Genomic DNA, 113897 nt, shown 5'->3' on the forward strand with positions numbered 1-113897 from the left:
CTATCACAGAGGTCGCGGGGTAGGTCTGTCCACGGAAAGGGGAGGTCCCACGATCAACCGATTTGTGCAACAGAGCCATTGTGATGCCTATGTCACCACGTCTCCAAGCGTCCGCAGCATGATCCTCGATACATTGCCACCCGAGGCTGCGGAACGGTTTGCCGTTATCCCGCACGGCCGGGATTTTTCTGATATGCGCCAGAATATCAGATGGCCAAATGCCGAGGACACGGTGCGGATATTGGTTCCGGGCAACATCTCGATCGCAAAAGGGCGCAAGTTGATTGAAGACTTGCTTGATCCGGACCAAGCGGATCGCCGCCTTAAATTCCATATTCTCGGCGACCATGATTTTCCGGGACCGCGTCGCGGCCTGCATTTCCATGGCAAATATGTCCGCGAAGAGTTTAACAATCATGTGAGCCGCATCGCTCCGCATGTTGGTGCCGTATTCTCCATCTGGGACGAAACCTATTGCCACACGCTCACGGAAATGTGGGCGGCAGGGCTGCCTGTTATTGGCTTGGACTACCCCACCGTTGCCGGACGAATTCGGGCGTCCAATGGCGGCTGGGTACACAGCGAGTCTGATGTTGACAAGCTATATGCGGATATCGTGCGCGACATGAAGGACGGCGACGGCTTTATGGAGCGGTTGCGCGCCGTGATCGAATGGCAGTCGGGCGAAGGCCGATCCAATACGACCCGTGTGATGGCTTCAAAATATCACGCGCTTTATCATGAGGTTGCGAATGATCGCCTGCGTCTGCGGGCGCCTGAGATGAGGCTTCCGAACGTCCAAAAGGCGGGCCAATCCCGTGTGGCGGTGGTTTGCCCGGCGGATGCCGCTCAGGAATCGGCGCCCGGTTCGACGCATATCCGGGTTTGGGCACGGACTCAGAACCACGCGAACCGCAAGGTTACATTCGTCCGAATGTCGCCCAAAGAACTTTTGGCGGCCGTAAGATGTGGCGACATCGACAAGGCAATCGTGCAGCGAAATGCAATTCCTGGTCCGATCTGGCAAAGCCTCAGATCTTTCGTTGAGGCGGGAAAGCTGCGCTATGCCTTGGATATTGATGATGATCTTCTGTCAGTTCCGGCGGACAAAGATCCTGATGGCAGCTACGCTCTATATGCTCCGGTCCTGACAGATATACTCGCTCATGCGACTTTGGTCATAGCCTCTACCGAAGTTCTGGCGCGCAGCCTCAAAGACAAGAGCAAAAAGATCAAGGTGCTTCCGAAGCTGCTGTCCGGCGCTATCTGGCGTGGTCGCCTGCCGCGCCGCCGGAATGAAAACATTGTTCGCGGGCTCTATATGGGCAACCGCAGTCACGACGCTGATTTTGCCATGGTTAAATCGTCCTTTGACGCAATGGCACGGTCAACACCAAATCTTCGTCTGCGGCTGGTGGGTGCCTTGCAATAGCCGCTCTGGAATGTGCCAGACTGACTTGAGGGTGTTGATATTCCTTTGGCAGCTCGCGGTTATCCGGCGTTTGTTGGCTGGCTTCGTGATCAATGCGACGAGCTGGATTTCGGTATCGCGCCTTTGGTCAAAGGCCAGTTCAATGAATGCAAGTCTTACCTGAAAATACTGGACTATGCCGGTCTGGGATTGCCTGTCCTGGCGTCCAACCATCCCGTCTATACGCCCCTCGCCGGGAATGATCACGTTACCCTGGTGGACAATACTGCCGCGGCATGGAGACGGCCCTGAAAGGAATGCTGCGGGCAGGAAAACCAAGTGAGGCAAGGCGTGCGGCAATTCGGGACTGGATTTCTGCCAATCATCAGTTGGAAAGCACGCTTGAGCAGTATGATGACTTGCTGCTCGAGTCCCTGGGAGGTGCCGGCTGATGAAGCTGCCTAACTTTTTGGTCATTGGTGCGCAGAAGGCGGGCTCGACCTGGATTTATGATTGTCTCAGGCAGCACCCGGATGTGTTCATGCCGTCGGCCGTTGAACTTCTGTATTTCAACCGGCCGAATTATGCTGATCCGGCCACGCGCGGAGCTTATGAGGCGCATTTTGTCAACGCCTACGGATATAGGCGCGTAGGTGAAAAGACTCCAGGCTACTTTTGGACCGCGGACCCCGCCCGTTCCACGACGCAGCCATCGGCGAATCACAACAGGGACATCCCGGGCGCTGTGCGCGATGTATTGGGCGAAGATGTTGATTTCATTGTGTCGCTGCGCCATCCCGTATGGTGCGCGATTTCGGCATTTGGCCATCACGTCAAGCGCAATCGCATTGATCCGCAGAAGCACCTGCGAGATGTAGCCCATACGATGGGAATACTCGATATCGGGTTTTATGGCGCACATTTGCGGAGTTGGCTTGAGAGCATGCCCAAAGAGCGGTTCGAAGTGCTGATCTTCGAGGACGACATTGTTCGGGATCCAGAAGCGGGCTTTCGCAAGTTGTGCAACTTCCTGAAGGTCGATGACAACTTTAAACACGAGGGGCTGCACCTTTCCTCCAATGCCGGCGCGCCATGCCGGATAAGCAGCGCGGGTATTGCGGTGACCGGGCACCCTCTGCCGATTGATGCTGACGACATCCGCTTCCTGTGCGACAGCTATGCTGCGGATATTGATCTGACCGTCGCGTTGCTGGGCCGCAGCCTGCCAGCCTGGGACGAAGAAAGTGCCCGCTTGCGCGCTTGGTGTGATAGACAGTGACCCATGGCTGGTTCGCTTGCTGCACTGAATGGCGAAAATCACATGGCGGATAAGGTAGATGAGTATGGTAGAAAAAGCCCGTTAACTCCCAGCAGAGGATGACGAGCTTTGGCCTTGAGGCGAGCTTGCGCGTCACGGATGGCCTTGATCGGCGCTTTACCTTCGAACCCCCGGTCCGCCTTTCCAATCTGGCAATGCGGGGCGATTGTTCCATCGGTGCATTCTCTTATGCCGTTTCGGGTCATGCTTATGGGACTCATATCGGGCGTTATTGTTCGATCGCGCGCGATGTGAATATCGGCCAGGTCAATCATACCATGGAATGGCTCTCCACCAGCCCATTCCAGTTTGATCAGGGTTTCAGGTTTAACACCGGGGAGTCCTTTCCCGACAAGGACCAGTATGATGCGACGGCGCCTGATCCGGCGTTGTCGGCAAAGGCGCGGCGTGTCCTGACGAGGGTCACGCGCATTGGCAATGACGTTTGGATCGGCCACGGCGCGATCATTACCGCGGGTGTCTCTGTTGGCGATGGAGCGGTCGTGGGGCCAATGCCGTTGTGACAAAGGATGTTGCCCCATATGCGATTGTCGGTGGCGTGCCGGCACGGCTGATCCGATATCGCTTCGATGAGGCTTTGAGAGAGCGGATGCTGCGGGTCAGATGGTGGCAATACGCGACCGGGCAACTTGCCGGTGTGCCGTTCTCGGATCCGGACGCGGCTCTCACTGAAATTGAACGGCGTGTGAATGAAGAGGGGATGTTGCCCTATGACCCGGTGCGGGTCACGCGAGCCCTTCTTGATCCAGCGGTGGAGGAGCCGGAGAGCGGTGTGGCGCCTGTCGATGGGCATGGAGCAACCGGCGAGTCGTGAATGCGATGCCAACGCGCGCGGCTCGCGCCCGCTGCGCCGCGAAGTGGTTGATGCGGGTCATCGGCAGAGGAGTCTGCTGAGGCCCGTGTTTCAGGGGCCTTTGCGTTTTCAGCCGGAGAATTCCCTACTTCCAATGCTTTAGACGGTCCGAAAGCAGGGAGGGACGATGGTGCCCGGTGAGGGAGTCGAACCCCCGACCCTCGCTTTACAAAAGCGCAGCTCTGGCCTCTGAGCTAACCGGGCGTCACGCGGCGGATGTAGCAATTGGCGGCGCCCCCTGCAAGTCCCGCGCGGGCCCCTTGCCGCTATCGGTCGCGGTTGCCATGGGCCAGCAGCGCCACCGCCATAAGGCCCAGCGCCACCACCACCAGTGCCGCTGGCGCCGCCTCGCCCAGTTGCTCCAGACTGGCCAGTTCGTAAACCCGGGTGGACAGCGTGTTGAAATTGAAGGGCCGCAGCAAAAGCGTCGCCGGCAGTTCCTTGACACAATCGACAAAGACCACCAGCAGCGCCGAAGCGACCGAGCCTCGCATCAAGGGCAGGTAGACGCGCCGCAGCGCCCCGCCCGCCGTCTGGCCAAGCGAGCGGGCAGCCATCGGCAGGCTGGGCGAAATCCGGCCAAAGGCCGCGTCCACTGCCCCTTGCCCGATGCCGAAGAAGCGCACCACATAGGCCAGCACGATCGCCGCCGAAGTGCCGGTCAGCATCAGCCCCGGATCATGGCCGGTCAGCGCCAGAACCGCATCGGCAACCCGGTGGTCAAGAGCGGCCAGCGGCACCAGAATGCCCACGGCCAGCACGGCCCCGGGTGCCGCATAGCCCAGCGTGGTGACCGGCAGCACCAGCCGCGCCATGCCCCGCCCCGCCATCCGCACCCCGTAAACCAGAAACAGCGCCGTCCCCACCGTCAGAACCGCCGCCGCCCCGCCGGTGACCACGGTGTTCAGCGCCGCCGACCCCAGCCCCGGTGCAGCCCAGACCTGCGGCTTGGCAATGGCATGGCTGGCCATGACCGAGACCGGCAGCACGAAACCCAGCGCAAAGGGGATCAGGCAAAGCCCTGTCGCCGCCCAGCCCGCCAGCCCCGGCAGGGTCACGGCACTGACCGGGCGGGGCGCGCGGCTGGGGCGGTGGAACCGGGCATTGCGCCGCCCCAGCCGCTCGATGGCGACAAGGCACAGGATCAGCGCCAGGATCACCCCGGAAATCTGCGCCGCGCCGCCCGCATTGCCGCCGTTCAGCCAGGTGGAGAACACCCCTGTCGTCAGCGTCTGCACCCCGAAATGCTGCACCGTGCCGAAATCGGCCACCGTCTCCATCAGCGCCAGCGCCACGCCCGCGGCAATCGCCGGCCGGGCCAGCGGCAGGCCCAGCCGCCAGAACACACCCCAGCCGTTCAGGCCCAGCGCCCGGGCCACCTCGTAAATCCCGCCGGATTGTTCGCGCAGCGCCTGACGGGTCAGCAGATAGACGTAAGGATACAGCACCGAGGACAACACCAGAATCGCCGCCCATTCGCTGCGGATCGTCGGGAACCAATAGTCGCGCGCATTGCGCCAGCCGAACATCGCCCGCAGCGCCGTCTGCAAGGCGCCGGAATAATCCAGGAAATCCACCAGCGCATAGGCCCCGACATAGGCCGGGATCGCCAGCGGAAAGAGCAGCGCATGGGCCAGCCAGCCCCGCCCCGGAAAGCGATACATCGTCACCAGCCAGGCCGCCCCCGTGCCCATGGCCGCGGCCAGCGTGCCCACCCCCGCCATCAGGATCAGCGTCGTGCCCAGATAGCGCGGCAGCACCGTGGCCAGAAGATGCGGCCAGATATTCTCGGTCGGATGCAGCGCGATCCACAGCACCGCCAGCATCGGCGCCACGACCACCACCGCAATCGCCAAGGCCCCCAGAGACCAGCCATCGGGGATCAGGTGGCGCAGGCTTATCCGACTGTTTTGCTGGGACAACATGAGGCCGCGCTTACAGGAAAGCGGTTTCCCTGTCCAGAAAACCCGATATAACTGCCCAAAGAACAAATGACAGGCCGGGCAAAGCAGTATGCGGATCGTCTATCATCTCGGGGCGCATTTCACCGATGAAGAGCGTCTTCTGAAATGCCTCGGACGCAACCGTGATCTTCTGGCGCAGCATTCCATCGTCGTGGCCAATCCCAAACGCTACCGCAGCCTCTTGCGCGAAACCGCGATCCGGCTGAAAGGCGCCGCCGCCACGATCGAGGAACAGGCGCTGATCCTGGAACAGATCATGGAGGAAGACCGCGCCGACCGGCTTATCCTGTCATGGGAAAGCTTCATGTCGCTGCCGGCCTGGGTACTGAAGGACAAACTTTACCCCTCGGCCGGCGAGCGGACCCGCGCCTTTGCCCAGATCTTCCCCCAGATCGAGGCCGAGTTCCACCTTGGCCTGCGCAACCCCGCCACCTTCCTGCCGCTGCTTTATGACCGGCTGAAACCTGCCAGCTATGGCGAATTTCTGGCCGGGGCCGATCCTTTCGCGCTGCGCTGGTCGGATGTGGTGGAGCAGATTCTGGATGCCAACCCCGACGCGCCGCTGACCGTCTGGTGCGACGAGGATACGCCGCTGATCTGGCCCGAGGTGTTGCAGGCAGTCTCCGGCCTGCCCGAAGGCACGCCGCTTGAAGGCGAAGAGGATCTTGTCGCCTCGCTGATGTCGGGCGAGGGGCTGACCCGGATGAACACCTATATCGCCGGTCACCCGCCCCAGACCGTGCTGCAACGGCGCAAGATCGTCTCGGCCTTCCTCGACAAATTCGCTTTGCCCGAACGGATCGAGCTGGAATTCGAAATGCCCGGCTGGACCGAAGACATGGTCGAAGACCTGACCGCGCTTTACGAGGAAGACGTGGCGCGCATCGCCGCCATGCCCGAGGTCACCTTCCTGCACCCCTGACGCCCCTGCCCGGCGCCGGGGGCCAGCCCCCGGACCCCCGGAGTATTTCAAAAGGTGCAAATGCAGGGGCGGTTGCGCGAACCTGCCCGCGCAACCGCCCCTGCCCCGGGGATTTGCACCTTTCGAAATACTCCCGCCGGAGGCAGCGACGCCAGCACCGGGCGCCACCCCTGTCTGATTGCGAAACCTCAGCGCGCGGCGGCGGCCTCGATCTGGTCGCGCAGGGCGGCGTGGTTGTAGCCGTGCCGCGCCGTGGTGGCGATCATCTCGTCCACCGGCAGTTTGCCCGCATTCATCAGCATCCAGACGATGGACGACCGGTTGCCCGAGGCGCAATAGGCAAAGACCGGGCCGCTTGCCGCCTCGACCGCGGCCTTCTGCACCGCGACAACCTCGGCGCTGAGGGCACCCGGATAGACCGGGTTGATCACGAAGGTCAGGCCCAGCGCCTCGGCCGCGGTCTTGACTTCGGCCCCATGCAGATGGGCCGGAATCTCGCCATCGGGGCGGTTGTCGATGATGGTGGTAAAGCCGGCGGCCTTCAGCGCGGCAAGGTCGGAAATCTCGATCTGCGGCGAGACGGCATAGGCGGGGGTAAGGGCGCGGATGTCCATGGCACTCCTGAAAAGGGTGAGTGTGTCGATCCGCTGACGGACCATTGGTGCGAAAACCATAGCCGTGACCATGGCGAGAAGGAAGACCAGACCGCCCCAGCCGCCAAAGCCCAGCGAGGCCAGCGCCGGCCCGGGGCAGAGCCCCGCCAGCGCCCAGCCCATGCCGAACAGGACCGAACCGATCACCAGATTGGGGCCGACCTCGCGCTTGGGCGGTTCGGGAAAGGCGCCGCCAAGGACCGGATGATACATCCGCGCCGCCACCCGCCAGGCAACCGCCATCGGCAGGATCGCCCCGCCCAGCACAAAGGCCAGCGTCGGATCCCAGTCGCCGAACACATCCAGCCAGCCCTGAACCCGGGTGGTGTCGGTCATGCCCGACAAGAGCAGCCCCGCCCCGAAGATACCGCCCGCCAGCGCCGAAAAGCCAAGGCGCCTCATGTCACAGCACCCCGGCAACGTGGCGCAGCAGCGCCATGGTGACGCCGCCCGCCAGCACATAGAACACCGTGGCGACGATGCCCCGCAGGCTCAACCGCGAGATGCCGCACACCCCGTGCCCCGAGGTGCAGCCATTGGCCAGCCGCGTGCCCAGCCCCACCAGAAGCCCGCCCGCGATGATCAGAAGCCAGTTCTGCGTCAGATGGGTTTCGGCCCCCGCCGCAAGGCCCAGAACCGCCGGAACCGCCACCAACCCGGCGATGAAGGCCGCCCGCTCGGCCCATGTGCCGCGCCCGCTGCCATCGACCAGCCCGCCAAGGATGCCGGAAATCCCCATCACCCGGCCATTGACCAAGAGATAAAGCGAAGCCGCCCCGCCGATCAGCAGCCCGCCCAAGAATCCCCAAAGCCAGGACAGTTCCATGCCTTACAACCCGTTGATCGGAAGTTTCAGATAGGACAGGCCATTGTCCTCGGGTTCGGGCATCTGGCCTGCCCGCATGTTCACCTGCAAGGAGGGCAGGATCAGCCGGGGCATTCCCAGCGTGGCATCGCGCTTTTGCCGCAGCGCCACGAAGTCCTCGCGCGATTTTCCGGCGCCGACATGGACGTTCAGCGCCTTTTGCGCGCCCACTGTGGTTTCCCAGGCAAATTCCTCGCGCCCCGGCGCCTTGTAGTCATGGCCGACGAAGATGCGGGTTTCCTCGGGCAGCGACAGGATCTTTTGCACCGAATGCCACATGGTTTCGGCCGAGCCACCGGGGAAATCGCAGCGCGCGGTGCCGAAATCGGGCATGAAGAGCGTATCGCCGACAAAGGCCGCATCGCCGATCACATAGGTCAGGCAGGCCGGAGTATGGCCGGGCGTATGCAGCACCTCACCGCGCAACTGGCCGATCATCAGCACATCACCTTCGCGGAACAGCCGGTCGAACTGGCTGCCGTCGCGCTGAAACCGCGTGCCCTCGTTGAATATCTTGCCGAAGGTTTCCTGCACCACGGTAATGCGGTCGCCAATGCCGATCTTGCCGCCAAGCCGTTCCTGCAGATAGGGTGCGGCGGAAAGGTGGTCGGCATGGACATGGGTTTCCAGCACCCATTCCAGCCGCAGCCCCTGATCCCTGATGAATTCCACCACCGCATCAGCCGAGCGCGTGTCGGTGCGCCCGGACGCCTGATCGAAGTCCAGCACCGAATCGATCACGGCGCAGGCCCGCCCCTCGGGCTCGACCACGACATAGGTGATGGTGTTGGTGGCCACGTCAAAGAAGCCATGGACGGCGGGTTTCATCGCTGCGCTCCGCTTATTCACGACCATATTGGCCGGGTTTTCTGGACTGTCAACATATTTAGCAATGAGAATATGTGTGCCGCCGATCCCTGTTTCAATCATTGATGCATGTCAAGGAAGGTGTTTTGCGGGCAGGCTAGTCTTGCCTCAGTTGCAGGAGGAATCAATGACCAGCACCGCCGACCGCAAGACCCAGCTTGAAGCGCGCCTTGCCGACCTGAAAGGGCGGCTGACCGGGATCGAAAGCGAACTCGACTCGCATGATGCCAAGGACTGGGAAGATCTGGCGACCGAGCGCGAGAGCGATGAGGTGCTGGAGTCGATGGGCGTCAGCGGTCAGCAGGAAATCCGCCAGATCGAGGCGGCGCTGATCCGCATTGCCGAAGGCGAATACGGCTTTTGCGCCAAATGCGGCGCCGAAATCTCGCAAGACCGTCTGGACGTGCTGCCGCAGACGCCATTCTGCCGCAACTGCGCGGCCTGATCGGGGACAAAGGGGGGAACCATGACCGACAAGACCATCGAAAGCTTTGCCAAGCTGGCCGGCGATCTGACCACCGCCGCGATGTCCGGTCAGGGCGCGGGGTTGAGCCTGTTGCAGGCCGAAATGCAGGCCCTCAGCCTGCTGATGCCCGGCGCCACGCTGCCCGCGCGCAGCGATGCCGAACGGCTGGCCGCCGACGCCGCGATCGAGGCCGATTTCGACAACATGCCGGTTTGACCGGCTTTTCCCGTTGCGGGCCCGCTGCGGGATTGCCAGCCCTTGACCCTTTGCGCTTAATGGCCGGGTCAGGGGTGATTTGATGCAGAACGACAGAACCGATTTCATCGCAGAACAGACGCGCGACCGGGTCCGGTTGATCTGGCTGCGGCGCGGCCCGGCCAATGCGCTGCATGGCCCGATGATCGCCGAACTGGGGCGGGCCTTGGCCAATGCCGGCGCCGATCCGGCGGTCGGGGCCATCGTTCTGGCGGCCGAAGGGGCGGTGTTCTGCGCGGGGGCCGATCCCTCTGAACTGACCCGCACCAAGGGCAGCGGTCTGGCCGAACTCTGCCGCGCGCTGGAAACCGGGGCCAAGCCGGTGGTGGCGGCGCTGCAGGGCAATGCCTTTGGCGCCGGGCTTGAGCTGGCGCTGGCCGCCCATGCCCGCATCGCCCTGCCCGCCGCCCGTCTGGCCCTACCCGAGGTGGCACTGGGTCTGGTGCCCGCCGCCGGCGCAACCCAGCGCCTGCCCCGGCTGGTCGGCGCCGCCCCGGCGCTGCGCCTGCTGACCCAAGGTGCGCCGCTGACCGCGGCCGAGGCGCTGGCCATCGGATTGGTGGATCATGTGGTTGAAGACCACCTGATCGACCGTGCCATCGCTTTGGCCTCCGAGCTTGCCACCCGCCCGCTGATCTCTGCCGAAGACCGGCGCGAGGGGATGCGGGACATGGCCACCTACCGCGCCGCCCTTACCACGGCCCGCGCCCGCGCCGAGGCGGGCCGGATGCCCGCGCCGATCCGGCTGGTCGAATGCGTCGAGGCGGCGGTGCTGCTGCCCTATGAGATGGGTCTGGCTTTTGAACGCGCCGCCTTTGAAGACATGGTCGCCTCGTCCGAGGCGCAGGCCCTGATGCACGCCTTTCAGGCCGAGCGGCGTGCCTTGCAGCCGCCGCCCGCGCTGGCGGGCCGCCCCGCCCCGCGGCTGGCGACGCTGGGCCTCTGGGGCGGCGGCGGGGCGCTGGCCGATGTGGCGCGGCAGGCGCTTTCGGCGGGGCTGAAGGTTGTTCTGGCCACGCCCGACCGGGCGACGCTGGTGGCAGCGCTTGAACGGATCGCCGCCCGGCAGGAAGAAATGGTCACCGCCGGGCAGCTTTCCCCCGCGGCCCGCGATGCCGACTGGGGCCGGCTGACCGGCACGACCGGGATTGAGGCGCTGTCGGGCGCCGATCTGGTGCTGCACACGCCCGAAGCCGGGGCCGCCGCCCTGCCCGCCACCCTGCCCCGGGCCGCCTTGGGCGACGGCGGCGGATTGTCGTTTTTCCCCGCCCCTGCGACGGGGCTTCTCAGCGAGGTGGTGATCCCCGCAGGGCAGCCGCCCGAGCCGCTTGCCCTGACCTATGGTCTTGCGCGGCGTCTGGGCGGCAAGGTGGTCACCTGCGGCGCGGGCGGGCCGCTGGATGCGCGGCTGCGCGCCACGCTCGCCCGGGTGGTCGGCTGGCTGGAAGGTCAGGGCCATGCACGCGATACGGTTGCCACGGCGCTGGCCGCCTATGGCATCGGTGCGGGCGCCCGTGGCAGGCTGCCCGCCCCGCCCCCCGGCAGCGCCGATCTGCTGGCCGCCTGTCTGGCCGCGCTGGCTTGCGAGGGGCTGCGGCTGATGGACGAAGGCACCACGCCACGCGCCGGCGACATCGACGCTGCTGCCACTATCTCCGGCCTGTTTCCGCGCTGGGAAGGCGGGCCGATGTATCAGGCACAGCGCCGCGGCCTGATGGTGCTGCGCGCCGACCTGCGCGCCCGCGCCGCGACGGCGCCGGCGCTGTTCACGCCACCCCCCCTGCTGGACCGGCTGATCGCCGAAGGCCGGCGGCTGGAATAGCCCCGAACCGCCTTCGCATCCGGCTTCCTGCGGCGTCCCTCTCTTCCGTAGGGTGCGTGCTTGCACGCACCATCCGCGGGCCACCCAAGGTGCGTGCTTGCACGCACCCTACCGGACGGGCCTGCCCGGTCTTCAGGCCAGGATCACCCCGAAGACCACCGCCATCAGCCCCAGCCCCGACAGCGCCAGCGCGCCAAGGTTCCAGACCACCACGCGCTGCAACGCCGCCTTCATCTGGGCATCCGGCAGGCCCGAGCGTTTGGCCCGCACCGCCAGCACGATGCACCAGACCAGCCCCAGCACCCCCAGAAGCGTCAGCGCCGCCCCGCCCCAGATCACCATTTCCATCGCCGATCCTCCGTTTGACCTGCGCCTAACCTGCGCAGGCCCCGCGCGCAAGTCCGCCACCCGGCTGCCGCAGCCGCTTGCACCCCGCCCCCGCCCCGCGCTAAACAGGCGGCCAACCCTTCAGACAGGCGAGTTTCCGATGCCCGACGCTTCCGATCCCTATAACGTCACCGCCGACGAGCTGCGCCAGTTCATCGAACGGGCCGAACAGCTCGCCTCGGAGAAAAAGGACATCGCCGAGCAGGAGAAAGAGCTTTTCGCCGAGGCGAAGGGCCGCGGCTATGACACCAAGGTCATGCGCAAGGTGATCGCCCTGCGCAAGCGCAAGCCCGACGAAATCGCCGAGGAAGAGGCGGTGCTGGACATGTACAAGCAGGCCCTTGGCATGAATTGACGGCGAAGGGCGGGCTTAAGCGCCCGCCCCGCCCCGCAGCCGGAACCGCTGGATCTTGCCGGTCTGGGTTTTCGGCAACGCCTCGGTGAAGATCACCCGACGCGGATATTTGTAAGGCGCGATCACCGCTTTCACATGGTCCTGCAACAGCTTGACCATCAGGCGGTCGCCCTCATGCCCTGAGGCCAGCACCACATGTGCCTCGACGATCTGGCCGCGATCTTCATCCGCAGCGCCGATCACCGCGCATTCCAGAACCGCAGGATGGCTCAGAAGCGCCGCCTCCACCTCGGGGCCTGCGATATTGTAGCCCGCGCTGATGATCATGTCGTCCGACCGGGCAGCAAAGTGAAAGCGCCCCTCTTCATCCTGCCAGAAACTGTCCCCCGTCAGGTTCCAGCCGTCGCGGACATAGACCCGCTGGCGCGCATCGGCCATATAGCGGCAGCCAGTCGGCCCGCGCACCGCCAGCCGCCCTACCTCGCCGCGCGGCAGTTCGGCCATGTCGGGGCCGACGATCCGCGCCTCATACCCCGTCACCGGCCGGCCGGTGCAGCCGGGGCGGTGGTCGTCAAAGCGGTTGGTCAGGAAAATGTGCAGCATTTCGGTGGCGCCGATGCCGTCCAGCATCGGCTTGCCGGTTTTCGCCTGCCATTCCTCATAGACCGGCGCGGGCAGGGTTTCCCCGGCCGAGACCGCCGCGCGCAGGCTCGACAGGTCGGCGCCCTCGTCCATCGCCTTCAACATCACCCGGTAAGCCGTTGGTGCGGTAAAACAAACCGTCGCCCGATGCTCTTGGATAATCTGGATCATGTTGGGCGGGCTTGCCTGCTCCAACAGCGCCGCCGCGGCACCAAAGCGCAGCGGAAACACTGCCAGACCGCCCAGCCCAAAGGTAAAGGCCAAGGGCGGAGAGCCCACAAACACATCCTCGGGCGTGACCTGCAACACTTCGCGCGCATAGCCGTCGGCGATGATCAGCAGGTCGCGGTGGAAATGCATCGTCGCCTTGGGTTCCCCGGTCGTGCCCGAGGTGAAGCCCAGAAGCGCCACATCATCGCGCCCCACCGGCGGCGGATCGAACCGCACCGGCTTGCGCAGCGCCACACGGTCAAGCTCGGCATCATGGTTCGCCGTGCCGTCAAAGCCCACCACGGTTTTCAGATGGGCGCTGCCGCGCTCGCAGGTGATCAGCTCTTCCATCAACCGCGTGTCACAGAGGGCGTGGCTGATCTCGGCCTTGTCCACGATCTGCGCCAGTTCGCCCGCCCGCAGCATCGGCATGGTGTTCACCACCACCGCCCCGGCCTTGGTCGCCGCCAGCCAGCAGGCCACCATGGCCGGATTGTTGGCAGACCGGATCAGCACGCGATTTCCGGGCTTTACACCGTAATCTTCAACCAGCGCATGGGCGATCCGGTTCGACCAATCGGTCAGCTCCTTGTAGGTCCGGCTGCGGCCATTGCCGATCAGCGCCACATGGTCGCCAAAGCCCTTGGCGACCATGCCATCGGTCAGTTCCACCGCCGCATTCAGCCATTCGGGATAGTCGAACCCCGCCAGCCGGATTTCCGGCCAATCCGCGGCGGCTGGCAGGCGGTCGCGGGTGAATGTGTCTTCATGTCCGCTTGGTCCCAACATCTGCATTCCCTCCCTGGTCTGCACTCAGTCCGGCACCACCGCCGTCGCCTCGATTTCCACCTTGGCGCGGTCCTCGACCAGCGCCACCACCTGAACCAGCGCCATCGCCGGGAAATGCCGGCCGATGATCTCTTTATACGCTTGTCCAAGACCTTTCAGCCCGGCCAGATATTCGCGCTTGTCGGTCACATACCAGGTCAGCCGCACCAGATGCTCAGGGCCCGCCCCGCCCTCGGCCAGCACCGCGACGATCGAGCGCAGCGCCTGCGCCGCCTGTTCGACGAAATCGTCGCTTTCAAACTCCTGCTCGGCATTCCAGCCGATCAGTCCGCCGGTAAAGATCATCTTGCCCCGGGCCGCGACGCCGTTGGCATAGCCCTTGGCCGGTTTCCAGTTCTTCGGATGCAGGATTTCAAAGCTCATGCGGCTTCCTCCATGAATGTGACCATGCGCGCGCGCATCTCTTCGGGCCAGGGCGCGGCGCGGCCGCCCTCGATCCAGACCAGCGTCAGGCGAAGCCGCATCCGCTCTTCCTCGCCCAGCCGTGCCCGGATCGAAAACTCGGCACTCGCGCCGCCCAGTTTCACAATCTCCAGCGTGAAAAACACCTTCTCGCCCAATCTTGAAGGTGCGACAAATTCTGCCTCGATCCTGACCGTCGGCACACCATTGCCCTGCCCAAGGTGCATCTGGGCAAAGCTGCGCCCCACCACATCGGCAAAGAAATTCTCGACGACCGAGTTCACCATCTCGAAATAGCGCGGATAAAAGACGATCCCCGCAGGGTCGCAATGGTTGAACTCGATCTGGTTAAGGCGCTGGTAGGGCATGGCTCAGTCGTTGGCCTCGGGCGGCAGGAAATCCACGTCATGCGCTGCCGAGGCCGCGATGATCGCCGGAATGTCGGTCATGTCATGCAGCGTCTCGAACAAAGCCTCAAGCTTGCCCGCGGGCGAGACCCAGAACAGCGCCCGCGCCGGCTTGTCGGATTTGTTGAAATAGCCATGCGGCACGCCCTTGGGCATCCGCACCAGATCGCCCGCCTTTGCGGTCTGCCATTTGCCGTCCAGCTTCAGCTCAAGCTGGCCTTCCTGCACCAGAATGAATTCATCCTGCGTCGGGTGGACATGGACCGGCACGAACTGACCCGGCTCGCTGTTGGTCTCAAAGCTGTAGGTCGTGTCGCAAGACGTCTTGGGGAAATACCGCTGTCCAAGGATATTCAGCATCCGCCCGTGATAGGCGGTGCCGTCGCGGGTGATGCCGCCGTCAAGATCTGCCATGTCTTCCTCCTCTGTTATCCCAGAATGCTGCGGGCGATCACCACCCGCTGCACGTCGCTGGCGCCTTCGTAAATCCGCAAGGCCCTGATTTCGCGGTAAAGACTTTCCACCACCGCGCCATGCCGCACCCCCTCGCCGCCATGCAGTTGCACCGCGATGTCGATGACTTTCTGCGCCGCCTCGGTGGCGTAAAGCTTGGCCATGGCCGCCTCGCGCGTGACGCGGGCCGCCCCCCGGTCCTTGGTCCAGGCGGCGCGGTAGATCAGCAGCGCCGCCGCGTCGATCTGCAGCGCCATATCGGCCAGATGCCCCTGCACCATCTGCAGTTCGGCCAATGCAGCCCCCTGAATCCGCCGCGCCTTTACCCGCGCCAGCGCCTCGTCCAGCGCGCGGCGGGCAAAGCCCAGTGCCGCCGCCCCGACGGTCGAGCGGAAGACATCCAGCACCGACATGGCGATCTTGAACCCCTCGCCCGGCGCGCCGATCAGCGCGGCCTCAGGCAGCACCACGTCGCGCAGACCCAGCCGGGCAAGCGGATGCGGCGCGATCACCTCAAGCCGCTCCTCCACCGTCAGCCCCGCCACATCGGCGGGCATGAGGAAGGCCGACAAGCCCCGCGCCCCCGGCGCCTCGCCGGTGCGGGCGAAGATCACATAGATATCGGCAATCCCGCCGTTGGAAATCCAGGTCTTCTCGCCATTCAGCACCCAGCCTTGGGGGCCGCGCGTGGCCGTCGTCGCCGTCGCCGCCACATCCGACCCGGCCCCCGGCTCGGTCAGGGCAAAGGCGGAAATCGCGGCTCCGGCGCGGGTGCGCCGCAGCCATTCTCGCTGCACATCCGTCCCAAAAAGCGAGACCGCTCCCATGCCAAGCCCCTGCATGGCAAAGGAAAAATCCGCCAACCCGTCATGCCGTGCCAGAGTCTCGCGGATCAGGCAGAGGCTGCGCACATCCAGCCGCTCGCCCGCACCCGCCCCGGAATGCTGCAACCAGCCCCCGGCCCCCAGCGCCGCCACCAGCCCGCGACAGGCCGCGTCGACATCGCCGTGATCCACCGGCAGATGCGCCTTTGCCCATTCCTCCAGCCCCGCCGCCAAAGCACGGTGACGGTCTTCGAAAAACGGCCAATCAAGGAAGCTCAGATCACTCATGCTTTCATCTGTCTCTAAATATCCCGGGGTAGCCCGTTGGTTTCGCCATTGGTTCGAGAAACCAATGGGCTGGGGGGCTGGCCCCCGGTCCTGCTTCAGTCACCCGCGAAAACGGGTTTCTCTTTGGCGACAAAGGCCCGGTAGGCCCGCTCAAAGTCCTTGGTCTGCATACAGATCGCCTGCGCCTGTGCCTCGGCCTCGATCGCTTGCTCCAGACCCATGTTCCATTCCTGGTTGAGCTGGGTCTTGGTGATGCCGTGGGCGAAGGTCGGCCCCGACGCCAGCCGGGCAGCCAGTTTCATCGCTTCGGCCTCCAGCACATCGGCGCCGTGCAGGGCGTTCCAGAAGCCCCAACGCTCACCCTCGTCGGCACCCATCACCCGGCCGGTGTAAAGCAGTTCCGCCGCCCGGCCCTGCCCGATGATCCGGGGCAGCATCGCACAGGCCCCCATGTCGCAACCCGCCAGCCCAACCCGCGTGAACAGGAAGGCGCATTTCGCCTCTGGAGTCGCCAGCCGCAGATCGGACGCCATCGCAATGATTGCCCCCGCCCCCACCGCCACGCCGTCCACCGCCGCGATGATCGGTTTGCCGCAGGAAATCATCGCCTTGACCAGATCGCCCGTCATCCGGGTAAAGGCCAGCAGCTCTTTCATCGGCAGGCCGATCAGCGGCCCGATGATGTCATGCACATCGCCGCCCGAACAGAAATTGCCGCCTTTCGAGGCGAAAACCACCACATCGACGTCCTCGGCATAAACCAGCGCGCGGAAGGTGTCGCGCAACTCGGCATAGCTTGCAAAGGTCAGCGGGTTCTTGCGGTCGGGCCGGTTCAGGCGGACCGTCGCAATGCGGTCCTTGACCTCCCACAGGAAATGTTCGGGCTTCAGCCCCGCCATCTTGGTCATGTCTTGCCCATCCGTTTCAGAATATCGGTCAGCGTGTCGAGATCGGCCTCGGACAGCCCGGCGAACAGCCGGTCCACCTCGGCCTCATGTTCCACGGCCAACCCTTCGAACTGCCCCAGCCCTTCGGCGGTCAGCGCGACAAAGACCGTGCGGCGGTCGGCCTCGGACGGGGTGCGGCGCACGAGGCCATCCTTCTCCAGCCGGTCCACCACCGCCGTCGCATTGCCGTTCGAAACCAGCAGCATCCGGCTGAGTTCGCTCATCGTCACGCCGTCGCGGCGGCGCCAGAGGGCCGCCAGAACGTCAAACCGCGGCAGGGTGGTTTCGTGCTTCACCCGCAGGAATTCGCGCAACTCCCCCTCGGCGGCGCGGGTCACGCCCAGAAGGCGTATCCACATTTTCAGCCGACGCTTTGACAGGGCGCTCATACCTCGCCCCCCGAGATGGTGATGGCCTGCCCGTTGACGCCGCCCGCGCCCTCGCTGCACAGCCAGAGCGCGGCAGAGGTGACCTCTTCCGGCTGATAGAGGCGGCTCTGCGGGCTCATCGCCTCCAATGCGGCGCGGGCCTGTTCGGGGCTGCGCCCGGTCTTTTCGCTGATGACGCGGATGGAGTGCTCGGTCATTTCCGTATCCAGAAAGCCGGGGCAGATGGCGTTCACCGTGACCGGCCCGCGCGCCACCTCAAGCGCAAGGCTGCGAACCATCCCCATGACCCCATGCTTGGCCGCCGCATAGGGGGCAACCTTGGCATAGCCCTTGATCCCGGCGGTGGAGGAGACGGCAATCAGCCGCCCCCAGCCCGGCATCTGTCGCAGCCCTTCGCGGAAGGTCAGGAAAACCCCGGTCAGGTTCACCGCCAGCATAGCATTCCACTGCGCCAGTGTGGTTTTGGCAAAGGGCGCGGAATCGGCCTGCCCGGCATTGGCGATCACGATGTCCACCGGCCCAGCCGCCGCATAAAGGGCGGCAACCGAAGCCTCATCCGTCACGTCGCATTGCAGCGCGCGGAGGGCGGGATGGCGGGCAGCGGTCGCTTGCAGCGCCTCAACCCGGCGGCCGCAGATCACCACTTCGGCCGCCCCCGCCGCCGCGAAGCCCAGCGCAAGGCTGGCCCCCGCGCCCGAGCCGCCGCCCGTCACCAATACCCGCCGCCCCGCGATAGTCATGCCCGGATCACCTCTGTCGCCTTTTCCCGCAGCCGCCGCGCCTGATCGCGTCCTGCCAGATAGGGCAGCGGCCATTCGGCGCCAGTGTCGCCCGATTGCACGGCCGCGTGCAATGTCCAGTAGGGATCGGCCAGATGCGGGCGGGCAAGGCAGACCAGATCGGCCCGGCCTGCGAGGAGGATCTGATTGACCTGCTCGGCCTCGGTGATGTTGCCCACCGCCATGGTGGCAAGGTTCGCCTCGTTGCGGATGCGGTCGCTGAACGGGGTCTGGAACATCCGGCCATAGATCGGCTTGGCTTGCGTCGAGGTCTGGCCCGCCGACACGTCGATGATATCGGCGCCAGCTGCTGCGAACATCCGGGCGATTTCAACCGCCTCCGAGGGGGTCACCCCTTCGGCGCCGACCCAGTCATTGGCAGAAATCCGCACCGACATCGGCTTGCCTGCCGGCCAGACCGCCCGCATGGCGCGCAGCACCTCCAACGGCCAGCGCATCCGGTTTTCAAGGCTGCCGCCATAGGCATCGGTCCGGTGGTTCGAGACCGGGCTGATGAAGCCGGAAATCAGATAGCCGTGGGCCGCATGCAGTTCCACCATGTCAAAGCCCGCCCGCGCCGCCATTTCGGTGGCCGCGACGAATTCCGCCGTGACCGCCTCCATATCCCCCCGGGTCATCTCGCGCGGGGTGGCATTTTTCGGCGACCACGGCAGGGCCGAAGGTGCGATGATTTCCCAGTTGCCGGATTTCAGGGGCGCGTCCCCCTCTTCCCAGCCGACCTGCGTCGAGGCTTTGCGCCCGGCATGGCCGATCTGGCAGCACAGCTTGGCATCCGTTTCGGCATGGACGAAATCGACCAGCCGTTTCCACGCCGCCTCATGCTCGGGGGCGTAAAGCCCGGGGCAGCCGGGGGTGATGCGGCCCTGCGCCGAAACGCAGGTCATTTCGGTATAGACCAGCCCTGCCCCGCCCTTGGCCCGCTCGGCGTAATGCACGAAATGCCAGTCGGTCGGGCAGCCATCGACCGCCTTGTATTGCGCCATGGGGCTTACCACGACGCGGTTCTTCAGGGCCACATCGCGCAATTGGAAGGGCGCGAACATCGGCGCGCGGCCCGGCTGACCGCCCGCCTGTTTCTGGAACCAATCCTCGGCGCTGCGCAGCCATTTCGGATCGCGCAGGCGCAGGTTTTCGTGCGAAATCCGCTGGCTGCGGGTCAAGAGCGAATAGGCGAACTGTTCCGGCGGCAGGTCAAGATAGCGCTCGACCTCTTCGAACCATTCAAGGCTGTTGCGCGCCGCCGATTGCAGGCGCAGCACCTCGACCCGGCGTTCATCCTGATAGCGCTGGAAGGCGCCTTCCAGCGTCGGTTCGCTGTGCAGATATTCGGCCAGCGCAATCGCAGAGTCGAACGCCAGACGCGAGCCGGAACCGATCGAGAAATGCCCCGTCGCCGCCGCATCGCCCATCAGCACCACGTTCTGATGATACCATTTCTGGCAGATCACACGGGGAAACTGCATCCACACCGCAGAGCCGCGCAGGTGGGCGGCGTTCGACATCAGGTCATGCCCGCCCAGATGGCGTTCAAAGATCTTGCGGCAGGTCTCGACGGTTTCTTCCTTGCTCATCGCCTCAAAGCCCAGCTTGTCCCAGGTCTCGGGCAGGGTTTCGACGATGAAGGTCGCGGTGTTGTCATCGAACTGATAGACATGGGCCCAGACCCAGCCATGTTCGGTCTTCTCGAAGATGAAGGTGAAGGCGTCGTCGAATTTCTGATGGGTGCCTAGCCAGACGAACTTGCACTTGCGGGTGTCGATGTCGGGCTGGAACACATCGGAATATTCGCGCCGCACCAAGGAGTTGATGCCGTCCGAGGCGACCACCAGATCGTAGTCCTTGCGGTAATCCTCGGCGGTCTTGAACTCGGTCTCAAACCGCATGTCCACGCCCAGCTCACGCGCCCGGGCCTGCAACAGGATCAGCATTTGTTTGCGCCCGATCCCGGCAAAGCCATGCCCGCCCGACACCGTGCGCACGCCGTCATGGATCACCGCGATATCGTCCCAATAGGCGAAATGGCTGCGGATCGCGTCGGTGGAAACCGGATCGTTCTTCTGCATCCGGCCAAGTGCATCGTCCGACAGCACCACACCCCAGCCAAAGGTGTCATTGGCGCGGTTGCGTTCCAGCACCGTCACCTGATGCGCCGGATCGCGCAGTTTCATCGAGATGGCGAAGTAAAGTCCGGCGGGGCCACCGCCAAGGCAGAGAATCTTCATGGCAAGCTTCCTTGCAAGGGGGCGTCGCGCGCCGATGGCCACAGGCTGGCACTCGGCACAAACAATTTCAAGCTTAAAATTTCTAGCTTGAAAAATTTATCCAGCCCGCCATGATGCAGGCATGGACCTGATCATCGAACATCTGCCCGGCTGGTCGCGGCTGACCATTCACCGGCCCGAAGCCAAGAATGCGCTGAACACCGCCCTTCTGGGGCGGATTGCGGCGGAACTGATGCGGCTGGCGGAGGATTCCGCCTGCCGCGCCGTGGTGCTGACCGGGGCCGAGGGCAATTTCGCCGCCGGCGCCGACATTGGCGAGATCGCGGACAAGACCACAGCCGAAGGCGCCATTGACCCGCGCAAGGGGCACTGGGCCGCCATCCGCGCCTTCCCCAAGCCGCTGGTGGCGGCGGTGGACGGCTTTGCCCTTGGCGGCGGGTTCGAACTGGCGCTGATGGCCGATTGCATGGTGCTGGGGGCCACGGCGCGGCTGGGCCTGCCGGAAACCAACCTTGGCCTGATCCCGGGCGCGGGCGGCGGGCAGCGGCTGATGGCGCTTGCGGGCCGGGCGCGGGCGACGCGGCTGGTGCTGACGGGTGAAATCATCGACGCGGCGACGGCGCATGACTGGGGCATTGCCGGCTGGTTTTGCGATGGCCCTGCCCTGCCACAGGCCGAGGCGCTGGCCGCACGGCTTGCCCTGCGCGCGCCGTTGGCTTTGCAAGCGGCCAAGGCGGCGCTGGTCGCAGGCGGAGAGCAGGCACTGGCGCTGCAAGATGAGCGCGCGGGGTTCGAGCGGCTGCTCGACAGCGCCGACAAGGCCGAAGGCATCGCCGCCTTCCGCGAAAAACGCAAACCGCAATTCCGGGGGGAATGACATGATCATCGGCGTGGCGGGCCTTGGCACCATGGGCCTTGGCATCGTGCAAACCTATGCGCAGGCAGGATTTTCCGTGCTGGCAACCGATGCCCACGGCCCGGCACGCGGCAGCGCCCTTGCCCGGCTGGCCGCAGCCCTTGCCCCCCGCGTCGCCAAGGGCGCGATGACGGATGAGGCACGCGATGCCCTTCTGGCGCGGGTCACCGTGATCGACAGCGCCGATCAATTCGCCCCCGCCGCCCTGATCATCGAGGCGATTGTCGAACGGCTGGACGCCAAGCAGGCGCTTTTCACAGCCCTTGCCGCGGCGGCGCCCGAAGCGGTGCTGGCCACCAACACCTCTTCCATTCCGGTGCATCAGATCGCGGCGGGGCTGGCGCGGCCGGAACGGCTGCTGGGCTTGCATTTCTTCAACCCGGCGCCGGTGATGAAGCTGGTCGAACTGATCGGTCCTGTGGGCTGCGACCCGCAGGCGCTGGCCCTTGCCCGGCAGGTGACAGAGGCGGCCGGCAAGACCGTGATCAACGCCCCCGACCGACCCGGTTTCATCGTCAACCGCTGTGCCCGCCCGTTCTATGGCGAGGCGCTGGCGCTTCTGGAAGAGGGCCGCAGCCCGGGCGAGATTGACGCCGCCATGCAGGCCGCAGGCTATCGCCTTGGCCCCTTCGCCCTGATCGATCTGATCGGTGCCGACATCAACCTTGCCGCGACCGAGGGGCTGTCGGCGGCGATGGGCGGCCATCCGCGCTATCACGTCTTTGCCGCGCTGCGGGCGCAGGTGGCCGCGGGCGCGCTGGGGGCCAAGACCGGGCGCGGCTTCACCTTTAAAGGTGAAGCCGCGCCCGTTCCCCCGGATGCTGCCTCCATTGTGGCGCGGATCGAGGCGGCCTTGGTGAACGAAGCCTGCTGGCTTCTGTCCGAGGGCGGGGTGACGCGCGACGGCATCGACACCGCCCTGAAGCTTGGCCTCAACTTCCCGCGCGGACCGTTCGGGATGCTGGACCACCACGGCGCCGCCACGATCCGCGCCACCCTCGCCGCCCTTGAGGCGGCAACATCGCTCAAGGGCCGTTACGCCCCCGCACCGGAGCTTGCCGCATGACCGAGGTTTTCCTTTGCTCCCACCGCCGCACCCCGATTGGCCGCCACGGCGGCGCTTTGGCCATGCTGCGGCCCGACGATATGGCCGCCCATGTGATCGACGGGCTGCTGGACCTGCACCCCGGGCTGGCGGTGGATGAGGTGATCTTCGGCTGTGCCAATCAGGCGGGCGAGGATAACCGCAATGTGGCGCGGATGGCTGTGCTGCTGTCGCGCCTGCCGGAAACGGTGCCGGCGCTGACGGTGAACCGGCTTTGCGCCTCGGGTCTGGATGCGGTGATCGCGGGGGCGCGGGCGGTGCGTGACGGGGCCGATCTGGTGATCGCGGGCGGGGTCGAAAGCATGACCCGCGCCCCCTTCGTTCTGGGCAAGGCGGAAACCGCCTTTGCCCGCGCGGCAGAGATACATGACACCACCATCGGCTGGCGCTTTGTGAATGACCGGATCGCGCAGGCTTATGGCGTTGAATCCATGCCGGAAACCGCCGAGAATGTGGCCGCCGACCATGGCATTTCCCGCGCCGATCAGGATGCTTTCGCGCTGCGCTCGCAGGCGCGCTATGATGCGGGCTGGCACGCAAGCGATATCCTGCCGGCCACCCTCCGGGGCCGCAAGGGCGATACGGTGGTCAATGCCGACGAACACCCCCGCGCCACCACGATCGAGAAACTGGCAGCCCTGCCCGCGCCGTTCCGCAAGGGCGGCACGGTGACGGCGGGCAATGCTTCAGGCGTGAATGACGGAGCGGCGGCGCTGATCCTTGCTTCGGCGGCAGGGGTGAAGCGGTTCGGCTTGCAGCCGCTGGCCCGGGTCGGGCGGGCGGCTTCGGCGGGGGTCGCGCCGCGGGTCATGGGCATCGGGCCGGTGGCGGCGGTGGAGCGGCTGGTGGCGCGCGGCGCCCGCAGACCGGGCGACATGGATGTGATCGAGCTGAACGAGGCTTTCGCGGCGCAGGCGCTGGCCTGCACCCGAGCCTGGGGTCTGGCCGATGACGACGCCCGCGTGAACGCCCATGGCGGCGGCATCAGCATGGGCCATCCCTTGGGCATGTCCGGCGCCCGCATCGCCGGCACCGCCGCGCGGCGACTGGCCGAGGGCGGCAGTGCCGCTGCGCTGGTCACGCTCTGCGTCGGCGTCGGGCAAGGGGTGGCGCTGGAACTGTTGGCGGTCTGATACTGGCCGATGTCCGGGGCGCGGCCCCGGGCCCCGGGATATTTGAGCCAAGATGAAAGCCGGGGGCGTCAGGCGGGTTCCAGCACCTCGACACAGAGGACCGTGGGCAGGTGGCGGGCAATCTCGGTCCACTGGTCGCCCTCATCCGCCGTGGCAAAGACCGAGCCGCTGTTGGTGCCGAAATAGACCCCGGCGGGGGATTGCCGGTCGGTCGCCATCGACTGACGCAGCACGGTGAAGAAGCAATTCTTGCCCGGCAGGCCGTTGTCCAGCGCCTGCCAGTTTGCGCCGCCATCGCGTGAGCGCCAGACCTTGGCGGCGGCATCGGGCGGAAAGCGGCCCTTGGTATCGCCGTTCAGCGGCAGCACCCAGAGGGTTTGCGGATCGGCCGGATGCACGGCAATCGGAAAGCCGAAGGTAGAGGGCAGACCTTGGGTGATTTCCACCCAGTTGCGCCCGCCATCGGGGCTGCGGAAGACGCCGTGGTGGTTCTGCTGATAGAGCAGGTCGGCACCCGGCAGCGGCCCCGGCGCGCGCACCATGTTGTGAACGCAAAAGCCCACGTCATGGCCGCAGGCGCCGTGATCATCTTCGGTCGCCTCATTGGCGCGGCGGTTCCGCCGGTCCCAGGTGGCGCCGCCGTCTTCGGTGGCGAACACCCCGGCGGCCGAGATGCCGACCCAGAGTTTGGCCGGATTGGACGGGTCAGAGATGATCGTATGCAGCACCAGCCCCGCGCCACCCGGCTCCCAGCTTGGGCCAGAGGGGTGGTCCGACAGGCCCTGCACAAGGGTCCAGCTTGCGCCGTCGTCATGGCTGGCGAAAAGCTGTGCCGGTTTGGTGCCGGCATAAAGAATGCCCCCCGCCCGGTGCAGCGACCAGATCGCCTTGACGCTGCCGGTATAGGGGGCGGGCGGGGCGGCGGTCATGCCGGTATAGGTGGCCATTTCGGGGTTTTCGGCCAGCCAGACATCCGCCTGACCGTTGGAGAGTTTGGACAGCGCCCATGTCGCCCCGCCATCGGTCGAGCGGAACACCCCGGCCCCGTGCCAGTCGCCGCCCCCCGCCGCCCAGAGCGTGCCGGTAGCGGGATCGCCGATCACATGGTTGATCGGCCAGCCCTCGCAGAGCGGGCCGCTGACCTGCCAGTCCTGCCGCGCGGCATCGCCGTCGAGAATGAATACCCCCTTGGTGGTGCCGACCAGCACCCGAACCCCGTCACCCATGCCGCACCCTCCCGATGGATGCCGGATGCTAACACGGAATCAGCTTTCGTCACCCTGCCCTGTCGCGGCGCGCAGCGTGTCGCGCGGGCAAAGGCCAAAGCGGGCGCGGTAGAGTTCCGAGAAGCGGCCGAAATGGCTGAAACCCCAGCGCAGGGCGACCTCGGTGACGGTGGTGCCGGGGGCGGCGGCCGTCAGATCGGCATGGGCACGGGCCAGCCGCGCCTCGCGCCAGAAGCCGAGCGGCGTGGTGCCGCGATGGGCGCGGAAGGCCAGTTGCAACCCGCGCGGGCTGATCCCGGCCGCGGCGGCCACCTCTTCCAATGTGATCGGCTGATCGAGATGGGCGGCGATGAACCCTTCGGCCAGCCGCAGGTGGCGCGGGCGGGGTGCGGCGCGGTGGCGCTGCATCAGGGCGGCATGATCGTGTCGCCCGGCCTCGAGCAGGCCCGACAGAACCGTGCTTTCGATCTGCCGCGCCATCAGGCTGGGGCCGATCGGCGGGCTGCCCGCATCGGTCTCGGCCACCAGCCAGAGGACCAGCCGCTTCAGCGCCGCCCCCGCCCCCGTGGTCAGGTCGAGCGGACCTTCAAAGGTCAGGGGTCGGTCCGAAGCGCCACCGAGCGCCGCCGCCAGATGGTCCTGCATGGCGGCTCGGGCGATCTGCACCAGAACCTGTCGCGTGCCCGCCTCCCAGACCATGCGGGTCGGCAGATGCGGGTTCAGCACCGCCGCCTGCGCCGGGCTGGACAGATAGCGGCCCGCGCCGTTGGAAATCTCTGCCCCGCCGGACAGCGGGATTTGCAGCAGGTAGAACCCGCCCAGTTCCCCCGGCGCAATCAGGGTGCGGGCACCATATTCGATATAGTTCAGCGACAGGCGCTGTCCGGGCAGATGGTGGTGGCTTGCATCAAACCCCGCCTGCCGCCCCTCGGTCTCAAGCCGGTGCGGACAGAACACCGCCGCCACCCGCTCGCGCGCCTCATCAAGGTCGCGGGTGCGAAACAGCGCATGGCCGGCAAGCGGCGCGGGGAAATGGGTGGCCGTCATCGGGACTCCCTTGGCTGGGGTCAGCGTAACACGGCCCGGGCCGATCCGGCGCGCCAATCCGTCGCCCCGGAGTCACGATTTTTTCGTTTTTCGGATAGGCCGCGCGCCCTGCGGATAGCGGATCGCAGGGGAGCGGTCACAATTCCTTCAAACCCAAAGCAATAACAGGGAGAATGCCATGAAGGGTCTTGCGGGCAAGGTTGCCATCGTGCCGGGCGGGGTGACCAAGATCGGACGGGCGGTGGTTGATGGCTTCCGCGCGGCGGGGGCCGAGGTGATGGTGGCCGACCTCGCGCCCGGTGAGGGATTCTCCTCCGACGTGGGTTTCCAGAACTGCGACCTGCGCGACGATGCCCAGATTGCCGCGCTGGTGGCGGCGACGAAAGAGCGGTTCGGGCGGATCGACTTTCTGGTCAATGTCGCCTGCACCTATCTGGACAATGGCGCCGCCTCGACCCGGGCGGAATGGCTGGATGCGCTGGATGTGAACATCGTCGGCTCGGTCATGCTGATGCAGGCGGCGCGGGCGGAATTGGCCAAGAACAAGGGCGCCATCGTCAACTTCGGCTCGATTTCCAGCCGCGTCGCGCAGACCGGGCGCTGGCTTTATCCGGTGTCGAAGGCCGCGATCCTGCAACTGACCCGCAATCAGGCGATGGATCTGGCGCCCGAAGGCATCCGGGTGAATGCCGTCTCGCCGGGCTGGACATGGAGCAACATCATGGACCAGTTGACCGGCGGCGACCGGGCGAAAACCGATGCGGTGGCAGCACCCTTCCACCTTTTGGGCCGGGTGGCCGACCCCGAGGAGGTGGCGCAGGCGGTGCTGTTCCTGTGTTCGGACGCGGCCAGCTTCATCACCGGCACCGATATCTGTGTGGACGGCGGATATACCGCCATGGGCCCGGAACAGGCGGTGCCCGCAATTCCCAAACTGATGGCGTAATGCCCTGCCCCGGCCGGGGCTCCGGCGGGGATATTTGGGCCAAGATGAAAACAGGGAGACAAGAATGAGAAAGATCACCATCATCGGCGGCGGCCAGTCGGGTCTGCAACTGGGCATCGGCCTGTTGCAGCAAGGCTATCGGGTGCGGATCGTGCAGAACCGCACCGGGGCCGAGATTGCCGCGGGCAAGGTTCTGTCCAGCCAGTGCATGTTTTCCAACGCGCTGGCGCATGAGGCCGCGCTTGGCATCGACTTCTGGGCGAAAGAGTGCCCGCCGGTGCAGGGCATCAACTTCATCGTGCCGAACCCGGATGGATCAGGCAGCAAGGTGATCGACTGGGCGGCGCGGCTGGACCATGACGCGCAATCGGTGGATCAACGGGTGAAAATCCCGCGCTGGATGGAGGAATTTGAGCGGCTGGGCGGCGAGATGGTGATTGCCGATGCCGGCATTGCCGAGATTGATGGCTATGCCGCCGAGGATGATCTGGTGATCGTGGCCTCGGGCAAGGGCGAGGTCGGCCGGATGTTCACCCGCGATGCCGCACGCTCCGCCTATGACAAACCGATGCGGGCGCTGGCCCTGACCTATGTCACCGGCATGACCCCGCGCCAGCCGCATTCGGCGGTGGAGTTCAACCTGATCCCGGGGGTGGGTGAATATTTCGTCTTCCCGGCGCTGACCACCACCGGGCCTTGCGAGATCATGGTGTTCGAAGGCATCCCCGGCGGCCCGATGGATTGCTGGGGCGATGTCACCACGCCCGAGGCACATCTGGCCAAGTCGCTGGAGATTCTGAAGACCTTCCTGCCCTGGGAATATGAGCGGTCGAAGGACTGCCAACTGACCGATGACAACGGCATTCTGGCGGGCCGCTTTGCCCCGACGATCCGCCATCCCGTGGCCACCCTGCCTTCGGGCCGCAAGGTGCTGGGTCTGGGCGATGCCGTCTGCCTGAACGATCCGATCACCGGGCAGGGGTCGAACAATGCGGCCAAGGCGGCGGCGGTCTATCTGGAACGGATTGTCGCCCATGGCAACCGGCCGTTTGACGAGGCGTTCATGCAGGGCACATTCGAGGCGTTCTGGGACTATGCGCAATGGGTGGTGGGCTGGACCAACATGCTCCTCCTGCCGCCGCCACCCTTTATCCTGAACATCATGGGCACCGCCTGCGCCGAGCCGCGGCTGGCACACCGCATGGCCAACGGCTTTGACGATCCGCGCGATTTCTTCCCGTGGTTCGCCGATCCGGCGGCGGCAGAAGCCTATCTTGAAGACCTCAAGGCGGCCTGAGATGGGAGTGGCGGTCGATATCGGCAGCTTCCGCGCCGCCATGGCGCGGTTCCCCGGGGCGGTGACCATTGTCACCGCCTGCACCGCCGAGGGCGAGCGGCGCGGCATCACCGCCACCGCCGTTTGTTCGGTCAGCGCCGAACCGCCCAGCCTGCTGGTCTGCCTGAACCGCAAGACCGGCACCTGTGCCGCCGTGCGCGAAACCGGGCGCTTCAACGTCAGCCTGCTGACGGAAGGGGCGGCGGCGGTGGCACTGCAATTCGCCGGGATGGGTGGCGCCACCGGCGCTGCCAAGTTTGACACCGGCGACTGGCAGGCCGATGCCCGTGGCCTGCCGCTGCTGGCGGGCGCCGTGGTGCAGTTTTCCTGCGATGTGGCAGAGGTCACGGATGCCGGTTCGCATACCGTTTTCATCGGCCATATCGTGAACCTTGCCAGCGCCGAGGCACCGGCGCTGGTTTACGAGCAGGCGCGGTTCCATCGGCTGTTGCCGTTGTAGGGGGCCGCGTGTTTGCACGCACCTTGCCCCCTACCCCCGCCGGTGGGTGGCCGCGACGCGCGAGATTTCCTCGTAAATCCCCGAAAGCAGGTTCAGCGTCCGGGTGGCTTCGGCCAGCCGGGCGGCAAAGCCCGGCACATTGCCCACCGCCGCAATCAGCAGCGCCCGCCGCAGCGCGCCGTAATCATCGGTCACCCGCCGCCCCTCTTCCGTCACCTCATAGGTCACGCCAGAGCGCCCTGCCCCCTTGCGCAGCACCAGCCCGGCACCGATCAGCTTGCGCAGCGAATACTGGATGTTCGGCACGTCGTCGCGGTTGGTCAGCCGCGCCAGATCCTTCAGCGTCTTGGGCCGGTCGTTCATGCGGATGATGTGCAGCATGGCATTTTCCGGCCCCGTCGCCGCCAGATCGCAGACTGAGGCGAGGCATTCCGATTGCCAGCGCCCGAATCCCTCAAACGTCCGCATCAGGGCAAATTCCAGCTCGGTCGTCTCGACCTCGGCCGGACCCTGCGACAGATGCCAGTGATAGTCGATGCCCGGCCGGGCAGCCGCCGCGGCATCATTTTGAATTTGAACCTTTTTTTCGGCCATCGCTTTAGGCCCTCCCGGCGCCCATCCTGACCTGCACGAGACCGTTGACGCAATGCGAATTTACGATAGACTTTCAAACATAAAATAAAACCTAACCCAACAGGATGATCCCAATGCCCCAACACCCGATGCTCTCGGGCGACCGCTTTCGCCTTGGCACCTTCTCGACCAATTGCTCTTCGGGCATGACGCCCACCAAGATCGCCGCCCGCTGGAACAACAGTTGGGACAACAACCTGAAACTGGCGCAGATGCTGGATGCGGCGGGGATCGACTTCATGCTGCCCATCGCGCGCTGGATCGGTTACGGCGGCGAGACGGATTTCCACGGCGGCGTGCTGGAAACCATGACCTGGGCCGCGGGCCTCTTGGCGGCGACGAAGAACATCGCGGTTTTCGCCACCATCCATACCGCCGCCAACCACCCGGTCGTGGTGGCCAAGCAGATCGCCACCATCGACCAGATCGGCCATGGCCGGGCCGGGCTGAACATCGTGGCAGGCTGGAACAAGCCGGAATATGAAGCACTGGGCCTGAGCCTGCCCGACGATCACGAAACCCGCTATGCCTATGCGCAGGAATGGTATGACCTGATCCGCAAGCTCTGGACTTCGGACGCGCATTTCGACTGGGACGGCAAGTATTTCAAGGCAAAGAAGGTCAAGGGCGACCCCAAGCCGATCCGGGACGGCGTGCCGATCATCAACGCGGCGGGCAGCCCGCAGGGACGGGGCTTTGCCACCGACAATGCCGATTTCCTCTTCACGCCGGCCATCGACCTCAGCCGCTCTGTCGGCGAGATTGCCGAGCTGAAGGCGCAGGCGGCGGCCAAGGGGCGCAAGGTGGATGTGCTGACCTTCTCCCATGTGATCTGCCGCCCGACCGAGAAAGAGGCGCAGGAGTTCCTGCATTACACCGCTGTCGAGAATGCCGATACCGATGCGGTGGACAATCTGGTGAACCTGCAATTCGCCCATGCCCACAGCTTTCCGCATGACCTTCTGGCACAGATCAAGCATCTGTTCGCCATGGGTCATGGCGGCTTCCCCCTGGTTGGCACGCCCGATCAGGTGGCCGAGGGCATTCTCAAGCTGCACAAGACGGGCTTTGCCGGGACCACGCTGTCTTTCGTCGATTACATCGAGGAATTTCCCTATTTCCGCGACGAAGTTCTGCCCCGGCTGGAGAAAGCCGGCATCCGCTGAATTCAGGGGGCGCAAGCCCCCTGCCCAATTTCCTTCCAAGGAAATTGCAAGTTTCTTGGAAGAAACTTGCAAAATTCTTCCAAGAACTTTGGCCCCGGTTGCCGCCGTTCAGGCGAAACTGCGGATCGTGGCGATGGCCCCGTCCAGCGCCTTGCCCTCTTCATCCTGCAAGGCCGCCTCGCGCAGGCGCCGCGCCCAGTCGGCGCCATCCTCGCGGCCAGCCACCAGCGCAATCCCCTCCAGCACCCGGTCGAACTTGGACAAGCCGCGCGCATGGGTGTCGGAATAGCCTTTCACCAGACGGCGGCAGCGGATCACCTCGACCGCGAGGTCATAGCGCGGCAGGTAACCCAGCGCGCGGTCCAGCCAGTCTTGCAGATGCGCCCGCTCTTCGGCGTGGCGCAGCGTCCGGCGGCGCCAGCCCTTGAGACCACCCAAGAGATACAGCGCCAGAAAGGCGCGCAGGCTGTCGCTGCGCATCCGGCGGCCCTTGTTGAACCAGCGGTCCAGCCGCGCCATCCAGACCGGGCTGGCCTGCACCCTCGCTCCCATGCGGGCGGGCATAAGCCCGGCAATCTCTTCGGCGCGCGGATGCAGATATTCGGTGAGCTGCATCAGATTGCCGTCTTTCACCCGCATTTCGCTCTGGATACGGGCAAGGCGGGGCGCGCGGGTCTTGAGGTCGGCCACCCGGATCACATCGTCATAAGCCATGGCATTGGCAATGTATTTCGCCGCCTCGCGCGTCAGCACGTGGCCTTGCGCCGCGCTGTCGCGGGCCAGAACAATGTCCAGCCGGTCAAGGTATTCTGCGCCGTAAGCCAGATCCTGAAACTCCACCACCTTGCGCAGGCCCGCCAGCGCCATATCGGCCACCGGCGCGGGCAACGCCATAACGCGCGCCTCCAGCGCAGCCCATACCGCCGTCAGACGGGCCGGACCCTTGACCGCCGGGGCAGCCGGAGCAGCCTTGACCGGCGCGGTCGCCACCACAGGCGCCTGTGCCGCGTCATAGGCGGCCCCAAAGGCCCGCAGCGAGCCTTCCACGCCCTTGCCCCCGGCGCGGATCGCGGCCTCGAACGCCTCACGCGGGAAGGGCAGCGCGCCCGACCCCGCCAGCGCCCCGAACAGGCTTGCCGAAATCACCGAGCCGTTGCGGATCGCCAGCGCGTCGAAATCGGCGGCGATGAAGCGGCGGGCGGCAATATCCGCCGCTGCCATCACCTCGGCGGAACTGGCAATGCCATCGCCCGGCGCCATCTTTTCCGACACCGCCAGCGCCCGGTGGGTTGAGGCGATCAGCGTGGTACGGTCCGGCGTCACAAACCCCCGGATGATGGAACGCCCGGCCTCCATCATCTCGGCGGCGATCATGATATCGACATCGCCCGCCGCCGGCATCAGCGAGAAGACGGGCACGCCCCCCGCCATCGGCGCCATTTCCAGATAATAGACCGTGGCGCCGGTGCGCTGCGCCACCCCGGCAACCGAAGTGGATTGCGCGGCATAGCCATTGGCGCGGGCCATATCCTCGATCCAGCCGGTCAGGACGCCGCCGCCCTGCCCGCCCACGGCCAGCACGGCCAGTTTGATGATGCCCGACAGCCGCGGGTCGGCGGATTTCTGCGGCAGGGTTTCATGCAGGGTCATGGCTCAGACCTCAAAGCTCAGACGACGGGCAGAGCGGCGGGCCTGAAGCCAGCCGATGATGCGGGTGCGGAAGGCTGCAAGGCGCACCTCCCATTTCGTGGGGTTATGCACCACCCGCGCCTCGTAGAAGGACGGGCAAAGGATGGCGGCATCGGCAACCTCGCCGCAGTTGCCGCAGCCGACGCAGCTTTGGTCGATCGAGGCCACAGGATCATCCCGCAACGGATCATCCAGCTTTTTCAATGACAAGGACGGACAGCCCGACAGCCGGATACAGGCATGGTCGCCGGTGCAGATCGCCTCATCCACGCCGAAGCGGGGGGTTTCCACCCGGCGCCCCTCTTTGATCGCCTGTGCCGCCAGCGGCTTCTCGCGGCGCTGCTTGTTCAGCATACACTCGGACGAGGCGACAATCACCTTGGGCCCCGGCGTTTTGGTGGTCAGCGCCTCGCGCAGCACATCGCGCATATGGCCCACGTCATAGGTGCGGTTCACTTCACGCACCCAATTGATGCCGATGCCTTTCAGCGCCTTGGAGATCGGGTTCTTCGTCGCCTTGGTCGCATTGTCGGCGCGCGAGGACATCACATCCTGCCCGCCGGTCGCGGCGGAATAGTAATTGTCCACGATCACCGCGACCGAATCCGACTTGTTGAAGGCCATGTTGCCAAAGCTGGACGACAGCCCGTTGTGCCAGAACCCGCCATCGCCGATCACCGAAACCGGGCGCCGCTCACCGCCGCCGTCAAAGGCGGCATTGGCAGCGGGGCCAAGCCCGTAACCCATGGTGGCGCCACCGATTTCAAACGGCGGCAGCGCGGCGAACAGGTGACAGCCGATATCGGCGGTGATCTGCAACTTGCCGGTTTCCTTCTGCACCAGCTTCATCGCGGCAAAGATCGGACGCTCCGGGCAGCCGGTGCAGAACCCCGGCGGGCGGATCGGCACGGTTTTCGTCAGGTCCGGGATCTGCGGGCGGTCTTCGTTCGGCGCCCGGTGGACGGCGGCCAGCAGCGCCGGTGCCGCCTGTTTCAGGAAGTCACCGATGCTGTCCAGCATCACCTGCCCGGTATATTCCCCCGCCATCGGGAAAATATCCTTGCCGCGCAGCTTCACCGCCGAACCCGCGCGGTAAAGGTAGGTGGTCAGTTGCTGTTCGATGAACTCGGGCTGGCCTTCCTCGATGACCAGAACCTGATCCTTGCCCTCGCAGAAGGCCAGAAACTCATCACAAACCAGCGGATAGGTGACGTTCAGCACATAAAGCGGCACTTCGGAATGGCCGTGGATATCGGCCAGCCCCAGCCGCTGCAACGCGCGGATCACGCCGTTATACATGCCGCCCTGCAATACGATGCCGACGGGCGCCACCGCCGGGCCGAAGCGTTCGTTCAGGCCGCGGTCGCGGATGAACTTCTCGGCGGCGGGCCAGCGGTTCTTTATCTTGTCCTGTTCATGCGCATAGGACATCGGCGGCAGCACCACCCGGGCGAAATCCGACCGCGGGTTCGACAGCGCCTCTTTCACCGACAGCTTGGGCCGCTGGTTGTCGCGGGTCTGGAAACTGCCCGAGACATGGCAGGACCGGATGCGCACCATCAGCATGACCGGGGTATTCGACACTTCCGACAGTTCGAACCCGTCCGACACCGCCTTGGTGATCGAGGGCAGGTTGGGGCGCGGGTCCAAGAGCCAGAATTGCGATTTCATCGCAAAGGCATGGCTGCGCTCCTGCATGATTGAGGAACCTTCGCCATAATCCTCGCCCACGATGATCAGCGCACCGCCCGTCACCCCCGAAGACGCCAGATTGGCCAGCGCATCCGAGGCCACATTGACCCCGACAGAGCCTTTGAACGTCACCGCCCCCCGGATCGGGTAATGCACCGAGGCCGCCAGCATCGCCGCCGCCGCCGCCTCATTCGCATTCGCCTCAAAGCGCACGCCAAGCTCGCCCAGCAAATCCTGCGCATCGGCCAGCACATCCATCAGATGGCTGATCGGCGCACCCTGATAGCCGCCGACATAGCCCACCCCGTTTTCAAGGAGGGCCTTGGTGATGGCGAGAATCCCCTCGCCGGTGAAGGTGTCACCCGCACCCTTGCGAAGATGCTCGACCTCTGCCTTGAACGACCGTTCTGCCATGGTTCAAATCTCGTGTTTGCGGATATTGGCCAGCATCTTTTGCAAGGTGCCGACGAAAGCCCGCTTTTCGGTGTCGGGAATGCCGCGGAACATGCGGTCCTGCGCGGCGGCCATATGGGGCCAGAGCGTTTCAAACGAGGCCCGCCCGGCTTCGGTGATGAAGACCCGCGTGGCGCGACTGTCTTCGGCATCAGTCTCGCGGCGGATCAGGCCGTCGGCCTGCAACTGATCCAGCGCGCGGCTCAGGGTGGATTGCTCCACCACGGCATAGATCGCCAGTTCGCGGATCAGCGGCCCCTCGATCACCGACAGCACCGCCAGCGCCCGCATCTTGGGCGTGGACAGGCCAAGCTGGGCCATTTCCTCGCGAAGGCTGGCGTTATAGCGCCCCATGATCCGGTTCATCAGATAGGGCGCGTAATTGGTCAGGCCGATCTCGCCCAGACGCGGCGCGGCGGGGGGGCTTTCGTCATTCATGCGCCCAGCCTTTTCGCCGCAAGATACCCCGAACCGCCGCCCAGCCCCGGGCCGGGATGGGTCGAGGCGCCGATATGGATCAGCCCGCGCACCTTGTCCGCCGCATGGGGATAGGGCCGCCAGAGGAAGAACTGGTCGATGCCGCATTGCCCGCCATAGGGATCGCCGCCGACAAGGTTGACGTTCATCCGTTCCAGATCGGCGGGCGAACAGGCGGTCCGGGCCAGCTTGATCTGGTCAAAGTCTTTGATATGGCGCGCAAGAATGGCCTCGATCCGGTCGGCGAACGCCTCTTTGGCGCTGTCCCAGTCGGTCGCCGCTATCTCGCCCGCCGCATCGCCCTTGATCACGCGGGGCGCATCGGGGATTTGCAGCCAGAGGATGGCCTTGCCTTCGGGGCAGCGTGCGGGGTCCAGCCGGCTGGGCTGGCCGACGCAGATCGTCGGCGCCGCCGGGAACAGGCCCCGCTCCGCCTCATTCGCGGATTTCGAGACGGAATCGATGCCATCGGCCAGATGGATCAGCGCCACATCCTCAAGCCCCGGGGTCAGCCATTCAGGCGCCCGGTCCAGCGCGTAATGCAGTTGGAAATCGCCGCGACCATGGCGGAATTTCCGCGCCGCCGCCTGATCTTCGGGCAGGTTCACCTCGCGCAGCAGGCGGTTCTGCAACTGCCCCGGCGCCACCGAGGCGAGGACCGAGGCGCAGGGAATCACCTCGCCCCCGGTCAAGGCGACGCCCGTCACCTTGCCGTCCTTCACCACGATCTGGTCCACATCGGCGCCGGTGCGGAAGGTGCCGCCCTGTTCCTCGATCAGCGCGCGAAAGGCCGCCACCGCCTGCCCCGCACCGCCCTTGGCAATCGGCGCCCCGGCGGCCTCAAGTGCAAAGGCAATCACCTTGCCCATCTGGCCGGAATAGGTGCTTTCCGGTGTCAGCCCGCAATGCAGCACCCAAGGCGCGAACAGCGCCTGCGCCAAGGGGCTTTGATACGAGGTTTCCAGCCAGCCGCGCGCCGGGGTCAAAGCCTGCCCGAACCACGCCGCCAGCCCGCGCAGGCCCCGCTTGCGCGCCTGCCCGAACAGCAGTTTCGCGGTGCCCCAGCTCCACAGATTGCCGCCGAGAAGCGCAAAGAGAAACGGCGCATCCGCCCCGATCCCGCCGGTATCCGCCGACAGCGCCGCACCATCCCCCGGCGCCAGCGCCTCGAACGCCGCGACATTCGCCGCATGGTCCATCGTCAGAACCAGCGACGACCCATCCGGCCGCAAAACCGCAGTCGGATGGGCGGTGTGGCAATAGTCAAAGCCATGCCGCGCCAGATGGGGGCCAAGGGTGGCCCCCGCCGGGCTTGTCATGAACAGCACAAAGGTTGCGGCCATCACATCATGCTGAAAACCGGGCAACGTGATTTCAGCGCTGTGCAGACAACCGCCCAGACGCTCTTCCCGCTCCAGCACCAGCACCTTTCGGCCCTTGAGCGACAGCAAAGCCGCCGCCACAAGGCCGTTGATGCCTGACCCGATGATGACGTGATCCGGCCGCATCGCCTTATGCCTTCGGCACGAGGGCCAGCGCCCGGATGGGCGAGCCGGTGCCGCGCTTGATCTTGAGCGGAGCCGCAATCAGGATGGCACCCTTCGGCGGCAGCTTGCCCAGATTGGCAAGGCTGGCCAGACCAAAGCGGTTGTTGGCGTGCAACAGGTTATGCGCCGGATAGGGCGGGGTCATGCCGCCCGCCTGCCCCGCATCGGTGCCGATGCACTGGCTGCCCCAGCCGACGATGCCCTTGGCGATCAGGTATTGAATGACCTCGGGGGTCGGGCCGGGGGTATGGGGGCCGGTTTCGTTGGCATTCAGGAAGGCCGCCTCGTCATCGGCGAACCTGTCCCAGTCCGAGCGCAGGACAACCCATTCACCTTCGTTGATCGGGCCATGCTTGGCCTCCCAATCCTGCACATGGGCGACGGTCAGCAGGAAGTCCGGGTCGGCGGCGCATTCACGGCTGAAATCCAGCACGTTGACCGGCGCCACCAGCCGCTGCACGTCCAGCGAATCGGTATAGCCGTCTGGATATTCCTTGCCGGTGATCCAGTGATGCGGCGCGTCGAAATGGGTGCCGGAATGTTCGCCCAGTTCCAGCCAGTTCCAGGCCCAGAACGGCCCGTCCTGATCATATTCGCTGATCCGGTGAATCTTGATCGGCGGGGTGTCCTTGGCGAAATCCGGCGGCAATTTCAGAAGCGGGGTTTCCGGCCCCAGCACGCCCGAGCAATCCACCACCTCGACCCCACCCGAGGCCAGTAGGCCCGCAAGCTGGGTCAACACAGTTGCTGATGTCATGTCACTCTCCCTGTCGCGCGTTTCGCGCCTGTTTCGTGGAGACGGAGGGAAGACGGAAAGAAGACGCCCTCTTGCCCGCCGCCGGTGAGAATCATGCTAGACAGATTTAAATGCATTTGCAAATATCATCGCAACGATAAACGGGGAGACACGATTTGACGCAGTTCGACGCCGTGCTGATCGGTGCGGGCCACAACAGCTTGGCAGCCGCCCTGCATCTGGCCGCCAAAGGCTGGCGGGTGGCGGTCTTTGAACAGGCGGCAGAACCGGGGGGCGCGGTGAAGACCGGGGAATATACCCTGCCCGGCTTTCGCCATGACTGGGCGGCGATGAACCTGTCCCTCTTCGCCGGAAGCCCGTTTTTCAAGCAGTATGGGGCCGAACTGACCGGGCACGGCTGCGCCTTCGCGCCGGTGTCGCGGCCGTTCTCGTCGTCCTTCTCGGATGGCAACTGGCTGGGCGTTTCGACTGATCTTGAGGAAACAGCGACGCAGATCGCCCGCATTTCCGCCGCCGATGCCGCGACCTGGCGCAGCCTTGTCGCCGGCTTCGGGGCGCAGGCGCCGCATCTGTTCGGGCTTCTGGGCAGCCCGATGAAAACCCGTGCGCTTGCATATTTCATGTTTAAAACGTTCCGCGCCAAGGGCTTGGCCGGAACGATGGATTTCACCCGCTTTCTGCTCTCCTCCCCGCGCCAGTGGCTGGAAGAAACCTTTGTCCATCCGCAGACCCGCGCCCTGCTGGGCGCTTGGGGGATGCATCTGGACTTTGCCCCCGATATCGCGGGCGGCGCGATGTTTCCCTATCTTGAAGGCATGGCCGGGCAGGCGTTCGGCATGGCGATCGGCGCGGGCGGGGCGGATACGATCGTCAAGGCGCTGGTCGCAGCCATCCGGGCGCGCGGCGGCGTGGTGGAATGCAACGCCCCGGTGGCGCGCGTGCTGCGCGAAGGCGGGCGGGCTTCGGGCGTGGAGCTGGCCGACGGGCGGGTGATCAAGGCGGCCAAGGCGGTGATTGCCGGTGTCGCACCGCGCGCCCTGCCCCGGCTGACCGGGGCCACCACACCCACCTTTGACGGCGCGATGACCCGCTATGCCCATGCGCCCGGCACGATGATGATTCATCTGGCGATGGACGGCCTGCCCGACTGGCGGGCGGGCACCGCGCTGCAACGCTTTGCCTATGTGCATCTGGGCGACAGCCTTGACCAGATGGCCGAGGTCTATGCGCAGGCCAAGGCAGGGCTGTTGCCCGCGCGCCCCCTGCTGGTGGTGGGTCAGCCGACCGTGGTGGACCCCTCCCGCGCGCCCGAAGGCAAGCATGTGCTGTGGGTGCAGGTCCGCATGGCGCCGGGCACGATCACCGGCGACGCGGCGGGGCAGATCGCGGCGGCCGACTGGGCCAGCGCCGCCGAACCCTTTGCCGAACGGGCGCTGGATATTCTGGACTCCCACGCGCCGGGCACGCGGGCGAAAATCCTCGCCCGCCGCATCGTCACCCCGGCCGAGCTTGAGGCGGATAACCCCAATCTCGTCGGCGGCGATCAGGTCTGCGGCAGCCACCACCTTGCGCAGAACTTCCTCTTCCGCCCGGCGCGGAGCCATGCCGATGGCACAACCCCGGTGCCGGGATTGCATCTGACCGGGGCCGCCGTCTGGCCCGGGGCGGGAACCGGGGCGGGGCCGGGGTATCTTCTGGCCCGCAAGCTTGCCGGAAACTGAACGAAAACAATGACAACCAACAGGGAAACGACCATGAACCTCAACCGCCGCAGCCTTTTGAAGCTGTCCACCGCCGCCATGGCGCTGGGCATCACGGGCCTGCCCGCCCGCGCCCAAGCCATTGACGAGCTGGTGATCGCCTATAACGTCACCCTGCCCTCCTGGGATCCGACCGTGGGTCCGAGCGCGGTGAACCCCACGATTCAGGGCCTCTATCAGTCGGTCTTCGACCAATACATCCTGCAACAGCCCGACCTGAAACCGGCGCCGGGCCTGCTGACCGAATGGGGCTGGAGCGAGGACAAGAAACAGGTCTGGATGACCGTGCGCGAAGGCGTGAAATGGCATGACGGCTCGGACTTCACCGCCGAGGATGTGGCGTGGAGCCTTGCCCGCGTCGCCAACCCCGAAACCGGCAGCCCGATTCAGTTCGTCTGGGGCACGCTGGCCAATCACCGGGTTGAAGGCAACAAGGTCATCGCCGATGTGACCCAGTTCGATCCGACGATCTTCAAATGGATGTATTTCCTGACCGGCTATGTCCTGCCGAAAGCCTATTACGAAAAAGTCGGCGCCGAAGGGTTCGAGGCCGCCCCGATCGGCACCGGCCCCTATATGGTCGAGAAATTCGAGCGCAATGCCTTCGTGCGGCTGAAGGCCAATGAAAACTATTGGGGCGGCGCACCCGAGTTCAAGACCGTGACGATCAAGTTCGTGCCCGACGCCGCCGCCCGGGTGGCGGAAGTGGAATCGGGCAATGCCCATGTCACGCTGGAAATGCCTTATGAGGAATACGACCGTCTGAAGGGCGGGCCGCTGGCCGGGGTCGCCACCCCGATTTCGGATATCGGGATGATCTTCCTCAACGATATCGAGGTGATGACCGACCCGAACGTGCGCAAGGCCGCCGCCCATGCCATCGACAAGCAGACCATCATCGACCGGCTGCTGTCGGGATACGGCGTCAAGATCGACACGCTGCAAACCCCGGAGTATGAGGCTTATGACCCCTCGATCACCGTGGAATACAGCCCTGAAAAGGCGGTGGAGCTGCTGGCGGCCTCGGGCTACTCTGTTGATAATCCGGTGAAGTTCAAGATCCAGACCACCAAGGGCTTCAAGCCCAAGGATTACGAGATGATCCAGGCCATCGTGGGCCTGTGGCGCAAGGTGGGGATCGAGGCGGAAATCGAAGTCTACGAAATCGCCAAGCACTACGAGCTGCGCGCGGCAGATCAGCTTGCCCCGGCCGCCTTCTACAACTGGGGCAATTCGGTGGGCGACCCCACGACCTCGACCGGCTTTGCCATGTTCGGCCCCAGCCCGCATTCGGTCTGGGACGGGCAGGATCTGATCGACATGATCGGCCCCTTGTGGGGCGAGGCGGATGAGGCCAAGCGGATTGCAGGCTGGAAAGCGGTGGACAAGTTCGTTGCCGAAAACGCGCTGGCCATCCCGCTTCTGCAATATGTGCAGCCGATCCTGCACGCGCCGGGTGTGGTGGTGACGCCCCATGCCTCGGGCGCGCTGTTGCCGCATCTGATGAAGCGGGCGTAAGCGCGGCCAAGGGCGGACCGGGGGTTTCACACCCCCGGACCCCCGTGGGATATTTTCAGACAGATAAAAGGGCTTGCGGGCCTTTCTTTTGGGGCGGGCGGATGCGGCTTTTGCGGACCTTTCTGATGCGGCTGGCGACGACGGCGGTGACGCTGTTCGGGGTGGCCGTGATCGTTTTCGTGGTGATCCGGGTGGTGCCCGGCAATCCCATTGCCATGATGCTGCCGCCCGGCGCGACCGAGGCGGATGTGGCACGGCTTTCGGCGCTCTACGGGCTGGACAAATCCATTCCGCAGCAATTCCTGATCTGGGCGGGCGGCGTGTTGCAGGGCGATTTCGGCACCTCGATCACCACGCGGCAGCCGGTGCTGGCGCTGGTCTTGGGCCGGTTGCCGGCCACGCTGGAATTGTCGGTGATGGCGCTGGTGATGGCGGTGATCATCGGCGGCTTTGCCGCGCTGACCGGCACGCGGCTGCGCGGCACCCGGACCGAGGGGGCGATCGACGTGGCCAATGGCATGGCGCTGTCGGTGCCGGATTTCCTCTGGGGGCTGGTGCTTATCCTGATGTTCGGGGTGCTGGTGCCGATATTTCACATCTCGGGCCGGGTAACGCCCAGTCTGGACCTGCCCTTCGTCACCAATTTCTACCTGTTCGAAAGCCTGATCCGGCTGCGGCTGGACCTGTGGGCCGACATCGTGGCGCATATGTTCATGCCGGCGCTGGCGCTGGCGATCCCGCTTTCGGCGATCATCGGGCAGCTCCTGAAGCAGAGCCTGAAGGAAACCATGCATCTGGATTATGTGACGCTTTCCCGCACCAAGGGTTACGGCGAGAACCATGTGATCCTGCGCGAGGCGCTGCCCAATGCCATCCTGCCGACGCTGACGCTGGTGGGGGTGCAGTTCACCTTTCTGATCGGCGGCACGGTGATCATCGAGCGGCTGTTTTCCTATGAGGGGCTTGGCAATATGGCCATTGATGCGGTGATCAACCGCGACCTGCCGCTGATTCAGGGCATCGTGATCCTGTTCGCGGCGATCTTTACCGCAGTTAATCTGCTGGTCGATCTGGCCTATGCCGCGCTGAACCCGAGGTTGCGCCATGCTTGACGGCCGGGGAAGTGTGAAACGCCGGGCCGGGGCGCGGCTGTGGCTGTCGGCGGGCTGGCTTGCGGTGCTGGTGCTGGCGGCGCTGCTGGCGCCGTGGATCACGCCGAAAGACCCTTTGGCGCAGGATCTGTTTTTGGGCCGTCTGCCGCCCTTCTGGGAGACGGGGGCCGAGCCGGGCTATTACCTTGGCACCGATAGTCTGGGGCGCGATGTTCTCAGCCGCATTCTTTATGGCGCGCGGCTGGCGCTGATCGTGGCGCTGGTGGCGGGGTCGATCACCTGCCTCTTGGGCGCCGGGCTGGGCCTGCTGGCGGGGTTCCTGCGTGGTTGGGTGGATGTGCTGATCAGCCGGTTCATCGACATCTGGATGGCCTTTCCGCCGGTGCTGTTTTCCATCCTGCTGATCGCCGTGATCGGGCCGGGGCTGGGGTCGATCATCCTTGCCATCGTGATCATCGACTGGACACGCTTTGCCCGGGTGGTGCGGGCCGAAGCCATGGCGCAGGGGGCAATGGATTACGTCGCTTCGGCCCGGGTGGCGGGGCGCGGGCGGCTGGGCATCATGCTGCGGGAAATCCTGCCGAACGTGCTGCCGACCATCGTCGTCCTCCTGACGCTGGAGATGGGGATTGCGGTGATCGTCGAGGCCATTCTTTCCTTCGTGAACCTGTCAATCTCCACCGATGACCCGACCTGGGGCGGCATGATCGCCGAGGGGCGGGCCGCCGTCTATCAGGCGTGGTGGGTGCTGGTCTTCCCGCTGATCACATTGTTCCTGACCGTCCTGAGCTTTTCCCAATTGGGTGAGGGGCTCAAGGACCGCTTCGACCCGGTGCTGCGATGAGCTATCTTGAGATTGACCGGCTTTCGGTGCGGCTGAGGGGGGGCGGGCCGCTGTTGCGGCAGGTCTCGCTGACCGTGGCGGCGGGCGAGGTGCGCGGGCTGGTGGGCGAAAGCGGCGCCGGCAAGTCGATGATCGGCAAGGCGGTTCTGGGCATCCTGCCGCGTTCAACCGAAATAACGGCGGGGCGAATCGTGCTGGACGGGGTGGACCTGTTGACCCTGCCCCCGGCAGAGCGGCGGCGGCGGATCGGCGCCACCTGCGCGCTGATCCCGCAAGACCCGCTGACGGCGCTGAACCCCTCGCGCCGGATCGGGCCGCAGATCACCGATCGTCTGGTGGACATTCTGGGCTGGCCGCGCGTCAGGGCCGAGGCGCGGGCGCGCGAACTGCTGGCCGAGGTGTATATTCCCGACCCCGAGCGGGTGATGCGGTCCTATCCACATGAGCTTTCGGGCGGGATGCGGCAGCGGATCCTGATCGCATCGGCCTTTGCCGCCGAGCCGAAGCTGATCGTCGCGGATGAGCCGACGACGGCGCTGGATGTGACGGTGCAAAAGCAGATCCTCAAGCTGATCAAGGAGATGCAAGAGCGGCATGGCACGGCGCTGCTTTTTGTCACCCATGACCTTGGCGTGGTGTCGAAGGTCTGCCAGAGCCTGTCGGTGCTGTATGCCGGGCTGGTGGTGGAGGATTGCGCGGTGCGCGATTTCTTCCGCGCGCCGGGCCATGCCTATTCGGCGGCCCTGTTGGCCGCCACCCCGAAATACACCGATGCCGTGGCCAGTCTGACCCCGGTTCCCGACACGGTGATTGCCGCCGTGCGGGCCGAAGTGGCCGCAGCCGACCGGAGGATGTCCCATGGCTGACCTTTATGACGTGCGCGGCCTGCGGCTGTCCTTGGCCGACATGACGCGCAAGCCGCTGTTTGGCGCGGCACCGCGGCTGGAAATCCTCAAAGGGCTTGATTTCACCATCCCGCAGGGCGCGGTGATGGGGATTGTCGGCGGCTCCGGTTCTGGCAAATCGACGCTGGGCCGGGTGCTGGTGCGGCTGCTGGAGCCTTCGGGCGGTTCGGTACGGTTTGACGGGGTGGACATCACCCATCTGGACGAGGCGGCGCTGCGGCCCCTGCGGCGGCGGTTCCAGATGATCTTTCAAGACCCGATGAGCAGCCTGAACCCCCGCCACCGCGTCGGCACCCTGATTGCCGAGCCGTTGAAATTGCACGGGTTTGACGATGTGGCGGGCCGCGTGGCCCGCGCGCTGGACCATGTGGGGCTGCCCGCGGGGTTTGCCGCGCGGTATCCGCATGAGCTTTCAGGCGGGCAGCGGCAAAGGGTGGGCATCGCTCGGGCCATCGCGCTGGAACCCGATTTCATTCTCGCGGATGAGATCGTCTCGGGGCTGGATGTGTCCAGTCAGGCGCAGGTGCTGAACCTGCTCGAAGGGCTGGTGCGGGAACTGGGGCTGACGCTGGCCTTCATCAGCCATGACCTCAGCGTGATCCGGCGGCTGTGCAGCCGGGTGATGGTGCTGCACCATGGGGTGATCGTCGAAGACCGCGCCACGGCGGACCTGTTTGACAGCCCGCAGGCCGCCTATACCCGCGAGCTTCTGGACGCGATCCCCCTGCCCGACCCGGATCAGGTCTGGGCCTGAACCGGCCTGCGCTCGGGGGTGGCAGGGGCAAGGAAGCTTTCCAGCTTGGCCTTCACGTCATCGGGCCATTGCATCGAGGTGTGCTTGTCCAGCCAGCTTGCCGCCAGAACCTGCTCGCCCGACCAGCGCGGTTCATCACCGCAGTAGATCGCGTGCGAAAGCCGGACCGAGGATTTGCCGACCTTGATCACCGTCAGCCGGAAGGTCAGCTTGTCGCCAAAGAACGAGGGTTTCGAGAAGTCGCAGGAGAGGTGAACGGTGGGCGTGCCCCAGCGTTCCTTCCAGATGATTTCGTGCCAAGGATAGCCAATCTTGGTCCAGAACTCTTCGACCACCCCGTTGAGAATATTGAGATAAGCCGGGAAATAGGCGGTTCCCGAAATATCGCAATCGCCGAAATTGAGCATCCGGTCGGTGGTGAAGCTGACGGTCATGGCGCCCTCCCTGGCATGTCGGACCAGTTGCACCCCGGGCGGGCGGCGCTGTCAAGCCGCCCCCTAGCCGCGGGCGAGGTCTTCGAACAGCCGCGCCACGCCTTCGGCCCCCGGATCGTTGAAGCCAGCCAGACGGTCGGCAGAGATATAGCTGGCCCGGCCCGCCTTGGCCCGCGTCATCGCTGCGGTGGCATTGGCCCCAGCCCGCGCCGCGGTGGCCGCCGCGCCCACGCCCTGCGGCAGCGCCGCCAGCGCCGGGGACAAAGCGTCGATCATGGTGCGGTCGCCGGGGCTGGCGCCGCCCACCTGCATCACCCGCGCCAGACCCGCCGTCAGCGCGCCGATCCAGTTCTTGCCGCTGGCCGAAGCATCGCCCGCCGCCGCAAAGAAAATTGCCAGCAAGACGCCCGAAGACCCGCCCATGGTCTGGCTCAACTCCATCCCCACCGCGCGGTAAAGCTGCGTCGGATCGGCCAGCGGCAGCCGGTCCAGCGCCCCCGTCAGCGCCCGCGCCGCCGTGGCCAGGGTGCTGCCGGTGTCGCCGTCGCCGGTCTTGGCATCCAGCGTGTTCAGATCGGCCTCGGCCGCGATCAGGGCCGCGCAGCAGCGCGCGATCAGCGCCCGGCGCTGCGGATGGGCCGAAGGTTCCGGCTGGATCGGGGTCAGGCCATCGGGCAAGGGGCGCAGGGCCACCTCGCCAAACCCCGCCAGCCCCGGCCATGCCGGCGGCGCCACCGGGGCGGCCAGCGCCTGCACCTGCTCCCCCGTCACCGGCAAGAGCGAGACCGAAAAGCCATGCATGTCGAGCGAGGTCATCAGCGCCCCCGGCCCGATGATCCAGCGGATACGCCCGCCAAGCGGCGAGCGCGCCAGCTCCTCGGCCAGAATGCTCATTTCCAGCGGAGTCGTGGAACCGAGGTTATTCAAAAGCGCCACATGGTCGGCCTTGCCGATATGCGGCGCCAGACGCTCTGCCACCATGGCCATGGCATTGCGGGCGCCTGCGAAATCCACCTGCTCCACCCCGGCCTCGCCATGAATGCCAAGGCCAAGCTCGGCCTTGCCGGCGGCGATGCGGTCTTCGCGCGGGTTGCCGGGCACGGTGCAGGTGTCAAGGCTCATCCCGATCGAGACCGCGCCCTGAATGACCGCCTGCGCCGCTGCCGTGACGGCATCCAGATCGGCCCCGGCCTCGGCCAAGGCACCTGCGATCTTATGGACGAAGAGCGTTCCCGCCACGCCGCGCGCCTGCGGCAGGTCGGGCAGCGCCACATCATCATCGACGATCACCATGGAAACCTTGAGGCCAAAGGCCCGCGCCCGTTCCGCCGCAAGGCCGAAGTTCAGCCGGTCGCCGGTGTAGTTCTTGACGATCAAGAGGCAGCCCGCCTTGCCCGTGACCGCCAGAATCCCCGCCAGAACGGCATCGACCGAAGGCGAGGCGAAGACCTCCCCACAGACCGCCGCCGTCAGCATCCCCTGCCCGACAAATCCGGCATGGGCCGGTTCATGCCCCGAACCGCCGCCCGAGACCAGCGCCACCTTGCCCCTGTCCCAGTCGGTGCGGACGACAACCTTGATATGCGGATAGCCGTCCAGCCGCGCCAGCGCCCCGCCCGAGGCGCGCACCAGCCCGTCCACCGCCTCGGTGACCAGCGTGTCCTTGCCGTTCATGAACTGCTGCATTGCTGTCTCCTTACAGGCGGTTGCCGCTGGCATCGAACCAGAGCGGGGTTTGAGGCTGAATGGCAAGGGTATCGCCGGGGGCAAGGCGGCTGTCGGGCGGGGCCAGCGTGACAATCTCATGCGGGCCCATCTGCAGATGCAGCCGGGTCTGGTCGCCCAGATGCTCCAGCCGCCGCACGGTGGCAGGTTGACCACTTCCCTGCTGGATATGCTCGGGGCGCAACCCGATCTGCACCGCGCCGGGCGGAGCGGGGCCAAAGGCATCGGCAGGCAGCAGGGTGATGCGCGGCTGGCCCAGACGGCTGGCAACATAGGTGCTGACCGGGTTTTCGTAAATCTCGCGCGGGGTGCCGAACTGCACCAGCCTGCCCCGGTCCAGCACGCCGACATGGGTGGCCATGGTCATCGCCTCGATCTGGTCATGGGTGACATAAAGGAAGGTGGCGCCAAGCTCGGCATGGATGCGTTTCAGCTCCACCCGCAGATCGGCACGCAGCTTGGCGTCAAGGCTGCTAAGCGGTTCATCCATCAGGTAAATCCGCGGATTTCGCACCAGTGCGCGCCCGATGGAAACCCGCTGCATTTCGCCCCCGGAAAGCCGGGTCGCCTTGTTGTCGAGCTTGTGGGCGATGCGCAGCACCGAGGCCACCTCGGCCACGCGGGCGGCGATCTGCGCCTCGCCCCAGTTCATCATCGGGGAGCGGAGCGGGAAGGCAAGGTTCTCGCGCACGGTCAGATGCGGGTAGAGCGAGTATTGCTGAAACACCATGGCCACGTCCCGCTCGGCCGGGGTGTCGGCCAGAACCGAGGCGCCGCCGATGGCGATGTCGCCTGCGTCGGGTTTTTCAAGCCCGGCGATCAGCCGCAGCGTGGTGGTCTTGCCCGCGCCGGTGGGGCCAAGCAGCACCACAAAGGCGCCGTCGGGAATGGTCAGCGAGACATCGGACAGCGCCTGCGTGGCGCCGAAAGCCTTGGAAACATTGCTCAAACGGACCTCAGCCATGATACACCCCGCTGTTGGCGGCGGTGCGGAAGGCGCGGCCGGTTCCGGCATCAAACAGCGCAAGGCGCGAAGGCGTCAGGTCCAGCCCCACCACTTCGCCCGTCCGTGCCACCTGCCCCGAAGGGATGCGCGCCTTGACGGTGCCGTTGGCGGTGGCAAGCGTCACGATCTGGGTGGTGCCAAGGTATTCCGTCGCCTCGATCCGACCGCGATACTGCCCGGCATCGGTTAACGTCACATGCTCGGGCCGCGCGCCAAGAACCAGCGCCCGGCCCGCAACCTCTTCGTGCAGTTCTGGCACAGCGATTTCGACACCCGACAGGGTGACCGAACGGTCGCCGGGGCGGAAACCGCCCTCGAACCGCAGGAAATTCATCGCCGGGCTGCCGATGAAATCGGCCACAAACAGCGTGGCGGGATGGTCGTAGATTTCCTGCGGCGTGCCAAACTGTTCGACAACCCCATGATTCATCACCACAATCTTGTCACCCATCTGCATCGCCTCCAACTGGTCATGGGTGACATAGACGGTGGTGGCGCCCATGCGGTCATGCAGGGCGCGCAGCTCCAGCGACATATGCTCGCGGAACTCGGCATCCAGCGCGCCAAGGGGTTCGTCCATCATGAACGCCTTGGGGCTGCGCACGATGGCACGGCCAAGGGCCACGCGCTGCCGGTCGCCGCCCGAAAGGCCGCCGACCGGCTTGTCGAGGATGCTTTCGATGCCCAGAATCCGCGCCACCTCGGCCACTTTGGCCTGTATCTGGGCGCGGGGCATTCCCTGGCTGACAAGGGGGTAGGAGATGTTTTTGCGAACGTTCATATGGGGATAGAGGGCGAACATCTGGAAGACCATGGCGATGTCGCGCTGGCTGGCGGGGCGCTGCGACACATCTTCGCCGTCAATCAGAATCTCGCCCGATGTGGGCAGCTCCAGCCCGGCGATCATCCGCAGGGTGGTGGTCTTGCCGCAGCCGGACGGGCCGAGCAGCATGAAGAACTCCCCATCGCCGATGGTGAAGGTCGAGCCTTTGACGGCAGTAAAATTCCCGAATTCTTTCCGCAGGTTACGGATCACAATCTCGGCCACGGGGCTACTCCGGGAAATGGCTGGTGATGATGAACATCACCGTGCCGGTCAGGGTCACGACAAAGGACCAGGTGAAGGCCCAAAGCGCGAAAGGTTGCATCAGCATCACCACGCCAAGCGCGATCAGGATGGTGGCCAGCATCTCCCACGGGCCGCGGCGGAAGGAGAGGAGACCGGAGATAAAGGCGGTCATGGCTGTATGTTCCTCGTCGTTTCTGCGTATTTTTCCCGTAATTTTTCCGTATATACAGCGCGGCCCGTCATTTCCGCACCGCCCCGAAGGTGATCCCGCGCAACAGATGCTTGCGCAGCAGGATGGTGAAGATCATGACCGGCAGCAGGAACAGCGTCGCCCCGGCGGCCACGGCGGGCCAGTCCTGACCGCCGACGCCGATGATGGTGGGGATGAAGGGCGGTGCGGTCTGGGCATTGCCCGAAGTCAGCAGCACGGCGAAGGCATATTCGTTCCACGCAAAGATCAGGCAGAAGATCGCGGTCGAGGCGATGCCGGTCGCCGCCTGCGGCAGCACGACTTGGCGGAACGCCTGAAAGCGGGTGTAGCCGTCGATCAGCGCCGCCTCTTCATATTCGCGCGGGATTTCGTCGATGAAGCCTTTCAGCAGCCAGACCGCAAGGCTGATATTCACCCCGGTATAGAGGAGGATCATACCCAGATGCGTGTCGCTGAGGCCCAGCGTGCGATACATCAGGAAGATCGGGATGGCGACGGCGATGGGCGGCATCATCCGGGTGGAGAGGATGAAGAACAGAAGATCATCCTTGAGCGGCACCTTGAAGCGGCTGAAGGCATAGGCGGCCAGCGTCCCCAGCATGATCGACAGGAAGGTCGAGCCGAAGCCGATGATGACCGAGTTCAGGAACCGCTCGCCAAAGCGCGAGGGGCCGGTGATCACCTCGTTCCGCTTGCGCACGATTTCCTCGGCGAAATTGGCCGGGGGCGGCATGGTGGCCAGTTGCTCGGTCGTGGCGCGGGTGCGGTTGGTGAAGAGGTTCACATAGCCCTCGACCGTCGGAGAAAAGATCGCCTTGGGCGGATAGCTGATGCTGTCAGGGCCGGTCTTGAAGCTGGTGGAGATGATCCAGAGGAGCGGCAAAAGGGTGATGACCGCGTAAAGCACGACCAGAACGGCGGCGACGGATTTCGAGCGGGCCGAAGGCTCGGTGACGGAATAGCTGCTCATCTTTCCTTCACCTTGTTCAGGGCTTTGACATAGATCGAGGCAAGGCCGAAGACGGTCACGAACAGGATGATCGCATAGGCACTGGAATAGCCGGTGCGCCATTTTTCAAAGGCTTCGCGCTTGAGTTCGATGGACGAAAGCAGCGTCGTGTCGCCCGGGCCGCCGCCGGTGAGTTGCACCACAAGATCGAACATCTTGAAATTCTCGATGCCGCGGAAGAGGACCGCCAGCATCAGGAATGGCAGCACCATGGGCACCGTCATGGTCCAGAACTGCCGCCAGGGCGAGGCACGGTCCACTTCGGCCGCCTCATAGATGTAATCGGGGATCGAGCGCAGCCCGGCGAGGCAGATCAGCATGACAAAGGGCGTCCACATCCATGTATCGACGATCACGATGGCCCAGGGGGCAAGGGTGACCGAACCCAGCATGGAAAAGCTTGAGGCGGGGATGCCGGTGAAGAATTCGACCGCGTAATTGATCAGGCCGATCTGCGGCTGGTAAAGGAAGGTCCAGAAATTGCCGACCACGGCGGGCGACAGCATCATCGGCAGCACGATCAGCGTGGTCAGCAGGTCATTGCCGCGGAATTTGCGGTTGATGAGCCATGCAAGGGTGAAGCCGATCAGCACCTGAAGAACGATGGTCCAGACCAGAAAATGCGCGGTGGCCTGCATGGTCTGCCAGATGTCCGGGTCGGTCAGGATGCGTTCATAATTGCGCAGGCCGACCCATTTCACCTCGGCATTCGGCTTGTTGGCGGCGAAATTGGTAAAGCTGAGGCGGATGGTCCAGATCAGCGGAAAAATGTTGATCGCCAGAAGAAGAAAGATCGTGGGGGCGACAAAGGCCCAGGCGATGGCGCGGTCGGAAAGCCCGCGCAGCTTGCGCGCGATGCGGTCGGGCGTGGCCCGCGCGGCGGTGTCGAGGGGGTTGGGCATGGGGTTCCTGCTGAACTTTGGTATGGCGGGGCGGACCCGCCCTGCCCTCCCCCCGCGTTGCGGGGAGAGGGAGGCGCCCGGACGGGAGGGCCGGGCGGCGGGTGTCAGAGCTTGCCTTCATCCTCGAAGGTGGTGGTCCAGTCCTGAACCAGACCGTCCAGCGCCTCTTGCGCAGTGCCGTTGCCGGCGACCACATAGTCATGCAGGCGTTTCTGGGTGTCCTGCAACAGGGTGGCATAGCTCGGCTCGGCCCAGAAATCCTTCACGATGGCCATGCTGTCGAGGAAAGCCTGCGCATAGGGCTGCGAGGTGGCAAAACCGGGGTCTTCCACCACGGCGCGCAGGCAGGAGAAGCCGCCCATCGACCACCATTTCGCCTGGGTTTCCGGCTTGGCGAACCATTTGATATATTCCAGCGCCGCATCCTGCTTCTCGGAATAGGCGACGACCGAAATCCCCTGCCCGCCCAACTGGGCATAACGCTCGCCATCGGGACCGGCGGGGTTCACCAGATAGCCGGTCTTGCCGCCGCCGACATTCGGGTCCACCTCGAAGCCCGGCCAGGTGAAGGCAAAGTTCATCTGCAACGCGACCTGACCCGACTTATAGGCGTCGATCCCCTCGCCCATATAGCCGTTGGAGGAACCGGGCGGCGTGCAGCAATCGTAAAGCGACTTGTAGAACTCCAGCCCCGCGACGGCGCCGGGGGAATTGACGAAGCCCGCCATATCGTAGGGTTTTTCGGGATTGTCGTATTTGAAGCCGAAGGAATACATCACGTCCATGGCGCCCATGGTGATGCCCTCGGACCCCCGCTCGGTATAGATCGAGGCGCCGTAGACGGTCTTGCCGTCGATCTCGCGGCCCTGGAAGAATTCGGCGATGTCCTTGAGTTCGGCAAAGGTCTGCGGCGCCACAAGGTCGCGGCCGTATTTCGCCTTGAACTCGGCCGCGATTTCCGGCCGCTCGAACCAGTCCTTGCGGTAGGTCCAGCCGACCACATCGCCAAAGGCGGGCAGCGACCAATAGTTCGGCGTGTTCTTCGGCCATTCGGAATAGCCGGTCACCGTGGCGGGCACGAAGGCATCCATGCTGATGTCATTGGCCGCGAAGAAATCGTTCAGCTTCACATAATGGCCGCTTTCGGCGGAACCACCGATCCACTGGCTGTCGCCGATCATCAGATCGCAAAGCTTGCCGCCCGAGTTCAGCTCGTTCAGCATCCGGTCGGCGAAATTGGGCCACGGCACGAATTCGAACTTCATCTTGATGCCCGACTGGGCCTCGAAGTCCTTCGAGAGTTCCACCAGCGCATTCGCCGGATCCCAGGCGGCCCAGCAGAGCGTGAGTTCGGTCTGCGCCTGCGCGGCGCCTGCCGCCATCCATGCGGCAGCCGTCGTCGCGGCAAGAAGTTTTGCCTTCATCGTCGTCTCCTCCCTATCGATTGCTAGCGCCGGGGCATTGCACAGCCCGGACATCGTTCTTGTTCCTCTCACGATGCGGCGCAGCGGGGCGCTTGTCCAGCATTTTTGAGGCACGTTCCTCATTTTGCGACAAGACCCTGAATCGGCGCTGGTTTTGCCGAAATTTCCTGGGGGTCAGAGCGGCTGATCCGGCAGATTCTCGCGCAGGATGATCTCGATCCGCAGCCGCTCCTGCGATTCGTCAATCGGCAGACGGTCAGCCTTGGCGCGCAGCACGCGCAGGGTGCTGCGGGCAATATGGCCGGCATTCTGGGCAATCACCGCGTCCAGCCAGCCCGAGGCCAGCGCCTCACGCGAATGCGGGGTCAGCTCATGCCCGACGATCACCGGATGGCCCAAAAGCCCGCGCTCGGACAGCACCCGCCCCAACGCCCGCAGGCCGGAGCCAAGCAGATAGATGCCGCCCACCGTGCCTTCTGCGGCCAGAATTTCGGTCACGACCTGCCGCAACGCGGTGGGCGAGCCATGGGTTTCCAGCGTCTGCAACACCTCGACACCCGGGAAATCGCGCAGCATCACCTCGTCAAACCCGCGCCGCCGCTCAATGCTTTCGCGCAGATGCATCGAATTGGCGATGACCATGACCTTGGGCGGACGCGCGCCCAGAAAGCGGCCCATCAGCACGCCCGCCGTGCGGCCCGCCGCGCGGCTGTCGATGCCAACATAATGATCCGGCTCACTATTCGGCAGGTCCGACACCAAGGCCACCACCGGCACCCCCTGCCCCCGCAGTGCGCGCAGCGCGTCGCGGATCACGGGGGTTTCCGGCGCCATCAGGGCGATGCCCGAACAGCCCTCCTCTGCCAGCCGGCGCAGCGTGGCGGCCAGGGCATGCATGTCTTCGGCAGCAAAGCGGATCAGCTCCACCCCCATCCGCGCCGTCACCGCCGAAGCCGCCGCCTCGCGCAGCGCCTCTTCCAGGGTCTGGACGAACTGGCTTTCCGTATCGGGCAGCAGAACCACCATCCGGTAGCTGCGGCTGCGCGCTAGATTGGCGGCGGCAATGTCACGGACATAGCCCAGCCGCCCGATCGCCTCATTCACCGCCGCGATGGTCTTGGCCCGCACCCCGGGGCGTGCGTTCAGCACACGGTCCACCGTGGCAAGGCTGACGCCAGCCTCCCGTGCAATGTCGATGACCGTGGGCCTGTTCATCCCCTACCTTTAGCGCCCGGATTTGAGGCACGTCAATCTTCTTGCCACGGCGGCCCGCGCCGCCCGCTCTTGCTGCCCCAACCCGCAATGCGTGGTAATCCCCGCTTTCCCCTTGCACCCCGCCCCCCGGGCAGGCTAAACACCGCGCCACGGACAGGTGGCCGAGTGGTCGAAGGCGCACGCCTGGAAAGTGTGTAGGCGGGGAACCGTCTCGAGGGTTCGAATCCCTCTCTGTCCGCCATCACCTTAAGATTTATCTTTCTCGGTCGCTTGTGAGGCGGCTTATCAAACTATTGCAGCCCGTCGGCAACCATATGGCAGCGGGGCCACTCGGGCCGGAGGGGACATTCGGTTCGCCTGTGATGGGGTGTATCTGGAAACTGACCGCTGACGAGAGCGGGCGTGCGCAGCTTCGGCCAATACGGAGTTCGATCGTCGGCGGAAGCCGCCGCCAGATGCTTCCAGAGACCTGCGCCTCATTCGGCCCGTTTCTGGCCCATCATGCGAAACCTCGCTTCAAAGCCTGCTTCACTCGATGTGCGTGGTGACCGGATCTCGAAGCTGCTTCCGGTCCGGTCCGCGATGGATCTCACGATCGCAAGCCCGAGACCACTGCCCCTGGTATCGGAGTTGGCGCGTTCGAACCGTTTCGTCAGCCGTTCGAGGTCTTCTGCGGGGATGACGGGGCCGTCATTGGTCACGGTCAGCGTGCCGTCTATCGCAAGCGATACCTCAACCGGAGAGCCGGGCTGACCGTAACGCAAGGCATTCTCGATCAGGTTGCGCAGAAGGATGGCGAAAGCGTCGGGGTCCAGATCCGACATGATGGCATTGTCAGGAAGCGTCAGGAGGAGGCGCCCGGGCCCTGCAACGCGCGCCAGATCATCGACAATCAGCCGGGCCACGGGGCGGAGGTCGGCGGCCACATCGCGGCGCAGACGACCGCCCTCGGCCCGCGCCAGTTGCAGCAGGCGCTCGGCCAGGCGCGTCAGGCGCTTCAGTGTGGCTTCGATCTCGGCCGCACGCGCCTTTGTGTCGGCGTCGCGCGTCTCGGCCTGCAGCCGTTGCGCCTGCGCTATGGCACCGGCCAGCGGCGTGCGGAGTTCATGTGCGGCATTCGCCGCAAAGCTGCGCTCCGCCTCAAAGGCCGCCTCCAGCCGCGCCAGAAGGCCGTTCATCGCATCGGCCAGCGGGGCGACTTCGATGGGCAGATCGGCGCTGCCGACCGGGCTGAGGTCGCGCGCGCCCCGCGCCGACAGCCGGTCACGGAACTGGCGCAGGGGCGCAAGGCTGGCGCGAACGGCAAGCATGATGGCCAGAAGTGCCACAGGCAGCACGACCAACAATGGCAGGCCCAAGCCCATCTGGATTTCGCGGGCGACGCCGGCGCGATGGTCCAGCGGCTCGGCCACGGTGATGCGGATCGTGCCCTGCACGGCCTCGTCGTTATAGAGCCGATGCGTCGCGGTCTGGCGAAAGCCGGTCCCGTCCCAGACGGGAAACACGCCCGGATCGGCGGTATGGGATTGCAGCAGGATGCGCCCCTGATCGTCGCGGACGATGTAGGTGAAGAACTCGTCATGCCCGCGGATCGTGGCAAGGCGCTGGCTGATGCCCGCCTCCTCGCGGTTGAGGATATCGACGACGGCCAGCGGCAGGATGCGCTGCGCGGTTTCCTGCAGGGCGGAATCGAAGACCTCTTCGATCTCACCCCGTGCGATCAGCGCCGTCACGCTGGCCGCCAGAACCCAGAGCAGCGTGAGAGCAACGCCCAGCCAAAGCCCCAGCCGACCCTGAAGGCTCCGCGGCGCCCTCATGCGCGGCCCAGCCGGTAGCCGAGGCCACGTTCGGTCTCGATCACATCCGCCCCGAGTTTCTTGCGCAGGCGGCTGATATGCACCTCGATCGTGTTGCTTTCGATCTCGGCTCCGAAGGCATAGAGCTTGTCCTCGAGCTGTGCCTTGGACAGAAGCTGCCCGGGGCGGGACAGGAATGCCTCGAGCAAAGCCCATTCGCGGGCGGTCAGGTTCACCGGCCGGCCGTCGCGGCGGATGCTGCGGGCGGCAAGGTCGATCTCCAGCGGCCCATGCGTGACAATCGGGTTGGGGTTGCCCGCATAGCGCCGGGCCACCGACCCGATGCGGGCAGAGAGTTCAGCCAGATCGAAGGGTTTCACCAGATAGTCGTCGGCGCCTGCGTTCAGCCCCTCGATCCGGTCGCTGATCTGGTCGAGCGCGGTCAGGATGATGACGGGCGTCACATCGCCTCTGGCTCTCAGGCGGCGCAGAAACGGGATGCCCCGGCCATCGGGCAACATCAGGTCCAGAAGCACAAGGTCGTAGCTTGCCCCGGCCATCGCATCCCCAGCCGCATCCAGCCGCTGGACCCAGTCAACCGAATGGCCATCGGCGGCGATCTGGTCGCGCACGGCCGCACCCAGAACCATGTCATCTTCGATCAGCAATATGCGCATGGTCGTCTGCCGTCCCTTTGACCCCGGGCTGGTTTGCTTTTGACCCTCTCTCCTGACAGCAGGCTGAAGCCATGGATCAGCCGTCTTCAGGCTGCCGTCAGCTTCGGCGCGCATTCCATCCTCCAGACTGGCCGTAACCCGGAGTGTGGCCCATGCGAAAGACCCTGACAATTCTTGCGTTTCTTGCCAGCCTTCCCGCCGGTATGGCGTTGGCCGACAATAATTGCTTCGTGCCGATGGCTGATTGGCAACCGCGCGAGGCGGTGGCCCGGTTCGCCACCGCGCAAGGTTGGGACGTCCGCCGCATCAGAATCGACGATGGTTGCTATGAGATCGACGGCCGCGACGCGCAAGGCCGCGCGATCGAGGTCAAGCTGCATCCCGGCACACTCCAGATCGTCGAATTCGAGTTCGAGGATGACGATGAGGGTCTCGAACGCGAAGGGCAGAAAAATGACTGACGCATTTCCGGGCGGGCGAAGGGTGTGGCGGCCATGCCCGTCTGCGACCGGCTGGTGCGAGGGCCGGTGCGATGATCAGCGAAGAGAAGCACGCCGCTGACCCCGGCGACATCGCCTGATCTCTTTTCTGGCCACGCTGTCCCTGTGGCCTGCCTGGCCCTGCCGTTTTCCGGCAGGGCCTTTTTCTTCCTGACGCCAAGCTGAAGCAGAAACCTTGGCGGCGTCAGGAACGGCTCAGGTCCAGGGCCCAGCTTGGCAGCATCAGATCCAAGGAGATCCCGCCATGACATCCCGATTTTCCGTTCTTTTCACCTCGACGGCCCTGACCGTGGCGCTCGGCCTGCCGGCCCTTGCCGCGATACAGACCCAAGGCAACGCGCAGGGCCGGTGCAGCGGCGTTTGCGCCGCCGTGTTCGGCGCAGACGATCTGTCCGTGCCCCTTGTCCGTGTGAGCGGAGAGGACGAGGACGACGAGGACTGCGACGAGGAGGAGGACGAAGATGATGATGACGCATGCACCGGCGCGCTCGGCGCCCCTGCGCCCGCAGGGACTGTGGCCCCGCCCGCGAACGGGCTGTTTGGCAACGGCGCGGCGCCCGTCGCTGTGACCAACTGATCCCCGATTGCCACCGTCCGCCCCCGCCTGCGGGGCGCCCTGCCTTGTCGAAAGGACATCAGATGAAATCCCTTCTCGCAACCCTCGCGCTGACCACCGCGCTGACCGTGCCGGGGCTGGCGATGGCCCGTCCCGTTACGCTGACCACCAGCCTGAACACCTATGGCGGCGGTGGCGCCTATCTGGCGCTTTACGTCACCGATGCCTCGGGTGCCTATGTCGGCAGTCTCTGGATGGCTGGCGGAAAGTCGAAATATTATGAGCATCTTCGCGGCTGGTATGCCGCCACGGGGGGCGACCCCGCCCAGATCAACGGCATCACCGGGGCGAGTGTCGGCGCGGGTCGGACGCTGGAAATCACGCTCGATCTGGCCGATGCGCTGTTCGATGCGGGCTACACGCTGCACATCGACGCGGCGGTCGAGGACATGCGCGACAGCCCGAACGAGGTCGCGGTGCCGCTGACCGCCGCGGGCGCAGGCGCGCCCGTGCAAGGCCGCCGCTACATCGCCAGCTTCGTCTATCAGTAAGGCGACAGACCGATGATCCGCGCGCTTCACCGCTGGCCGGGGCTTCTGGCCCTTGTCCTTGTGACCATCCTCGCGCTCAGTGGTGCGGCGCTGTCGGTCTTTCCCATGGCCGAACGTCTGGCGGCGCCGCAGCCCGTTGCGGGGCAAAGCGTGGCCGACCTTGCCGCCCGCGTGGCCGCCGTGCATCCGGGGCTGGAGGAAATCCGCCGCACGCCTTCGGGCACGATCACCGCCTGGTGGTTCGTGGGCGGCACCCCCGGATCGGCGGTGATCGACCCCGCGACGGGAGCGGATGACGGCTCGGCTGACCCGAACGGGGTGGAGCGCTGGCTGACCACGCTGCACAGGTCGCTGTTTCTGGACGACGGCGGACGGCTTATCATGGCTGCGGGGGCTGCGGCGATGCTGGTGCTGGCCCTGTCGGGGGCTGCCCTTGTGGCGCGGCGCGCAGGCGGCTGGCGACACTGGTTTGCGCGCTTGCGCGGGCCGCAGCCCGGGCGCCTGCATGTGGAACTGGCGCGCGTCGCTGCCCTCGGCCTTACCCTTTCGGCGACCACCGCGCTGTGGATGACGGCCTCGACCTTTGACCTTCTGCCAGATGGCGCGCAGCACCCGGCCGATCCTGTGGCGGTCAGCGGACAAATGGCCTTCCCGCTGGAGCGGATGACCGCGCTTCAGGATGTGCCGGTCAGCAGCTTGCGCAAGTTCAGCTTTCCCTATGCGGGCGATGCGCAGGATGTGTTCACCCTGTCCACCGACGCGGGCACCGGCCAGATCGACCAAGGGACCGGCGTGCTTTTGTCTTGGGCAGAGCTGACGCCGTGGCAGCGGGTGTCGGAAACCATCTACATGCTGCACACCGGCCAGGGCGCGGCGGTTCTCGGGCTGATCCTGGGCCTGATCACGCTGAGTGTCCCGGTGATGGGCGTGACCGGCGCGCTGATCTGGATCGCCGGGCGGCGCGGGCGGCCAGACTTGCGCAACAACGCCCCGGCTGGCCGCGCGGAAACGGTGATCCTTGTGGGGTCGGAAGGCGGCAGCACCTGGGGCTTTGCCGCCACACTGGCGCAAGCCCTGCGGGAGGGCGGACAGGCGGTGCATGTCGCGCCGATGTCGGCCTTCGACCCGGCCAGTCACCCCCGGGCGGAACGCGTCCTGATCCTTGCCGCGACCTATGGCGAAGGCGACGCGCCCGCTTCGGCGCGAGGGTTCCTTGACCGGCTGGCGCGCCTGCCCACGGCGCCCGCCGCCCCGCTGGCCATTCTGGGCTTTGGCGACCGCAGCTTTCCGGCCTTCTGCGCCTTTGCCGCAGAGGCAGAGGCCGCCGCCCGCGCCAAGGGCTGGGCCGCCCTCCTGCCCATGGACACGGTGGACCGCCAGTCACCACAGGACTTCGCGCGCTGGGGCCGGGCTCTGGGAGATGCCCTTGGCCTGCCGCTGGACCTGAACCACCGGCCCGCCCGCCCCGCCGCCGACAGCCTGACGCTTGTTTCCCGCCGCGACTATGGGGCCGAGGTGCAATCCCCGACCGCGATCCTGCGATTTGCCCTTCCGAAGGCGACCGTTTGGGCGCGGCTGACCGGCGGGGGCATCGCAGGGTTCCGGGCGGGTGACCTGCTGGGCATCCTGCCCGAAGGCGCGGCCGTGCCGCGCTTCTATTCGCTGGCATCGGGCAGCCGGGACGGCTTCGTCGAGATCGTGGTGAAGAAGCACCCGGGCGGCCTTTGCTCGGGCCAGCTGCTGGCACTGGAACCGGGCGAAGCTGTGCGGGCCGTCCTCCGCCGCAATCCGGGCTTTCATGCCGGGCGGGGCCGGGCGCCCCTGATCCTGATCGGGGCCGGCACGGGCATCGGGCCATTGGCCGGGATCATCCGCGCCAATGCCCGCCGCCGCCCGGTCCATCTGTTCTTCGGGATGCGCCATCCGGACAGCGACTTTCTTTATGGCGACGATCTGGCCAAATGGCAGGCCGAAGGAAGGCTGACGCGCCTTTCCACCGCCATCTCGCGCGGGGTGCGGCCGCATTATGTGCAGGACGCCCTGCGGGCCGAAGCGGCCGAGGTGGCCAAGGCGATCCGCAGCGGCGCAAAAGTGATGGTCTGTGGCGGGCGTGACATGGCGCAAGGCGTCGCATGGGCATTGGATGACATCCTTGCGCCGATGGGCCTGACGCCCGCGACGCTCAAGGCCGGAGGGCGTTATGTTGAAGATGTCTACTGACCTTGCCCGCCATGCCCTGAACGGCCCGACGATGGGCACAAGGTGGAGCGCATTGTTCTTTTCGCCGCCGGGGTTCGACCCCGCACCCCTGCGGGCCGCCCTTCAGGTCGCGGTCGATGCGGTCGATGCGCAGATGTCCACCTGGAAGCCCGACAGCGCCCTGATGCGCCTGACCGCGGCCCCCGTGCGGGAATGGCAGGACATCCCCACCGAACTGGCGCATGTGCTGGCGCTTGGTCTCGCCATCGGCCGCGCCTCGGGCGGGGCCTTTGACATCGGGATGGGCGATGCGGTGCGGGCCTGGGGCTTTGGCCCCGCCGCTGCCGATCCGCAGGCCATCCGCGCCACGATGCAGACCGCCCGCCGCCCGGCCCATGAGGTGCTGGAGCTTGACGGAAACCGGGCGCGCAAGTCGGCTCCGATCACGCTGGACCTGAACGGCATCGCCAAGGGCCATGGCGTGGACCGTCTGACGCAGGTGCTGAAGGACCACGGCATCCGGCAGGCGCTGACCGGCATCGACGGCGAGATGCGCGCCATTGGCCTGCGCCCCGACGGCAAAGCCTGGACCATCGCGGTCGAGGAGCCGGACCGTGCCCGCCGCGCGCCCCATTCCATCCTGACCTTGCAAGATGCCGCAGTCGCCACCTCGGGCGACTATCGCCACTGGGTGACGGTGCAGGGTCATACCCTGTCCCACACGATGGACCCGTGGCGCGGCGCGCCACTTCTGCACTCCCCCGCCTCGGTGACCGTGGTTGCGCCCACCTGCGCCGAAGCCGATGCCTGGGCGACGGCGCTGATGGTGGCGGGCGTCGATGCGGGTGTGCGTCTGGCGGCGGCACAGGGTCTGGACGCCCTGTTTCTTGCCCGCGATGATGCAGGCGGCATGCAAGCACGTGCCGTCGGGCGCCTTTTTTCGCACAGGCCGACGGCGACGGCCCCGGCCCATGGAGACTGACCGCTTTGGATCACGCGCAGACTGACCAGCTCGAGCCCCCTCCCCTCAGCATCCATGCGACCTTTGGCGGGACACTGGCCGCCGCCGTGATGCATTCGGCCCGCATCGACATCGCAGCCATCCTGAACGCGCTGCGCGCCTTGCCTGTTTCACCTGCGGCCCCCACAGCGCCGCAATCCCGTTTTGAAGGAGTCCCGGCATGAGCCGCCTGTCCCATTCCGAAATTCACATGGTGCATCGCATCGGCTGGCTGCGTGCGGCGGTGCTGGGTGCCAATGACGGTCTTGTTTCGACATCGAGCCTTGTCGTTGGCGTCGCGGCAGCCGGGTCGGGAAAACCCGAGGTGCTGATTGCCGGGCTGGCCGGTCTCGTGGCTGGCGCGATGTCGATGGCGGCGGGTGAATACGTCTCGGTGAGTTCGCAGACAGATGCCGAACAGGCCGACCTTGCACGCGAGGCGCGCGAACTGGCGGAAACGCCCGAGGCGGAGCTTGAGGAACTGACCACCATCTATGTCAAACGAGGACTCGACCGCGATCTGGCCGAGAAGGTGGCCCTCCAGCTAACGGAACGCGACGCGCTGGGGTCGCATGCCCGCGACGAACTCGGCATCTCCGAAACGGTGACGGCCCGCCCGATTCAGGCAGCGCTGGTTTCCGCCTTGACCTTCGCTGTCGGTGCCGTGGTTCCGCTGATCGTGGTCCTTCTTGTGCCAGAGGCACAGATTGCCGTGCTTGTGGCAGCATCTACCCTTCTTGGCCTTGCCGTCCTTGGTGGCCTTGGGGCTTCAGCCGGTGGCGCAGGGATCGTCCGGGGGGCTGCACGGGTCACCTTGTGGGGCGCGCTTGCGATGGCGGCGACAGCAGCCGTCGGTGCAATCTTCGGGGTGACCGCCGGTTAAGGGCGCCAGGCGGATCAGGTCGCCATAAGGCGATAGCCTGCGCCGGCCTCGGTTCGGATGATTGCGGGATTGGTCGGGTCCGGCTCGATCTTGGCGCGAAGCTGGCCGATGAACACCCGCAGATACTGGGTGTCGTCGTGATGGGCCGGCCCCCAGACCGCGGTCAGAATCTGGCGATGGGTGACAACCCGGCCGGCATTGCGGGCAAGCACCGCGAGAAGGGCGTATTCCTTGGGCGTCAGCCGCAAAGGCCGGCCCGCACGCGCGACAAGCTGTTTGTCAAGGTCGATGACCAGATCGCCGGCCTCGATCCGGGTGACTTCGCCCTTCTCGCGCAAGGCATGGCGGGCTGCCGTCCGAAGACGTGCCTGCAATTCACTGATACCAAAGGGTTTTTCTAGATAGTCGTCGGCCCCCAGATCAAGGGCCGCCACCTTTTCGGCCTCGCGGTCCCGCGCGGACAGAATGATGACCGGCACTTGGGAGAAGGCCCGGATGTCCTGCAACACGTCTTTGCCGTCCCGGTCCGGCAGGCCAAGGTCGAGCAGGATGGCATCCGGCGCGATGCTGGCGGCCAGCCGCACGGCTTCGTGGCCGGTCAGGGCGGGGCGGGTTTCATAACCCGCACTTTCCAGCCCGATGCGCAGCATCGTCTGAATCTGCGGGTCGTCATCCACGATCAGAATGCGCCGGATGCTCATGTTGCAGCGCCGTCCTCAAGGGGCAGCTCTGCCGCCGGCAGGCGCACGATCAGGCGCGTGCCGCGCCGCCGCGCGGCCGGGCTTTCGGCCTGAATGGTGCCGCCCATCGCCTGCACCAGCCCCTTGCAGATCGACAGGCCAAGGCCAGTGCCCGGTTTGCGCCTATCGGTGCCGCCGCCACGATAGAACTTCTCGAAGACACGTTCGAGGTCCGCCGGTCTGATCCCCGGACCCTCATCCGTCACGCTGATCACCACCTTGTCCTCTTCATTGCGGGCGTGGACGGAAACCTCGCCCTCGTCCGAGTATTTGTGGGCATTGTCGAGCAGGTTGAAAACAACCTGCCCCAAAAGGTGCTGATCCCCACGCACAAAACGCAGGTCCACGGCAAGGCTGATCTTGGTCTTGCGGGCCGGATGGGCTTTGGCGCAGCGTTCGGCGGCGGCGCGGATGGCGTCGCCCACGTCAACCCAGTCCCGCTTAACCTTGATGGCGCCGGATTCGATCCGGCTCATCTCCAGAAGATTGGTGACAAAGCGATTGAGCCGCCCCGCCTCTTGCCGGATGGTTTGCAGCAGGTCTTGCCTCTGGTCCTCTGCAAGGGTGGCGCCCGTCTGTTGCAGCGTCGAAACCGAGCCGGTGATCGCCGCCAGAGGCGTGCGCAGATCATGGCTGAGAGAGGTCAGCAAGGCGTCACGGATGTTCTCGTTTTCCTGAAGCGCCGCCGCCTTGACCGCTTCGCGCACAAGCAGGGCGCGGTCCAGCGCGATGGCCGCCTGTTCTGCCAGCACGGCCAGCGCCGTTTCGTCTTCAGCGCTCAGGGGTGTGTTGCGGTCCAGCGGTTCAAACCCAAGGACCGCAACCGCGCGGCCCGACAGGATCAGCGGCTGGAAACGAAAGCGGATATTGGGCAATGTGCCGGTGCGCCATCCGGCGGCCTCGCCCTTTTCCAGAGACCACCGGGCGGCAGACAATTCGGCAGGGTCGGCCAGTTCATCCGGCGGCCAGGCGGCGCGGGGCAACAGATCGCCCCCTTCCGGCACCAGCAGAATGGCATTGCCGCCCAGCATGGTGTGAACCTGTGTCGCCGTTGCCCAAAGCACGTCATCCCCGGTGGAAGCGGCGGCAAGCTTGCGCGAAAAGGCCGCCTGCGCTTCGATCACGCGGGTTTGGGCCATGGCGGCGCGCGCCTGAGCGCGAACGCGGCCTGTCAATGATCCGGTCAGCATGGCCACAGCCAGAAAGATCAGCAGCGCGAAAAACTCATGCGGCCTTGCCACGGTCAGGGTGTGGAGCGGTTCGATGAAGAAGAAGTTGTAGGCCATGAAAGACAAGAGCGCCGCCAGCACCGCCGAACGGGTGCCCCTGAGCGCCGAACAGGCCAGAACATTGACCAGAAAGACCATCGACAGATTGGGCAATTCAAGGGCAGCGTCCAGCGCCACACCGACGGCGGCCCCGACTGCGGTGCCACAGAAGGCAAGGCCCAGATCAACCCAGAAACCCGGGCGCGCCGCCTTGGTGATCAGCCGGGCCACGAAATGCGGGGCCGCCTCGGCCTTGTCGGTCAAGGGCATCACCATCACACGGATTTCGTCGGCCTGCCGCAGCAGCTCATCCGGCAAGGACCGGGAAAACCACCGCAGAAGCGGCCGCGACACTCTGCGCCCCACGACGATCTGGGTCACGTTTTCGCGGCGGGCGATGCGCAGGATATCTTGCGTGAAGTTGTCGCTGGTCAGCCGCTGAACCTCGGCGCCGACGCTCGCGGCCAGAGACATCGCGCCGGAAATCCGCCGGTCGCGCGCCGGATCGGCAGCAAGGCCGGGGCGCGTCAGGGTCACCGCGATCCAGCCTGCATTCAGCGCCGATGCAAGCCGCGCCGCCTGCCGGACAAGGCGTTCGCCCGCATCATCCGGGCCAATGCAAACCAGAAGCCGCTCTGTCGCGCCCCAAGGCCCTTCGATGGCCTTCTGCCGCAGGATCTGCGTCATCTGATCTTCGACCCGGTCGGCGGTGCGGCGCAGCGCCAGTTCGCGCAGCGCGGTCAGATTGCCGGGGGTGAAGAAATTCTCGGTGGCACGCTGCGCCGTCTGCGGCAGATAGATCTTGCCGGCCTTCAGCCGCGCGATGAGTTCATCGGGCGTGATATCGACCAGAACGACATCCTGCGCGGTTTGCAGGATGCTGTCCGGCACCGTCTCACGCACGGTCACGCCGGTCATCCGGGCCACCACATCGGCCAGACTTTCCAGATGCTGGATGTTCAGCGCCGTCCAGACGTCGATCCCGGCATCCAGCACTTCCTTGACATCCTGCCAGCGTTTGGGGTGGCGGCAATCGGGGGCATTGGTATGGGCCAGCTCATCAACCACCAGCAGGCCGGGATGGCGCGCAAGGGCTGCATCAATGTCGAATTCCTCAAGAATTTGACCGCGATAGGGAACACGCCTGCGGGGCAGAATTTCCAGCCCCCGCGCAAGGGCTTCTGTCTCTTTGCGGCCATGACACTCGATCAGGCCAAGGACCAGATCACGGCCCTCGGCCTTCAGGCGGTTTGCCTCTGCAAGCATGGCATAGGTCTTGCCAACCCCCGGCGCCGCCCCGAGAAATATCTTCAGGCGGCCCGGGCGATCGGCCTTGCTCAAGGCCAGCAGCGCATCGGGGTCGGGCCGTTTGAAGGTGCCGTCGGTGTCGCTCATTTTGCCATCTGGTCAATTTGCCGGCATCTTGTCGAGCGCAAGATTCAGGGCAAGCACATTCACCCGCGGCTCTCCGATCAAGCCGAACAGCCGCCCCGCCGTGTGATCGGCAACCAGCGCCGCCACCCGATCGGCAGGCAGATTGCGGGCCGCCGCCACCCGCGCCACCTGTGCCAAGGCATTGGCGGGCGAGATATCGGGGTCGAGGCCGGAAGCCGAGGCCGTTACGGCATCGGCGGGAACGGCCAAGGGCGACGGCTGTGCAGCTAGATGCCCCGATACCCGCTCCATCAGCCGTTTCGACAGCGGGCCAAGGTTCGATCCGCCCGAAGCCATGGCGTCATGGCCCGAGGCAGAGGGCCGGGGGTGGAAATAGCCGTCAGAGGCGAATGCCTGACCGATCAGCGCCGATCCGATGACCGTGCCGTTATCGGTCAGAAGGCTGCCGCCCGCCTGTCGCGGGAAGGCGGCGCTTGCCAGCCCGGTCATCGCCAGCGGATAGGCAAGCCCCAAAAGCAGGGTGAACAGGACCAGCAGAACGCCGGCGGCGCGAAGACAAGACAACATGTGCAGGCTCCTCAAGCCAGATGCAGGGCGGTAACGGCCAGGTCGATGACCTTGATGCCGACGAAGGGCAGGATCAGCCCGCCAAGGCCGTAAACCGTCAGGTTGCGGCGCAGAAGGGCGGCGGCACCAACCGGGCGATAGGCAACCCCGCGCAGCGCCAGCGGGATCAGCGCAATGATGATCAGCGCATTGAAGATCACCGCCGACAGGATTGCCGATTCCGGCGAGCCGAGATGCATCAGGTTCAGTGCCGACATTTCCGGGTAGGTCGCAATGAACAGCGCGGGCAGGATGGCGAAATATTTCGCCACATCATTGGCAATCGAGAATGTGGTCAGCGATCCCCGCGTCATCAGGAGCTGTTTGCCGATCTCGACGATCTCGATCAGCTTGGTGGGGCTGCTGTCGAGGTCCACCATATTGCCCGCCTCGCGCGCGGCCTGGGTGCCGGTCTGCATCGCCACGCCCACATCGGCCTGCGCCAGAGCCGGCGCATCATTTGTGCCGTCGCCACACATGGCGATCAGCCGCCCGCCGGTCTGTTCGCGGCGGATATAGGCGAGCTTGTCCTCGGGGGTCGCTTCGGCGATGAAATCATCCACCCCGGCTTCGGAGGCAATGGCGGCAGCGGTCACCGGGTTGTCGCCCGTCACCATCACCGTTCGGATGCCCATGGCGCGCAGGGCGGCAAAGCGTTCGCGGATGGCGGGTTTGATCACATCCTTCAGATGGATCACCCCCAAAAGGCGGCGGCCATCCGCCACGGCAAGGGGGGTGCCCCCCGTCCGGGCGATGCGGTCCACCGCCTGACGGAAATCGGCCGGGGCGCGGTCGGCGGCAATACCGGCAAACCGCAGGACCGAATCCACCGCCCCCTTGCGGATTGCGCGCCCGTCGATGTCGAGGCCGGAAATCCGGGTCTGCGCGGCAAAGGGCACCAGAACGGCCCCCGGAACCTCTTGTTCCTGCAAGTCAAACTCCGCCTTGGCCAAGGCCACGATGCTGCGTCCTTCGGGCGTATCGTCGCCCATGCTAGCCAGCAGACCGGCCTGGGCCAGTTCTGTGGTGGTCACACCCTCCAAGGCGACAAACTCCGTCGCCATGCGGTTGCCGAAGGTGATCGTGCCGGTCTTGTCCAGCAAGAGCGTGTCAACATCCCCCGCCGCCTCGACCGCGCGGCCCGAGGTGGCGATGACATTGAAGCGGATCAGCCGGTCCATTCCGGCAATGCCGATGGCCGACAACAGCCCGCCGATGGTGGTCGGGATCAGCGTGACCAAGAGCGCCACCAGAACAACCACCGAAACCTCGGTGCCGGAATAGCCCGCAAGGCCCCAGAGTGTCACCACCGCGATCAGAAAGATCAGCGTCATGCCCGACAGCAGCACCGACAGCGCCAGTTCGTTCGGCGTCTTTTGCCGCTCGGCGCCCTCGACCAGCGCGATCATGCGGTCGATGAAGGTCTCGCCCGGCGCGGTCGAGATGCGGACCCGGATGGCATCGGACAGAACCGTGGTGCCGCCGGTGACCGCCGAACGGTCGCCCCCCGCCTCGCGGATCACCGGGGCGCTTTCTCCGGTAATCGCGGCTTCGTTGATGGCAGCGACACCCGCGATGATTTCACCATCCAGCGGAATCAGGTCCCCCGCCTCGACCAGCACCACATCGCCGCGTTCCAGTGTCTGGGCATTGACCCGTTCATAGCGTCCGTCATCGCTGTCGGGATCAAGCAGACGCTTGGCCTGCACATCGCTGCGGGCCTGCCGCAGGCTGGCCGCCTGTGCCTTGCCGCGCCCTTCGGCAACCGCTTCGGCAAAGTTTGCGAACAGGACGGTAAACCACAGCCAGGCGGCGATCTGGCCGGAAAAGCCCGGCGTGCCGGTGCCCTGCGCCAGTTCTCGCAGCCATAGAAGGGTGACGAAAGCGGCCACAACTTCGGTGACAAAGATCACCGGATTGCGCATCAGCTTGCGCGGGTCGAGTTTCACCGCAGCGTCGCGCATCGCGTTCAGCAGAATGGCCCGGTCAAACAGGGCGGGGCCGGTGGTTGCATGTCTTGACATGGATTTGCTCCGTCAGAAGGTCGCAGAGGTGTGCATCAGCACCTCTTCCACGATCGGCCCCAGCGCGAGGGCCGGGAAAAATTGCAGGCCGCCCAGAATCAGGATCACCCCGACCAGCAGCCCGACGAACAGGAACGTGGTGGTGGGCAGGCTGCCTGAAGATGCCTGACCGCGCGGCTTGGCGGCCAGCGATCCCGCCATGGCCATGACCGGCAGCACATAGGCAAAACGGCCCAGAACCATGGCGATCCCAAGGGTGGTGTTGAACCACGGCGTGTTGGCGTTCAGCCCGGCAAAGGCCGACCCGTTGTTGCCCGCCGCCGAGGAATAGGCATAGAGGAGTTCGCTGAAGCCATGCGGCCCGGCATTGTTCAGGCTGGACAGCGCCGCAGGCAAAACCGCCGCCACGGCGGTAAAGCCCAGAATGACCAAGGGCAGGATCAGCACCGCCAGCACCGCCATGCGGATTTCGCGCGCCTCGATCTTCTTGCCCAGAAACTCCGGCGTGCGCCCGACCATCAGGCCCGCCACAAAGACCGCCAGCACGCAAAACACCACCATGCCATAAAGGCCCGAACCCGTGCCGCCCGGCAGCACCTCGCCCAACTGGATCAGAACCATCGGCACCAGCCCGCCCAAGGGCGTGAGGCTGTCGTGCATCGTGTTCACGGCACCGCAGGACAGGCCGGTCGTCACCGCGACAAACAGCGCCGACATGGCCTGTCCAAAGCGGACCTCCTTGCCCTCCATATTGCCAAGGCCGGTATCGACGCCCAGCGCGGTGATCAGCGGATTGCCCCGGGCTTCGGCCCAATAGACCAGCGCCGCTCCAAGGATCAGCAGAATGGCCATGGCCGACAACAGCGCCCAACCCTGCCGCTCTGAGCCGACCATGCGGCCAAAGGTGATGGGAAGCGCTGCCGAAACCACCAGCATCGCCCAGATCGCCAGAATGTTCGACAGGGCCGAGGGGTTTTCAAACGGATGCGCCGAGTTGGCGTTGAAGAACCCGCCGCCATTGGTGCCCAGTTGCTTGATCGCCTCCTGGCTTGCAACCGGGCCGAGGGCGATGGTCTGCCGCGCGCCCTCAAGCGTGGTTGCATCCACCGCATTTGACAGGGTTTGCGGCACCCCGAACGCCACCAGGGCCAAAGCCACCACGACCGACAGGGGCAACAGCACATAAAGCGCCGCCCGCGTCATATCGACCCAGAAATTGCCCAAGGTCGCCACGCCGGACCGGGCAAAGGCCCGCGTGACCGCCATGGCCAGCGCAATGCCGGTTGCCGCAGACAGAAAGTTATGCACCGTCAGCCCTGCCATCTGGCTGAAATGGCTCATCGTGGTTTCGCCCGAATAGGACTGCCAGTTGGTGTTGGTCAGAAAGCTGATGGCGGTATTGAACGCCAGATCGGGCGCGACACCGGGCAAGGCGCCAGGGTTGAGCGGCAGAAAGCCCTGCAAGCGCAGTATGGCGTAAAGCGACAGGAAGCCCATGGCACTGAAGATCAGCATCGCCATGGCATAGCCGAACCAGGTTTGCTCCTGCTCCGGGTCGATCCCCGCCGCGCGGTAAAAGCCCCGCTCGACCGGCGAAAGGACCGGATGCAGAAAGGTCCGCTGCCCCAGAAACAGCTTGGCCATGAACCGGCCCAGCGGCCGGACCGCCGCCAGCACAAGGCCCAACGTGGCCGCAATTTGCAGCCAACCCACAAAAGACATGGATGTTCTCCTTCCGCCCGGTTCAGAATTTCTCGGGCGCGATAAGGGTGAAGATCAGATAGGCGCCCAGCGCGAGCGCCACGATCAGGCCAAGGATCGCTTCGAACATCGCAGCCCCCTTACGCCTTGCGCAGGATCGCAAGGTAGCCGGCCATCGCGCCGATCAGCCCAACGCCAAGTCCCGCAAACCAAAGATCCATCATGGAAGCCTTCCTTTTCCCGTTTCAGCGGGGGTGCCACGCAACCGGGTTGCATTTCGATACGGAAGATGCCCCTTCCACATAAGGAAGTTGTAAGGATGCGCCGTCAGCCCGGCTGGCAGCGCCGAATTGAAGGAGACTTGCCATGCTGGTGAACGGCACATGGACAACCGACTGGCACCCGGTGCAGGCCAAGGACGACAAGGGGCGTTTCATCCGCCAGCAATCCTCGATCCGCAACTGGATCACCGCCGACGGGGCGCCCGGCCCAAGTGGCAAGGGCGGGTTTCGCGCCGAAGCAGGGCGCTATCGGCTTTATGTCGCGCTGATTTGCCCCTGGGCCTCGCGGACGCTGATGGCGCGCAAACTGAAGGGGCTGGAGCGGCTGATCGCCATAACGGTGGTCAATCCGGTCCTGAGCAGCGAGGGCTGGGCCTTTGGCGGCTATCCGGGCGCCGACAGCGACCCGCTTTATGCGGCAAGCCATCTGCATCACCTCTACACCCGCGCCGATGGCAGCTATACCGGCCGCGCCACGGTGCCCGTGCTGTGGGACGAGGCGACGGGCACCATGGTCAGCAACGAAAGCGCCGATATCCTGCGGATGTTCAACACCGCCTTTGCCGATCTGGTGCCGGGCACGCCCGATCTTTATCCCGCCGACCTTGCCGGGCAGATCGACGCGCTGAATGCCGAGGTTTACGACCTGCTGAACAATGGCGTCTACAAAGCGGGCTTCGCCTCGACCCAGAGCGCCTATGACGAGGCAGTGGCAGGCGTTTTCCAGATGCTGGACCGGCTGGAAGCGGGCCTGACCGGCACCTACCTTTTCGGCGACCGCCTGACCGAGGCCGATATCCGGCTGTTCGTGACGCTGATCCGCTTTGATGCGGCCTATCACGGCCTGTTCAAGACCAACCTGCGGCGGGTCGCCGATTATCCCCGCCTGTCGGCCTATATGGGACGCATCCTGCGCCTGCCGGGCCTGCGCGAGACGGTCAGCCTCGACCATATCAAGGCCGGCTATTATTCGATCAAGGCGCTGAACCCGAACGGGATCGTGCCCGCAGGGCCAGGCCATGTGACGGCGCTGCTCGAAACCGTCAGGTGATCCGGCCCGTCAGGCCGGGCCGCGGTCACCTTGCAGAATAGCTCTCGATCGCGGCGCGGGCGGCGGCAAAGCGGGCAAGGCGCGGCGCAGCCCCGGCGGCCTGCGCGGCGAGCCTGCGGCCCGGGCGGCTGTCGGGCACCACGACGCCCGCCGCTTCGGCCGCCATCCGGGCAAGGCCCAGCGCGGTCTGCTCGGTCTCTGACGGCAGGAAAAGGTCATGCGGCGTGACCTCTGCCAGAAAGCCGGTGAAATAGCCGTTGCGCGACAGCCCGCCATCGACCGAAATCGCGCCCTGAAACGGCAGCAGCGCCGCCATCGCGGCAATCACCTCGGCGCAGCGCAGGGCGATGCCCTCCAGAAGCGCCTGCATCAGATCGCCCGGCCCATCGGCCAGCGACAGGCCCAGCCAGCCGCCCCGCGCCCCCCGGTTCCAATGCGGGCAGCCCAGACCTGCCAGCGCGGGCACAAAGGCGATGCCGCGGTCGATGGCCGGGGCGGTGGCGAAACCGTCAATCTCGTCATAACGCGAGAAAAGCTTCAGCCCGCGCGCCCAGTTCACCGCCGAAGCCGCGGAATAGACCGCACCGTCAAGGGCATAGCTGACCGGGCCCCCCTCGGCCTGCCAGGCGACGGTGGGGAGTGGGCCGGGGCGCTCGGGCCGCACCAGACCGCCTGTCAGGCATTGCACGAAGGCGCCGGTGCCAAAGGTGACCTTTGCCGCCCCCGGCGTGCGGCAGCCGTGGCCGTAAAGCGCCGCTTGCTGATCCACGATCGAGGCCATCAGCCGCCCGCCCCCGGGCAACCCGCCCAGATCCCCCGAGGTCGGCCCGATCCGCGGCAGCGCGGCCATCGGCACGCCGAACAGGCGGCACAGATCGCCGTCCCATTCGCCGGTTTCAAGGTTCATCAGCGAGGTGCGCGAGGCGGTGGCGATATCGGTTTCAAACCGCCCGGTCAGCCGGTCGCGGAAAAAGGCATCGGTGGTGCCCAGCCGCAGATGCCCCTGCCGGGCAAGGTCCGCCGCACGGGGAATGTGGCGCATAATCCAGCCCAGCTTGCTGGCCGAAAAATACGGGTCAAGCGGCAGCCCCGCCCGCGCCATCACCATGGGCGCGGCGCCCTCACGCTCCAACGCGGTGGTGACATCCGCCGTGCGGTCGTCCTGCCATGAAATCACCGGGCTGACCGGGCGGCCATCGCGCCCGTCCCAGGCCAGGCAGCTTTCCCCCTGATTGGCAAGGCCGATCCCCCCTGCCCCGGCGGCGTCAAGGCAGCGCGCGATATTGGCCAGCAGTTCTTCGCCATCCTGTTCGACATGGCCGGGGGCGGGATAGCTTTGGCCATGCGGCAGCGACAACACGGGCTGCAACTGACCGTCGGCATCCATGGTCAGGATGCGGGTGCTGGTAGTGCCCTGATCGACGGCGGCGATCTTCATGGGGCCTCGCTGATGGTCAGGGTCAGGTCGCCGGTTCCGGCGGGTGGCAAGGGCAGCGACAGGCGCCGCTCCGGCAGGCTGTCAAGCGGGGCCGAGACAAGCTCGCGCCCGTCCTGCATCAGGCGCAGGCGGCCCCGGGCGGGGGCGGCAAGGCGGATTTGCAGCCGGTCATGGGGGGCGCCCGCCGCCGGGGCCACGACCTGCGGCAGGGCAAGACGCAGCGCCGGATGGGCAAGGTGCAGCCGGGCGCCTTCGCGCGGCGGCAGGCCGCCCTCAAGGGCGGCAAGGATGGCGCGCGCAATGCGCCGCCCCTCGTTCCAGCACCAGCCTGCCGTTTCCACCCCGCGCAACAGGTTTCCGGCGGCGAAATAGGCCGGGTCCGACAGGCGGCCCCATGCGTCGATCACCGGACCGCCCGAAGCGGTATCCACCTCCAGATGGCTGCCCCGCAACAGGGCAGCATCGGGGCGGAAGCCGCCGGTGACAATGACGCCATCGGCGGCAAGTTCCAGTGGCCCGCCGGGCGTGGTCAGGGTTACACTTTCAACCCGGGCTCGGCCATGGATCGCGGCAATGTCGCTGCGCAAATGCACCGGCACCCCCATCAGCCGCGCCAGCCAGATCGCCGGGCTACGGGCGGTGATGCGTGGCCCGGGTTCCACCATGGCAACCGGGCGGATACCGGCATGGCGGCAGGTCAGCAGCGCCGAAAAGGCCACCAATTCGCTGCCCAGAATCACCGGGCGGGCAAAGGGGCGCTGGTGGTTCAGGTAGACGATCCCCTGAAGCGCGGCGGTGGGCATCACGCCCCCCGGCTTTTCGCCGCCGATCAGCCGCGCGGCGCGGCTGGTTTCACGCACCCCGGTCGCCAGCAGCACGGCACCTGCGGCAAGCGTGGCATGGCCGTTGTCATCGGTCACCTCAACCCGCCCGCCGGGCAGAAGCGCGGTCACGGTGGTGCGGGTGCGGATCGCCACCCCCGCCGCAAGGGCCGCGTCCCGCAGCCGCGCCGCATAATCCGGGCCGCGCAACAGGCGATGAAACTCGCGCATTCCAAAGGGATAATGGCCGCAATGGCGGGGAATGCCGCCCGCCTCGGTCTCGCGCTCCAGAACCAGAACGCGGCGCCCGGCGCGGGCAAGGGCGGTGGCCGCCGCAAGGCCCGCCGGGCCTGCCCCCACGACAATCACCTCGGGGTCAGTCATGGCCGGGCTCCAGCATGGGTTGCGCAAGGCGGCCCTCGGTGACGCGGGCCAGTTCGGCCGAACAGTAAAACCCCTGACAGCGCCCCATGGTGACCCGCGTGCGCCGTTTCAGCCCGGCAAGGCTGCCCACCGCCATCGGCCCCTCCATCGCCGCCGCAACCTCGCGCCGGGTGACCAGTTCGCAATGACACAGGATGCCGCCATGGCCCGGGCATTGCCAGTCGCGCGGCCCCTCCACCGAGATATTGGGCATCACCGGCCAGAGCGGATCGGCCAGCGGCGCCCCCCCCTGCCCCGAAAGCCGCAGCACATGCGCCGCAATCCCCAGGGCCCCCGACAGTCCGGTTGAACGGATGCCGCCGACGCAGATGTAATCCTCGGCCAGATCGCGGCGGATGCGGTAATGCTTTTCCTCGGTCGCGGGGCGCAGGCCGGCGTAAACCGCCGTCACCTCATGTCCCGCCAGCGCCGGCAAAATCTCGCAGCCGCGCCGGATCAGGGCCTGCAGGGTTTCCCGTTCAACCGTGGCATGGTCGCGGTCGTCCTGCTCTTCGGCGGTGGGGCCGACGAGGAGATTGCCGAAGGCGGTGCGGCAGACGACGATGCCCTTGGTGATCTTGGTCGGCACCGGCAGCAGGATATGGCCGGCGAGGGCGGCGGCGGTCTTGTCAAAAACCACGAACTGCCCCTTCCGGGGCTTTATGGTGAACCAGCTTTGCCCGGTCAGACGGCGGTCCACCTCATCCCCCCACAGCCCCGCGGCATTGATCACCAACCCAGCCCTGACCGGACCGGCGACCGTTTCCAGATGCCAGAGGCCGCCCACGCGATGGCCCGACAGAACCTCGGCCTGCCGCATCAGCGTGGCGCCATTCACCAGCGCCTGCATGAGATAGCCATGGGCGGCTGACCACGGGTCGATCAGATGCTCGCCCGGCACGCGGAACCCGGCCCGGACCGCAGGCGACAGCGCAGGTTCCAGCAGCAGCACCTCGTCCCCCGTCAGGGGGTGGATGTCGGTCACGCCATTGGCCATGGCTTGGGCCATCAGCGCGGGCAGGCCCGCCACCTCGTCCTCGTTCCAGGCCAGCACCATGGCCCCCGCCCGCACCAGCGGCAGGCCCAGCCTTTCGCGGATGTCGTGATAAAGCGCATAGCCTTCGCGGATGCAGGCCAGTTCGAGCGAACCTTCGGGCGCGTCAAAGCCAGTGTGCAGGATGGCACTGTTGGCCTTGGAAGCACCATCCAGCACATCTGCCGCTTTTTCCAGCACCGCCACCCGCGCACCGGCCAGCGTGAAGGCCCGCGCCAGTGCGCAACCCACGACGCCCGCACCGATCACCGCCACATCGAACTGTGGTGCGCCGCCGCTTTCATGGGCCGTCGGGGCGGAATTGCTCATCATGTCACCTTGTGGTTTCAAACATTAATTGACTACTCGGGCAATTCCGTCAACCATCCAGCAGGAAAGATGGCCATATGGCCGTGTAAAGCCTCTGAAACAAAATTTTCTTTGCGCGACAGGCTGAAAATTTTGTTGACGCACTCGGCACTCATGCGGTGGGCTAGGCAGGACGGATGATGAAACCGCACGAACGGCAAAGCCGGATCGAAGAGATGACCCGGCAGGAAGGAGAGGTCTCGGTGGACGGGCTGGCCCTGCATTTCCGCGTCTCGACCGAGACGATCCGGCGCGATCTGACGGCGCTGGCCGAGGATGGCCGGGTGCAGAAGGTGCATGGTGGCGCCCGCCGCCCGCGGCTGATCCGCGAGCCAAGCCATTCCGACCGCGCCGTGACCGAAGCCGCCGCCAAGGCGCGGATCGGCCAGCGGCTTGCCGATGCGGTGGAGCCGGGCGAGACGCTGTTCATCGACACCGGCTCGACCACGCTGGCGGCGGCGGCGGCGCTGGCGGGGGTGCCGGGGCTGACGATCATCACCAATTCCTGCCGGCTGGCCGACCGGCTGGCGCAGGCCGGGTCGGATGCGCAGGTCTTCCTTCTGGGCGGGCGTTATGGCGCCGACAACGCCCAAACCACCGGCGCCGCCGTGATCGACCAGTTGCGCGGGTTTCAGGCCGACCGGGCCGTGCTGACCGTCGCCGCCTTCGACCCCGAGATCGGCGCGATGGATGCCAGCCTTGACGAAGCCGAGGTGGCGCGCGCCATGGCCGCCCGTGCGCGGCGCGTGACCATCCTTGCCGACGGCACGAAATTCGGTCGCCGCGCGACCTATGCGGTCTGCGCCACAACCGAAATCGACCTCATCATCAGCGATGGGCCACTGGAAAAGGCGCACAGAGAGGCGCTGAAACACAAGGGAGTGGAGCTTTGGACGTGATGCAAAAGCCGGAGGCGCGCCCGACATGCCACAGGTGATCCGGGCCTATGTGCGGCTGGTTGACAGGGTTTCGGACTATGTCGGCTATCTGGCCGCCTCGCTGATCTTCGTGATGGGGGCGACTCTGATCTTTGACGCGATCACCCGCAACGTCCTGCACATTCCGGTGCATTGGGCGATCGAGTTCACCCAGTTCACGCTGGCCGCCTATTACTTCATGGGCGGGCCGATCACGATGAAGAACGAAGACCATGTGCGCATGGACCTGTGGTATGCCAACCTGTCCGAACGCGGCAAGGCCAAGCTGGATCTGGCCACGGTGGGCTGCATGATCTTCTATCTGGGGGTCATGCTGGTGGGCAGCATTTCGTCGCTGCAATATGCGATCCAGACCGGAGAGCGGCGGTTCTCGATGTGGAACCCCTCGGTCATTCCGATCAAGGCGCTGCTGACGCTCTGCCTCGTCCTCATGCTGCTTCAGGCGTTTTCCCTGATGTTCAAGCACATCGCCACCCTGCGCGGAAAGCTCCTCTGAAATGTCCTACGAACTGATCGCGCTTCTGATGTTCGCCTCGATGGCGCTTCTGCTGGTCACCGGCCAGCGGGTGTTCGCTGCCATCGGCTTTGTCGCGGCGGGGGCGGCGTTGCTGCTGTATGGCAACGGCGCCATCGAACTGCCCTACAATCAGGTGTTCAAGCTGTTCAACTGGTATGCGATGCTGACGCTGCCGATGTTCATCTACATGGGCTATATCCTTGCCGAAAGCGGCATCGCCGAAGACCTTTACAAGATGCTGCATGTCTGGTTCGGCCGCATTCCGGGCGGGCTGGCCATCGGCACCATCCTGCTCATGGTGATCATCTCGGCGATGAACGGGCTTTCGGTGGCGGGCATGGCCATCGGGGCCACCATCGCCCTGCCCGAAATGCTGCGGCGCGGCTATGACAAGGTGCTGATTTCCGGCGTGGTGCAGGGCGGTTCCTCGCTGGGCATCCTAATTCCGCCTTCGGTGGTGCTGGTGCTGTATGGCATGATCGCGCGGCAGCCGGTGTCAAAGCTGTGGTTCGCGGGCATCATGCCGGGGCTGCTGATGGCGGCGCTGTTCATCGCATATATCCTGATCCGCGCCATGCTGAACCCCAAGCTGGCGCCGCGGGTGCCGGATGAAGAACTGAACATGCCCTTTGCCGAAAAGCTGGCGCTGGCCAAGGCGGGGATCATCCCCTTTGCCATTTTCTTCTTCATGACCGGGCTTTTCGTCTTTGGCGTCACCAGCCTTGTCGAAAGCTCGGCCGTGGGGGCGACCTGCGCCACGCTGGCGGCACTGGCCAAGGGGCGGTTCTCGTGGCGGCTGGTGCGCGAAACCTCGATGAAGACGCTGGCCGTCTCCTGCATGTTCATGTGGCTGATCCTTGCCGCGCTGGCCTTTGGTGCGGTGTTTGACGGTCTGGGCGCGGTGAAGGCGATCGAGACGCTGTTCATCACCAAATGGGAACTGTCGCCGTGGGCCATCATCATCATGATGCAACTCAGCTTCCTGCTGCTGGGGATGTTCCTGGACGATACTGCGATGCTGGTGATCGTGGCACCGCTTTATATCCCGCTGGTCGGCCAGCTTGATCTGGGCTTTGACAACCAGTTGATCTGGTATGGCATTCTTTACACCATCACCTGCCAGATCGCCTATATCACCCCGCCCTTCGGCTATAACCTGTTCCTGATGCGCTCGCTTGCGCCCAAGGAATTTTCGCTGGGCGACATCTACCGCTCGATCTGGCCTTTTGCGGCAATCATGGCGCTGACCATCGTCCTGCTGATGATCTTCCCGCAAATTGCCCTTTGGCTGCCCGAACAGGTCAACGTCCGGGGCTGAACTAAAGAACCACCACCGAGGGCCGCAGAAGCCCGTAACCACGACAGGAGATGGAAATGACCGAACCCAAGAAGACCCAAACCCCTTCCGAGGCGATCCTTGCCACCCGGCGCAACTTCCTGCGCCAGTCGGTGATGGGGGCCGGTGCCGTGGCGGGGGCCACGCTGGCGGCACCTTACGTCAATGCACAGGCGGCACCGATCAAATGGCGGTTGCAGACCTATTCCGGTGCCCCCCTTGGCGCGCATGTGATCAAGCCGCAGATCGAGGCGTTCAACGTCGCGGCCAACGGCGAAATGGAGATCGAACTTTACTACGCCGACCAGTTGGTCCCCACCGCCGACCTCTTCCGCGCGCTGCAGAACGGCACGCTGGACGCGGTGCAATCGGATGAGGCGACCATGGCCTCGCCGGTCGATATCTCGGTCTTTGGCGGCTATTTCCCCTTCGCCACCCGCTACAGCCTCGATGTGCCAGCGCTGTTCAACTATTACGGGCTGAAGGAGATCTGGCAGGAAGCTTACGGCGAGGTCGAAGGCGTGACCTGGCTTTCCGCCGGGGCGTGGGATCCCCTGCACATCTTCACCGTGGACAAGCCGATCCGCTCGCTGGCCGACATGCAGGGCCTGCGCGTCTTCGGCGTGCCGACGGCAGGCAAGTTCCTGTCGCGCTATGGCCTCGTGCCGGTCACGATTCCGTGGGACAACGTCGAAGTGGCGATGCAGACCGGCGAATTGGACGGCGTGGCATGGTGCGGCTTTACCGAAGCCTATGAGGTGGGCTGGGCCGATGTCTGCAAATATGCGCTGACCAACTCGGTCACCGGCGCGTGGTTCGGCAGCTATTTCGCCAATACCGCAAGCTGGCAGAAGGTGCCGCCGCATCTGCAAGAGCTGTTCAAGATCACCATCGACCAGTCGCATTACTACCGGCAGGTCTGGTATTGGGGCGGCGAGGCAAAGCTGCGGGTCGAGGGCGAGAAGATGGAACTCACCTCGCTGCCGCCCGAGGAATGGGCGCAGGTCGTGACCGATTCCAAGGGCTTCTGGGATGAGGTCGCCGCCTCGTCGCCGCGTTCGGGCCGCGTGGTCGAGGCGTTCAAGAAATACGCCGAGACGATGGAAAAGGCGGGCTACCCCTACCGCTGACATCGGCGGGCCGCACCGGAAGGTGCGGCCCCCTGCCCGTCTAGGCCAGCCTGTGGCGCAGCGCGATCAGCCCCAGCGCGGCAAGTGCCGCGAAAGCGGCCCCGGCAAGAAAGGTCGCCTCTGATCCAAGACCCTGCCACAGCGCCCCGGCAAGCCCGCTGGCCAACAAAAGCGCGCCGCCCGTGATCAGGTTGAACATGCCAAAGGCGGTGCCGCGCAACTCGGCCGGAGCCGCTTCGGCCACCAGCGCCGACAAAAGCCCCTGCGTCAGCCCCATATGCAGCCCCCAGAGCGCGATGCCCAGCGCAAGGCCACCAAGGCCCGGCACCAGCGCCAGGACCAGATCGGCAGCCATCAGCACCACCATCCCCGCCAAGAGCAGCCCCGGGGGGCCCATCTTGTCCGACAGCACGCCCGCAGGCCAGGCCGACAGCGCATAGACCGCATTCATTCCAACCAGAACCAGCGGCACCAGCATGAGCGTCAGCCCGATCTCCTGCGCCCGCAGGATCAGAAAGGCTTCGGAAAACCGGGCCAGCGTAAAGACCGCCGCCACCGCGACCACGGCCCAATAGATGCCGCCCAGCCGCCGCAGTTCATCCCGCGACAAGGGGTTCCTGACCCGACGCAGCCCGTCGGGGCGGGCCGGCTCCTTTACCGCGACAAGGATCAGGCCAAGGGCAAGGAAGGCCGGAACCACCGCCACCCAGAACACCGCACGGAAATCATTGGCAAACACCCACATCAGGGCGATGGCCAGAAGCGGCCCGGCAAAGGCACCGATGGTATCAAGCGACTGGCGCAGGCCAAAGGCGGCACCTCGCCGCCCCGCGGGCGCAAGATCGGCCACCAGCGCATCGCGCGGCGCGCCCCGGATGCCCTTTCCCACCCGGTCGATGAACCGCGCGGCCACCAGCCAGCCCAGAGTCGGGGCAAGGGGAAAGACCGGCTTGGTCACCGCCGCCAGACCATAGCCGATGGCCGCCAGCGTCTTGCGCCGCCCGATCCGGTCCGACAGCGCCCCGGAAAACACCTTGGTCACCGCTGCCGTCGCCTCGGCGATCCCCTCGATCAGCCCCACGGCCAGCGCGCTCGCCCCAAGGCCGACGGTCAGATAGACCGGCAACAGCGCGTGGATCATCTCGGACGAGACATCCATCAGCATCGAGACCAGCCCCAGTGCCCAGATCCCCGCCGGCAAACCCCGCCAGAGAGAGGTTTTCGCCGCCGCTTCATGCGCCATGATACACCCTGCCCTTCGCCGCATCCGGATTGCCGCCACCGGCCTGTGCCATCTTGTGCCTGCTGTCAGGGGCCGCCGCCGGGGGCAAGCGAAAACACCGGCACAAAGCTTGCCGGCGCCAGAGAGCCTTCGGTGACCGATGGCCCGGTGGTGTCGGGCGTCACCACCCGCACGGCGGGCCCCGCGTGCCGGACATCAAGCCGCCCTTCCAGCGCCCGCACCGCCATTTCCACCGCCAGCCGCCCCTGCACCACCGGCGAATCCGTGGGTGCGGCAAGGATACGCCCCCGCATCACGCCACGATAAACCGCATGGCTGAGATAGGTCGAAACCACCGCCACCTTGCCACTCGCCCCCCGCGCCCGCAGGATCGGCACCGCCACCTCGGCCATCGGGCCGCTGCCGATCAGGTAATCGACATCCGGCCACGCCTCCAACGCCTCTTCGACCAGCAAGACCTGCTGCTCGGTGCCGGTGTCGCCATAGCGGGTGATCACGACCTGCGCCGAGCTTTCGGCCAGCGCCGCCCGAAACCCCGCCTCGATGAAAGAGACCCAACCCGCCCCTTCGGGACCGGGAAACCAGGCCACGGTGACGGGCGGGCTACCTGCCGGATGCCGCGCCGCGATGAAATGCCCCGCCGCCGCCCCCATTCCGGCCCAGGGCACGCTGGCCTTGGCGGCAATGCCGCGGTCGTCGATATCGTTGACGGCGGCAATCACCGGCTTGCGGCGGGCAATCTCTTCGACCGCAGGGGTCAGTCCGCCATAGGACACCGCGCCAAGGATCACGGCATCGAATTCATCCCCCGCGCAGCCCCGCAACTGTTCGATCTGCCGCGCAAGGTTGGGATAGCCCCCCGCCTCGAACACATCGAAGCCGACGCCAAGGCGCCGGGCCTCTTCCACCATGCCGTAATTCACCGACAGCCAATAGGCATCCTTGAGGTGGGGATAAAGAATGCATAGCCGCCACGGCCGCGCGGCATGATCCAGCGGCACATAGTCGATGGGCACCGCCGCACTTGTGTCGTCAAAAGCCCGGCTGCGGGTTTCGAGCGGCCAGACCTCGGCGCCCGCCGGCAGGCAGACAAGCAGCCCCGCCGCCAGCATCAGCGCCGAAATCCCGCCGCGCGCCGACATCCCTCTCCCCCTTGCCGCAATCGGTGATAGCCTTGGCAGCGCGCAGACACCCGGCGCGGCCCCGGAGGCGAACCTTGCGGAACTTCGGCTACAAGTCGAGTCTTGGCGGACGACTTTTGCTGGCGATCCTGCTGATCGCCGGCTTTCCGGTCGCAACCGGGGTGCTGGGCTGGGTCGAGTTGCAGGAGGTGGCGCGCAACCAGTCGCGCGTGGTGACCGAAGCGATTCCGGCGATTTCCGAAGTGCGCGGCGTGGCCGAAGAAACCAGTCGCGTCGTCGCCATGGCGCCGGAACTGGCCGCCGTGACCGACGAGGGCCAGCGGCAAGAGCGCGCCGCCTTTCTGTTTGCCCAAGCCGATGCGCTGCGCGACCGGCTGGCCCGGCAGCGCGGCGTGCAGGATGTGGCACTGACCAATGCGCTGGCGGCCGAAGGGGCGGTGCGGCAGGCGCTGTTGTCGATCGACCGACTGGTGCGCCAGCGTCTCAGCCTGATCGACCGCCGCGATGCCCAGTTGCGCGCGGGGCTTGCCGCCGCTGTCGAGCTGACCGAAATCGCCGATACGCTGGTGGCCAATGCGGAAATGGGTGCTTCGGCGGTGATTTCCAGCCTGTATGAGATGGAAAGCGGCACCAGCACCGAAGCCGGGCGGCGGCCCGAAACGCTTGACAAGCTGATCGAGGTCGATCTGTTCCAGATGGGCCTGATGTTCGAGCTGCGGGCCCATGCCTCGGAAATCGGGCTGCTTTTGAACCGTGTGCCGGCCATGCAGGATCAGGATGCATTGCAGGCCCTGCGGGCCGAACTGGACGCGCGGTTCAAGGTCATTTCGCGCCGGCTTGCTTCGGTGCAGGATCCGCGCCGCGCGGAACGGGTGCGGGTCTTGCTGCGCATCATCGGGGCCGGTGCCGCCGCCCCGCCCGAAGCCGCCACCCTGTTCGAGAATGCAGCGCAGGTTCTGGCGGTGACCGGGCGCATCGCCCTTGCGGAAAACGAATTGCGCAGCGCGGCGCTGGCGCTGGAAAGCTCTGCCTCGGTGCTGGCCGACCGGATCGAGGCCAGTGCGGTTGCCGCCGGACAATCGGCGCAACAGGCCATTGTCGCCACGCAGCGGCTTTATGCCTTTTCGTCCTTGCTGGCGCTGGCGCTGTCTTTTGGCGTCTTGTGGTTCTATGTGCGCGGCAATCTCATCCGGCGGCTGGACCTGCTTTCGGCCCGCATGACCCGGCTTGCCGACGGCGATCCGGGCGAGGCGATCCAGCCCGCCGGCACCGATGAGATTGCCCGGATGGAAGGCGCCGTCGAGGTGTTCCGCCTGCAAGGCATCGCCAACCGCAACCTCGCCGCCGAGCGCGAGCGCCACCTTGAAGAGTTGCACCGCCACCGCAATGCGTTGCAGCAGCTTGTCGATGAACAGACCGCGCAATTGCGCAGCGAAGTGGCCGCCCACGCCGCCGCCCGCGACCGGGCCGAGACGGCCGATCGCGCCAAATCGGAATTTCTGGCGATGATGAGCCATGAAATCCGCACCCCGATGAACGGCGTTCTGGGCATGTTGCGCACCCTACCCCGCGACGGGTTGAGCGAGCGGCAGCTCAAACGGCTGGAGGTGGCCCTTGCCTCGGGTCAGGGGCTGATGGGCCTTCTGAACAACATTCTGGATTATTCCAAGCTGGATCAGGGCATTGCCGCGCAAGACATCGTGACCTTCGATCTTGCCGGGGCGCTGGACGACATCGCGCTTCTGATGGCGCCCATGGCCGAGGAAAAGGGGCTGCGCCTGCTGATCCAGCCCGGGCCTGCGGCGCTGCCGCCATTGCTGGGCGACCGGGGCAAGCTGCGCCAGATCCTCTTCAACCTTGTCTCGAATGCCGTGAAATTCACCGACCACGGCGAGGTGCGGATCGCGGCAGAGCCGCTGTCTTCGGCCGGAGCCGATCCGATCTGGCTGCGCTTTACCGTGACCGACACCGGGCGGGGCATCGCGCCCGAGGCGCTGGAGCGGATCTTTGCGCCGTTTGAACAGGAAGGGCCGCAGACGGCGCGCAGCCATGGCGGCACCGGGCTGGGTCTGGCCATCTCACGCCGGCTGGCGGGGCTGATGGGCGGCACGCTGACCGCCGCCAGCCGGGCGGGCGAAGGGGCGCGGTTCACGCTGGACCTGCCGTTCGCCGCCGCGCAGGCCGCGGAACCTACGTTGCCGGCCCCGGCACCGGCGGCCCCGGTGCCGCTCCAGCTTCTGGTGGTCGAGGATCACCCGGTCAACCGGCAGGTGGCGCAGGGATTTCTTGAGGCGCTGGGGCATCATGCGGTGATGGCCGAAACCGGCGAACGCGCGCTGACGCTGGCGGCGCGGAGCCGGTTTGATGCGGTGCTGATGGATGTGAACCTGCCCGATATCTCGGGGGTCGAGGTGACGCGCCGCCTGCGCCAGCACAGCCCCGCCCTTGGCCGCCTGCCGATCCTTGGGGTTTCGGCCCATGTCCAGCCGGAAGAGGTTGCCGCCTGCCACGCGGCAGGCATGGATGCGGTTCTGGCCAAACCGCTGGACCCCGACCTTTTGGCACAGACGCTGGCGCGGCTCTGTCCGACCGCCGGGATCCCCCCTGCCGTACGCGAGACGCTGGCCGATCTGGGCCCGGACCACACCCGCGCCCTGTTGCGCCTGATGCTGGACCGTCTGCGCCCCGAGGCCGAGGCGATTGCCGCCGCCCTGCGCGCGGGCCAATCCGCCGAGATCGAGCGGCGGGCGCATCAGTTGAAGGGGGCGGCGGGGAATTTCGCGCTTCCGGCGCTGGTGGCGCTTCTGGGCGACCTCAGCCGCCCCGGTGCCCGCCCTGCCCCGGATCAGGCCGCCCCCCTGCTGGATGCCAGCGCCGCCGCCGAGCGGGAGCTTGCCCATGCGCTTGCCGCGCTGGAGCGCACGCCTGTGGTCACGACAGCAGCGCGGTAAAGACATAGCCCTCGCCATGCGAGGTGCCAAAGACGCGCGGCAGCTTGGGGTCGTCGCCGAATTTCGCCCGCAGCCGCTTGACCATGACATCCACCGTGCGCGTGCCGGTGTCATTGTGCCGATGGGTGATGCTGGCCAGAAGCCGGTCGCGCGACAGCACGATCCCGGGGTTCAGGACGAAGGTGCGCAAAAGTTCGTATTCCGCCCGGGTCAACTGGATCGTCTCGCCATCGGCGCCACTGACGTGGCGGGCGGCAGTGTCAAAGCTGAAGCCCGCGAAATGCACCACGCGGCGGGTAAGTTGCCGCATCGCCGCCGTGCGCCGCAGCAGGTTCTTCACCCGCGCCAGCAATTCGCGCCGGTTGAAGGGTTTGCAGACGTAATCATCGGCACCCAGCTCCAGCCCGACGATCCGGTCCACATCATCGGTGCGCCCCGACAAAAGGATGATCCCCACTTCCGAACGGGCGCGCTGTTCGCGGGTGATTTCGAGCCCGTCCTTGCCCGACAGGTTGATATCCACGATCAGCAGGTCGGGGCTTTCCTGCGCCAGCACCCGCTCGGCCGCCTCGGCCCCGGCGCAGGCCGTGACGCGATAGCCGAAGGATTCCAGATAACCCGCAAGTGCCGTGCGCGTCACCGGGTCATCTTCGATCACCACGACATGGGCGGAACCCGATGTCATCTGCCGTATCCCCCTCAGCAAGGCCGTCCATTCCTGTTAACATTTTGTAACATCTTTCTCCAGCCTGTTCATCCCGGTGGTCTGACACGTTCACATCCGCTGCCTAATCTTCCCTGTCAGGAAAGCATTCGTCTTTCCGCGAAAACGCGCAGGCCATTCGGCGATGCGGCACAACAGGGACCAAAAACATGCAAAGAACCACCAGACTGCTTCTTGGTGCGGCGATTGTCGCCTTGGGCACCTCACCGCTTCGGGCCGACGATTCGCCGGACCCGATCGTCATTCCGATCCACAACTGGTCCAGCCAGATCGTCATGTCCAATGTGGTCGGGCAGATCTTTCAGGGCATGGGAAATTCGGTCGAATATGTCTCGACCGACAGTCAGGCGGTTTACGAAGCGGTGCGGCTGGGCGATGCCACGCTTGAGCTTGAGGTCTGGGAGGGCGCTTTCGGCGCCTCGTTCCGCTCGGCTCTGGAAAAGGGCGGCATCCATGACGTGGCCAGCCACAATGCGGTGACGCGCGAAGACTGGTGGTATCCGGCCTGGACCAAGGACGCCTGCCCCGGCCTGCCCGATTGGAAGGCGCTGAACGATTGCGCCGCCCTGTTCGCCACGCCCGAGACCGGCGACAAGGGCCGTTTTCTGGGCGGGCCGGTGGACTGGCTGAAACATGATCAGGAAAAGGTCGATGCGCTGGGTCTGAACTTCGTCGTGGTCAATGCCGGGTCGGCGGCGGCACTCTGGGCCGAAATCGCGGCGGCGGAAAAGGACAAGACGCCGATCGTGCTGTTCAACTGGACCCCGAATTTTGCCGAGGCGGTCTGGCCAGGCGAATTCGTGAACTTCCCCGAATGGGTCGAGGGCTGCGACAAGGATCCGGCCGTCGGCCCGATCCCGGACAAGACCTATGACTGCGGCAACCCGGCCAACGGCTATCTCAAGATCGCAGCCTGGGACGGCATGAAGGACAAATGGCCCAAAGCCTATGCCACCCTTCAGAAAGTCAGCTTCACCAATGCCCAGATCGCCCAGATGGCCAAGCTGGTCGATGTGGACGGGATGGAGCCGGAAGACGCCGCCACCGCCTGGCTTGAGGCGAATGCCGACACCTGGAAGCCCTGGACTGAATAGCCCGCCCACGGGGAACCGACCCATCCGGCCACCCGGTTGCTCCGGGTGGCCCACCCTGCTCTGGAGGCTGCCTTGACGGAAAATGATGTGGTGATTTCCTGCCGGAACGTCTGGAAGGTGTTCGGCGACCGGCCCGAACGGCTGGCCCCCCGGCTGACGGCGCAGACCACTGCCGAAGACCTGCGGGCCACCGGCCAAATCGCCGCGGTGCGGGATGTCTCGCTGGATATCCGCCGTGGCGAGATGCTGGTGGTCATGGGCTTGTCCGGTTCAGGAAAATCGACGCTGGTGCGCTGCCTTGCCCGGCTGCTGAACATCACCGCCGGCGCGGTCACGGTCGAGGGCCGCGACATCGGCAGGCTGACGGAAACCGAACTGATCGACCTGCGCCGCCGCAAGATGGGCATGGTCTTTCAAAGCTTCGGCCTGCTGCCGCACCGCACCGCGCTGGAGAACGTTGCCTTTCCGCTGGAAATGCGCGGACAGGACCGCCGCTCGCGCATCGCCCGCGCGCATGAGATGCTGGCGCTGGTCGGGCTGAAGGGCCGCGAAGGCTATTTCCCGCGCGAACTTTCTGGGGGCCAGCAACAGCGCGTCGGGATCGCCCGCAGTCTGGCAGTCGAGCCGGACATATGGTTTCTGGACGAACCCTTCAGCGCGCTTGATCCGCTGATCCGGCGCGAGATGCAGGACGAGTTTCTGCGGCTGAAGGGGATGCTGGCCAAGACAATCGTCTTCATCACCCATGATTTCGACGAGGCGCTGCGCCTTGCCGACCGCATTGTCCTCATGAAGGACGGTGCTGTCGAGCAGATCGACACGCCGGAACGGATCGTGATGGCCCCCGCCACCCCCTATGTTGCCAAATTCACCCAAGCGGTGGACCGCTGCCGCGTGATCCGCGCGGGCGCTGTGGCGCAGCCGGTTCAAGGCCCGCCCCCCGAAGGCACCGCCCTGCCCGGGGCCGAGACGCTGCACGCGCTCGCCCGCCGGATCGTCGGCGACAGCCGCCCGCTGATCCCGGTGGCCGATGCCCGGGGCGGCATCGCCGGGGTGCTGGACCGGCAGGCGGCGCTGGACCTGTTGCTGGGGCCGGTTGCATGAAGGGGCGGAGCCTGCCCGAAGGGGGGCGCGTGGCGCTGGCGCTGCTGATGGCCACCTTGGCGCTGGTCGTTTTGCGCAACCTGCTGCCCGATCCGCTGATCCGGTTGCCGCAGACGCTGATCCTGCCCTTTGCCGACTGGATCAATGCCGTCTTCGCCTTTGCCCGTGACGATCTTGGCCTGATGCGTGTCACCCGTGCCTTTTCCGACGTGGTGGAGGTCTGTCTGGATGTAACCGCGAACCTGCTTTACGGCAAATCGCGCTGGCCCCGGCTGGGTCCGATCCCTTGGGTCGTGATCGCGGCCAGCGCCGCCGTTGCGGGCCACGCCCTTGCGGGCTGGCGGCTGGCGGCGCTGGCGGGCGGCACCTTTATCTGGATCGCCGTCATGGGCCAGTGGAAATGGGCGATGGAAACGCTGTCGGTCATCCTTGTTGCGGCGCCATTCTCGGTTGCGCTGGGGCTGGCGCTGGGAATGCTGGCATGGCACTCGCGCCGGGCCGAGCGGGTGCTGAACCCGATCCTGAACATCGCGCAATCGCTGCCGCATTTCGCCTACATGATCCCGGTCGTGGTCTTTATCGGGGTGGGGCCGAAGGCGGGCGCCATCGTGACCATCATCTTCTCGGTGCCGCCGATGATCCGCATGACGCTGCTGGGCCTGCGCGCCGTCCCGGCCGAAATCATCGAAAGCGGCAGGATGAGCGGCACCACCCGCCTGCAACTGATGACCCGGGTGCGCCTGCCCGCGGCGCGGACCGAATTGCTGATCGGGGTCAATCAGGTGATCATGCAAAGCTTGGCCATGGTGGTGCTGGCCTCATTCATCGGGATGCCCGGGCTGGGGCAGAAGCTTTTGCAACTGTTGCAGGCGCTGAAGATCGGGCTTTCGGTGGAAATCGGCATCACCATCGTGCTTCTGGCCATCGTGCTGGACCGGATGTCCAAGGCATGGGCGGTCAGACAGCCCTCGCACCATGACGAGGGGTCGGGTTGGCTGCAACGCCACCGGCATCTGGCGGTCTGGGCAGGGCTGGTCGGCCTTGGCTTTGCGCTGGTCACACTGCACCCCTATTTCGCGGTGGTCGAGCGGGCGCAGGCCCTGAGCATGGCCGGCCCGGTCGATGCCGCCGTCGGCGCCTTCATCGACATGGTGTCGCCCGTGACCGACTGGCTGCGCTGGTTCCTGATCACATGGGTTCTGATCCCGCTGCGCGACGGCTTTCTGTGGCTGCCGGTTTCGGCGGTGCTGGTGTTTCTGGCCGGGATCGGCTGGGCGGTGGGCGGCCCGCGTTCGGCGCTGATCTGTCTGGCGTTCTTTCTGCCCATCGCGCTGTCGGGCTGGTGGGACCGGGCGATGATCACGGTCTACACCGTCTTTGTCGCAGTCACGCTGGCGCTGCTGATCGGGGTGCCGCTGGGCCTGCTGGGCGCCGCGCGGCCCGGGCGGGCGCGGCGGTTCCTGTTGATCTGCGACACATTGCAGACCTTTCCGAGCTTCATCTACCTTATTCCCGTGGTGATGCTGTTCGGGGTGAACGATGTTGCGGTGATTGCCGCCGTCATGGTCTTCGCCACGGTGCCGATCATTCGCTATACCATCGAGGGGCTGCGCAGCATCCCGCCCGAGATCGTGGAATCAGCGCAGATGTCGGGCGCGGGGCCGGGCCAGATCCTGTGGCATGTGAAGCTGCCGCTGGCGGTGCCGACCCTGATGGTGGGGGCGAACCAGTCGATCATGTTCGCGCTGTTCATGGTGATCATTGCGGCCTTCATCGGCACGCAGGATCTGGGGCAAGAAATGCAACGCGCGCTGTCTTCGACCGATGTCGGCAAGGGGTTGGTTCTGGGCTTCGCGGTGGCCTTCATGGGGTTGATGGCGGATCACCTCTTGCTGAAATGGGCAAGGGGACGGGGGACATAGGCCGCTCTCAGGCGGCCATGGCCAGAATCTGCATGAGGTCGGCCGGCGACAGGGCCACCGGATTGCCCTTCATCGAAGAGGCGGTCCGCGCCGACTCGGCCACCTGCGCATGATCGGCCGGGGCAAGGCCCTGCGCCGTCAGCCCCGGCAGGCCCGCCTCGCTGGCCCAGCGGGCCAGCGTTGCCGGGGCCTCGGCCCCGCCCAGCGCCGCGGCGATCAGGTGGCACACCTCGTCCAGCCGGGCGGCGGCGGGGCCGGTGGCCCGCGCCCGGTTCAGCGCCAGCACCGGCCCCAGAAGGGCACCGCAAACCGCACCATGCGCCGCCGGGCTGACGCCGCCGATCGGTCCGGCCAGCCCATGCACCGCCCCGAGGCCGCCATTGGCCAGCGCCATGCCGCCCGACAGGCTGACCCAGGCCATCGCGTCACGCGCCGCCGCATCCTCGCCCCGCATCAGGCAGGTCAGCGCGGCAAGGCCCTGTGCGATGGCCGGACGGGTCAGCGCATCAGTGAAAGGGGTGGCGCGGTTCGAGACATAAGGCTCGATCACCTGTGCCAGCGCATCAAGGCCCGAGGCCAGCGTCACCCCGCGCGGGCAATGGTCGGTCAGCGCCGGGTCAACAATCGCCAGCCGTGCCAGCATCCGGTCATCGCGCAGGCTGACCTTGCGGCCATGGTCCGGCAGGCCGATCACGGCATTCTTGGTCGCCTCGGCCCCGGTGCCGGCGGTGGTGGGCAGCGCCACGAAGGGCAAGGGTCGGGCGACAAGCGGCAGACCGCGCCCCACCACCTCAAGATGGTCCATCGGCCCGCCCGGTGCCGGGATCAGTGCGGCCAGCGCCTTGGCCATGTCCAGCACAGCGCCACCACCAAGACCCACGACCACATCGGGCGCAAAGCCGCGCGTTTGCGCCAGCGCCGCCTCCAGCATGGGCAAGGTCGGTTCCCCTGCACAGGGCAGGCGCTGCACCTCGGCATCCGGCAGGTGCAACCAGTCGGCGCGGCGGGCATCGGCGCCATGCACCACCAGCACCCTCGCCCCGAAGCTGCGGATCAGCGCCGGCGCCTTGGCCGCCTCGCCCCGCCCGAACAGGATCTGCCCGGGCGCCAAAATGGCAAAGGGCGTCATACCGCCATCGTGGCGGCAACCGCCCTGCCCCAGCGGGCATATTTCGCGGCGCGCACTTCCGGCGCCATCGCCGGGGCAAATCGGCGCTGCAAGGCCCAGCTTTTCTGGAATTCTTCCGGCGCGGGGCAAAGCCCGGCCTGCAACCCGGCCAGATAGGCCGCGCCCAAGGCGGTGGTTTCGGTCACCACGGGCCGGTCCACCGGCGCCCCCAGAATATCGGCCAGAAACTGCATGGCCCAATCGCTGGCCACCATGCCGCCATCGACGCGCAGCACGCCATCCGCCGCCGTGCCCCAATCGGCGCGCATCGCCTCCAAAAGGTCACGGGTCTGGAAACCCACGCTTTCCAGCGCCGCCCTGGCCAGTTCCGCCGGGCCGGAATTGCGGGTCAGCCCATAGACCGCGCCCCGGCACTCGGGTCGCCAATAGGGCGCGCCAAGGCCGGTAAAGGCGGGCACCAGCACCAGATCCTGGCCCGGGTCCGCCGCCTCGGCCAGCGCCTGCGTCTCAGCCGCGCTGCGGATGATCTTCAGCCCGTCGCGCAGCCATTGCACCACGGCGCCCGCAATGAAGATCGAGCCTTCCAGCGCATAGGTGGTCTGCCCGTTCAGCCGGTAGGCGATGGTGGTCAGCAGCCGGTTCTTCGAGGGCACCCTCTGCGCCCCGGTGTTCAGAAGCGCGAAACAGCCGGTGCCATAGGTGGATTTCATCATGCCCGGCGCAAAGCACGCCTGCCCCACGGTTGCCGCCTGCTGATCGCCCGCCACGCCGCGAATGGGAATGGCGCGGCCGAACAGCGCCGGGTCGGTGGTGCCGAAATCATCGGCACAGTCCAGCACCCGGGGCAGCATCGCCATGGGAATGCCGAAGAGCGCACAGATATCGGCGTCCCATTCCCCGCTGGCGATGTTGAAGATCAGCGTGCGCGCCGCATTGGTGGCATCGGTGACATGCGCGCGGCCCCCGGTCAGCCGCCAGATCAGGAAACTGTCCACCGTGCCGAAGGCCAGCTTGCCCGCCTCGGCCCGCGTGCGGGCGCCTGGAATATGGTCCAGCATCCATTTGATCTTGGTGCCGCTGAAATAGGGGTCAAGGAGCAGGCCGGTGCGGGCGGTGATCATCGGCTCATGCCCGGCGTCGCGCAGGGCGGCACAAATGTCGGCGGTGCGGCGGTCTTGCCAGACGATGGCATTGTGAAGGGGTTCACCCGTCTCGCGGTCCCAGATCAGTGTGGTTTCGCGCTGATTGGTGATGCCGATGGCGGCAACCTGCGCCGGATCGGTGCGCGACAGCACAGCGCGGGCGGTGGAAAGCGTGGTTTGCCACAGGTCTTCGGGATCATGCTCGACCCAGCCTGAGGCGGGAAAGTGCTGTGCAAACTCTTCCTGCGCCGAATTGATGGGCGACAGGCCAGTGGAAAACAGGATCGCCCGGGTCGAGGTGGTGCCCTGATCAATGGCAAGGATTTGGGACAAGTCGGGCCTCCTGCGGTCGGTCGGAAATCGGGGGGCGAAGGCCATGGCCCCGCCCCCCGACAGGATCGTCAGATCACTTCTGCCAGGATTTGATCAGCTCGTCATAGGCGATGGTCTCGCCCTGCGGCTTTTCATTCTCCAGCTTGGCCACCGGCGCGCCGGGGGCGTCAAGCCAGACCTGCGGATCCTGCTCTTCGTTCATCACCGGGCCCAGATCGCCCTGAGCGCCGGATTTCTCCAGACGGATCAGCACTTTCTCCTGCTCGGCGCAGAGGCTGTCGAGGGCCTCCTGCGGGGTCTTGGCGCCCGACATCGCATCGCCGATGTTCTGCCACCACAGTTGCGCCAGCTTGGGATAGTCCGGGATATTGGTGCCGGTCGGCGACCATTGCACCCGGGCGGGCGAACGGTAGAACTCGACCAGACCGCCCAGTTTCGGCGCGCGGTCGGTGAAGGACTGATGCTGGATCGTGCTTTCGCGGATGAAGGTCAGCCCGACATGGGATTTCTTCACGTCCACGGTCTTCGAGGTGACGAACTGCGCATAAAGCCATGCGGCTTGGGCGCGGTCCACCGGGGTGGATTTCATCAGGGTCCAGGAACCGGCATCCTGATAGCCGATCTTCTGGCCGTTCTGCCAATAGGCGCCGTGCGGCGAGGGGGCCATGCGCCATTTCGGCGTGCCGTCCTCGTTCATCACCGGGGTGCCGGGTTCGACGGCGGCGGCGGTGAACACGGTATACCAGAACATCTGCTGGGCAATCGCCCCCTGCGCCGGAACCGGGCCGGCCTCGCCAAAGGTCATGCCGGCGGCGGCGGGCGGCGAATACTTTTGCAGCCACTCGATCGCTTTGGTCACGGCATAGACGGCCGCAGCGTCATTGGTCGAGCCGCCGCGCGCCACGCAGGAACCGACGGGCTGCGATTTCTCGTTCACCCGGATGCCCCATTCGTCCACCGGCAGGCCGTTCGGCTCGCCCACGTCACCCATGCCGGCCATCGACATCCAGGCATCGGTATAGCGCCAGCCAAGGCTGGGGTCTTTCTTGCCGTAGTCCATGTTGCCATAGACCGAGGTCGGCCCGCCCATATAGGACATGTCGCGGCCGGTGAAGAATTCCGCGATATCCTCATAGGCCGACCAGTTGACCGGAACGCCAAGGTCATAGCCGTACTTGGCCTTGAAATCGTCCTTGGTCTTCTGGTCGTTGAACCAGTCGTAGCGGAACCAGTAGAGGTTGGCGAATTGCTGGTCGGGAAGCTGATACAGCTTGCCATCCGGCCCGGTGGTAAAGGACTTGCCGATGAAATCGTCGATGTCCAGCCCGGGGTTGGTGACCGCAGCCCCCTCACCCGCCATCCAGTCGCTGAGGTTGCGGGCCTGCTGATAGCGCCAGTGGGTGCCGATCAGGTCGCTGTCGTTGATATAGGCGTCATAGATGTTTTCGCCCGACTGCATCTGCGTTTGCAGCTTTTCGACAACATCGCCTTCGCCGATCAGGTCATGGGTGATCTTGATGCCGGTGATGGCGGTAAAGGCCGGGGCCAGAACCTTGGATTCGTATTCATGGGTGCCGATGGTTTCCGAGACCACCTTGATTTCCATGCCCGCATAGGGCTTGGCCGCGTCGATGAACCATTGCAGTTCGGCTTCCTGCCCCGCGCGGTCCAGCGACGACAGATCGCCGATTTCGGCATCGAGAAACGCCTTGGCCGCGTCCATGTCGGCAAATGCCGGCAGGCCGAAAGCCACCAGCGCAAGCGCCATGGCTGTTGTAGTTCCACGAATTCTCATTAGATTCCTCCCAGAATGTTGAGACGTCACGGTTTTCTTCATTCTTGCCGGAGGGCGGGGGGTCAGAGCCCCGCCTTCCGGCGTCTGCATCCTGCCTAGACCCAGCGGAAGACCGCCCCGGCATAAAGCAGGCAAAGGATCAGCGGCCAAGTCAGCGGCGCACCGAAAAAGAACAGCCAGATCAGGTTGATGAAGGCCGAACCCAGAAGCGTGATGAACAGCCGGTCGCCGCGCGTGGTTTCAATCCGCAGCAGGCCGCGACGGGGCGTTTCAGGAAAGCGCACCGCCAGCAGCGTGAAGAGGATCAAGAGGCAGGCGATGATGAAAAAGAACAGCGCCACCGGAAAGGTCCATGCCATCCAGCCGCCCGGGATCATCGGGTCGAACCATTGGATGCCCTCGTCGTTGCGCGGCGTGGCCCAGATCAGAAAGGCCAGCACCGCCGCCATCCCTGCACCGATCGCCAGATAAAGCCGGTTCCAGTTCGAGGCGGTCATCACACCCTCCCCAGAGCAAAGCCCTTGGCGATGTAGTTGCGGACAAAGTAGATCACCAAGGCGCCGGGGATGATGGTCAGCACCCCTGCCGCCGCCAGCACGCCCCAGTCCATGCCGCTGGCTGACACGGTGCGCGTCATGGTCGAGGCGATGGACTTGGCGTTGACCGAGGTGAGCGTGCGCGACAAGAGCAGCTCCACCCACGAGAACATGAAGCAGAAGAAGGCCACCACCCCGATGCCAGAGGCGATCAGCGGCATGAAGATCTTCGCGAAAAAGCGCGGAAAGCTGTAACCGTCGATATAGGCGGTCTCGTCGATTTCCTTTGGCACGCCGCGCATGAACCCTTCCAGAATCCAGACCGCCAGCGGCACGTTGAACAGGCAATGCGCGAGCGCCACCGCGATATGGGTGTCAAACAGCCCGACCGAGGAATAAAGCTGGAAGAACGGCAGCGCAAAGACCGCGGGCGGCGACATCCGGTTGGTCAGCAGCCAGAAGAACAGATGCTTGTCGCCCATGAAGCTGTAACGGCTGAAGGCATAGGCCGCCGGCAGCGCCACAAGGATCGAGATCACGGTGTTCATCACCACATAGATCAGCGAATTGACGTAACCCATATACCAGGACGGGTCCGTCAGGATCGTGACATAATTGGCAAAGGTCAGCCGGTTCGGAAACAGCGTGAAGGTCGAGGTGATCTCGGTATTGGTCTTCAGGCTCATGTTCACAAGCCAGTAGATCGGGATCATCAGGAACAAGAGATACAGCGTCATCACGACGGCAGAGGGGCGGACGCGCATCATTTCGTCTCCGCGTTATCAAGGGTGGTCATCACGGTGTAGAACACCCACGACACCAGCAGGATCACCAGGAAATACATGATCGAGAAGGCGGCGGCGGGGCCAAGGTCGAACTGGCCCACGGCCATCTTCACAAGGTCGATCGACAGGAAGGTGGTCGAATTGCCGGGGCCGCCGCCGGTGATCACGAAAGGCTCGGTATAGATCATGAAGCTGTCCATGAAGCGCAGCAGCACCGCGATGAGCAGCACGCCCGACATCTTGGGCAGTTCGATGAAGCGGAACACCGACCAGCGGCTGGCCTGATCAATGCGGGCGGCCTGATAATACGCCTGCGGAATGCTTTGCAGCCCGGCATAGCACAGCAGCGCGACAAGCGAGGTCCAGTGCCAGACATCCATGGTGATGATCGTCACCCAGGCGTCCACCGCATCATTGGTATAGTTATAGTCGATGCCCAGCGCGGCCATGGTATGGCCCAGAAGGCCGATATCCACCCGCCCGAAAATCTGCCAGATCGTGCCCACCACGTTGAACGGGATCAAAAGCGGCAGCGCCATCAGCACAAGGCAGAAACTGGCCCAGAAACCCCGCTTGGGCATGTTCAGGGCAATGAAGATGCCCAAGGGCACCTCGATGGCCAGAATGACCGCCGAAAACAGGATCTGGCGGCCAAGGGCATCATGCATCCGCTCGGACGAGATCATTTCCTCGAACCAGCCCAGCCCGTTCCAGAAAAAGTCGTTGTTGCCGAAGGTGTCGTTCACCGAATAGTTCACCACCGTCATCAGCGGGATCACGGCGGAAAAGGCCACGACCACCAGCACCGGCAGCACCAGAAACCATGCCTTGTTGTTCTGGGTCTTTTCCATCAGACCGCCCCCCCTGCGACGCGCCAGTCATCGGCATAGACGCTGACCTTGCCCGGAACAAAGGCGACGCGGGTCATGTCGGCCCCGATCGCCATGCCCTCGGGCGCGATGATGTTGAACGGCTGGCCCGCCATCTCGGCCCGCACGATGCGGTGGCGGCCGACATCCTCGATGCGGCGGATGGTGACGGGCAGGCCCTCACCCGCGGTCAGGCTGCAATATTCCGGGCGAATGCCGATCTGGGTGCGGCCTGACACCGCCCCATAACCCGCGCCCAAGGCCACCTCGCCGCCCGCAACCCGGGCGCGGCTGCCCGAAACGCTGGCCTCCATCAGGTTCATCCCTGGCGAGCCGATGAAATAGCCGACAAAGGTATGGGCCGGGGTTTCAAACAGTTCTTCGGGCGTGCCCATCTGCACCACCCGCCCGTCATACATCACCACCACCTTGTCGGCGAAGGTCAGCGCCTCGGTCTGGTCATGGGTGACATAGATCATCGTATGGCCGAATTCGCGGTGCAACTGCTTGAGCTGCGTGCGCAATTCCCATTTCATATGCGGGTCGATCACGGTCAGCGGTTCATCGAACAGGATGGCATTCACATCCTCGCGCACCATGCCGCGGCCAAGGCTGATCTTCTGCTTGGCATCCGCCGTCAGGCCGCGCGCCTTGCGGTTCAGGATGTCCTCCATCCCGATCATCTGCGCGATCTGGTTGACGCGCCCCGCGATATAGGCCGCGTCCATCCCCCGGTTGCGCAGCGGAAAGGCCAGGTTTTCGCGCACCGTCATCGTGTCATAGACCACGGGGAACTGGAACACCTGCGCGATGTTGCGCGCCGCCGTTTCGGCATCGGTCACGTCGCGGTCACCGAACAGAACCCGGCCATGGCTGGGCCGCACGATGCCGGAGATGATGTTGAGAAGCGTGGTCTTGCCGCAGCCGGAAGACCCCAGCAGCGCATAGGCGCCGCCATCCTGCCAGACGTGATCCATTTCCTTGAGCGCGAAATCCTGTTCCGATTTCGGGTTGGGAAAATAGCTGTGCGCAAGGTTGCGAAGGGTGATCTGCGCCATGTTCAAGCCGCCTGCGCATAGGCCGCAGGGGCGGCAAGCCGGCCCTCGGCATCGAAAAGATAGACATGGGCCGGGTCGAGCCAGAGGTTCACCTCCTGCCCCTGCGCCAGATCATGCACCCCATGCACCAGCCCGACCCAGCGGTCAGCGCCGTGGCGCAGATGCACAAAGGTTTCCGAGCCGGTGATTTCGGTCGAGACCAGCGTGCAGACGAACTCCACCCCGCTGCCGCCATGCAGCGACAGATGGTTCGCACGGAACCCGGCGGTATAATTGCCGTCGCGCAAGCCAGCCAGCGCCCCCCCCGCAGCCACAGGGGCAGCACCGCCGAAGGTCAGGCTGCTGCCCGCCTTCACGCAGGGCACGAAATTCATCGGCGGATCGGAAAACACCCGCGCCGTGGTGGCATCGCCGGGTTGGCGGTAAACCTGCGGCGTCGGGCCGAACTGGGTGACGCGGCCCTCCCAAAGGGTGGCGGTGTTGCCGCCCAAGAGCAGCGCCTCTTCCGGTTCGGTCGTGGCATAGACAAAGATCGCGCCGGATTCTTCAAAGATTCTGGGGATTTCGGCGCGCAGCTCTTCGCGCAGCTTGTAGTCGAGATTGGCCAGCGGTTCATCCAGCAAGACCAGCCCCGCCCCCTTGACCAGCGCCCGCGCCAGCGCGCAGCGCTGTTGCTGGCCGCCCGAAAGCTCCAGCGGCTTGCGTTGCAGCATCGGCGTCAGCTTGAGCATTTCGGCGGTTTCGCGCACGGCGCGGTCCACTTCGGCGCCGCTTTTGCCCATCAGCCGCATCGGGCTGGCGATGTTGTCGTAAACGCTCATCGCGGGGTAGTTGATGAACTGCTGATAGACCATCGCCACCTTGCGGTCCTGCACGCGCTGGCCGGTCACATCCGCCCCGTGCCACAATATCTTGCCGGACGAAGGCGCATCCAGACCCGCCATCAGCCGCATCAGGGTGGTCTTGCCGGCCCCGGTCGGGCCAAGCAGCACGTTCATCGTGCCTTTTTCCAGCACAAGGTCGGTGGGCTGGATATGGACCTGCCCCTTCACCACCCGGCTGACCGATTGCAACTCAAGCGCCATAGGCCCCCCTTATTCCGCTGCGCGCTTGGCGGGCTCTGCCGCCGTGGCCATGAAGGCATCCAGTGCCGCGATTTCCCCTTCGGTCAGGCGCAGGCCCAGCTTGGTGCGCCGCCAGACCACATCCGCCGCCGCCCGGGCAAATTCCCGGGCCATCAGCCAGCGCACCTCGGCCTCGGTCAGGGTGGCGCCAAAGTCGCGGCCCAGATCACCCGCCGAAGTGGCGTTGCCCAAAAGCGTTGCCGCCTCGCTGCCATAGGCGCGGATCAGCCGGGCCGCCCAGTAATCGCTCAGAAAGCCATAGCGCCGTTTCAGATCGGCGGTCAGCGCCGCCACCCCGTCATGCGGGAAATCCCCGCCCGGCAGCGGCACCTTGGCCGTCCAGGGGCCCCGGGCCTGCGGAAAGAACGGCGCCAGCTTGGCCAAGGCCGATTCAGCCAGCCGCCGGTGGGTGGTGATCTTGCCGCCGAACACGTTCAAGAGCGGCGCCCCGTTGGCATCAAGGCTCAGGACATAATCCCGCGTCGCCGCCGTCGCCGATTTCGCGCCGTCATTATACAGCGGGCGGACGCCGGAATAGGTCCAGACCACATCCTGCGCCGTCACGGGTTTCGCAAAATACTGGCTCGCAAAGGCGCAAAGATAATCACGCTCTTCCTCGGTGCAGACCGGGCTGCCGGGCGGGCCGACGTGATCCTTGTCGGTGGTGCCGATCAGGGTGAAATCCTGTTCGTAGGGAATGGCGAAGATGATCCGGCCATCGGTGCCCTGAAAGAAATAGCAGCGGTCGTGGTCATAAAGCTTGCGCGTAACGATATGGCTGCCACGCACCAGCCGCACACCCTCGGTGGAATTGATCCGCGCCACGTTGCGGATCACATCCTCAACCCAAGGGCCGCCCGCATTGACCAGCGCCCGCGCGCTGTGGGTGGCCCGGCCATCCGGGCCTTCGACGGTCACCTGCCAGTGATCCCCCTGCCGTTCGGCACTGACAACGCGGGTGCGGGTCAGGATCGTCGCGCCGCGCTGTGCCGCATCGCGGGCACTCAGCGAGACCAGCTTGGAATCCTCGATCCAGCAATCGGAATATTCATAGGCCCGCGCAAAACGGTCTTGCAGCGGCTTGCCCGCCGGATCGGCCTTCAGGTCCAGCGTGCGGGTCGCGGGCAGAATCTTGCGCCCGCCCAGCGTGTCATAAAGGAAGAGACCCAGCCGGATCAGCCAGGCCGGACGACGCCCCTTCATCCAGGGCATGAAGGCCGACATCAGCCGCCCGGTGGGCGTATCCCCTTCAAACCGCATGTCGCGGTGATAGGGCAGCACGAAGCGCATAGGCCAAGAGATATGCGGCATGGCCACCAGCAGGGTTTCACGCTCTTCCAGCGCCTCGCGCACCAGACGGAACTCGAAATACTCCAGATAGCGCAAACCTCCGTGAAACAGCTTGGTCGAGGCCGAAGAGGTGGCCTGCGCCAGATCGCCCTGTTCGGCCACCACAACCGACAGCCCGCGCCCCGCCGCATCGCGGGCGATGCCGCAGCCATTGATGCCGCCTCCGATGATGAACAGATCGGCCATGGCCGGGGCCGCTGGGGAAATGCCGTTCACGTTGCTGTCCTCCCTGACGCCGCGAAGCTGACTTCTTTCGCGTCTTGGGTCAAGCATGATTTTCGTTTTGTTTCGTATCTTCATAAAACGAAAATTCGCGCACGCAGTATGGCAAAATCTCTTGCATACCGGCCATGTTGGCGAGATTTCGCAAAAAATCGCGCCGCAATGCAGCATCGACGCGGCACTTATCCCCAAGCAAACTTCACTTGCTAACGCCGGAAATCTGCTCGAAAATATTCCTTGTGTCGGCAAAACTGAAAGGACCGCGCATTGGCGCTCAATTTCCGGCAAAGCGAGATTCTTGAGATCGCCAAGGGCGAAGGCCGGGTCATTGTCGAGGATCTGGCGCATCGCTTTGACGTCACCTTGCAGACCATCCGCCGCGACCTGACGGAACTGGCCGAATCCGGCTATCTCGACCGGGTGCATGGCGGCGCCGTGCCGCGCGCCGGAGTGACCAATCTGGGCTATGATGAACGGCGCAAGATCCATGCCGCGGCCAAGGCCGCCATCGGCAAAGCCTGTGCGGCGGCGATCCCGAACAACTGCTCGATCATCCTGAACCTTGGCACCACGACCGAGGCCGTCGCGCGGGAGCTTCTGGGCCATCGCAACATCACCGTAATCACCAACAACATGAACGTGGCCAACATCCTTGTCGGCAACCCCGACTGCGAGATCATGGTGGCAGGCGGCGCCCTGCGGCGCAGCGACGGCGGTCTGGTGGGCGAGCTGACCACCCAGTTCTTTGAGCAATTCAAGGTGGATTTCGCCGTGATCGGCACCTCGGCGATGGATACCGATGGTGACCTGCTCGACTTTGACTTTGCCGAAGTGCGGGTGTCCAAGACGATCATCCGGCAGGCGCGGCGCAGCTTTCTGGTCTGCGACCATTCCAAGCTGGCCCGCTCGGCCCCGGTCCGCCTTGCCTCGCTCAGTGAGGTGGACGAGGTGTTCATCGACCTGCCCCTGCCCGAAGAGTTGAGCCTGCGCTGCAAGGACTGGGGCACGCGGATCAATCTTGTGCAGGGGTAGTGCGCGCCTTCACCTGTCGCTATACCGGCAAGGCTTCGCAGGAGGGCGCCGTGACACCCGTGATCTTTCTCGACTATCTCGGCGTTGCCCTGTTCGCGGCCACCGGCGCGCTGGCGGCGTCGCGCAAGCAGTTGGATATCATCGGCTTTCTGTTTCTGGCTGCGGTGACCGGCATCGGCGGCGGCACGGCGCGCGACCTGATCCTGGGGGTGCCGGTGTTCTGGGTGGCGCAGCACACCTATATCGTGGTCTGCGCGGTGACGGCCTGTCTGGTCTATTTCCTCGCCCATCTGATCGAGTCGCGCTATCGGCTGCTGTTGTGGCTGGATGCCGTGGCACTGGCGGCCTTCAGTGTGTTCGGCGCCTATAAGGGGCTGGCGGTCACCGGCTCGGCCGTGGTCGCCGTGATCATGGGGATCTTCACCGGCACGCTGGGCGGTATCCTGCGCGATGTGCTGGCCGGAGAGCCTTCGGTGCTGCTGCGGCAGGAAATCTATGTCGCGGCGGCGCTGGCCGGGGCGGGAACCTTCGTGGCGATCAGTCTGGCCGGCGGCCTGCCCGGCCTTGCCGCCGCTGGCGGCTTTGCCGTAACGCTGGCGGTGCGCAGCGGGGCGCTGCACTTCGGCTGGACCCTGCCCTCTTACAAATCCCGGCCCGGCCGCGCGCCGGACGGCCCCGCAAGACGATAACCCCGGCAGCACATGACACAACGCCAATGACCGAGAATATCCCAGCCTGGGTGGACGGAACCCTTGCCCCGGTGGACAAGCCAGAGGTGCATCGGCGCGGCCTGCGCCACCCTGCGGTTTCCGTCTTTGTGCAAGAGGGCAGCCGCACCCTGTTGCAGCGCCGGGCGCTTGGCAAATACCACACGCCCGGCCTCTGGGCGAATGCCTGCTGCACCCACCCCCATTGGGATGAGGCCCCGGTTGACTGCGCCGCCCGCCGCCTGCGCGAGGAACTCGGCCTGACCGGGCTGGCGCTGCATCCGGCCGGCCAGATCGAATATCGCGCCGAGGTTGGCAACGGCCTGACCGAGCATGAGGTCGTCGAGGTCTTCGTGGCAGAGGCCCCGCCCGGCCTGCCGATTGCCCCCGATCCCGCCGAGGTGATGCAGACCGGCTGGATCGAGCGCGCCGAACTGGCCGAACGCATTCGCAGCACGCCCGATCTCTACACGCCCTGGCTGCGCATCTATCTTGCGGCGGGGCTGGGTGCCGTAACGGCACCCTGAAACCCGCCAACCGCAGGGGGGTGGCCCGGGCTGAAAACGCTGCCTGTATCTGTGCATCACGCCGCATTTCTGACACAGACTGTCAAAAAGTCCCCTTGACCGGAACCCGGTCGCAGGCGAAATGGGGCACCGCTTGCGCGGCGCGCCTTGGCCGCGCCCCGATCGAGCAGGCGGTGTGTGCAGCAATTGGCCGGAACACTGTTGATGAACAGCCAGAAGACCGATCTGACCCCCAAGGCACCGCAAGATGTGGTGTTGGGCCTGATCATGATGCAAAAGGACGAAGGGCCGCTTCTGGAGGCTTGGCTGCGCTATCACGAGCGGCTGACGCCGCCCGCAAACATCTGGGTGCTGGACAACGGCTCTTCCGATCCGCAAACCCTCACCGCTTTGGCTGAGGCCGAGGCGCGCGGTCTGCGGGTGATCCGCGACTATCCGACCAACAGCGATTATCAGGTCAAGGACGAGATTTTTGTCCGCCTGATCGGCCAGATGCAGGATGAGGGCGCGGATTTCACCATTCCGCTGGACTGCGACGAGTTCCTGATCTGCCGCAACGACGATATCCCTGCCAGCTTTGCCCCCGAAGAACTGCGCGCCGTGATCGCCGATGCGCTGACCAAGCCCGGCCATTTCATGATGCGGGGCTCGTATTACAACGTCACCGGGCGGGCGCAGAGCTTTGTCTTCGGACAAGAGCGGAGCGTCTGCTTCGGCCGCTCGCGGGTGACGGGGCTGGACCACGGCTATCACAACGCGCGCACCGTGGATGATCAGGTCCAGACCATCGACCTTGCCATGCTGCATTTTCAGGCCAAGCGGCTGGAAATCTCGAAACGGCAGGCGACCGAGAAGCTGCGCAAGCGGGTCAAGAACTTCTCTCCCGAATGGCTGGAAAGCTATACCGGCGCCGGATCGCATATGAAGAAGTGGTTCATCGCCCCGCCGCCCGACAGCACCGAAACCAAGGGCCGCACCATGCCGGGCTTTGCCCGGGCGATGGAAGAGGTCGGCGTGACCTTCCCCTTCGGCATGTTTTTTCAGGAAGACCGCTATGGCGAAAGCCGCGCCATTCTGGGCGATGATCCTGTGCTGCCCCTGGCGGTCGAGCATGGCATTCCCGAAAAAGAGGCGCTGCTGATCCACCATCTGGGCCGCAACAGCAAGCATGTGCTGTTCTATGCGCCAGCCGCGCTGGCCCGGCGCCTGCCGGGGGATGGGGCGGGGCGGGTCGATGTCCTGAGCCTGTCATCCGTCACGCTGGCCAGCCGCCTGCCCGCGGACGAGACAAGCGACGAACCGCGGCTGCATCTGCACAGCCTCAGCCTGCGGGTTGCGGTTGACGGTTTCGGCAAGCCGTCGCGCCGCCCGCCGCAGGGCGCGGTACGCGACTATACCAGCCGCGCGCTGGACCGGCTGCCCGCCCTGCCCGATCTGGCGGTGGTCAATGGCCGCTACCGGCTGGCCTGTGTCGCGGCGCTGGCGCTGCGCAGCCGCGATATCCGTATGATCGTGCCGAATTTCTGGTCGCGCGAAGAGTATCATCCGATGCTGGGCTTCTGCGGTTGCCTTGACACCGAAGGCGATACCGTCGTGCTGAAACCGGACGCCGACGTGACCGCCGAGGCGCTGAGCGAGATTTACGAAGCCGCGCTGGACGATTTTCGCTGAGGGCACTTGCCCGCAATCCGGTCAGCCAGAGGTTTTCGGGCACCGCCGGGGGCTTTGATGGCGCAGGCGGCGTTGTCTGGTGCTGCGGCGGCTGCTAGGTTTCGACCGTCACGAAAGGAATTTGCATGATCTGCCGCGACCGCAAGATTATCTTTGTTCACATTCCCAAATGCGGCGGCACCTCGATCGAGAACGTCCTTTGGCCGGACCGCGCCGCGCGCAGCGAAGAGGATCTCTGGGGCGGCATCGTCAAGGGGATGAGCAACCGCTACATGACAGCCGGATTGCAGCACCTGACGGCCCATTACATCCGCGAAGCGGTCGGTGCCGAGATGTTCGCCGCCTGTTATCGCTTTGCCGTGGTGCGCGACCCGTTGCGGCGGCTGGTCTCGCAATATCTTTACATGGAAACCCGCGACGCCCTGCGCCGCTATATCGGGATGAAGCGCGACGACAGTTTTTCGGTCTATCTGGACCGGATCGCGGCACGCGACCATGCGCAATGGCTGCCGCAGGTCGCTTTCGTCACCGATGCAGACGGCAGTCTGATGGTGGATGACATCCACCGGCTTGAGGATATTTCGAAGGATGTCACGCCGCTGGCCCGACGACTGGGGCTGGACCTTGCAACGCTGCCGCACAAAAACAACAGCAAGTCCAAGCGCCGGGCCGCCCTGACGCAGGCCGATGTTGACCGGGTGTTCGAGCGTTACGCCAAAGACTATGCCCTTTTCGGCTATCCGATGGACAGCCACGGGCTGGTCACAGACTGACCCGGCCCCCGAAACGCGGCCAGCCTCAGCCTGCCAGTGCCTTTTGCCCCTTGGCGGCTTTCTCGGCAGGTTTGGCCCCTTTGGCCGCGCCCGTCTTTGCCTTGGCTGCACCGGGTTTCGGGGCAACCGTGGTGTTGTGCCGTTTCCAATGGGCAAGGTCCACCGGCATACCGTGCGCGCCCAGCCAATCGGCCATAACCGAGATATCCTGCGTTTCGATATTGTAGGTCAGGAACCTGTCGGCCTTGTCGGCGAAATATTCGGCAACCTGCGCATGGTGGTCGTCCCACTGGCTGCGCCAGAGGTCCAGCACCTCGGCTTCGGTCAAGTCCAGCGCCTTGCGGGCACGCTTGACCAGCGATCCGGTGATGGCCGGCGCATGTTTCAGTCGCGAGAGAATCCACCGCTCGCGGTCACGGGTGTTGAGGATGAAGAGCGCATCCGGGTAGTCCGCATCCATCTGGCGGAACAGGAAATTGCCCTCAAGACAGCAATCGTCCGTCAGATAGAACATGTCGGAAAACACGTCATACCGCGTGATTCCGGTCAAGAGCGGGCGCCCCAACATGTTGTTCATAAAGAGAATAGGCGCCAGCATCCGCCCGCTTGAGGTTTCCCAGTGAACCGAACGGTAGCCACAGTTCACAAACAGCCGGTGCATCGAGGTGGTGCCGCATTTGTTGAAGCCGATGAAGAAGATTTTCCTTCTTTTCTCTTCGCTCACAGCAACATCCACGCTCATCAAGGCCCCCTCTTGCATATGATTATGCTAACAAACCTTCCCCGGGTTGAACAGCCGCCGCGTAGCCTTTTGCGCCCCGCAGCGCGACTGCGGCGGCGTCAGGGCCATGCGGAGGGCGTTCTGCGTGGCAATACTGCCCGATTGGCGGGCGGTTCGGCGGGAAATGGCGCCAATTCTGCGGGCATCCCGCCCGCGCGCCCTACCCTGCACCGTCTGCATTGCTTCTGATACATTAATCGGGCAGACACGATCTGTTACAACTTTGGGGCTCCCTTTGCCCCCGCAGGCAATCTGGACGGTCTTGATACTATGGAATTTGGCATACTTGCTTCGGAGGCGCCCGACGTCCTCGATCAACACATTTCCATCGGCGCCGGGATTTCGGTCGAATGGAAAGTCGGCGCCGCCGGGGGCCTTCCTGCCGGCCTTTCGGCCAGCAGCCTTGTCGATGCCGAAAGCGGGCTGAACCTGTGCCGAATCGGGCTGGGCGCGATGAAGGGCTGGGTCCGGCTGCATATGAACCTGCCGCCGGCGACCGGCAATCTGCTCGGCATCCGCATTCTGGTGCGCACCACCGGCCCCGCGACGGCGCAGCAGGTCAAGCCGATCCTCGTTTCTTCACGCACCGATACCGGCCGGCGCAGCGATCTGGTCGGCGCCAAATCGCAGCCGCTCGATCTGGCCAGCGGGGTCTGGCATGAAATCACCGGCACGTTCCTCTGCGCCCGCCCCGAGGGCAAGATCAAGGTCGATGCCGTGCTTGACCTGCCGCGCGACGCGCAGGTCGATCTGGCCGCCGTCGAGGCGCATTGGTTCGAGGTCGATTCCACCGCCGAGGCCGCGGAGGAACTGAAGGCGCGCGGCGCGCAGGTGATCTCGCGCTTTCGCGCTACGCCGGTTGCCGACATTGCCGAGGCCGTCAGCCATCCGCCCGTTTATGCGGCCCTGACCGCACGTCTGGACAAGACCAGTCTGGGGGTCGTGGTCACCCCCGCCGCGCAGGTGTTCGAGCGTCTGCCGGACGGCGCCGCGCCACGTCCGCTCCCGTTGGACCAGATCGTGGCCATCGCCCCGGGGGTGCAACTGGCCAAGGGCTATCGCCAGCGCCACGAGCAAGAAACCCCCGCCGATCTGGTGATCGGGGCCACCGCGCAGCAGCCACTGCGGCTGGAAAACGTGACGATGATCGGCGAAGAGCTGCGCCGGTCGGAAACCCTCCGGCTGACCGAGGCGCGGCTGCGCGATTTTGTGCTGGAACTGCGGGGTGCGGTGGTCAACCCGCGCTGGCCGGGAATGCCGGTGCGGCTGCGCATCACACTGGGCGGCGAAGAACTGGGCATCGTGCTGGCCTCTTCGCCGGATGAGGGCAACCTTCTGGAAACCACGGCGCAAGGTTTTCTCTTCAGCTTCAGCCGCGCCATCCCCGAGCGGCTGTTCGACGTGCCGCTGGAAATCCACATCGTGGATTCCGGCGAGACCAAGCCGATCCGGGTCATCGTCACCAAGGAAAGCACGGTGCCGGCCCTGGCCCTGCCCGAGCCGCCGCCGCCGGTTCTGCCGCCGACCGCCAAGGTCGTGGGCAATGTCGAGGCGGTCAGCGTCACCGCTGTCGAAGGTTGGGCCGTGGCGCCGGAATTTCCCGACAGCCCGGTGGAGCTGGTGCTGTATCTGAACGGCGCCCCCTTTGCCTATACCAAGACCCGTTCCTACCGGAAGGACGTGCAGGCGCTGCACGGTGGCAACGGCTATTGCGGCTTCTGGTTCGAACTGCCGCCCAACATGACGCCGGTGCGCGCCGCGCAGCTTGAGGTGAAAATCCTCGGTGCCATGGGCACGCTGCGCAAGGCGACCCGCCCGCTTGAGGCGCCCCCCGGCTGGTGCGAGGCGTCTTCGCTGCCGGTGGCCCTGCCCTATCACGGACCGGAGCAGGCGGAACCCGACATCACCACCCGCGTCTCGATCATCGTGCTGAACCGCAACGGGCGCGATCTGTTGCAGGAAATGTTCGACTCGCTGCAGCCGGCCGATCTGGCCGACGAGATTGAATGGATCATCGTCGATCACGATTCCGCCGACGATTCCGCCGACGTGTGCGAGGCGTTCCGGGCACGGGGGCTGCAGATCCGCTTCGTGCGGCGGCGCGGCAATTACAGCTTTTCGGAATCGAACAACTACGGTGTGCGCTATGCCACCGGCGACATCCTGCTGTTTGCCAACAACGACCTGCTCTTCCCCCAGACCTTCGGCGACACGGTCCGCCGCTATATGGCCGATCCCGCCATCGGCATTCTGGGCGTCCGCCTGCTGGACCATGTCGATGCCGAAGCGGCGCGCGGCCTTGCCATCGACCAGCATCTGGGCGTGTTCTTCGATACCGAGCTGAACAAATCCGACTGGGTGCGCCCCTTTGAAGGCCGCCGCGGCACCGAGGCGCCGCAGGGCGAGACGGCCAGCCGTGCCGTTGCCGTGACCGGCGCCTTCTTTGCCCTGCGCCGCGCCGATTTCGAGGCGGTGGGCGGATTTGATGAGGGGTATTCCTATGGGCTAGAGGATGTGGACCTCTGCCTGAAGGTGCGCACGCAACTGAACAAGGAGGTGGTCTGCGCCAATGATATCGGCGTGATCCACCATCGCGGTTTCAGCCGGCAGAAAGACACCAATTCCGGCCTGCGCCGCCGCCGCAACAATGAAATCTTCAACCGCCGCTGGGGCGGCTGGCTGCGGCGCAACATCAAGCGGTCTTACCTTTCGGATGCGCCGCTGTGGACCGGCCGCCGCCCGGTCTTTGCCTTCATCGTCAGCGAAGTCGGCGACAAGACCTCGGCCGGAGAGTTCTATACCTCGCTGGAGATGGGCCGGTCGCTGCAAAAGCTGATCCCCTGCCATGTGCGCTATCTGCCCGAGGAAAACTGGTATGATCTGAGCGGCGTCGATGTGGTCATCGCCATGGTGGCCCGCTTCGATCTTGCCAAGGTCAAGAAGGCCAGTCCCTGGCTTGTCACCATCAACTGGATGCGCCAGTGGTTCGACCGCTGGGCGGACAGCCCTTCGACCCAGAGCTATGACCATCTCTTCGCCTCGTCCGGCATCGCGGCGCGCTTCCTGCAGGACAAGCTGGGGCGCGAGGTGGGCATCCTTCCCATCGCCGCCGGCAGCGATACCATGCAGGTCGGCGTGTTCCGCGACCATATGGAAAGCGATTACTGCTTTACCGGCAGCCGCTTTGGCCCGCCGCGCGAGATCGAGTATCAGCTCGATCCGCCCGCGATCCAGGGCAAGGGCAAGGTGTTCGGCTACAACTGGGACGGCACCTCCTTCGCACAGATCACCGCAGGTCCGCTGGCCTATTCGGAAATCCCCGATGCCTATGCCTCGACCAAGATCGTGCTGGACGATGCCAATATCGCCACCAAGACCTGGGGAAGCTGTAACAGCCGGGTGTTTGACTCGATGGCAGCGGGCACGCTGTTGATCACCAATGGCGCGGCAGGCGTGCAAGAGCTGTTCGGCGATCTGGTGCCCACCTTCAACAGCCGCGAAAGCCTGACCGAGGTGTTGAACTACTGGCTGACGCATGAGGACGAGCGGCAGGAACGGGTCGCCCGGATGCAGGATCTGGTGCAGCGCGAACACAGCTATGATGCCCGCGCCCGCACATTGGTCGCGGCTCTGGCGGCCAAGGACAATCCGGTGCGCATCGCCATCAAATGCGCCGCGCATTACCACGAGCGCGCGCAATGGGGCGATTACCATTACGCGATGAGCCTTGCCGCCTCGCTGCGCAAGCTGGGCTATGTCGCCCGCGTCGATTGCCGCGAAAGCTGGCATGGCGGTCTGAGCAATTCGGATGATGTGGTGATCGTGCTGCGCGGGCTGTTGTCCTATCGGCCCCGCAACCACCAGACCAACATCCTGTGGCTGATCAGCCATCCCGATGACGTGACCCAGGCCGAGTTGCGCGGCTATGACCATGTCTATGTCGCTTCGGAAAAGCACAGCGCCATTCTGGCCGAAGAAATGGGCATTCCGGCAAGCTTCCTGCCGCAATGCACCGACACCAGCCGATTCCGGTTCGAGCCGGAGCGGATCGGCACCCGGCCCGACCGCAATCTTTACGTCGCCAACTCGCGCGGGGTGTTCCGCGATCCGGTGCGCTGGTCGGTGTTGCATGAATTGCCGGTCGATATCTATGGCGTCGGCTGGGAACCCTTCATCACCGATGTGCGCTATCGTGGGCGGCTGGTGCCGAACGAGGTTCTGGGCGAATTCTATGCCTCAAGCCGGCTGGTGATCTGCGACCATTGGGACGACATGCGCGCCCTTGGCTATGTCTCGAACCGGCTGTTCGATGTGCTGGCCTGCGGCGGGCGGCTGATCCTTGACCGGGTGGTCGGGCTCGACTCGCTGGTGCCGGCCGAATTCGTCGAAGTGTTCGAGGATGAGGCGGGCTTTGCCGCGCTGGTCGGAGGCGGAGAGCGCACCGACCTCGACCTGCGGCGCCGGGCAGCGGAATGGGTGCAGGAACACCATTCCTTCGACGCCCGCGCCCGCACCTTCGCCGAGCGGATCGGCCAGTTGATGCAGGCCGCCATCGACACCGCGGCCAAGTGACGGCATCGGGGGGCGCCGCTACGGCGGCCCCCTCCGCAGCCTGCGGGAGCCTTGCGCATGACCCTGAGCGAAGACGAATACGAAGCCCGGCTGCGGCGCCACCGCTTTGACTTTCAGCCTTGGGGCGCCATCCCGCCCGAGGCGGCGGCGGAACAGAAGGTTATCCACGCCGTGCTGACCCGGGTCGGCAAGGCGGTGCTGCACCCCAGCGCCTATATCGCCCGCAATGCCGAGGTTCACACCGATTTTCTGGCCGTTGGCCGCGACAGCGCAATTGCGGGCGGTGCGGTGCTGCGCGGCGACATCCGCATCGGGGCGGAATGTTCCGTCAACAGCTATGCCGTGATCGCGGGCAAGGTGGTGATCGGCTCGGGCGTGCGGATCGCGCAATCAGTCTCGATCGTCGGCTTCAACCACAATTTCTATCGGCTGGACATCGACATTCAGGCGCAGGGCGTCACGCTGAAGGGCATCCGCATCGGCAACGACGTCTGGATCGGGGCCAATGCGGTGATCCTTGACGGGGTGACGGTGGGTGCCCACAGCATCGTGGCCGCCGGAGCGGTGGTGACGCGCGATGTGGCGCCTTGGTCCATCGTCGGCGGCAATCCGGCGCGGCTCTTGCGCGACCGGCACGCCACCGCTTTGCCCGGCACGCTTGACGCCTTCGACCGGCGGTTGCGCAACGAAATGCGGCAGGTCACGGGCCGCTGGCTGCGCCGCGACGACAGCGGCGCGGTCTGGATCGCCGGGCCAGAGGGCAATGCCCCGCTGCTGGCCCCGGTCTGCGACGCCCTTGAACTGGCCGCGATGTTCGATCTGCCCTGCCCGGGGCAGGAGGCCGACCTTTGGTGCCGCAGCCTTGCCGCGCTGCAGGATCCGGTCAGCGGTCTGGTCTCTGACCGGCTGGCGCTGCCCGCGCCCGAGGCGAATGCCCCGCCGCCCAAGCCGAACCTGCACCGGACGATCCGGCTGAACCACGCGCTTGAGGCATGGGGCAGCCATCTGCCCCATCCGCTGCGCGAGGGGGTGGAGATGGACGAGGCCACGCTGATTTCGCGGCTTCAGGCGCTGGACTGGGACGAACGCGCCTGGCGCGCCGGGGATTGGGTGGACAATCTGGCCAGTGCGCTGGCGCTGAATGCCCGGCATTTCGGGGATGACCGCCTGATCGCGCCGCTGCTGCATTGGCTGGATACCCGCTGCGACCCGCAGACCGGCCTCTGGGGCAGCGCCACCGCGAAAGAGCGGCTGCGTCAGCCGGTGAACGGATCATACCGGATCGTGCGGGGCAGCTATCTGCAATTCGCCCGCCCGCTGCCCCATCCCGAGGCGCTGATCGACACGCTTCTGACCCATGTCACCGACCACCGCCTGTTTGACCCGCAGACGGCCATGGCCACCGATGTTCTGGATGTGGTGCATCTTCTGCACGCCGCGACCCGTCAGACCGCCCACCGCAGGGACGAGGTGGAGGTCTGGCTGCGCGGCTGGCTGGTGCCCGTCATGCGCCACTGGCAGGCTCGCCGCGGCCTGCCGATGAACCTGTCGGTCAACCGGCCCGGCCTGCAAGGCACCGAAATGTGGCTTTCGGCGCTCTGGGCCATGGCCGGGATGCTGGCCCTGTCCGACCATCTGTCATTCCGGCCCAAGGGTCTGCACCGGCTGACACCCCCCGGGGCCTACTAACGCGGGTCGCGCAGGTGGGCGTCGCGGTGGCGGCGCAGCTTGTCGTCCGGCACCTCGGGATCGCGGCGCAACACCACCATATCGCCTTCGGTATCGACGCAGCCGCAGAATTTCAGCACCGCATGGACATGGGCCCGCGACCAGAAGTTGGGAATGACGATCAGCGCCTGCGGATTGGCCAGAACCAGACTGGCGACGCAGGCCACGCGGTAGCGGCCATTGACCACCGCAACATCCACCGGACGTTCCTGCGCGTCGGGTGCGCGTTCGACATAGGCCAGCACCGCCTGTCGCGGCGGCGGCGTCTTCGGGGTGCCAAAGCCATCGACTTCGACCCGCAGACTGACCGGGGTGACCTTCACCTTCGGCTCGGCGCGCAGGGCCGCGTCGGGCAGGCGGCGGCCCAGCGTGGTTTTCGACAGACACAGCACATCGACCGCCCCGGCCCCGGTCCGCGCCACCGACAGCGCCATCATCTGCGGGCCGTAGAACAGCACGCGCCCGGCCTCGCGGCAGAGCTTGTGGATCAAGAGCGCCTCTTTCTCGGTCAGGCCCTGCTCCACCGCACCGGCAAGATAGGGGTCATCGGCGGTTTCGGCGCGGCTTTGCGGATAGCGGTCTTCGTCAAAGAACATCTCGAAGGGGAAAGGCGCACCGACCGCCTTCATCACCTTGTGAAACTCGGGCAGGCCGCGCTGGCGCGGCACCTGGCCCGGCCCGGCACCCTCTTTCGGCAGGAACCAGTGCCGCATATGCGCGCCCGGCCCGGAATAGGCCAGCAGGGTCTCGCGCGAGAAATCGGCCACCCGCTTGCGCAGCTTTTCGGTCGCCTGCCGCTTGCCGATCTCGGGCCGCTTGGACTGGAAATGCAGCACGGCCAGCGCGATCTGATGCTTGCTGCCTTCGTCGGTCCGGGCGATGTGATAGCCGTGGTCCATCCGCGTCACGGTCGAGCGGCCAAAGCAGACATGCCGTTCAGCCGCGAGGTGAAACCGATGCCCCGCGCCCAGCGCGTTGTAATACGACCCCAGCATGGTGAAATGCCCCGACAGGTCCAGCACACCCGCAATCACCTTGCGCAGCACATCGGGGCGAAAGCTGACCTGATCGGGGCGCGGTTTGCAGATCAGGAATTCGTCGCAATCCAGCGGAATGACGAAATCGCAGCCCGCCGCCTGCAGGCTGCGGATGTGATCAACCATGATCGTGTTCTTGATCTGGTAATCGGCATTGGTCGGGAAATCGGTGTTGACGCAGATACCCCGCGCCCGGGCACCGGCAAGAATTTCAAGCGTGCGCGCATCTGTCGAACCATTGTCGAAGACATGGATCAGGTCGGGCGTGGTCAGCCGTTCGTGATAGCGCAGCCACGAGTCCAGAAGCGGCCCCTCGTCTTTCTGCATCATCACCAGAGCCAACCGCAACTCGGCCCCGGCTTGCGCTGCGGTCTTCTTCCGTCCTGCCATCGCTTCTCTCCGGGAACCCGTCCCAAGGCGGCTTGACGCCGCCGCCCCGGCCCTGCCGGGCCCTTTGGCTCTGTCTGCCATCTGCGGCAGGGCAAGTCCACCTTGGGGGCGGCACAGGCGGAATTCCCGACCCCGGCACACCGCGTTCTGCCCATCAAAGGGCAATCTGCCTGCCCCAAGGCGGGCAATCGCTTTGCTGCAGGTGCAAAACCCGCCGCCCGCGAAGATCAGCATTTGCCTTTCTTCCCCCAGATGCGCCATATCGGGCCTGATCGCAGCAGATCGGAAGTGCCGGAGCATTTGAACATGAAGATTGCCGTCGCAGGTTTGGGATATGTGGGTCTGTCCAACGCAGTGCTGCTGTCGCAGCACCATCCCGTGGTTGCCGTGGACATTACGGCCGAACGGGTGGCAATGGTGAATGCCGGAAAATGCCCCATCGTGGATGCCGAGCTGGAAAGCTATCTCGCCCGCGGCGGGCTGCATCTGACGGCTACAACCGATGGCCCCGCCGCATGGCGCGATGCCGATTTCGTCATTGTGGCCACGCCGACCAACTATGACCCGCAAAGCAACTATTTCGACACCTCCAGCGTCGAGACGGTCATCCGGCAGGTGATCGCGGTCAACCGTCAGGCGACCATCGTGATCAAATCCACCATTCCGGTCGGCTATGTGGCGCATATCCGCGCCGAGCTGGCCACCGATCAGGTGATCTTCAGCCCCGAGTTCCTGCGCGAGGGCAAGGCGCTGCATGACAACCTCTACCCCTCGCGCATCATCGTGGGCGAACAGTCCGAACGCGCCCGGCGCTTTGCCGACCTGCTGCTGGAAGGGGCGATCAAGAAGGATGTCGAGGTGCTGTTCACCGACCCGTCCGAGGCCGAGGCGATCAAGCTTTTCGCCAATACCTTCCTTGCCATGCGCGTCGCCTTCTTCAACGAGCTGGACAGCTATGCCCTGTCGCGTGGCCTTGAAAGCCGTCAGATCATCGACGGGGTCTGCCTTGATCCGCGGATCGGCGGGCATTACAACAACCCGTCCTTCGGCTATGGCGGTTATTGCCTGCCCAAGGATACCAAGCAGCTTCTGGCGAATTACTCGGAAGTGCCGCAGAACCTGATTGCGGCCATCGTCGATGCCAACCGCACCCGCAAGGATTACCTCGCCCAGCAGATCATCGCCAAGGCGCCCAAGGTGGTGGGGGTCTACCGGCTGGTGATGAAGGCCGGATCGGACAACTTCCGCCAAAGCTCGATCCAGGGCATCATGAAGCGGATCAAGGCCAAGGGCATCGAGGTGGTGGTCTATGAACCCGCGCTGGCCGAAGACAGTTTCTTTGGCTCGCGGGTCGAGCGGGATGCGGCGGCCTTCAAGGCCACCTGCGACCTGATTATCGCCAACCGCCGCACCCCCGATCTGGACGATGTGGCAGATAAGGTCTTTACCCGGGATCTGTTTGGAGCCGATTGAGAATGCGCACCGCCCTTGTCACCGGATCGGCCGGATTCATCGGGTTCCACCTGTGCCAGCGGCTGCTGGCGGATGGCTTTCGCGTGGTCGGCATCGACAATCTGTCGGATTACTACGATGTCGCCCTGAAAGAGCGCCGTCAGGCCATGCTCTTGCAATCACCCGCATTTTCGGTGGTCAATGACGATGTGCAGACGCCGGGCCGCCTGATGGCCCTGTTCGCCGAACACCGCCCCGATGTGGTGGTGCATCTGGCGGCACAGGCAGGCGTGCGCTATTCCATCGAGAACCCGCGCAGCTATCTGGACAGCAACATCACCGGCACGTTCGAGCTGCTGGAGGCCGCCCGCGCCTGGCCGCCCGCGCATATGCTGCTCGCGTCCACCT

Annotated in this window: 103 protein-coding genes and 2 tRNA genes (1 of these 105 running past the window's edge); 48 read left to right on the forward strand and 57 right to left on the reverse strand. The window is 65.4% G+C overall.

The annotated features are described in order from the left end of the window. Positions 1-118 precede the first annotated feature (118 nt). The 5 genes from HS053_RS04850 (at position 119) to HS053_RS22285 (ending at position 3564) form a co-directional block, all read left to right on the forward strand. On the forward strand, positions 119-1432 hold the full coding sequence (locus HS053_RS04850; protein WP_174210096.1) for a glycosyltransferase family protein: 1314 nt from the start codon (positions 119-121) through the stop codon (positions 1430-1432). A 275-nt stretch (positions 1433-1707) separates the two neighbouring features. Then, positions 1708-1863: a hypothetical protein gene (locus HS053_RS04855; protein ID WP_174210097.1), complete on the forward strand. Its 156-nt coding sequence runs from the start codon at positions 1708-1710 to the stop codon at positions 1861-1863. Then, on the forward strand, positions 1863-2690 hold the full coding sequence (locus tag HS053_RS04860; protein WP_174210098.1) for a sulfotransferase family protein: 828 nt from the start codon (positions 1863-1865) through the stop codon (positions 2688-2690). The genes HS053_RS04855 and HS053_RS04860 overlap by 1 nt, the downstream gene beginning before the upstream one ends. Positions 2691-2788: 98 nt before the next feature. Then, positions 2789-3253, forward strand: coding sequence for an LbetaH domain-containing protein (locus tag HS053_RS22485; protein ID WP_277817041.1), 465 nt, complete (start codon positions 2789-2791; stop codon positions 3251-3253). 35 nt (positions 3254-3288) lie between these two features. Further along, positions 3289-3564, forward strand: coding sequence for a hypothetical protein (locus HS053_RS22285; RefSeq protein WP_241699788.1), 276 nt, complete (start codon positions 3289-3291; stop codon positions 3562-3564). Between the two features lie 167 nt (positions 3565-3731). Here HS053_RS22285 and HS053_RS04870 read toward each other — a convergent pair. Both HS053_RS04870 and HS053_RS04875 read right to left on the reverse strand, forming a co-directional pair. Next, positions 3732-3807 (reverse strand) — tRNA-Thr (locus HS053_RS04870). 62 nt (positions 3808-3869) lie between these two features. Next, positions 3870-5525, reverse strand: coding sequence for an ABC transporter permease (locus HS053_RS04875; RefSeq protein ID WP_458358877.1), 1656 nt, complete (start codon positions 5523-5525; stop codon positions 3870-3872). 91 nt (positions 5526-5616) lie between these two features. Between HS053_RS04875 and HS053_RS04880 the strand changes: the two genes are divergently transcribed. Beyond that, positions 5617-6489 (forward strand): hypothetical protein, encoded by an 873-nt coding sequence (locus HS053_RS04880; protein WP_174210100.1) that lies wholly within the window; start codon positions 5617-5619, stop codon positions 6487-6489. Positions 6490-6677: 188 nt separating this feature from the next. On the opposite strand, the gene HS053_RS22575 is transcribed toward HS053_RS04880, so the two are convergent. The 3 genes from HS053_RS22575 to HS053_RS04895 are packed head-to-tail and all read right to left on the reverse strand — an operon-like array spanning position 6678 to position 8835. Further along, the gene (locus tag HS053_RS22575; protein WP_347233294.1) at positions 6678-7604 is read right to left on the reverse strand and encodes a TIGR01244 family sulfur transferase; all 927 of its coding nucleotides are present in this window, start codon (positions 7602-7604) and stop codon (positions 6678-6680) included. After that, positions 7546-7968: a YeeE/YedE family protein gene (locus HS053_RS04890; protein WP_174210102.1), complete on the reverse strand. Its 423-nt coding sequence runs from the start codon at positions 7966-7968 to the stop codon at positions 7546-7548. The genes HS053_RS22575 and HS053_RS04890 overlap by 59 nt, the downstream gene beginning before the upstream one ends. A gap of 3 nt (positions 7969-7971) precedes the next feature. Continuing rightward, complete coding sequence (locus HS053_RS04895; protein ID WP_174210103.1) at positions 7972-8835, reverse strand: MBL fold metallo-hydrolase; 864 nt, start codon at positions 8833-8835, stop codon at positions 7972-7974. Positions 8836-9001: 166 nt separating this feature from the next. Here HS053_RS04895 and HS053_RS04900 point away from each other — a divergent pair, with 166 nt between their 5' ends. The 3 genes from HS053_RS04900 to HS053_RS04910 all read left to right on the forward strand — a co-directional run bounded on the left by HS053_RS04900 (position 9002) and on the right by HS053_RS04910 (position 11417). Further along, positions 9002-9319, forward strand: coding sequence for a TraR/DksA family transcriptional regulator (locus HS053_RS04900; protein WP_174210104.1), 318 nt, complete (start codon positions 9002-9004; stop codon positions 9317-9319). Positions 9320-9340: 21 nt separating this feature from the next. Further along, positions 9341-9556 (forward strand): hypothetical protein, encoded by a 216-nt coding sequence (locus tag HS053_RS04905; RefSeq protein ID WP_174210105.1) that lies wholly within the window; start codon positions 9341-9343, stop codon positions 9554-9556. Positions 9557-9638: 82 nt separating this feature from the next. Further along, positions 9639-11417: an enoyl-CoA hydratase-related protein gene (locus HS053_RS04910; RefSeq protein WP_174210106.1), complete on the forward strand. Its 1779-nt coding sequence runs from the start codon at positions 9639-9641 to the stop codon at positions 11415-11417. Between the two features lie 132 nt (positions 11418-11549). Here HS053_RS04910 and HS053_RS04915 read toward each other — a convergent pair whose 3' ends face one another. Next, a complete protein-coding gene (locus HS053_RS04915) occupies positions 11550-11765 on the reverse strand; it encodes a hypothetical protein (RefSeq protein ID WP_174210107.1) in 216 nt (71 codons plus the stop codon). A gap of 139 nt (positions 11766-11904) precedes the next feature. On the opposite strand from HS053_RS04915, the gene HS053_RS04920 reads away from it, so the two are divergent. Continuing rightward, on the forward strand, positions 11905-12159 hold the full coding sequence (locus HS053_RS04920; protein WP_174210108.1) for a DUF2312 domain-containing protein: 255 nt from the start codon (positions 11905-11907) through the stop codon (positions 12157-12159). Between the two features lie 15 nt (positions 12160-12174). Here HS053_RS04920 and HS053_RS04925 read toward each other — a convergent pair whose 3' ends face one another. The 9 genes from HS053_RS04925 to HS053_RS04965 all read right to left on the reverse strand — a co-directional run bounded on the left by HS053_RS04925 (position 12175) and on the right by HS053_RS04965 (position 20592). After that, positions 12175-13800: an AMP-binding protein gene (locus HS053_RS04925; RefSeq protein ID WP_174210109.1), complete on the reverse strand. Its 1626-nt coding sequence runs from the start codon at positions 13798-13800 to the stop codon at positions 12175-12177. 24 nt (positions 13801-13824) lie between these two features. After that, positions 13825-14223: a RidA family protein gene (locus tag HS053_RS04930; RefSeq protein ID WP_174210110.1), complete on the reverse strand. Its 399-nt coding sequence runs from the start codon at positions 14221-14223 to the stop codon at positions 13825-13827. After that, positions 14220-14630 carry an acyl-CoA thioesterase gene (locus HS053_RS04935; protein WP_174210111.1) on the reverse strand — a complete coding sequence of 137 codons (411 nt, stop codon included), beginning with the start codon at positions 14628-14630 and terminating at the stop codon, positions 14220-14222. Before HS053_RS04935 ends, HS053_RS04930 begins: the two co-directional genes overlap by 4 nt. A 3-nt stretch (positions 14631-14633) precedes the next feature. Then, complete coding sequence (locus HS053_RS04940) at positions 14634-15083, reverse strand: cupin domain-containing protein (RefSeq protein WP_174210112.1); 450 nt, start codon at positions 15081-15083, stop codon at positions 14634-14636. Between the two features lie 14 nt (positions 15084-15097). Next, positions 15098-16234: an acyl-CoA dehydrogenase family protein gene (locus HS053_RS04945; protein WP_174210113.1), complete on the reverse strand. Its 1137-nt coding sequence runs from the start codon at positions 16232-16234 to the stop codon at positions 15098-15100. A 95-nt stretch (positions 16235-16329) separates the two neighbouring features. Continuing rightward, positions 16330-17142: an enoyl-CoA hydratase family protein gene (locus HS053_RS04950; RefSeq protein ID WP_174210114.1), complete on the reverse strand. Its 813-nt coding sequence runs from the start codon at positions 17140-17142 to the stop codon at positions 16330-16332. After that, on the reverse strand, positions 17139-17570 hold the full coding sequence (locus HS053_RS04955; protein WP_174210115.1) for a MarR family winged helix-turn-helix transcriptional regulator: 432 nt from the start codon (positions 17568-17570) through the stop codon (positions 17139-17141). Before HS053_RS04955 ends, HS053_RS04950 begins: the two co-directional genes overlap by 4 nt. Beyond that, entirely contained in the window at positions 17567-18310 is a 744-nt protein-coding gene (locus HS053_RS04960; RefSeq protein WP_174210116.1) for an SDR family NAD(P)-dependent oxidoreductase, read from the reverse strand. The genes HS053_RS04955 and HS053_RS04960 overlap by 4 nt, the downstream gene beginning before the upstream one ends. Further along, positions 18307-20592, reverse strand: a complete 2286-nt coding sequence (locus HS053_RS04965) for a bifunctional salicylyl-CoA 5-hydroxylase/oxidoreductase (RefSeq protein ID WP_174210117.1) — start codon at positions 20590-20592, stop codon at positions 18307-18309. Before HS053_RS04965 ends, HS053_RS04960 begins: the two co-directional genes overlap by 4 nt. Positions 20593-20713: 121 nt before the next feature. Here HS053_RS04965 and HS053_RS04970 point away from each other — a divergent pair, with 121 nt between their 5' ends. From HS053_RS04970 to HS053_RS04980, 3 genes are read left to right on the forward strand one after another with little or no spacing between them, the layout of a single operon-like run. Beyond that, the gene (locus tag HS053_RS04970) at positions 20714-21469 is read left to right on the forward strand and encodes an enoyl-CoA hydratase-related protein (protein ID WP_174210118.1); all 756 of its coding nucleotides are present in this window, start codon (positions 20714-20716) and stop codon (positions 21467-21469) included. A gap of 1 nt (position 21470) precedes the next feature. Further along, positions 21471-22574, forward strand: a complete 1104-nt coding sequence (locus HS053_RS04975; RefSeq protein ID WP_174210119.1) for a 3-hydroxyacyl-CoA dehydrogenase — start codon at positions 21471-21473, stop codon at positions 22572-22574. Next, positions 22571-23746 (forward strand): acetyl-CoA C-acyltransferase, encoded by a 1176-nt coding sequence (locus HS053_RS04980; protein ID WP_174210120.1) that lies wholly within the window; start codon positions 22571-22573, stop codon positions 23744-23746. The genes HS053_RS04975 and HS053_RS04980 overlap by 4 nt, the downstream gene beginning before the upstream one ends. A gap of 68 nt (positions 23747-23814) precedes the next feature. On the opposite strand, the gene HS053_RS04985 is transcribed toward HS053_RS04980, so the two are convergent. Both HS053_RS04985 and HS053_RS04990 read right to left on the reverse strand, forming a co-directional pair. Next, positions 23815-24972: a WD40/YVTN/BNR-like repeat-containing protein gene (locus HS053_RS04985; protein ID WP_174210121.1), complete on the reverse strand. Its 1158-nt coding sequence runs from the start codon at positions 24970-24972 to the stop codon at positions 23815-23817. A 39-nt stretch (positions 24973-25011) separates the two neighbouring features. Then, the gene (locus tag HS053_RS04990; RefSeq protein WP_174210122.1) at positions 25012-26019 is read right to left on the reverse strand and encodes an AraC family transcriptional regulator; all 1008 of its coding nucleotides are present in this window, start codon (positions 26017-26019) and stop codon (positions 25012-25014) included. A 178-nt stretch (positions 26020-26197) separates the two neighbouring features. Between HS053_RS04990 and HS053_RS04995 the strand changes: the two genes are divergently transcribed. The 3 genes from HS053_RS04995 (at position 26198) to HS053_RS05005 (ending at position 28761) form a co-directional block, all read left to right on the forward strand. Beyond that, complete coding sequence (locus tag HS053_RS04995; RefSeq protein WP_174210123.1) at positions 26198-26965, forward strand: SDR family oxidoreductase; 768 nt, start codon at positions 26198-26200, stop codon at positions 26963-26965. A gap of 64 nt (positions 26966-27029) precedes the next feature. Beyond that, positions 27030-28262, forward strand: a complete 1233-nt coding sequence (locus HS053_RS05000; protein ID WP_174210124.1) for a styrene monooxygenase/indole monooxygenase family protein — start codon at positions 27030-27032, stop codon at positions 28260-28262. Between the two features lie 7 nt (positions 28263-28269). Then, the gene (locus tag HS053_RS05005; protein WP_174210125.1) at positions 28270-28761 is read left to right on the forward strand and encodes a flavin reductase; all 492 of its coding nucleotides are present in this window, start codon (positions 28270-28272) and stop codon (positions 28759-28761) included. A 30-nt stretch (positions 28762-28791) separates the two neighbouring features. On the opposite strand, the gene HS053_RS05010 is transcribed toward HS053_RS05005, so the two are convergent. Beyond that, positions 28792-29355 (reverse strand): winged helix DNA-binding protein, encoded by a 564-nt coding sequence (locus HS053_RS05010; RefSeq protein WP_174210126.1) that lies wholly within the window; start codon positions 29353-29355, stop codon positions 28792-28794. A gap of 113 nt (positions 29356-29468) precedes the next feature. Between HS053_RS05010 and HS053_RS05015 the strand changes: the two genes are divergently transcribed. Then, complete coding sequence (locus tag HS053_RS05015) at positions 29469-30560, forward strand: LLM class flavin-dependent oxidoreductase (RefSeq protein ID WP_174210127.1); 1092 nt, start codon at positions 29469-29471, stop codon at positions 30558-30560. 108 nt (positions 30561-30668) lie between these two features. On the opposite strand, the gene HS053_RS05020 is transcribed toward HS053_RS05015, so the two are convergent. Genes HS053_RS05020 through HS053_RS05040 form a run of 5 tightly spaced genes read right to left on the reverse strand, consistent with a single transcriptional unit; the run spans position 30669 to position 37175 of the window. After that, a complete protein-coding gene (locus HS053_RS05020) occupies positions 30669-32210 on the reverse strand; it encodes an indolepyruvate oxidoreductase subunit beta family protein (RefSeq protein ID WP_174210128.1) in 1542 nt (513 codons plus the stop codon). Between the two features lie 3 nt (positions 32211-32213). Then, positions 32214-34355: a thiamine pyrophosphate-dependent enzyme gene (locus HS053_RS05025; RefSeq protein WP_174210129.1), complete on the reverse strand. Its 2142-nt coding sequence runs from the start codon at positions 34353-34355 to the stop codon at positions 32214-32216. A 3-nt stretch (positions 34356-34358) separates the two neighbouring features. Beyond that, a complete protein-coding gene (locus HS053_RS05030; RefSeq protein WP_174210130.1) occupies positions 34359-34832 on the reverse strand; it encodes a MarR family winged helix-turn-helix transcriptional regulator in 474 nt (157 codons plus the stop codon). After that, positions 34829-36379, reverse strand: a complete 1551-nt coding sequence (locus tag HS053_RS05035; RefSeq protein ID WP_174210131.1) for a phytoene desaturase family protein — start codon at positions 36377-36379, stop codon at positions 34829-34831. The genes HS053_RS05030 and HS053_RS05035 overlap by 4 nt, the downstream gene beginning before the upstream one ends. Positions 36380-36383: 4 nt before the next feature. Beyond that, positions 36384-37175 carry a cyclase family protein gene (locus HS053_RS05040; RefSeq protein ID WP_174210132.1) on the reverse strand — a complete coding sequence of 264 codons (792 nt, stop codon included), beginning with the start codon at positions 37173-37175 and terminating at the stop codon, positions 36384-36386. 155 nt (positions 37176-37330) lie between these two features. Here HS053_RS05040 and HS053_RS05045 point away from each other — a divergent pair, with 155 nt between their 5' ends. The 6 genes from HS053_RS05045 (at position 37331) to HS053_RS05070 (ending at position 44068) form a co-directional block, all read left to right on the forward strand. After that, complete coding sequence (locus tag HS053_RS05045) at positions 37331-38896, forward strand: phytoene desaturase family protein (RefSeq protein ID WP_174210133.1); 1566 nt, start codon at positions 37331-37333, stop codon at positions 38894-38896. A gap of 33 nt (positions 38897-38929) precedes the next feature. Continuing rightward, a complete protein-coding gene (locus tag HS053_RS05050) occupies positions 38930-40453 on the forward strand; it encodes an ABC transporter substrate-binding protein (RefSeq protein WP_174210134.1) in 1524 nt (507 codons plus the stop codon). A 101-nt stretch (positions 40454-40554) separates the two neighbouring features. After that, on the forward strand, positions 40555-41565 hold the full coding sequence (locus HS053_RS05055) for an ABC transporter permease (protein WP_174210135.1): 1011 nt from the start codon (positions 40555-40557) through the stop codon (positions 41563-41565). Positions 41566-41578: 13 nt separating this feature from the next. Further along, on the forward strand, positions 41579-42409 hold the full coding sequence (locus HS053_RS05060) for an ABC transporter permease (RefSeq protein ID WP_347233295.1): 831 nt from the start codon (positions 41579-41581) through the stop codon (positions 42407-42409). After that, on the forward strand, positions 42406-43275 hold the full coding sequence (locus HS053_RS05065; protein WP_174210137.1) for an ABC transporter ATP-binding protein: 870 nt from the start codon (positions 42406-42408) through the stop codon (positions 43273-43275). Before HS053_RS05060 ends, HS053_RS05065 begins: the two co-directional genes overlap by 4 nt. Beyond that, positions 43268-44068, forward strand: coding sequence for an ATP-binding cassette domain-containing protein (locus HS053_RS05070; protein ID WP_174210138.1), 801 nt, complete (start codon positions 43268-43270; stop codon positions 44066-44068). Before HS053_RS05065 ends, HS053_RS05070 begins: the two co-directional genes overlap by 8 nt. On the opposite strand, the gene HS053_RS05075 is transcribed toward HS053_RS05070, so the two are convergent. The 9 genes from HS053_RS05075 to HS053_RS05115 all read right to left on the reverse strand — a co-directional run bounded on the left by HS053_RS05075 (position 44053) and on the right by HS053_RS05115 (position 53063). Then, positions 44053-44502 carry an acyl-CoA thioesterase gene (locus tag HS053_RS05075; protein ID WP_174210139.1) on the reverse strand — a complete coding sequence of 150 codons (450 nt, stop codon included), beginning with the start codon at positions 44500-44502 and terminating at the stop codon, positions 44053-44055. The genes HS053_RS05070 and HS053_RS05075 overlap by 16 nt on opposite strands. A gap of 63 nt (positions 44503-44565) precedes the next feature. Then, positions 44566-46188: a dihydroxyacetone kinase subunit DhaK gene (locus HS053_RS05080; protein WP_174210140.1), complete on the reverse strand. Its 1623-nt coding sequence runs from the start codon at positions 46186-46188 to the stop codon at positions 44566-44568. A 10-nt stretch (positions 46189-46198) separates the two neighbouring features. Further along, a complete protein-coding gene (locus HS053_RS05085; protein ID WP_174210141.1) occupies positions 46199-47191 on the reverse strand; it encodes an ABC transporter ATP-binding protein in 993 nt (330 codons plus the stop codon). Then, positions 47184-48281 carry an ATP-binding cassette domain-containing protein gene (locus HS053_RS05090; protein WP_174210142.1) on the reverse strand — a complete coding sequence of 366 codons (1098 nt, stop codon included), beginning with the start codon at positions 48279-48281 and terminating at the stop codon, positions 47184-47186. Before HS053_RS05090 ends, HS053_RS05085 begins: the two co-directional genes overlap by 8 nt. A gap of 4 nt (positions 48282-48285) precedes the next feature. After that, positions 48286-48474, reverse strand: a complete 189-nt coding sequence (locus tag HS053_RS05095; RefSeq protein ID WP_174210143.1) for a hypothetical protein — start codon at positions 48472-48474, stop codon at positions 48286-48288. A gap of 67 nt (positions 48475-48541) precedes the next feature. Next, positions 48542-49483 carry a carbohydrate ABC transporter permease gene (locus HS053_RS05100; RefSeq protein ID WP_174210144.1) on the reverse strand — a complete coding sequence of 314 codons (942 nt, stop codon included), beginning with the start codon at positions 49481-49483 and terminating at the stop codon, positions 48542-48544. Continuing rightward, positions 49480-50424 carry a carbohydrate ABC transporter permease gene (locus tag HS053_RS05105; protein WP_174210145.1) on the reverse strand — a complete coding sequence of 315 codons (945 nt, stop codon included), beginning with the start codon at positions 50422-50424 and terminating at the stop codon, positions 49480-49482. The genes HS053_RS05100 and HS053_RS05105 overlap by 4 nt, the downstream gene beginning before the upstream one ends. A 104-nt stretch (positions 50425-50528) precedes the next feature. Continuing rightward, positions 50529-51848 carry an ABC transporter substrate-binding protein gene (locus HS053_RS05110; RefSeq protein WP_174210146.1) on the reverse strand — a complete coding sequence of 440 codons (1320 nt, stop codon included), beginning with the start codon at positions 51846-51848 and terminating at the stop codon, positions 50529-50531. 174 nt (positions 51849-52022) lie between these two features. Beyond that, positions 52023-53063: a LacI family DNA-binding transcriptional regulator gene (locus tag HS053_RS05115; RefSeq protein ID WP_174210147.1), complete on the reverse strand. Its 1041-nt coding sequence runs from the start codon at positions 53061-53063 to the stop codon at positions 52023-52025. A 151-nt stretch (positions 53064-53214) separates the two neighbouring features. Between HS053_RS05115 and HS053_RS05120 the strand changes: the two genes are divergently transcribed. Further along, a tRNA-Ser gene (locus HS053_RS05120) sits at positions 53215-53304 on the forward strand. A 235-nt stretch (positions 53305-53539) separates the two neighbouring features. Here the strand turns inward: HS053_RS05120 and HS053_RS05125 are convergent. Further along, positions 53540-54880 (reverse strand): sensor histidine kinase, encoded by a 1341-nt coding sequence (locus tag HS053_RS05125; protein ID WP_174210148.1) that lies wholly within the window; start codon positions 54878-54880, stop codon positions 53540-53542. Next, positions 54877-55536: a response regulator transcription factor gene (locus tag HS053_RS05130; protein ID WP_174210149.1), complete on the reverse strand. Its 660-nt coding sequence runs from the start codon at positions 55534-55536 to the stop codon at positions 54877-54879. The genes HS053_RS05125 and HS053_RS05130 overlap by 4 nt, the downstream gene beginning before the upstream one ends. A 152-nt stretch (positions 55537-55688) precedes the next feature. Here HS053_RS05130 and HS053_RS05135 point away from each other — a divergent pair, with 152 nt between their 5' ends. The 6 genes from HS053_RS05135 (at position 55689) to HS053_RS05160 (ending at position 61225) form a co-directional block, all read left to right on the forward strand. Next, positions 55689-55997: a PepSY domain-containing protein gene (locus HS053_RS05135; protein WP_174210150.1), complete on the forward strand. Its 309-nt coding sequence runs from the start codon at positions 55689-55691 to the stop codon at positions 55995-55997. Positions 55998-56280: 283 nt separating this feature from the next. After that, on the forward strand, positions 56281-56613 hold the full coding sequence (locus HS053_RS05140; protein ID WP_174210151.1) for a hypothetical protein: 333 nt from the start codon (positions 56281-56283) through the stop codon (positions 56611-56613). 62 nt (positions 56614-56675) lie between these two features. Further along, positions 56676-57143: a DUF2271 domain-containing protein gene (locus tag HS053_RS05145; protein ID WP_174210152.1), complete on the forward strand. Its 468-nt coding sequence runs from the start codon at positions 56676-56678 to the stop codon at positions 57141-57143. A 12-nt stretch (positions 57144-57155) separates the two neighbouring features. Beyond that, positions 57156-59363, forward strand: a complete 2208-nt coding sequence (locus tag HS053_RS05150; protein ID WP_174210153.1) for a PepSY domain-containing protein — start codon at positions 57156-57158, stop codon at positions 59361-59363. After that, positions 59344-60324, forward strand: a complete 981-nt coding sequence (locus tag HS053_RS05155; protein WP_174210154.1) for an FAD:protein FMN transferase — start codon at positions 59344-59346, stop codon at positions 60322-60324. Before HS053_RS05150 ends, HS053_RS05155 begins: the two co-directional genes overlap by 20 nt. 199 nt (positions 60325-60523) lie before the next feature. Continuing rightward, positions 60524-61225: a VIT1/CCC1 transporter family protein gene (locus HS053_RS05160; RefSeq protein WP_174210155.1), complete on the forward strand. Its 702-nt coding sequence runs from the start codon at positions 60524-60526 to the stop codon at positions 61223-61225. 14 nt (positions 61226-61239) lie between these two features. Here HS053_RS05160 and HS053_RS05165 read toward each other — a convergent pair whose 3' ends face one another. From HS053_RS05165 to kdpF, 6 genes are read right to left on the reverse strand one after another with little or no spacing between them, the layout of a single operon-like run. Continuing rightward, a complete protein-coding gene (locus HS053_RS05165) occupies positions 61240-61926 on the reverse strand; it encodes a response regulator (RefSeq protein ID WP_174210156.1) in 687 nt (228 codons plus the stop codon). Then, positions 61923-64628 carry a sensor histidine kinase gene (locus tag HS053_RS05170; RefSeq protein ID WP_174210157.1) on the reverse strand — a complete coding sequence of 902 codons (2706 nt, stop codon included), beginning with the start codon at positions 64626-64628 and terminating at the stop codon, positions 61923-61925. Before HS053_RS05170 ends, HS053_RS05165 begins: the two co-directional genes overlap by 4 nt. 12 nt (positions 64629-64640) lie before the next feature. Then, a complete protein-coding gene (gene kdpC / locus HS053_RS05175; RefSeq protein ID WP_174210158.1) occupies positions 64641-65195 on the reverse strand; it encodes a potassium-transporting ATPase subunit KdpC in 555 nt (184 codons plus the stop codon). 11 nt (positions 65196-65206) lie between these two features. Continuing rightward, positions 65207-67258 carry a potassium-transporting ATPase subunit KdpB gene (gene kdpB / locus HS053_RS05180; RefSeq protein WP_174210159.1) on the reverse strand — a complete coding sequence of 684 codons (2052 nt, stop codon included), beginning with the start codon at positions 67256-67258 and terminating at the stop codon, positions 65207-65209. Between the two features lie 12 nt (positions 67259-67270). Next, on the reverse strand, positions 67271-68980 hold the full coding sequence (kdpA, locus tag HS053_RS05185) for a potassium-transporting ATPase subunit KdpA (RefSeq protein WP_174210160.1): 1710 nt from the start codon (positions 68978-68980) through the stop codon (positions 67271-67273). Positions 68981-69002: 22 nt separating this feature from the next. Next, positions 69003-69122, reverse strand: coding sequence for a K(+)-transporting ATPase subunit F (kdpF, locus tag HS053_RS05190; RefSeq protein WP_174210161.1), 120 nt, complete (start codon positions 69120-69122; stop codon positions 69003-69005). 203 nt (positions 69123-69325) lie between these two features. On the opposite strand from kdpF, the gene HS053_RS05195 reads away from it, so the two are divergent. Beyond that, entirely contained in the window at positions 69326-70291 is a 966-nt protein-coding gene (locus tag HS053_RS05195) for a glutathione S-transferase family protein (RefSeq protein WP_174210162.1), read from the forward strand. A 25-nt stretch (positions 70292-70316) separates the two neighbouring features. Here HS053_RS05195 and HS053_RS05200 read toward each other — a convergent pair whose 3' ends face one another. From HS053_RS05200 to HS053_RS05210, 3 genes are read right to left on the reverse strand one after another with little or no spacing between them, the layout of a single operon-like run. Continuing rightward, positions 70317-71729, reverse strand: coding sequence for an FGGY family carbohydrate kinase (locus tag HS053_RS05200; protein WP_174210163.1), 1413 nt, complete (start codon positions 71727-71729; stop codon positions 70317-70319). Continuing rightward, complete coding sequence (locus HS053_RS05205) at positions 71726-72934, reverse strand: NAD(P)/FAD-dependent oxidoreductase (RefSeq protein WP_194245502.1); 1209 nt, start codon at positions 72932-72934, stop codon at positions 71726-71728. Before HS053_RS05205 ends, HS053_RS05200 begins: the two co-directional genes overlap by 4 nt. Continuing rightward, positions 72927-74336, reverse strand: coding sequence for an NAD(P)/FAD-dependent oxidoreductase (locus HS053_RS05210; protein ID WP_174210164.1), 1410 nt, complete (start codon positions 74334-74336; stop codon positions 72927-72929). The genes HS053_RS05205 and HS053_RS05210 overlap by 8 nt, the downstream gene beginning before the upstream one ends. Positions 74337-74515: 179 nt before the next feature. Here HS053_RS05210 and HS053_RS05215 point away from each other — a divergent pair, with 179 nt between their 5' ends. Genes HS053_RS05215 through HS053_RS05230 form a run of 4 tightly spaced genes read left to right on the forward strand, consistent with a single transcriptional unit; the run spans position 74516 to position 78296 of the window. Beyond that, positions 74516-75274 carry a DeoR/GlpR family DNA-binding transcription regulator gene (locus HS053_RS05215; RefSeq protein WP_174210165.1) on the forward strand — a complete coding sequence of 253 codons (759 nt, stop codon included), beginning with the start codon at positions 74516-74518 and terminating at the stop codon, positions 75272-75274. Between the two features lie 25 nt (positions 75275-75299). Further along, positions 75300-75809 (forward strand): TRAP transporter small permease subunit, encoded by a 510-nt coding sequence (locus HS053_RS05220; RefSeq protein WP_174210166.1) that lies wholly within the window; start codon positions 75300-75302, stop codon positions 75807-75809. Between the two features lies 1 nt (position 75810). After that, positions 75811-77148 (forward strand): TRAP transporter large permease, encoded by a 1338-nt coding sequence (locus HS053_RS05225; protein WP_174210167.1) that lies wholly within the window; start codon positions 75811-75813, stop codon positions 77146-77148. A 56-nt stretch (positions 77149-77204) separates the two neighbouring features. After that, positions 77205-78296 (forward strand): C4-dicarboxylate ABC transporter, encoded by a 1092-nt coding sequence (locus HS053_RS05230; RefSeq protein ID WP_174210168.1) that lies wholly within the window; start codon positions 77205-77207, stop codon positions 78294-78296. Positions 78297-78336: 40 nt separating this feature from the next. On the opposite strand, the gene HS053_RS05235 is transcribed toward HS053_RS05230, so the two are convergent. Together HS053_RS05235 and torT are read right to left on the reverse strand one after the other, a co-directional pair. Further along, positions 78337-79539 carry an MFS transporter gene (locus HS053_RS05235; RefSeq protein WP_174210169.1) on the reverse strand — a complete coding sequence of 401 codons (1203 nt, stop codon included), beginning with the start codon at positions 79537-79539 and terminating at the stop codon, positions 78337-78339. Positions 79540-79604: 65 nt separating this feature from the next. Continuing rightward, positions 79605-80681, reverse strand: a complete 1077-nt coding sequence (gene torT / locus HS053_RS05240; RefSeq protein WP_241699757.1) for a TMAO reductase system periplasmic protein TorT — start codon at positions 80679-80681, stop codon at positions 79605-79607. 74 nt (positions 80682-80755) lie between these two features. On the opposite strand from torT, the gene HS053_RS05245 reads away from it, so the two are divergent. Then, entirely contained in the window at positions 80756-83632 is a 2877-nt protein-coding gene (locus HS053_RS05245; RefSeq protein WP_174210170.1) for an ATP-binding protein, read from the forward strand. Here HS053_RS05245 and HS053_RS05250 read toward each other — a convergent pair. Then, positions 83613-84317, reverse strand: coding sequence for a response regulator (locus HS053_RS05250; protein WP_174210171.1), 705 nt, complete (start codon positions 84315-84317; stop codon positions 83613-83615). The two genes, HS053_RS05245 and HS053_RS05250, sit on opposite strands and share 20 nt — an antisense overlap. A 188-nt stretch (positions 84318-84505) precedes the next feature. On the opposite strand from HS053_RS05250, the gene HS053_RS05255 reads away from it, so the two are divergent. The 3 genes from HS053_RS05255 (at position 84506) to HS053_RS05265 (ending at position 88476) form a co-directional block, all read left to right on the forward strand. Continuing rightward, the gene (locus tag HS053_RS05255) at positions 84506-85450 is read left to right on the forward strand and encodes an ABC transporter substrate-binding protein (RefSeq protein ID WP_174210172.1); all 945 of its coding nucleotides are present in this window, start codon (positions 84506-84508) and stop codon (positions 85448-85450) included. 72 nt (positions 85451-85522) lie between these two features. Continuing rightward, positions 85523-86554 (forward strand): quaternary amine ABC transporter ATP-binding protein, encoded by a 1032-nt coding sequence (locus HS053_RS05260; RefSeq protein ID WP_174210173.1) that lies wholly within the window; start codon positions 85523-85525, stop codon positions 86552-86554. Then, positions 86551-88476 (forward strand): ABC transporter permease, encoded by a 1926-nt coding sequence (locus tag HS053_RS05265; protein WP_174210174.1) that lies wholly within the window; start codon positions 86551-86553, stop codon positions 88474-88476. Before HS053_RS05260 ends, HS053_RS05265 begins: the two co-directional genes overlap by 4 nt. A gap of 7 nt (positions 88477-88483) precedes the next feature. On the opposite strand, the gene HS053_RS05270 is transcribed toward HS053_RS05265, so the two are convergent. The 9 genes from HS053_RS05270 to glpD all read right to left on the reverse strand — a co-directional run bounded on the left by HS053_RS05270 (position 88484) and on the right by glpD (position 98783). Beyond that, positions 88484-89605, reverse strand: a complete 1122-nt coding sequence (locus HS053_RS05270) for an iron-containing alcohol dehydrogenase (protein WP_174210175.1) — start codon at positions 89603-89605, stop codon at positions 88484-88486. Then, a complete protein-coding gene (gene glpK, locus HS053_RS05275) occupies positions 89602-91080 on the reverse strand; it encodes a glycerol kinase GlpK (RefSeq protein ID WP_174210176.1) in 1479 nt (492 codons plus the stop codon). The genes HS053_RS05270 and glpK overlap by 4 nt, the downstream gene beginning before the upstream one ends. A gap of 73 nt (positions 91081-91153) precedes the next feature. After that, the gene (locus HS053_RS05280) at positions 91154-92875 is read right to left on the reverse strand and encodes an ABC transporter substrate-binding protein (protein WP_174210177.1); all 1722 of its coding nucleotides are present in this window, start codon (positions 92873-92875) and stop codon (positions 91154-91156) included. Between the two features lie 95 nt (positions 92876-92970). Then, positions 92971-93372, reverse strand: coding sequence for a DUF2160 domain-containing protein (locus HS053_RS05285; RefSeq protein WP_241699758.1), 402 nt, complete (start codon positions 93370-93372; stop codon positions 92971-92973). Further along, positions 93372-94175: a carbohydrate ABC transporter permease gene (locus HS053_RS05290; RefSeq protein WP_174210515.1), complete on the reverse strand. Its 804-nt coding sequence runs from the start codon at positions 94173-94175 to the stop codon at positions 93372-93374. The genes HS053_RS05285 and HS053_RS05290 overlap by 1 nt, the downstream gene beginning before the upstream one ends. Continuing rightward, a complete protein-coding gene (locus HS053_RS05295) occupies positions 94175-95047 on the reverse strand; it encodes a carbohydrate ABC transporter permease (RefSeq protein WP_174210178.1) in 873 nt (290 codons plus the stop codon). The genes HS053_RS05290 and HS053_RS05295 overlap by 1 nt, the downstream gene beginning before the upstream one ends. Continuing rightward, positions 95047-96123 carry an ABC transporter ATP-binding protein gene (locus HS053_RS05300; protein WP_174210179.1) on the reverse strand — a complete coding sequence of 359 codons (1077 nt, stop codon included), beginning with the start codon at positions 96121-96123 and terminating at the stop codon, positions 95047-95049. The genes HS053_RS05295 and HS053_RS05300 overlap by 1 nt, the downstream gene beginning before the upstream one ends. Positions 96124-96125: 2 nt before the next feature. Continuing rightward, the gene (locus HS053_RS05305) at positions 96126-97208 is read right to left on the reverse strand and encodes an ABC transporter ATP-binding protein (RefSeq protein ID WP_174210180.1); all 1083 of its coding nucleotides are present in this window, start codon (positions 97206-97208) and stop codon (positions 96126-96128) included. Positions 97209-97217: 9 nt separating this feature from the next. Further along, positions 97218-98783, reverse strand: coding sequence for a glycerol-3-phosphate dehydrogenase (glpD, locus tag HS053_RS05310; RefSeq protein WP_174210181.1), 1566 nt, complete (start codon positions 98781-98783; stop codon positions 97218-97220). Between the two features lie 303 nt (positions 98784-99086). Between glpD and HS053_RS05315 the strand changes: the two genes are divergently transcribed. The 5 genes from HS053_RS05315 (at position 99087) to HS053_RS05335 (ending at position 103529) form a co-directional block, all read left to right on the forward strand. Further along, on the forward strand, positions 99087-99851 hold the full coding sequence (locus HS053_RS05315) for a DeoR/GlpR family DNA-binding transcription regulator (protein ID WP_174210182.1): 765 nt from the start codon (positions 99087-99089) through the stop codon (positions 99849-99851). 50 nt (positions 99852-99901) lie between these two features. Further along, on the forward strand, positions 99902-100540 hold the full coding sequence (locus HS053_RS05320) for a TRIC cation channel family protein (protein WP_174210183.1): 639 nt from the start codon (positions 99902-99904) through the stop codon (positions 100538-100540). Between the two features lie 26 nt (positions 100541-100566). Next, entirely contained in the window at positions 100567-101085 is a 519-nt protein-coding gene (locus tag HS053_RS05325; RefSeq protein WP_174210184.1) for an isopentenyl-diphosphate Delta-isomerase, read from the forward strand. 204 nt (positions 101086-101289) lie between these two features. Beyond that, entirely contained in the window at positions 101290-102756 is a 1467-nt protein-coding gene (locus HS053_RS05330) for a glycosyltransferase family 2 protein (RefSeq protein ID WP_174210185.1), read from the forward strand. A gap of 125 nt (positions 102757-102881) precedes the next feature. Then, complete coding sequence (locus HS053_RS05335; protein WP_174210186.1) at positions 102882-103529, forward strand: sulfotransferase family 2 domain-containing protein; 648 nt, start codon at positions 102882-102884, stop codon at positions 103527-103529. Positions 103530-103554: 25 nt separating this feature from the next. On the opposite strand, the gene HS053_RS05340 is transcribed toward HS053_RS05335, so the two are convergent. Next, on the reverse strand, positions 103555-104271 hold the full coding sequence (locus tag HS053_RS05340; protein WP_174210187.1) for a sulfotransferase: 717 nt from the start codon (positions 104269-104271) through the stop codon (positions 103555-103557). A 309-nt stretch (positions 104272-104580) separates the two neighbouring features. Here HS053_RS05340 and HS053_RS05345 point away from each other — a divergent pair, with 309 nt between their 5' ends. Both HS053_RS05345 and HS053_RS22630 read left to right on the forward strand, forming a co-directional pair. Then, positions 104581-108882, forward strand: coding sequence for a glycosyltransferase family protein (locus HS053_RS05345; protein ID WP_174210188.1), 4302 nt, complete (start codon positions 104581-104583; stop codon positions 108880-108882). A 57-nt stretch (positions 108883-108939) separates the two neighbouring features. Continuing rightward, positions 108940-110571 (forward strand): acyltransferase, encoded by a 1632-nt coding sequence (locus HS053_RS22630; protein ID WP_194245503.1) that lies wholly within the window; start codon positions 108940-108942, stop codon positions 110569-110571. On the opposite strand, the gene HS053_RS05355 is transcribed toward HS053_RS22630, so the two are convergent. After that, positions 110568-112037 carry a glycosyltransferase family 2 protein gene (locus HS053_RS05355; RefSeq protein WP_174210189.1) on the reverse strand — a complete coding sequence of 490 codons (1470 nt, stop codon included), beginning with the start codon at positions 112035-112037 and terminating at the stop codon, positions 110568-110570. The genes HS053_RS22630 and HS053_RS05355 overlap by 4 nt on opposite strands. 306 nt (positions 112038-112343) lie before the next feature. Here HS053_RS05355 and HS053_RS05360 point away from each other — a divergent pair, with 306 nt between their 5' ends. Both HS053_RS05360 and HS053_RS05365 read left to right on the forward strand, forming a co-directional pair. Further along, positions 112344-113510, forward strand: a complete 1167-nt coding sequence (locus tag HS053_RS05360; protein ID WP_174210190.1) for a nucleotide sugar dehydrogenase — start codon at positions 112344-112346, stop codon at positions 113508-113510. Positions 113511-113512: 2 nt separating this feature from the next. Then, on the forward strand, positions 113513-113897 hold the 5' portion of the coding sequence (locus HS053_RS05365; protein WP_174210191.1) for an SDR family NAD(P)-dependent oxidoreductase. Its footprint extends 629 nt past the window's final position; only the first 385 of its 1014 coding nucleotides appear in the window; the start codon lies at positions 113513-113515; the stop codon falls past the right edge of the window.

It is taken from the genome of Tabrizicola fusiformis (assembly GCF_013328815.1).
Taxonomy (GTDB): domain Bacteria; phylum Pseudomonadota; class Alphaproteobacteria; order Rhodobacterales; family Rhodobacteraceae; genus Fuscibacter.

Excerpts from the sequence above, each read along its gene's own strand:
- HS053_RS05345 (WP_174210188.1), top strand. The coding sequence starts at position 104,581 with ATGGAATTTGGCATACTTGCTTCGGAGGCGCCCGACGTCCTCGATCAA.
- HS053_RS04970 (WP_174210118.1), top strand. The coding sequence starts at position 20,714 with ATGGACCTGATCATCGAACATCTGCCCGGCTGGTCGCGGCTGACCATT.
- HS053_RS05085 (WP_174210141.1), bottom strand. The coding sequence starts at position 47,191 with ATGGCTGAGGTCCGTTTGAGCAATGTTTCCAAGGCTTTCGGCGCCACG.
- HS053_RS05155 (WP_174210154.1), top strand. The coding sequence starts at position 59,344 with ATGTTGAAGATGTCTACTGACCTTGCCCGCCATGCCCTGAACGGCCCG.
- HS053_RS05355 (WP_174210189.1), bottom strand. The coding sequence starts at position 112,037 with ATGGCAGGACGGAAGAAGACCGCAGCGCAAGCCGGGGCCGAGTTGCGG.
- HS053_RS05130 (WP_174210149.1), bottom strand. The coding sequence starts at position 55,536 with ATGCGCATATTGCTGATCGAAGATGACATGGTTCTGGGTGCGGCCGTG.
- HS053_RS05215 (WP_174210165.1), top strand. The coding sequence starts at position 74,516 with ATGAAACCGCACGAACGGCAAAGCCGGATCGAAGAGATGACCCGGCAG.
- HS053_RS05325 (WP_174210184.1), top strand. The coding sequence starts at position 100,567 with ATGACCGAGAATATCCCAGCCTGGGTGGACGGAACCCTTGCCCCGGTG.
- HS053_RS04960 (WP_174210116.1), bottom strand. The coding sequence starts at position 18,310 with ATGACTATCGCGGGGCGGCGGGTATTGGTGACGGGCGGCGGCTCGGGC.
- HS053_RS04890 (WP_174210102.1), bottom strand. The coding sequence starts at position 7,968 with ATGGAACTGTCCTGGCTTTGGGGATTCTTGGGCGGGCTGCTGATCGGC.
- HS053_RS04990 (WP_174210122.1), bottom strand. The coding sequence starts at position 26,019 with ATGACGGCCACCCATTTCCCCGCGCCGCTTGCCGGCCATGCGCTGTTT.
- HS053_RS04900 (WP_174210104.1), top strand. The coding sequence starts at position 9,002 with ATGACCAGCACCGCCGACCGCAAGACCCAGCTTGAAGCGCGCCTTGCC.
- HS053_RS05100 (WP_174210144.1), bottom strand. The coding sequence starts at position 49,483 with ATGAGCAGCTATTCCGTCACCGAGCCTTCGGCCCGCTCGAAATCCGTC.
- HS053_RS05210 (WP_174210164.1), bottom strand. The coding sequence starts at position 74,336 with ATGAGCAATTCCGCCCCGACGGCCCATGAAAGCGGCGGCGCACCACAG.
- HS053_RS05225 (WP_174210167.1), top strand. The coding sequence starts at position 75,811 with ATGTCCTACGAACTGATCGCGCTTCTGATGTTCGCCTCGATGGCGCTT.
- HS053_RS05300 (WP_174210179.1), bottom strand. The coding sequence starts at position 96,123 with ATGGCGCAGATCACCCTTCGCAACCTTGCGCACAGCTATTTTCCCAAC.
- HS053_RS05195 (WP_174210162.1), top strand. The coding sequence starts at position 69,326 with ATGCTGGTGAACGGCACATGGACAACCGACTGGCACCCGGTGCAGGCC.
- HS053_RS05340 (WP_174210187.1), bottom strand. The coding sequence starts at position 104,271 with ATGAGCGTGGATGTTGCTGTGAGCGAAGAGAAAAGAAGGAAAATCTTC.
- HS053_RS04920 (WP_174210108.1), top strand. The coding sequence starts at position 11,905 with ATGCCCGACGCTTCCGATCCCTATAACGTCACCGCCGACGAGCTGCGC.
- HS053_RS04985 (WP_174210121.1), bottom strand. The coding sequence starts at position 24,972 with ATGGGTGACGGGGTTCGGGTGCTGGTCGGCACCACCAAGGGGGTATTC.
- HS053_RS05110 (WP_174210146.1), bottom strand. The coding sequence starts at position 51,848 with ATGAAGGCAAAACTTCTTGCCGCGACGACGGCTGCCGCATGGATGGCG.
- HS053_RS05070 (WP_174210138.1), top strand. The coding sequence starts at position 43,268 with ATGGCTGACCTTTATGACGTGCGCGGCCTGCGGCTGTCCTTGGCCGAC.
- HS053_RS22485 (WP_277817041.1), top strand. The coding sequence starts at position 2,789 with ATGACGAGCTTTGGCCTTGAGGCGAGCTTGCGCGTCACGGATGGCCTT.
- HS053_RS04880 (WP_174210100.1), top strand. The coding sequence starts at position 5,617 with ATGCGGATCGTCTATCATCTCGGGGCGCATTTCACCGATGAAGAGCGT.
- HS053_RS04940 (WP_174210112.1), bottom strand. The coding sequence starts at position 15,083 with ATGGCAGATCTTGACGGCGGCATCACCCGCGACGGCACCGCCTATCAC.
- HS053_RS05065 (WP_174210137.1), top strand. The coding sequence starts at position 42,406 with ATGAGCTATCTTGAGATTGACCGGCTTTCGGTGCGGCTGAGGGGGGGC.
- HS053_RS05075 (WP_174210139.1), bottom strand. The coding sequence starts at position 44,502 with ATGACCGTCAGCTTCACCACCGACCGGATGCTCAATTTCGGCGATTGC.
- HS053_RS05235 (WP_174210169.1), bottom strand. The coding sequence starts at position 79,539 with ATGGCGCATGAAGCGGCGGCGAAAACCTCTCTCTGGCGGGGTTTGCCG.
- HS053_RS05285 (WP_241699758.1), bottom strand. The coding sequence starts at position 93,372 with ATGACCGCCTCGAACTGGAACCGGCTTTATCTGGCGATCGGTGCAGGG.
- HS053_RS05330 (WP_174210185.1), top strand. The coding sequence starts at position 101,290 with ATGAACAGCCAGAAGACCGATCTGACCCCCAAGGCACCGCAAGATGTG.
- HS053_RS05295 (WP_174210178.1), bottom strand. The coding sequence starts at position 95,047 with ATGGAAAAGACCCAGAACAACAAGGCATGGTTTCTGGTGCTGCCGGTG.
- HS053_RS05280 (WP_174210177.1), bottom strand. The coding sequence starts at position 92,875 with ATGAGAATTCGTGGAACTACAACAGCCATGGCGCTTGCGCTGGTGGCT.
- HS053_RS05030 (WP_174210130.1), bottom strand. The coding sequence starts at position 34,832 with ATGAATGACGAAAGCCCCCCCGCCGCGCCGCGTCTGGGCGAGATCGGC.
- HS053_RS04860 (WP_174210098.1), top strand. The coding sequence starts at position 1,863 with ATGAAGCTGCCTAACTTTTTGGTCATTGGTGCGCAGAAGGCGGGCTCG.
- HS053_RS04975 (WP_174210119.1), top strand. The coding sequence starts at position 21,471 with ATGATCATCGGCGTGGCGGGCCTTGGCACCATGGGCCTTGGCATCGTG.
- HS053_RS04955 (WP_174210115.1), bottom strand. The coding sequence starts at position 17,570 with ATGAGCGCCCTGTCAAAGCGTCGGCTGAAAATGTGGATACGCCTTCTG.
- HS053_RS05015 (WP_174210127.1), top strand. The coding sequence starts at position 29,469 with ATGCCCCAACACCCGATGCTCTCGGGCGACCGCTTTCGCCTTGGCACC.
- HS053_RS05080 (WP_174210140.1), bottom strand. The coding sequence starts at position 46,188 with ATGCAGCAGTTCATGAACGGCAAGGACACGCTGGTCACCGAGGCGGTG.
- HS053_RS05050 (WP_174210134.1), top strand. The coding sequence starts at position 38,930 with ATGAACCTCAACCGCCGCAGCCTTTTGAAGCTGTCCACCGCCGCCATG.
- HS053_RS05255 (WP_174210172.1), top strand. The coding sequence starts at position 84,506 with ATGCAAAGAACCACCAGACTGCTTCTTGGTGCGGCGATTGTCGCCTTG.
- HS053_RS04945 (WP_174210113.1), bottom strand. The coding sequence starts at position 16,234 with ATGAGTGATCTGAGCTTCCTTGATTGGCCGTTTTTCGAAGACCGTCAC.
- HS053_RS04995 (WP_174210123.1), top strand. The coding sequence starts at position 26,198 with ATGAAGGGTCTTGCGGGCAAGGTTGCCATCGTGCCGGGCGGGGTGACC.
- HS053_RS05250 (WP_174210171.1), bottom strand. The coding sequence starts at position 84,317 with ATGACATCGGGTTCCGCCCATGTCGTGGTGATCGAAGATGACCCGGTG.
- HS053_RS05335 (WP_174210186.1), top strand. The coding sequence starts at position 102,882 with ATGATCTGCCGCGACCGCAAGATTATCTTTGTTCACATTCCCAAATGC.
- torT (WP_241699757.1), bottom strand. The coding sequence starts at position 80,681 with ATGTCGGCGCGCGGCGGGATTTCGGCGCTGATGCTGGCGGCGGGGCTG.
- HS053_RS05220 (WP_174210166.1), top strand. The coding sequence starts at position 75,300 with ATGCCACAGGTGATCCGGGCCTATGTGCGGCTGGTTGACAGGGTTTCG.
- HS053_RS05105 (WP_174210145.1), bottom strand. The coding sequence starts at position 50,424 with ATGCCCAACCCCCTCGACACCGCCGCGCGGGCCACGCCCGACCGCATC.
- HS053_RS04925 (WP_174210109.1), bottom strand. The coding sequence starts at position 13,800 with ATGTTGGGACCAAGCGGACATGAAGACACATTCACCCGCGACCGCCTG.
- HS053_RS04850 (WP_174210096.1), top strand. The coding sequence starts at position 119 with ATGATCCTCGATACATTGCCACCCGAGGCTGCGGAACGGTTTGCCGTT.
- HS053_RS04935 (WP_174210111.1), bottom strand. The coding sequence starts at position 14,630 with ATGCCCTACCAGCGCCTTAACCAGATCGAGTTCAACCATTGCGACCCT.
- HS053_RS05025 (WP_174210129.1), bottom strand. The coding sequence starts at position 34,355 with ATGGCAGAACGGTCGTTCAAGGCAGAGGTCGAGCATCTTCGCAAGGGT.
- HS053_RS05290 (WP_174210515.1), bottom strand. The coding sequence starts at position 94,175 with ATGCGCGTCCGCCCCTCTGCCGTCGTGATGACGCTGTATCTCTTGTTC.
- HS053_RS04915 (WP_174210107.1), bottom strand. The coding sequence starts at position 11,765 with ATGGAAATGGTGATCTGGGGCGGGGCGGCGCTGACGCTTCTGGGGGTG.
- HS053_RS05035 (WP_174210131.1), bottom strand. The coding sequence starts at position 36,379 with ATGCGGCCGGATCACGTCATCATCGGGTCAGGCATCAACGGCCTTGTG.
- HS053_RS05010 (WP_174210126.1), bottom strand. The coding sequence starts at position 29,355 with ATGGCCGAAAAAAAGGTTCAAATTCAAAATGATGCCGCGGCGGCTGCC.
- HS053_RS05265 (WP_174210174.1), top strand. The coding sequence starts at position 86,551 with ATGAAGGGGCGGAGCCTGCCCGAAGGGGGGCGCGTGGCGCTGGCGCTG.
- HS053_RS04965 (WP_174210117.1), bottom strand. The coding sequence starts at position 20,592 with ATGAAGATTCTCTGCCTTGGCGGTGGCCCCGCCGGACTTTACTTCGCC.
- HS053_RS05115 (WP_174210147.1), bottom strand. The coding sequence starts at position 53,063 with ATGAACAGGCCCACGGTCATCGACATTGCACGGGAGGCTGGCGTCAGC.
- kdpB (WP_174210159.1), bottom strand. The coding sequence starts at position 67,258 with ATGTCAAGACATGCAACCACCGGCCCCGCCCTGTTTGACCGGGCCATT.
- HS053_RS05145 (WP_174210152.1), top strand. The coding sequence starts at position 56,676 with ATGAAATCCCTTCTCGCAACCCTCGCGCTGACCACCGCGCTGACCGTG.
- HS053_RS22630 (WP_194245503.1), top strand. The coding sequence starts at position 108,940 with ATGACCCTGAGCGAAGACGAATACGAAGCCCGGCTGCGGCGCCACCGC.
- HS053_RS05205 (WP_194245502.1), bottom strand. The coding sequence starts at position 72,934 with ATGACTGACCCCGAGGTGATTGTCGTGGGGGCAGGCCCGGCGGGCCTT.
- glpD (WP_174210181.1), bottom strand. The coding sequence starts at position 98,783 with ATGGCCGATCTGTTCATCATCGGAGGCGGCATCAATGGCTGCGGCATC.
- HS053_RS05200 (WP_174210163.1), bottom strand. The coding sequence starts at position 71,729 with ATGAAGATCGCCGCCGTCGATCAGGGCACTACCAGCACCCGCATCCTG.
- HS053_RS05150 (WP_174210153.1), top strand. The coding sequence starts at position 57,156 with ATGATCCGCGCGCTTCACCGCTGGCCGGGGCTTCTGGCCCTTGTCCTT.
- HS053_RS04930 (WP_174210110.1), bottom strand. The coding sequence starts at position 14,223 with ATGAGCTTTGAAATCCTGCATCCGAAGAACTGGAAACCGGCCAAGGGC.
- HS053_RS05095 (WP_174210143.1), bottom strand. The coding sequence starts at position 48,474 with ATGACCGCCTTTATCTCCGGTCTCCTCTCCTTCCGCCGCGGCCCGTGG.
- HS053_RS04910 (WP_174210106.1), top strand. The coding sequence starts at position 9,639 with ATGCAGAACGACAGAACCGATTTCATCGCAGAACAGACGCGCGACCGG.
- HS053_RS05000 (WP_174210124.1), top strand. The coding sequence starts at position 27,030 with ATGAGAAAGATCACCATCATCGGCGGCGGCCAGTCGGGTCTGCAACTG.
- HS053_RS05230 (WP_174210168.1), top strand. The coding sequence starts at position 77,205 with ATGACCGAACCCAAGAAGACCCAAACCCCTTCCGAGGCGATCCTTGCC.
- HS053_RS04980 (WP_174210120.1), top strand. The coding sequence starts at position 22,571 with ATGACCGAGGTTTTCCTTTGCTCCCACCGCCGCACCCCGATTGGCCGC.
- HS053_RS04950 (WP_174210114.1), bottom strand. The coding sequence starts at position 17,142 with ATGACCAAGATGGCGGGGCTGAAGCCCGAACATTTCCTGTGGGAGGTC.
- HS053_RS05165 (WP_174210156.1), bottom strand. The coding sequence starts at position 61,926 with ATGAGCATCCGGCGCATTCTGATCGTGGATGACGACCCGCAGATTCAG.
- HS053_RS05055 (WP_174210135.1), top strand. The coding sequence starts at position 40,555 with ATGCGGCTTTTGCGGACCTTTCTGATGCGGCTGGCGACGACGGCGGTG.
- HS053_RS05360 (WP_174210190.1), top strand. The coding sequence starts at position 112,344 with ATGAAGATTGCCGTCGCAGGTTTGGGATATGTGGGTCTGTCCAACGCA.
- HS053_RS04855 (WP_174210097.1), top strand. The coding sequence starts at position 1,708 with ATGGAGACGGCCCTGAAAGGAATGCTGCGGGCAGGAAAACCAAGTGAG.
- kdpA (WP_174210160.1), bottom strand. The coding sequence starts at position 68,980 with ATGTCTTTTGTGGGTTGGCTGCAAATTGCGGCCACGTTGGGCCTTGTG.
- HS053_RS05140 (WP_174210151.1), top strand. The coding sequence starts at position 56,281 with ATGACATCCCGATTTTCCGTTCTTTTCACCTCGACGGCCCTGACCGTG.
- kdpC (WP_174210158.1), bottom strand. The coding sequence starts at position 65,195 with ATGTTGTCTTGTCTTCGCGCCGCCGGCGTTCTGCTGGTCCTGTTCACC.
- HS053_RS22575 (WP_347233294.1), bottom strand. The coding sequence starts at position 7,604 with ATGTGCTGGCGGGCGGCGTCACCATGGCGCTGCTGCGCCACGTTGCCG.
- HS053_RS05305 (WP_174210180.1), bottom strand. The coding sequence starts at position 97,208 with ATGGCGCTTGAGTTGCAATCGGTCAGCCGGGTGGTGAAGGGGCAGGTC.
- HS053_RS05125 (WP_174210148.1), bottom strand. The coding sequence starts at position 54,880 with ATGAGGGCGCCGCGGAGCCTTCAGGGTCGGCTGGGGCTTTGGCTGGGC.
- HS053_RS05040 (WP_174210132.1), bottom strand. The coding sequence starts at position 37,175 with ATGACATCAGCAACTGTGTTGACCCAGCTTGCGGGCCTACTGGCCTCG.
- HS053_RS05020 (WP_174210128.1), bottom strand. The coding sequence starts at position 32,210 with ATGACCCTGCATGAAACCCTGCCGCAGAAATCCGCCGACCCGCGGCTG.
- HS053_RS04895 (WP_174210103.1), bottom strand. The coding sequence starts at position 8,835 with ATGAAACCCGCCGTCCATGGCTTCTTTGACGTGGCCACCAACACCATC.
- HS053_RS05160 (WP_174210155.1), top strand. The coding sequence starts at position 60,524 with ATGAGCCGCCTGTCCCATTCCGAAATTCACATGGTGCATCGCATCGGC.
- HS053_RS04905 (WP_174210105.1), top strand. The coding sequence starts at position 9,341 with ATGACCGACAAGACCATCGAAAGCTTTGCCAAGCTGGCCGGCGATCTG.
- HS053_RS05135 (WP_174210150.1), top strand. The coding sequence starts at position 55,689 with ATGCGAAAGACCCTGACAATTCTTGCGTTTCTTGCCAGCCTTCCCGCC.
- HS053_RS05270 (WP_174210175.1), bottom strand. The coding sequence starts at position 89,605 with ATGACGCCCTTTGCCATTTTGGCGCCCGGGCAGATCCTGTTCGGGCGG.
- HS053_RS05170 (WP_174210157.1), bottom strand. The coding sequence starts at position 64,628 with ATGAGCGACACCGACGGCACCTTCAAACGGCCCGACCCCGATGCGCTG.